We start from the raw sequence: 115,343 nt of genomic DNA on the forward strand, positions 1-115,343 counted from the left end.
AGCTGCCGACGTCGAATAAGGTTTCGGCGAAGGAAAAGAAAAAAGCCCGCGTGGATCGCTCCACGCGGGCTTTTGTTTGTTTTCAGGCGTGGCCTTATCTGCCGCGCTTGAACGAGATGAAGGTAAAGCCGATCAGCGAGATCAGGGCCGCAACCACCATGTAATAGCCGACATAGTCGAAGCTATAATGCGTGGCGAGCCAGGTCGCGATATAAGGCGCGACCGATGCGCCGAGAATCCCAGCCAGATTGAAGGTCAGCGATGCGCCGGTATAACGAACCGAGGTCGGGAACGGTTCGGCAAGTGCTGCGCCGATTGGGCCATAGGTCATGCCCATCAGGCCGAAGCCGATGATGAGGAAGGCCAGAACACCAGCCGTACCGCCCATGAAAAGCGGAGCCATGATCAGGCCGTAGACGCCAATCAGGATCGTGACGATGATCATCACCGGACGCATGCCGTAGCGGTCGGACAGGATAGCCGACAGCGGAATGGTCAGGCCGAAGAACACAACGCCGATCATCTGAAGGACGAGGAATTCTTCACGGCTGTAGCCAAGGGCGCGCGTGCCCCAACCGAGCGAAAACACGGTCATGAGGTAGAACAGCACGAAGGTTGCGACTGCGGCAATGGTGCCGAGAAACAGGTTCAGCTTGTGCTGCTTGAACAGCGTGGCAACCGGCACTTCAACGCGCTCTGCCTTGTCGATGGCCTTCTGGAATTCCGGCGTTTCAGCGATCTTCAGGCGAATGAAGAGGCCGACCGCGACGAGAATTGCACTGGCAATGAACGGAACGCGCCAGCCAAAGGCGAAGAACTGTTCTTCGGTGAGGATTTCAGCCAGGAACAGGAAAATGCCCGTTGCCAGAATGAAGCCGACCGGCGCACCAAGCTGCGGGAACATGCCGTACCAGGTACGCTTGCCTTCCGGTGCGTTTTCGGTTGCGAGCAGCACTGCGCCACCCCATTCACCACCGAGGCCGAGGCCCTGACCGAGACGGCACAGCGCCAGCAGGAGAGCTGCCCAGACGCCAATGGATTCATAGGTTGGCAGGAAGCCGATGGCGACCGTGGAAATACCCATGGTCATGAGTGCTGCAACGAGCGTTGCCTTGCGGCCGATCCGGTCGCCGAAGTGGCCGAACAGCGCGCCGCCAATCGGGCGGGCGAAGAAAGCAATCGCAAAGGTGGCAAGCGATTGTAGCAGTGCAGAATTGCCATCGCTGGCCGGGAAGAACAGATGCGGGAATACAATCACCGCGGCCGTTGCATAAATATAGAAGTCAAAGAATTCGATCGTTGTGCCGATCATGCTTGCGGCCAGAACGCGGCGCGCGGAGTTTTGCTGCGGAACAACCGCTTGAGCGACAGTCATTTTTCTTATCCGTTTTTGTGGGCTGTTATAATTGGGAGCAGCCAAGATGAGGTTCTTTAAAACCTTGCAATACGGAATCGCAAGCGGAAAAGGGTGTTTGCGTAATTTTATGAACGCAGAACTCTTCTTTTCGAAAGAAAAGTGAAAGTGCGATCAAAATCATGGGAGACAAGAATAGGCCTTTCAATTGTCGCAACGCATCCCTAGATTCGGGTCGGTACCAATTGGGCATCATTTCGGATGCGGATATGCAGTTGTTGAAACAGAACATCGGCGGGCGACGCAACATGTGGGGGCTTTCCTTCCTGCATGTGCCGTCGCGCGTGTTGGTGACGGTTCTGTCGCTGCTGTTTCTCGTGTCCACTCAGCTTTGCTATGCCATGGCGCATGATATGCCAACGACAGGCGTTTCCGTCGGCTCTCACATGAGCGAACAGCAGTCCGCTGATAGCACGATGCCGATGTCTCACCATGCGGGCCAACAAGCGCCCATGGATCATGGAGCAAAATCTCCCGTCGCCTGTGTGATGATGACCTGCGGCTGTATCGTTCAGCTGAATGCCGATATCGGCGTGCTGGCACCGTCACAGGATTTCGGTCTTCCTCCACTCGTCGCTGCAATAAGCAGCGATCCCCGGCACGACCTTCTCCGACCTCCAATAGCACTCCCGCTCTAATCACCGAATGCGCTGCCGATCCATCGGCGGCGACAGGATTATTGTCTGGAATTCTAATTGGAGACTTCACCATGCGTGGATTAACTCGCCGCCGCCTGCTCGCGCTTGGCGCGGGCGCGGCAAGCTTTGCCGCCATTCGCCCTTTGACCGGTTTTGCGCAGGATGCGCATCAGAATATGGGCCATGGCGCGATGGAAATGGCCTCCGTAGCCAAGGGCCAGAGCCTGCCCATACCGCCCTTGCTGGAACCCGATGCCGCGGGTGTCGTAAAGCTCAAGATCGGCAAAGGCCGCCATTCGTTCGAGCCGGGCAGTGATGCAGCGTCTGCCGGTATCAATGGAACCTATCTCGGCCCCGTCGTGCGCCTCAAGAATGGCGAAAGCGTCACGCTTGCCGTTGAGAACGACATGGATGAGGAGACGACCTTGCATTGGCACGGGCTGTTCGTTCCATCGGGCCTTGACGGTGGGCCGCATAATCTCGTTCCGGCAGGAGATCGCTGGGAACCGAAGGTAACGGTCAATCAGCCAGCTTCGTTCAACTGGTTTCATCCGCATCTGCATGGTTCCACGGCCCGTCAGGCGCATATGGGCATTGCCGGGCTGATGATCGTCAGTGACGGCAAGGATGCCGAGCGCGGCCTGCCGGAAACCTATGGTGTGGATGATATTCCACTGGTGCTTCAGGACCGCCGTGTCATTGAAGGGGACAAGGTGTATCAGCCCGATATCATGGATCTGATGCATGGCTTTCGCGGGGACCGGCTGATCGTCAATGGCGTTATCTCGCCGGAAGCGAAAGTGCCTGCGGCGGTTGTGCGCCTGCGCATTCTCAACGGCGCAAATGCACGCAATTTCCATGTACGGTTCAGCGATAATCGTCCGCTGCATGTGTTCGCTTCGGATGGTGGTTTTACCGGCAAGCCGGAAGCCGTCGAGCGGCTGACGATCAGCCCCGGCGAGCGTTATGAGGTGCTGGTCGATTTTTCGACGGGTGGCGAGGGTGTCGAGCTTTTGACCGCCAGCGACGACAGCGGCGGCAAGGATCAGATGCTGATGCGGTTCAGCGTCGACACCGCTCTCAAGGGAAGTGTCAAAGACATACCGGCAAATCTCGAAGCGCCGGAAGCGCCAGACCCCAGCAAATCGGTGCGCAGGCGTTCATTCTTCTTTGATGAGCGCATGGCCGAAAACATGAAGCTGATGATGCAAAAGCCTGCCGCAGACCCCCATGCTGGCCACAATATGGGCAATATGGACATGGGCAAGATGGATATGGGGGCTATGCAGGGTGGTCAGATGGACCACGACATGATGCACGGCAGCCGCACATCTGCCGAGGCAGGTCCGGCGCTGGATGCGCTGACATCCGGCGTGCGCATGGCGATTGCAGGCGAACCCTTCGACATGAAGCGCGTTGATGTCGAGGCCAAGATGGGCTCTTGGGAAATATGGGAGCTGACCACGAAGGAAATGGCGCATCCGTTCCATATCCACGGGGCCTCTTTCCGTATCCTGACCTTGAACGGCAAGGCTCCGCCCGCCCATCAATCGGGATGGAAGGACACGGCGCTGATCGATGGCAAGGCGGAGCTTCTGGTGCACTTCGACCGGGAAGCCGTGCCCAGCCATCCGTTTATGTTCCATTGCCATGTGCTGGAGCATGAAGATGTCGGCATGATGGGACAGTTTGTGACGGTCTGATCGGATACCGGATTGCGCGGCGGAACACCGCCGCGCAATCATCCGCACCATGCGGAAACCGAACAATTTGCTCGTCCGCACGTTAATCCTGCATCGGAAACGAATTTGAGGATGGAGGAGACGATGCGCAGTTTGATTTTAGGTTCGATACTCGCGCTTGCGACCGTGCCCGCCTTTGCGGACGGTGTGAGCGTGAAAATGTTTGAAGCGCTGCCCACAGGACAGGGCAAGGAACTCGGCACGATTACGATTTCGCAAACCGCTGACGGCCTTCAATTTACGCCCAATCTTCAGGGCATTGCTGCGGGTGAACATGGCTTCCATCTCCATGAGAAGGGAAGCTGTGCACCGGCAGAACAGGACGGAAAGACCGTTGCGGCACAGGCGGCTGGTGGTCACTATGATCCGGGCCATACCAAGCACCATATGGGGCCAGAAGGCGAGGGCCACATGGGCGACCTGCCGCTCTTGAAAGCGGATGCAGACGGCAAGATCACCGGCAGTGTGGTTTCGCCGCGCCTCAAGTCGCTGGATGAGGTCAAGGGCCGCGCCCTGATGATCCATGTCGGCGGCGATAACTATTCGGATGAGCCAAAGCCGCTCGGTGGCGGTGGCGCACGCTTTGCCTGCGGCGTGATTGAATACTCCGCGTTAAATGCCCCGGAGTTGTCGGCTCCGGGGATTGTGTTGCGTCTGGCTTAGCCCCAGTTCTCGATGCGCAGTTTCGAGCCGTCGGAAAAGCGGGAAATGTGGAACGGCGATGGATCAACCACCGGCGTTTCACCGCTGACCATATCCGCAACCAGACGGCCAGCGCCGGGGCCGATGCCGAAGCCGTGGCCCGAGAAGCCGGTTGCGACGATCAGGCCTTCAACACCGGGGATCGGCGAAATGGTCGGAATGATATCCGGCATGGTATCGATCATCCCCGCCCATTCCTGTGCAATCGAGACGGATGCAAAGGCAGGGATTGCCTGTTTCAGTTTTGCCAGAATGGCCGCATTGGCAGCGCGGTGTGGTTCCGGGTCGAGTATGCGGACTTTCTCGAAGATCGAGACCTGATCGGCGGGACGCAGCTTCCACTGGAACGCTTCTTCAAAAAAGCGCTGTCCGAAACGAAAGCGCACATTGAACCATTCGCCGCTCGACAGCGAGGGAAGAAAATCCTTCAGATAGCGGAAGCTGTCGGGGACGATATCGGCGATTGAGCCGCCGAGGCTCGCGACCGTATAGCCGCCGTCGAGCCGCTTGCGCAGCGCAAAATCCGAATAGGCGATGGCAGGTTCGACACCAGCCTCAATCGGCGTGGTGCGGAACACCGACGAGCGCACCTTGAGCTGCGGCAGGCGGGCGTTGAACTCCGATATGATCAGGCGCGACCAGGCACCGCCAGCCACCACGACAGCCTCACAACGCACGCGGCCCTTTTCCGTCAGAACGGCGGTGACGCGGCCATTGGTCGTTTCGATGCCGCGTACTGCGCAATTCTGCATGATGACAGCACCGTCTTCCTGCGCCTTGGCGGCAAAGGCGGGCACTGCCTTTTGCGGCTCTGCGCGACCGTCGAGCGGCGTGATCATGCCGCCAGCAAGGCGACGAGTCAGGCCGGGAGCCAGTGCTTCGGCCTGCTGGCTGTTCAGAATGTCGGTTTCAATGCCATGTTCGCGGGCAGCGGCAATCCACTGCTCAAAATTCGCCATCTGTTCGGCTTTTTCAGCCGCATAGGCGATGCCGGTCACGCGGAAGCCGGTTTCGCGGCCTGTGCGCTCGTTCATTCCATCCCAAAGCCGCATGCTTTCGACGATCAGCGGCATTTCGCGGGTATCGCGGCCCGTGCGACGGCACCAGCCCCAGTTGCGGCTGGATTGCTCGCCTGCAATTTCACCCTTCTCGAACAGGGCGACGGGAATGCCGCGTTCGGCCAGAAACAGGGCGGTGGAAACACCGATAACGCCGCCGCCGATAATGGCAATTTTCGTTTCTTGCGGCAGGCGTTCGGCTGTCGCGACCTTGTCCGTGACGGGCCCCATGGTCATTCTCCTGAAGTGTGATTGGGCATGCGGAAGAGTGCCGACCATGCTCCGCTTTTTGCTCGCAATCAACCAAGTTGATACTCAAAGCAACATCGAATTCTTAAAAAGATGGAGGTGCTTATCCAGTTCTTGAGAAAATCGGTCCTGTTTTGGTGGCGAAGCTGAAAAACAGTGTCTATATGCGGCAGAATGGATATGGGGATTCCGGTCAGGCATGGACGCGCGAAATCAGATTGAGCAATTGCAGGAAGAGGTCGGAGCATCCGGCCCGGCTCTGACGCTTTCGGGCGTTACCCGCCAGTTTGGCTCTGTCCTTGCGCTCAATAATGTGTCGCTCGATGTGCAGGCAGGTGAAATCATCTGTCTCGTCGGCCATTCCGGCTGCGGCAAGACCTCCATGCTGCGGATTATTGCCGGTATCGACGCACCCGATGGTGGCTTGCTGACCATGGGCGGCAAGGTACTGGCTTCTCCAACCACATTCGTGGAACCTGACAAGCGTAATATCGGCGTTGTCTTTCAGGATTATGCGCTGTTTCCGCATTTGAGCGTGCGCGACAATGTCCTGTTTGGTCTGCGGAAAATGCGCCGCGATGCGGCACAAGATCGGGTGCGCGAACTGCTCGAACTTGTCGGCCTGTCGCATATGGCAGACCGTTATCCGCATATGCTGTCGGGCGGTGAGCAGCAGCGCGTGGCGCTGATACGAGCGCTGGCGCCCAAGCCGCATCTTCTGTTGATGGATGAGCCGTTTTCCAATCTGGATCGGGGTCTGCGGGCAAAGGTGCGTCGCGAGACGGTCAGCCTGTTGCGTGCGCTCGGCACCACAGCAATCATCGTGACGCATGAGGCGGAAGAAGCGCTGTCGACCGGCGACCGCGTCGTGCTGATGCGTGCGGGCGAGATCGTTCAAAGCGGCACCGCACGCGATCTTCATGATCGTCCCGAAAGCCGTTATGCGGCGGACTTCTTTTGCGATTTCAATGTCATTTCCGGCGCATTGCAGGGCAGCACGGTAGAAACCGCTTTTGGTTCGTTCAAAGCGCCGAAAGCGCTGCAATCCGCTAGGGACGTGTCTGTCTATCTGCGTCCCGGCGATCTGCATATTGTTGGAGATGACGATGCCGTTTCCGGCGATCTGCGATGCCTGATCGAGATGCGCACCTTCCTCGGCGAAACGGAGGAGCTGGTGCTCCATGCCGACGCTGCCCCATTGCGCTTGCGTCTGCGCACGCCCATCCATGTGCCAAGCACCGTCAATCATGTGTTTGTTCGTTTCGACCGCGATAAGGCCTTGATCTTCCACAGCTGATTTCGATTGGTTCGCTTTTGCCCGGCGCGGCGATTGACCGAACCAGAAACAGCTAATATAAGTTGATTGCATCACTCATCATTTAATTTGGAATTATTCCAAACGGAGGTAAAATGCCCATTTTCGCGCGTGCCAGCCTTGCTCTCATTGCAGCGACATTTCTATCTGGAACTGCTTCCGCCAATGAGGTGAACATTTACACAACGCGCGAACCGGGCCTGATCCAGCCTCTGCTTGACGCATTCAAGGCGTCGACGGGCATTACGGTCAATACGGTGTTTCTGAAGGATGGTCTGGCCGAGCGCGTTGCTTCGGAAGGCGCAAGCTCCCCAGCTGACATTCTGATGACCGTCGATGCGGGCAACCTTGTCGATCTCGCGGAAAAGGGACTGACGCAGCCGGTCGAATCCAAGACGCTGAGCGAAGCCGTGCCGGAACAGCTCCGTGACGCGAAGGGCAACTGGTATGCCTTATCGCTGCGCGCCCGTGTTGTATATGCCGCAAAGGATCTGGAACTCGACGCCATCAATTACGAAGACCTGTCCGACCCGAAGTGGAAAGGCAAGATCTGCATTCGCGCTGGTCAGCATCCTTACAATACCGCGCTTTTTGCCGATTACATCGCCCATTACGGTGCAGAAAAGACCGAAGCCTGGCTGACCGGCCTGAAGGCCAATCTGGCCCGCAAGGCTGCCGGTGGCGACCGCGACGGCGCCAAGGATATTGTCGGTGGCATTTGCGATATCGCCGTTGCCAATTCCTATTATGTCGGCCTGATGCGGTCGGGTAAGGGCGGCGATGAGCAGAAGGGCTGGGGCGAGGGCATCAAGGTCATTCTCCCGACCTTCAAGGACGGCGGCACGCAGGTCAATATCAGCGGCGCAGCCGTGGCCAAGAATGCCCCACATAAGGAAGAAGCTATCAAGCTTCTCGAATATCTCGTCTCCGACGAAGCACAGAAGATCTATGCCGAGGCCAATTACGAATACCCGGTGAAGCCAGGAGCTCCGGTCGATGCGATTGTGAAGTCGTTCGGCGAATTGAAGATCGACAAGGTTCCGCTGACTGAAATCGTCAGCCATCGCAAGGAAGCCAGCGAACTGGTTGATAAGGTTGGTTTCGACAACTAAAACCAGAATGACAGTATGAACAAAGCGCCGGTGCTTCATGCGCCGGCGTTTGATTATCACGAGCACGATGACAAATATGCCCGCCACAGCACGACATTCGCTTTTCCGGCCATCAAGGGCGGGGCGTGTCTGGCTTTGGGCCGCGGCGGTGATCGCGCTTCTTGTTTTCCTGCCTGTTCTGGCGCTTGCTCGCGAAGCTTTGCAGGGCTCGGCAGGTCTATGGCAGCATTTGCTCTCCACATTATTGCCGACAGCCTTTGCCGATACAGTCATTCTGCTGCTCGGCGTCGGCTGTATTGCCGCACTCGTCGGGACGTCGATGGCGTGGCTGGTGACAGCCTATGATTTTCGCGGGCGTGGCATTCTGGAATGGGCGCTGCTACTGCCGCTTGCGGTGCCGACCTACATTGTCGCCTATGCCTATCTGGATATTCTTCATCCGATAGGGCCGGTGCAAGGCGCTATCCGCTATGTGCTGGGCTTTGACAGTCCGCGTCAGTTTCGCCTGCCGGATATCCGTTCGATGACCGGCTGCATTCTGCTGCTGGGCTTCGTGCTCTATCCTTATGTCTATATCCCGACACGAGCGATGTTTCTCACCCAGTCGGCCAGTCTCATGGATGCGGCGCGGACGCTCGGCGTCAGCCGTCGCGGCATTTTCTGGCGGGTGGCGCTTCCGCTGGCGCGCCCGGCTGTTGCCGTTGGTGTTAGTCTCGCCTTGATGGAAACACTGAATGACGTTGGCGCTGCGGAATTCCTTGGCGTTCGCACGCTGACGGTATCCATCTATACAACATGGATCACGCGCTCCGATCTGCCGGGCGCGGCGCAACTCGCGCTGGCCTTGCTGCTGATCGTGGTGGCGCTGATCTCGCTGGAGCGCTGGGCGCGGCGCAAACAGCGCTTTGCTTCCAACATCCGCCATTCACGCGGTTTCGAGCCGTCAAAGGTTTCCACCGCCAGAGGATTGTGGCTGTTTGCTCTCGGCGCCCTGCCGGTCGTTATCGGCTTCATTGGTCCCGCCCTCTATCTGCTCGTCGAGGCGGTCAAGCGCGCGCGCTTTGCGGGCATATCCCCGCGTCTCGCCGGGGAGGCGTTCAACACTATATTGCTGGCGTCGATTGCGACAGCGATCGTGCTGGTCTGCGGCATGATGGTGGCTTATGCGGTCCGTCTGTTTCCGGGAGCGGCCTCCCGCTGGTTCTACCGCCTGTCCACCATGGGCTATGCCGCGCCGGGTACGGTGATTGCCATCGGTATTCTGGTTGTTTCCGGCAGTTTCGATCATGTCTTCAACCTGCTGGCGGGGTATTTCTTCGGCGCGCCTGCCGGTCTGATCCTGATCGGTTCGGGCGCTGCGGTGGTCTATGCCTATGGCGTTCGGTTTATGGCCATTGCCGCTGGTGGCATCGATGCCGGGCTGGAACGAATTCCGCTTTCGCTCGATCATGCATCGCGCACCCTTGGACGAAGCGTGACGGCGACCTTTCGCTCTATTCACCTGCCGCTCTCCAAAACGGCCATTGTTGCTGCCGGATTGCTGGTGTTTGTGGATTGCGTGAAAGAATTGCCAGCAACACTGCTGCTGCGCCCGCTCAATATGGAAACTTTCGCAACACATCTTTACGGCGAAGCGGCGCGCGGTACATATGAAGAAGCGTCGATTGCCGCGCTCGCCATTGTGGTGATCGGCATCGTGCCGGTTATCCTGCTTGCCCGGGTGGGTCGCAGGGTTGGCAAATAAGCTCGATAATATTACTAATATCTAATATAGTAAGTGAATTCAGTATAGACCTTACACTTTGGTATCTGATGCACTTTTCCATCGGATTTAGAATTGCTTAAGTAGTCTAGGCTAAACAATTATGCGTTGTATAACAAAAACACAAAAATGCTTCGGTGAGGGCCGACGGCGGCCTTGCACAAATGAAAGCGGGGGCGTGTCATGTTCAAAGTTATAGAATGCATATCCGTCCAACATGACAGACCTATCGTCGTTCTGGCCGCGGTCATTTCCCTGATTGGTGTTTTTGCCTTTTTCCTGCTGCTCGCGCGAGCAGGGGAATGTGCCGACAATCGCCGTGACAGCTGGCTTGCTACTGCCGCTTTTGCCGGTGGGTTGAGCGTCTGGGCCACACATTTTGTGGCAATGCTGGCCTATCAGGGCACCGTGGCGATTGAGTTCGATCTCATCATCACGACGCTTTCTGCGGTGATAGCGATTGCCGGATTCTGGGTCATGCTGCGCCTGTTCGACTTCAGCAGCTTGAAAACAAATCTGCTGGCCGGGCTTTGCGGCGCGCTGGTTATCGCCGCGATGCACTTCACCGGCATGTCCGCCATCAATGCTGCCGCTACCGTGCAGTTCGACCCGATACCGATTATCGTTGGCGCTGTCGTTTCCACGCTGTTGCTCGCTGGCGCTTTCGAGGTGATGCGCCTGTCCGGGCGCTGGATGCGTCTTTCCCTGGCGACCGTTCTCGGCGTCGGCTCGATCTGCGTTCTGCATTTCACCACCATGTCGTCAACCACGCTGATCCCCGACCCAAGCCTGCCAGCGGCTGATCCGCTTGGCACGGGGCGCATGTGGATTGTCGGTGCTGTTGCGACGGTATCCTGCTTCATAGCCTTCATGACCGTCGCCGCCGTGTTCATCGACCGTTACATGACGGATTTGAAGGGCTTTGCGAATGCGACGCTGGATGGCCTCGCCGTTATCCGCGACGACCGGATTGTAGAAGTGAATGCGCGTTTCTCCCGACTGATGAACAGCAATGAAAAGGCGCTGGTCGGACGTTCGCCGGAAGATCTGTTGCTCACGGCGGATGGTCTGCCTGCTGCCGCGCCGCGTCAGGCGGCTGTCGAGGCGAAGCCACGGCAGGAAAACGACGAGCGGATTTTCGAACTCGCCGTCCACACGATTGAATATCAGGGCAAGTCTTGTGAGGTTCTTGCTGTGCGCGATCTGACCGAAAAGCGCGCCGCGCAACGCCAGATCGAGCATATGGCGAACCATGATGCGCTGACCGATCTTCCCAATCGTGCTTTCTTCGAGCAGCGGTTGAGCAATGCTGTCGGTGGACGCTCGCAGCAGCGCTGCGCCGTTTTCGCGCTGGACCTCGACCGGTTCAAGGCGGTGAACGATATTTTCGGCCATGCGCAAGGCGACCGGGTGCTGAAAACTGTTGCCAATATTTTGCGGCGCACGATCAGTGGCGTCGATACGGCGGCGCGCATTGGCGGCGACGAGTTCGTCATCCTGCAGGTCGGCGTGCCGCAGCCATCCGGTGCGCGCAAGCTCGCCGAACAGATATTGGAAGAATTCAAGTCGGAGATGAATATGATCGCCGACCAGACAGCGGTCGGCGTCAGTATCGGTGTTGCAATCTACCCGACCGATGGCCGCGATGCCGAAACGCTGCGCCATGCGGCAGACGTCGCGCTTTATCGTGCCAAGACCAGCGGCAAGGGCATGGTGGCTTTCTATTCGCCGGAAATGGATCGCGAAATCACCGAAAGGCGGCAGCTCGAAGCCGATCTGCGTCAGGCCATGTCGCGCGGTCAGATCACCATCGCTTATCAGCCGCTGATCGGAACTGCCGATGGCTCCTGCAAGGGCTATGAAGCGCTGCTGCGCTGGACGCATCCCGAACGCGGATCGATCCCTCCGGAAGTATTCATTCCGATTGCCGAAGAAACCGGCGTGATTATCGCCCTTGGCGAGTGGGTGCTGCGTGAAGCCTGCCGCACAGCGGCGACATGGGACCGTCATCTGACGATTGCCGTCAATGTGTCTCCGATCCAGTTCCGATTGACCAACCTGCCTGAAACGGTTGCTTCCGTTCTGGACGAAGCCGGACTTGAGCCTTACCGGCTGGAACTGGAAGTCACGGAAGCAGCACTTATCAAGGACAGGCCAACGACGCTGGAATTGCTGCGCCGTATCAAGAAGCTGGGCGTGCGCATTGTGATGGACGACTTCGGCACCGGCTATTCTTCGCTGAACAACCTCCAGAGCTTCCCATTCGACAAGATCAAGATCGACCGCAGCTTCATCAATACGATGGAAACGGATGTCAGCTCCCACGCCATTGTGCGGGCGATCGTGGGACTTGGGCGCAGCCTCGATCTGCCTGTTGTCGCTGAAGGTATCGAGAACTTTCATCAGCACCGCATGGTGATCGAAGAGGGCTGTGCGCAGGTGCAGGGCTTCCTGTTCGGGCGTCCCGCCCATACACCGGGGGCTGCCGATCCATCGGATAACGTTCCCTACAGGAAGCTGGTGGACGAGTGAGAGCGAGCCTACTTGCTTGGCGCTGTGAATAAACCCAAGTTCTGGCCTCCGTTCCAGGGCTGAATACTCTGCCAAATTGTTACAGTGCTGTTACATGACAGTAGTGTAACGCGCTTTTAGAGCGCGTTGCGCCTGCCTGCGCACGCAATGCGTGAAGGCGAATTATCCAAGACTATCAAGGGGATTGCAGCGGCTAACCCATCGAAGGGTAGCCGGGATAGTATAATGTTTTCAACACGATATTTCGCGTGATCGCAATAATAAGTGAATTTATTACAAGGAGCTTTCCGTGCTTCTAACACGTTGAAGCCACAAATTGACAGCTCAATGGGGCTGAAGCATCGGGCAAGAAACCAGACAAGAAACGAAATCGGTTTTTGTTGGAAAGCACGATGCCTGGATATGAACCTAAACAATACCTTCGGTTCGGAAGGAAAAGCCAAGTGGCGGCTTTAACCCGACGTATCGCGGCTTAAGTTGGATGATGGATATTATGCTTACTTCGCAGCAATGGCTCCCGGTCGAATTGCTCAACATCGGGCTGGCCGCGGCTCTGTTCTTCGCCTGTCTTGTCCACTCGTTGTGGAAGGCGGTTTTCGATGAACTCAATCCGGTCTTCTGGCGTCGCACTGCCGCCCTTTTGTGGGCTGGCGTTGTGGTCGTCGCGCTGAGCGGTGGGCTGGATACGTTCAACTGGGTGCAGGCGCTTGGCTGGATGCTCGTCGCTGGCGGCGTCGTCGCGACTGTGGTTCGCGCGGGTCTGTCCTATTATCGCCAGTACTGCGCACATAACCAGCAGGGCGTCTTCGGTCGTCGTACGCGACTTTCGGGACGGTGAGCCTTATGTTTGCAAGAACTGAAACAATGCCCTTGCGCACTCACCGCCCTTATAGCCTGCGCTCGTTCTTTATCCGCGCTTTTGGCTCTGCACGATCCCGTAAATATTCGTAGAACGGGCGCCGGAGCGGCAATAGGCGAAGAACGGACCTTCCGCTTCGTCGAGCGCTGCCGCCATGGCATCGACATCATCTTGCGTCAGCTGGCCGCCAACCACCGGAATGTAATAGGTGGCTAGGCCAGCTTTCTCTGCTACGCGCGCAATTTCTGCAAAATCCGGCTGTTCCGGGCCGCCTTCGCCGTCTGGACGGTTACAGATGATGGTCTGAAAACCTTCTGCCGCAATGTCGCGCACGTCGTCGGGTGAAATCTGGCCCGAGACTGAGTAATTGTCGTCGATCTGGCGAATATCCATTTTATCCTCGCTATCGGCGCTGCTGATCATACACAAAATTGTATTCGGCCGTGGCCGAATTGCTTTGTGCTGCATGCCTGTTCGCTGGCACCTTACATAAAACCCGATATGATGCCACATCAAACTGTAGCAATATGTCGGGATGCAAAAACAGCAGGCGAGAGACATGACGATACCCAAGATCAGTCAGGATGTGGTGCGTCTTGCACATCGCGTTTCGGGCTTCCAGGAAGGGCACCGCGCCGTTCCGGAGGAGGTGCCCGTCGCGATGAGCTATAATGGCTCCACACAGGCTGTGATGATGGCGACGCCCTCCGACCTGGAGGATTTCGCTGTCGGGTTCAGTCTCACCGAAGGCATTATTGACGATGCCAGTCAGATCGAAAGCATCGAGCTTGTCGCTTTCGCGCAAGGGGTTGATGTACAGATGCGCCTTGCTGAATTGCCGGAACAGCGGCTGGCGGCGCGTCGCCGCTTCATGGCGGGCCCGGTTGGCTGTGGCCTATGCGGCATCGATTCCATCGAGCAGGCTCTACGCCCGGTCATGCCGCTCAAGGCAGATAATCACCGCATTTCGGCGAGCACCATTGCTGTGGCGATGGCTGCGCTGGGGCGCGAACAGCAATTGAATGCGATGACCCATTCTGTTCACGCTGCAGGCTTTTACAGGCCACAGCAGGGCTTGATTGCCGCGCGTGAGGATGTCGGGCGGCACAATGCGCTGGATAAGCTCGTTGGCGCTCTGGCACGCGATGGGGCTGAAACGGAGCACGGCATAACCGTGATCACGAGCCGGGTATCCGTTGAAATGGTGCAAAAGGCAGTGAAACTCGGCGCGCCTGTGCTGGCGGCTATTTCAGCGCCGACGGCTCTTGCCATCAGGACGGCGGAAGAGGCCAATCTCACTCTTGTCGCCATCGTGCGCGGCGAGGAATTCGACGTCTATACGCATGGCGAGCGAATTGTGACCGATTGAGTGACGGCCCCGCAGGGCAGGGCCGTCCCCGTGAATGATCAGACCAACGCGGCGATACGGCTGCGTTCGCCGACAATCTGCAAGACTGCATGAGCGGCTTCGACGCCCTTCACCTTGAAATGGCTGAAGAAGAAGTCGTGATGCTCCTTGCTGTCATGGAAATGGTGCGGGGTCAGAACAACGCTCAGCACTGGCACTTCGGTTTCCAGCTGCACCTGCATCATGCCATTGATCACGGCAGTCGCCACGAAGTCATGACGGTAAATGCCGCCGTCGATGACGAAAGCCGAGCCGACAATGGCGGCATACTGGCCGGTCTTGGCGAGCGTCTTGGCATGAAGCGGAATTTCGTAAGCGCCGGGAACGTCGAAGACTTCCACTTCGACATTGGTGCCCGTCTTGGCAGCCAGTTCAGCGATAAAGCTCTTGCGGGCTTCGTCGACGATGTCGGCGTGCCAGCGAGCCTGAATGAATGCTACTTTGAAGGAAGTCTTGTTCGGATAGCTCTGGTTCATAGGTTCCTCAAGAAACTAGAATCAGGGCGCACAAAGGAACGCATTACTCGCGTCGGAAGACGCAATTCGTCACGCTCTTTTGCTCTCTTTCATCCGGACTATACCGTCGGCTCCGGCATCTCACCGGATCTGCTGACCCTGATTGATGAAGCGAATCAGCTTCGTCTTTCAGGCGCTCGCGGGCTCGGAAATCGCTTTCCATACCGCCGGTGGGGAATCTCACCCCGCCCCGAGAACAAGCCCACGCACTATTGCGTAAGCCCCGTCAAATTAAGTGGGCGCCGCGATCTTGTCCAGCCATTTCACAGGATTTTTATCCCATTAAAGAGCGGGTATCGGCATTTTTGGTTTACGCTCATTCAAGGGTTTAGATGATGGCTGCTAAACCTCGAAAATACGCTTAAATGCCTCATTTCTCATAAGAAATTGGCTGTGGAATACTACTTAAAATTTTAATCGATTAAATTTCTCGCTATTTATCATATCGGGGATATTGACACCTATCCCGGGTTTCAGCCTATCCTAGGCAATACATCTTGTCTGGTGGATGCGGTTCATTCTTAAAAGACAACGTTGTCAATTGGGGTGAGGCGGCGTAAAGATGGTTTGGAGGACATCGGAGGACGTCGCGTCAATTGGCCGGGGTATCCGGCGGAGATCATCTCTCTGCATCGGGTTGCGGCAGTGAATGAGGAGGAGCCGGTTGTATGGAGCGACCGGTTTCAGTTCGCGCCTCAAGGCGCGGACAGGACGAAAGAAATTCAAAACGGATAGCTGCGCGGTTGGGACGGGATTCCCGGCACAGCGTCCGGTGTAACAAGTTTCGTTTGTTTCTACGGGAGGTAGACATGCATAAACTTCTGAAACTCGCCGCTATGGGTACGGCTGCCTGCGCTTTGCTCGCCGGAATGGCGCCTGTCGCAAACGCTGCTGATGCCAAGCAGAACGTTGAAGTTCTGCACTGGTGGACCGCTGGCGGTGAAGCTGCCGCGCTCGATGTTCTGAAGAAGGACCTTGAAAAGAAGGGCATCAGCTGGACCGACATGCCTGTTGCAGGCGGCGGCGGCACGGAAGCCATGACCGTTCTGCGCGCTCGCGTTACCGCTGGCAACGCGCCGACTGCCGTGCAGATGCTCGGCTTTGATATTCGCGACTGGGCCGAGCAGGGCGCTCTTGGCAATCTTGATGAAGTTGCCAACAAGGAAGGCTGGGACAAGGTCATTCCCGCTCCGTTGCAGGCATTCGCCAAGTATGAAGATCACTGGATTGCTGCACCTGTGAACGTCCACACCACCAACTGGATGTGGATCAACAAGGCCGCGCTCGACAAGGCAGGCGGCAAGGAACCGGCAAACTGGGATGAGCTGATCGCGCTTCTCGACAAGTTCAAGGAACAGGGCATCACGCCAATCGCGCATGGTGGCCAGCCTTGGCAGGATGCGACGATCTTTGACGCCGTCGTGCTTTCGTTTGGCACTGACTTCTACAAGAAGGCTTTTGTCGATCTCGACCCGGAAACCCTGGGCAGCGATACGATGAAGCAGGCTTTCGACCGCATGACCAAGCTGCGCAGCTATGTCGATGACAACTTCTCCGGTCGCGACTGGAACCTGGCCTCGGCCATGGTTATCGAAGGTAAGGCCGGTCTGCAGTTCATGGGCGACTGGGCCAAGGGCGAATTCGTGAAGGCCGGCAAGAAGCCGGGCGAGGATTTCGTCTGCATGCGCTATCCGGGCACGCAGGGCGCTGTGACCTTCAACTCCGACATGTTCGCGATGTTCAAGGTTGCTGACGACAAGATCCCGGCTCAGATGGAAATGGCTTCGGCTGTTGAAAGCCCGACATTCCAGTCCGCGTTCAACGTGGTCAAGGGTTCGGCTCCTGCACGCACCGACGTGCCGGATACTGCTTTCGACGCTTGCGGCAAGAAGGCCATCGCCGACCTGAAGGAAGCTGATGGCAAGGGCACGATGCTGGGTTCCATGGCGCACGGCTATGCCAATCCTGCAGCGGTCAAGAACGCGATCTACGACGTGGTGACCCGCGAGTTCAACGGACAGCTCAATTCTGAAGATGCTGTCAAGGAACTCGTCTCGGCTGTCGCTGCTGCGAAGTAATACGCTGAACAGGCGTCCGGGAGTTTAAACCTCCCGGACGTTTTTTATCCGGCCCGAGGTGCGAGAAGAGCGCCTTACAGCCAGCCGGAGCAGCATTTCGGAATTCAGAACAAGCATTGCATGATGTTGTTTTGCATGGTTCCATCGGAACCGGTGAAGGCATCGTTGGACCAACGCATTTTGCAGCCGGGTCGTTCTCCGGTCATGCATAAATGCCGCTGAAACGATCGTCTCGAATGCCCGTTCAAAGGGCATCACGAGCGGCGCAAACTGGGTGGCGCAAATATGCAGCGTAACAGCCGATTGCAGGAATTCATCCCCAAGCTGGTCTTGGCTCCAAGCTTCCTGATCGTCCTCGTCTTTGTCTACGGGTTTATCATCTATACAGGCGTGCTTTCGCTGACCAACAGCCGCATGCTGCCGTCCTACGGCTTCGTGGGATTGTCCAATTATGAGAAACTCTGGGCGCTGCCACATTGGTGGCGGGCGATCACCAATCTGGCGATCTTCGCGTCGCTCTACATCATCATCTGCTCGGTGATCGGTCTGTTTCTGGCCATTCTGCTCGACCAGAAGATCCGCGGCGAAGGCTTTTTGCGTCCGATCTATCTTTATCCGATGGCCCTGTCCTTCATTGTGACCGGCACGGCATGGAAGTGGTTTCTCGATCCCGGTATCGGGCTTGAAAACACCATGCATCTGTGGGGCTGGGAAAGCTTTACCTTCGGCTGGATCAAGAGCAACACCATGGCGATCTACTGTCTGGTGATCGCCGCCGTCTGGCAATCGTCGGGTTTTGTGATGGCCATGTTCCTCGCGGGCCTGCGTGGCGTCGACAATGAAATCATCAAGGCGGCCCAGATCGACGGGGCTTCCACTGGCACGATCTATCGCCGCATCATCATTCCCTTGATGCGCCCGGTTTTCCTGTCGGCCTTCGTGGTGCTGGCGCATCTGGCGATCAAGGCCTACGATCTTGTCATCGCACTGACCGGCGGCGGACCGGGACAGGCGACCGAACTCCCGGCGACATTCATGTATTCCTATACGTTCACCCGTAACCAGATGGGTATCGGCGCTTCGTCGGCGATTATCATGCTGGCGATGATCTTCTCGATCATCATTCCCTATCTCTATTCGGAAATTCGCGGAGGGTCGCGGTCATGAGCGCCCAGTCGCAAGATAACGCCATCAACAGCGGTAAGCTGACGCGTGCGCTGATCTATACCGCGCTGCTGCTCTTCGCCATCTACTATCTGTTGCCGCTCTATGTGATGCTGGTCAACTCGTTCAAACCGCTGGAAGAAATTCGCCAGGGCGGCATGTTGAACCTGCCGCAGCAATGGACCATCGAGCCGTGGCTTTCGGCATGGTCGACGGCGCAGATCGGCGTACAGCCCACCGGCCTGAAGCCGTTCTTCATCAATTCCATTCTGATGGTCGTGCCCGCCGTGGCGATCTCCACCATTATTGGTGCGCTGAATGGCTATGTGCTGACCAAATGGCGCTTCCGTGGCTCGAATATCTTCTTCGGCCTGCTGTTGCTGTCATGCTTCATTCCGTTCCAGATCGTGCTGATCCCGATGGCGCGCATGCTCGGACTTTTCGGCATTGCCGGAACGATCTGGGGCCTCATCATGGTGCACGTCATTTATGGTCTCGGCTTCACCACGCTCTATTTCCGCAACTATTACGAAGCGTTTCCGACCGAGCTGGTGCGCGCTGCGCAGATTGACGGGGCAAGTTTCTTCCAGATTTTCTGGCGCATTCTGCTGCCGTCATCCGGGCCGATCATCGTCGTGTCCGTGATCTGGCAGTTCACCAATATCTGGAACGACTTCCTGTTCGGCGCATCCTTCTCCGGCGCGAATTCCACGCCGATGACGGTGGCGCTCAACAACCTCGTTTCCTCTTCCACAGGCGTCAAGGAATATAACGTTCATTTCGCAGCCGCCATTCTGGCCGCTCTGCCGACGCTGATCGTCTATATCGTGTCCGGCCGCTACTTTGTGCGCGGTCTGATGTCCGGCGCCGTCAAGGGATAAGTTCACTATGTCGTTTCTGAAAATTACCGATCTCTACAAGTCCTACGGCACTGTCTCGATCCTGAAGAACATCAATATCGAGATTGAGGAAGGCGGCTTTCTGGTTCTCGTCGGCCCGTCGGGCTGCGGCAAGTCCACGCTGCTCAACACGATTGCCGGTCTCGAGCCGATCACATCCGGTGACATTGCGATCAAGGGCAAGTCAGTTTCCGGCCTGCATCCGTCTCAGCGCGATATCGCCATGGTCTTCCAGTCCTATGCGCTTTATCCCAACATGACGGTTGCCGGAAACATCGCTTTCGGCATGGAAATCCGTAAAGTGCCCAAGCCGGAGCGGGACAAGGCCATTCAGGAAGTGGCCGACATGTTGCAGATCGGCCATCTGCTCGACCGCAAGCCGAGCCAGCTTTCCGGTGGCCAGCGTCAGCGCGTTGCGATGGGGCGCGCACTTGTGCGCAATCCGCAGGTCTTCCTGTTCGATGAGCCGCTGTCGAACCTCGACGCGAAGCTGCGTGTGGATATGCGCACCGAAATCAAGCGCCTGCACAGCCGCATGAAGACAACTATCGTCTATGTGACGCACGATCAGATCGAAGCCATGACGCTGGCGACCAAGATCGCTGTGCTGAAAGATGGCGTCTTGCAGCAGTTCGGTACACCTGCGGAGATCTACAACAACCCGTCCAACATGTTCGTGGCGGACTTCATGGGGTCGCCGGCGATGAACCTGCTGACGGTCGCTGTTGAGAAGAATGGCTCGGATTATGCAATCTCGCTTGATCGTGGTGACGGACAGGCATTGACGCTTCCGTTGAAGAACGCACCGCAAGCCCTTGGCGACTATGTGGGCAAGCAGGTTGTCTTTGGCATTCGCCCGGAAGCTTTGACCGATCCAGACGGCGCGGATCGCAATGCGGACGCGGTTGTGGAAGGCGACTGCCTGATCGATGTGGTCGAACCCGCAGGGTCGGACACGTTTGCGGTGACCCGCCTTGGCGGCAAGCATGTGGTCGCCCGCCTGCGCGCCGATGCACGCATCGTGGCGGGCCAAGCTTCGCGGCTGGCCTTTAATCTCGACAAGGCGGTGTTCTTCGATCCGACCAGTCAGGGACGCATTCTCTGATCGGCGGAAAATTAGTAAGCTAATTCTTGGAATAGTGTTTGTTTACAAGAGGCTTAGCCTTGAGCGCATCATGATCGAACGAAAGGTCACACGATGCGCAGGAAGATTGGCACGCTGCTGATGGTCATTGGCATGAGCGGGATTGGTCCTGCTCATGCCGCAGAGGCCATCGATCATTTTGGAACGCTGAAACAACACTTATTTGCCGGACAGCGGACGACGTCGCTGCTCGAACTGGACAGGTGCGAGCAGACATCAGGCATAAAACAAAAACCGGAGGGCTTTACCGGCGGTCTAGTTATCCGCGCCTTTTTGAGCAGACCCGCTCCGGATGGAGCAATTGTCTACGCGTACAATCATGAAACGGTAAGCGATGACACGCCGGTTCAACAGTTTGTCCGCTACCGCGTTTTGCCGGATGAAACAGCGACAATCATCATCTGGAGATTTTCTGCAAAAACCCATGACCAGATTGGAGAAACCACAATCTTCAAGTGCAAGCTGGGGGAGGGGTTGAAATTTGTCTATGACAAAGACACGTAATTGATTCTCAAAAACGCGAATGCCTTTGAAATTGAAAAGAGCGCTTCCGATAAATCGGAAGCGCTCTTTTTCATAATTTGCCTGGAGGGCAAAATCAAACTCGATAGGCGATCATCATAAACACTGGCCAAGCCTCATCGGGCGGCCAATCTAGTGCAGGAAATCCAGTCCCAATAGACCGATCGCAAGCGCCGTGTTCAGCGAAATGATCATCATGCCATAAACTAGTGCAGTTCTCGTAATATCGTTCATTTCCTACCTCCTTGAGCCGGGACCACCCATTCCAGACTCGAAGCTTCGTGAAACTGTTACCGAATGTAACAGTCCGTTACGGCATGCGCAACCCCGCTTTACACAATTGTGAACGATTGAAATCTGTCGTGAGAAATGGGTGTCTTTTGCCCAGTCGGGCGCTGAATGAAGGGCTTTTGAGCCGATAAATTGCTGAAATTGGGCCGAAATCACCACAATGTGAGAAAAAATCGGCTAGCAATCTACCTATAAGCACGACATAGCTTCTGGTAAGCTTTTTGTAAAAGCACGGCCTATTCGGAAATTCACCGTGAACCGCATCATTCCACTTGTGCTGGCAATTGCTCTTTTCATGGAGCAGATGGATTCGAATGTCATTTCGACATCATTGCCCGCGATTGCCGCCGATATCGGCACCAGTCCGATTGCTCTCAAGCTCGCTCTGACGGCCTATCTGGTCGCGCTGGCGGTTTTCATTCCGATCAGCGGTTGGATGGCTGACCGGTTCGGTGCCAAAAATGTTTTCCGCGCTGCAATCGCCGTCTTCGTCGTTGGTTCGATTGCCTGTGCAGCGGCTAACTCACTGACTGCCTTTGTCGTTTCGCGCTTCTTGCAGGGCATGGGCGGCGCGATGATGACGCCGGTGGGACGTCTTGTGCTGGTGCGCTCGACACCGCGCAGCGAACTCGTATCGGCCATGGCGTGGCTGACGATCCCCGCCATGGTTGGCCCGTTGGTCGGGCCACCGGTTGGTGGTTTCATCACGACCTTTCTCACATGGCACTGGATATTCCTGATTAATGTGCCCATCGGCGCTGTCGGTATCTGGTTTGCCACGCGCTTTCTGCCGGATAATGACGAGCGCATCGTCAAGCGCCTCGATTGGCCCGGCTTCTTTTTGTCCGGCATTGCCATGTCCGGCGTGGTCTTCGGCCTGTCTGTGGTCAGCCTGCCTGCGCTGCCGCCCGCTGTTGGCTTCGTTACGGTGGCGATCGGTCTGGTCTGTTCGGTGCTGTATATCATCCATGCCCGCCGCAGTGCTGATCCGCTGCTTGATCTTCGGCTGTTCGACAATCAGGTATTCCGGTCAGCCGTGTTGGGGGGCAGTATTTTCCGCTTCGGCATTGGCGCCATTCCGTTTTTGCTGCCGCTGATGTTCCAGCTCGGCTTCGGCTTCACGCCCTTTCAGTCGGGTATGATAACCTTTGTTTCAGCCATCGGTGCGATCAGCATGAAGTTCGGTGCGAAGCGGATTTTCGCCAAGATCGGCTTCCGGCGCGCATTGATGTCGGGTTCGATCATTTCGGCAGGTTTCATCGCGGTCAACAGCCTGTTCACACCCATGACGCCGATCTGGATCATTCTCAGCTTCCTGCTGGTCGGCGGTTTTGCGCGGTCGCTGTTCTTTACTGGCGTCAATGCGCTAGCCTATGCCGAAATTCCGGATGAAAAAACCAGTCAGGCGACGCCGATCACCGCCGTCGCACAACAGGTTTCGCTGGCGATTGGCGTTGCCCTTGCGGGTGGGGTGCTGGAAATCAGCAGCGGCTTGCGCGGCGCACCGCTGGCCCTGGTCGACTTCCATGTGGGCTTCATCGTCGTGGCTTTGGTGTCCGCTGTCGCATTCTTCTGGTTTGCACGGCTTTCGCCTGAAGCTGGTCGCGAACTATCCGAACCTTCAGCACCTCGCCAGAAGGGCAAGGCTACAGTTGTGGTGAAGCCGGTAAACTCGGCAGCCGGAGAATAAAATAGGAGCCAATCGGCTCCTATCTTGCATTGCTAGCCCTTGAAATCACGTGCGAGCAGGTAAAGCTCAACCGATTCCGCGCGCGATGCGGGCGGCTTGACGTGATGCACAGAGCGGAATTTCTGCTTCAGCATGGCGAGAAGCTCATTTTCCGTGCCGCCCTGAAATGTCTTGGTCAGGAAGTGACCGCCGGGCTTGAGTACTGAAACCGCAAAATCAGCCGCAACTTCGCACAGATGCACCGTGCGCAGGTGGTCGGTGCGGCGGTGTCCGGTGGTCGGCGCAGCCATATCGGAAATAACGAGATCGGGCTTGTCTCCAAGCGCTTCCATCAGTTTCTGCGGCGCTTCATCATCGAGGAAGTCCATTTCCAGAAGGATGACGCCCGGCAGCGGATCAACATGCAGATAGTCGATGCCGACTACATGCGGATCTTCGTCGGTGGAACCGACAATCTTGGCTGCTATCTGCGACCAACCGCCCGGTGCGGCACCAAGATCGATGATCTTCTGGCCCTTCTTGAGCAGATCATAGCGATCATTGATTTCGATCAGCTTGTAGGCCGCGCGCGAGCGATAGCCGTCCTGCTTGGACTTGTGCACATAGGGGTCATTCAGGTGACGCAGCAGCCAGCGACGCGACGATTCCTTGATCGTGCCTGCCTTTTTCTTCACGCGCACGTGCAGATTGCTGGTGCCTGCACCACCGCGTCCGCCCGTTTTGGCGCCCGACTTCGTGCCGCCTTTGTTTCCGCCTGCTTTGCTCATTTTCAGTTGCCTGTTCTAGCGCCAACAGCGCATTTATTGGCGCAATTGCGCGCGATTGTGCCGCCATGCGCCGTCGCGCGACATTAGTTCGGTCAGGATGCCTTCACGCAAGCCGCGATCCGCCACCAGAAGTTTTTCGCTCGGCCATACCTTGCGGATGGCATCGAGAATGGCGCAGCCCGCAAGCACCAGATCGGCCCTGTCTGCACCGATGCATGGATTTGCAACGCGCGCATCGAAATCCCAGGACAGGAGGCGGCTCGTCATCTGCGTAACATCTTCCGAGCCCATCCACATGCCATCGACACGGCGACGGTCATAGCGCTCCAGACCCAGATGAATACCCGCCAGCGTGGTAACCGTACCGGATGTGCCGAGCAAATGGAAACGCGGGCTTGAAGCCAGTTGGCCAAGGCAGTGCCGTTCGGCAAAGCTGGACAGAAGCTCGGTCACGTGACCGACCATCGCCTCGAAACTTTCCTGCGTGACATTGCGACCGCCGAAACGCTCGGCGAGCGTGACGACACCTACGGGCAGGGAGGTCCATGCCATGATGTGTTCGGCAAGGCGCGGAGACCGGCGCTGCGAAACATCGATCAGCGCGATTTCAGAGGAACCGCCGCCGATATCGAACAAAACCACTGCTTCCGTTTCGCGCGCTACCAGTGTTCCGCAACCGGAAACGGCAAGACGTGCTTCCGTCTGGCGATCAACGATTTCCAGTTCAAGCCCGGTTTCCTCGCGAACGCGCTCCAGAAACTCCTCACCATTCGACGCCGCACGGCAAGCCTCGGTTGCGATCAGGCGCGAACGGCGGATTTTCTTGCCGGCCAGCTTGTCACGGCAGATCTTGAGCGCTTCGATAGCGCGCTGCATGGCGTTGTCGCTCAATTTGCCGGTTGCGCTCAGCCCTTCGCCAAGCCGCACGATCCGCGAAAAAGCATCCACAACGCGAAACTGCCCCGGACGGGTCGGCGATGCGACCAGCAAGCGGCAATTGTTGGTGCCAAGGTCAAGCGCTGCATAAAGCGGAGCCTCGGCGTGGGCGTGCCGTGGCGGCTGAGCCGCGCCGTTCTTCCGCTTGGCATGCGACGAAGCCTGCGCGTGATTGTCACGACGCGGTGTTTCATGCGTGCTCTTAGGCGCGTGTTCGGCTGTCCGCGGCGCGGCATTATTCTGCTGCTGCGCCTGCTTCTTCTTGCGGGCGCGCCTGCGACGATTCGAAATTTTGCCAGGGGACTTGGCTTCCTGAAGGGTGGTATCTTCAGCAGCTTTCTGCGCGACAGCCGCTTCCGGTCGCCGTGCCGCTTTGCCACGGTGACGACGGCGCGCACGCTTCCGCTGGCTGCCGGAACCCTTGTCATCCGCTTCACTTTGCGGCTTTGGGCGTCCTGAATCGGGTGCGCTACGCGCATTCCCGGCTTCTGCAACGGCTTCCTTGCGCGGTTTGCGCTTGCCGTTAGTCGACGGATTCCGGGCTTGAGCATTTCCCGATTGTCCGCCGGACGCCCCTTGTTGCGCCTTTTCTACGGGGCGCTCCTCGGGGTTTTTCAAGGTACTGATCCTTATAAGCGCCGCGCGAACCAAAAGGACGCAAGCAGGACGCTTGATTTATTACGTTGCCCTTAATGTAACAGCGGTTTTCTCTTTTACCAAGGGGCAGGCCGGTGAGACTCGGCGGAAAATTTCGAAAAGATCGTATGAATTGCGATAAGGTCAAAAACGAAAGGGCCTTCGCAAATGCGAAAGCCCTTTCCTGAAAGACAAAATGATCGGTCAGATGTCGTAACTATGTGCGGCGTTGATGGTCGCGACGAACTGCTTGGTACGCTCGCGGGACGGGCGCGTGAAAACATCATGTGCAGAGCCGGTTTCGACAATATTGCCTGATTCCAGAAACACAACATTCTGGGAAATCTTGGAGGCAAGGCGCAGATCGTGGGTGGCGATCACCATCGTCGTGCCTTCCTTGGCAAGCTTGCTCAACACATCCACCACTTCCGAGGCAAGTTCCGGATCGAGCGCCGAGGTGGGCTCGTCGCACAACAACACGCGGGGCGAAGGCGCCAAAGCGCGGGCAATCGCGATGCGCTGTTGCTGTCCGCCGGACAGGGTCGACGGCCAGGCGTCGGCCTTATGCGCCATGCCAACTTTCTGCAACAGTTCCATGGCGCGTTCGCGAGCCTTGGCCTTTGGCCATTTCAACACGGTGACAAGGCTTTCCATGACATTCTGGATCGCCGTCTGATGTGGGAACAGCTGGAAATTCTGGAACACCATGCCGGTCTGGCGGCGGATGGACTGGATGGCCTGCCAGCTTGGCTTGCGTCCCGGCTCGAACGTCAGCGTCTGTCCGCCTAGTGACAGACTGCCGGATGTGGGCACTTCAAGCAGGTTGATGCAGCGCAGGAGCGTGCTCTTGCCGCCACCTGACGGGCCGACGAGAGCGGTCACCGAGCCTTCGGAGATGGTGACATTGATGTCGTTCAGGATCACAGCGTCATCGAAACGCTTTACGATGTGTTTCAGCTCGATCATGCGTTTGTCTCCAGCGTGCCGCCATAACGCCCGAAGCGTCGCTCAAGCCGTACCTGAAGGGCAGACAGAATCGAACTCAGCGCCAGATAGATCAGCGCGGCTTCGATATAGAGGATCAGCGGTTCGTAGGTCGTGGCGACGATGCGCTGTGCCGACTGGAAAAGCTCCGGCACGGTGATTGCGGCGGCGAGCGACGTATCTTTCACAAGTGAAATGAACGTATTGGAAAGCGGCGGCACGGCGATTCTGGTCGCCTGTGGCAACACGGTGCGGATCAGCGCCTGACGCCAGCTCATGCCGATGGAATAGGCGGCTTCCCACTGGCCCTTGGGCACGGACGAGATGACCGCGCGGATGATTTCCGAACTATAGGCGCCGACATTCAACGTGAAGCCGATGAGGGCTGCCGGGAATGCATCGAGATAGATGCCCATGCTCGGCAGGCCGTAGAAGATCACGAAAAGCTGCACCAGCAGCGGCGTGCCACGGAAAATCCAGACATAGAAGCGCGCAATCGATGAGAGCCAGACCGGAGCGAATAGCCGGACGAGAGCCGTCAACAGCGCCAGCGCCAGACCGAAGATGAAGGACAGCAAGGTCAGTGGAATGGTGAAGATCAGCCCCGCCCAGAGAAGGGTCGGAAGCGACTCGATCATGAGTTGTAGCCAGTCAGGCACCGGGTTCGGCTCCTTGGAACGAAAAGCAGTGTCGGTTCAAACCGAGATGATCAGGCACCGGAAAGGTACGTTCATTCATCTTATACAGTTTATGGAAAGCGAACTTGAAAATTTATTCGGAATAAATTTCTACATACACAAAAAAGAAGCCGGAATCCTGTTCCGGCTTCTCTATTTCCGGCGTTCAGGAGCTTACTTGGAAACGTCCTGACCGAAATACTTCTGTGCGATCTTGTCGTAGGTGCCATCGGCCTTGATGTCGTCCAGCGCCTTGTTGATGGCTGCAACGAGATCGTCGTCGCCCTTGCGAACGATGATGCCCGAAGCGTCAGCGTTTTCCTTCTCGGCCACGATCTTGACCGGAGCCTTGGGCTGATGCTTCTTGAAGTCGAGGAAGGACAGGCTGTCATTGAGCGTCGCATCGGCGCGGCCCGTCAGAACGAGCTGGATCGACTGATCGAAACCGTCGGTAGCCACAAGTTCCGCGCCGGCTTCCTTGGCGATTTTGCCGTAGTTGCTGGTGAGCGACTGTGCCGACTTCTTGCCCTTCAGATCGGCAAAATCCTTGATCGTGTCGTTCTTGTCGTTGACGATCAGGACAACCTTGGAAACGATGTAAGGGTTGGAGAAGTTGAACTTCTTCTTGCGCTCTTCGGTGATGCCGACCTGATTGATGACGGCATCGTAACGGTTGACGTCGAGACCGGCGATGAGGCCATCCCACTTGCCTTCGACGAATTCCGGCTTGACGCCGAGCTTGGCAGCCACGGCTTCACCGATTTCCACGTCGAAGCCGACGAGCTTGTTGTCCTTGTCGTGATAGGTGAAAGGCGCATAGGTGCCTTCGGTGCCGATCTTCAGAACGCCCGCCGACTTGATGGCGTCGAGATTTTCTCCGGCCATTGCGCCGGTGAAGAGAGCTGCCTGAATGATGCCTGCGGTAGCGATGATCTGAGCGAATTTCATTTTCGGTATCCGTGAACTGGTTGATGTTCTATTGATCGCAGAAATTTAATTCTAAAGATGCGTCCAAAACGACCATTAAGGCACAATTATTAGGATGTGTTCCTAATTATAAGACGAATTTGGGTGAATAATTCTAACATTTTCCAGTGAGGATCGGAAGGGTGGAAAAAGCATTCGCTTTCCTCTTATCCATCGGCCGATTTTGCCTCGTTTGAATGCAAAACGCCGCCAGAATTTTAGCTGGCGGCGGTTCGTTTATCCATGGATTGGAAGGTTAGGGGAACGATTTACTCCGGCTTGCCAAAACCACCGCCGGTCGGCGTGATGACGGTGAAGGCTTCACCTGCTTCCAGAACAGTCTGGTCGCAATTGCCGAGCACATCGACAGAACCATCCTTGCGGCGCACTTCGTTGCGACCGGTTTGACCGGCTTCGCCGCCGTCCAGACCGAACGGCGCTACGCGGCGATGGCCGGAGAGAATGGCGAATTCGAGCGTCTTCAGCGCGCGGATCGTGCGCTTGGTGCCATCGCCCGCATGCCATTTGCCCTTTCCGCCGGAACCTTCGCGAATATGGAAGTCTTCCAGTAAAACCGGGAAACGGGTTTCCAGAATTTCCGGGTCGGTCAGGCGCGAATTGGTCATGTGGGTGTGCACGGCATCGGCACCATTGAAACCGGGACCGGCGGGTGCACCGGAACAGATGGTTTCGTAATACTGATATTCGTCATTGCCGAAGGTCAGATTGTTCATGGTGCCTTGTGCTGCGGCCATTGCCTTGGTCGCGCCGAACAGGCAGTTGGTGACGGCCTGGCTGACCTCGACATTGCCTGCCACGACCGCCGCCGGATATTGCGGCGAGAGCATCGAGCCTTCCGGCACAACGATCCTGATCGGTCGCAGGCAGCCGGCATTCATCGGAATGTCGCCTTCGACCAGCACGCGGAAGACATAGAGCACAGCCGCGCGGGTGACGGGTTCCGGCGCGTTGAAGTTGTCGGAACGCTGCTCCGACGTGCCGGTGAAATCGACCGTCGCTTCGCGTTTTTCCTTATCGATGGTGACACGCACCTCGATCTGGCAGCCCTGGTCCATCTCATAGGTGAAGTGACCGTCTGGCAGCTTGTCGAGCACGCGGCGCACGCTTTCGGCGGCATTGTCCTGAACGTGGCCCATATAGGCTTTCACGACATCCTCGCCGAAAAGACCGATCATCTTTTTCAGTTCGGCAACGCCCTTTTCGTTGGCGGCGATCTGCGCCTTCAGATCGTTGACGTTCTGCGTCAGGTTACGGACAGGGTAGGTGGCGCCAGTCAGCAGAGCGGCGAGCGCCTCTTCACGGAAGGTGCCGCGATCCACCAGCTTGAAATTGTCGATATAGACGCCTTCCTGCTCGATATTGACCGCAAGCGGCGACATGGAACCCGGCGCAATGCCGCCAATATCCGCATGGTGGCCACGGCTTGCGACCCAGAAGCGGATTTCGCGATTATCGTCATCGAAAACCGGCGTGCAGACGGTGAGGTCGGGCAGATGGGTGCCGCCATTATAAGGCGCGTTGATGAGAAACACATCGCCCGGCTTGATGTCGCTGTTTTCGCGGATGGCGGTGGCGACCGATGCGTCCATGGAGCCGAGATGCACCGGCATATGCGGCGCATTGGCGACAAGATTGCCTGCCGCGTCGAAAACCGCGCAGGAAAAGTCCAGACGTTCCTTGATGTTCACTGAATAGGCGGTGTTCTGAAGCGTCACGCCCATCTGCTCGGCAATGGACATGAAGAGATTATTGAAAATCTCCAGCATGACCGGATCGGCTTCGGTGCCGATGGCCGTGCGCACGGGCAGCGCCTTGATGCGCGTCAGCACCACATGGTCATGCGCGGTCAGGCGAGCCTGCCAGCCATCTTCGATAACAATGGTCTGGTTCTTCTCAATAATGATCGCCGGGCCAGTGACAGTCTGGCCGCGCTGCATCTGTTCGCGCAAGACGACGCCCGCATCGTGCAACTCGCCTTGCGAGAAGAAGCGTGTCCGCTTGGCGGTTGCGGCTTCCAGATCGCTATCGAGCGATTGGGCGCTTTCGGTCTCGCCTGCGCCACCGCCCACGGCTTCAACTTCCACGGCATCGATAACGAGAGCCTTGTTTTCAGCAATGAAGCCGAACCGGCGCTTATGGGCAGCTTCGAATTCGGCGCGAAGGCGATCAGCATTGTCCTCTGCCGGGAAGGTGGCCTCAATGGACAGCACCGTGTCGGTGCCCGCATAACGGATATGCGCGCGCAGATGACGCTGCACGGCTGCGGCCTCGATGCCCTGGGTCAGAAGCTCGGCAACGCATTCCTGCGCCAGTTCTTCACCCAGTTCCTTCAGAGCTGCAGGCGCTGCTGGATCAAGTGCGACGCCAAGCGCCTTTTGACGGGTGGCGCGAATATCAGCCAGACCCATGCCATAGGCCGAAAGCAGACCAGACATCGGATGGAGAAGAATATTCTTCATTCCAAGTGCATCGGCTACGAGGCAGGCGTGCTGACCGCCAGCGCCACCGAAACAGTTGAGCGCATAGCGCGTCACATCATAGCCGCGCTGGACGGAAATTTTCTTGATCGCCTCGACCATATTGGCAACCGCAATGCGGATGAAGCCGTCGGCAACTGCTTCCGGTGAACGGCCATCGCCGATTTCGGCTGCGAGCGCGGTGAAGAGTTCACGCACCCGTTCCACATCAAGCGGCTGGTTCTGTTCGGGACCAAAGATCGCCGGGAAGAATTCCGGCAACAGCTTGCCCAGCATGACATTGGCGTCGGTGACGGCGAGCGGTCCGCCATTGCGGTAGCAGGCCGGGCCGGGATTGGCGCCTGCCGAATCCGGGCCGACGCGGAAACGTCCGGCATCGTAATGCAGGATCGAGCCACCACCTGCGGCGACCGTGTGGATCAGCATCATGGGCGCGCGAACGCGCACCCCGGCAACTTCGGTTTCGAAAGCGCGTTCATATTCACCATCAAAATGCGCGACGTCTGTGGAGGTGCCGCCCATGTCGAAGCCGATGACTTTCGGGAAGCCAGCCGTTTCGCCGGTACGGGCGAGGCCGACAACGCCGCCTGCCGGGCCGGACAGGATCGCATCCTTGCCCTGAAACAGATCGGCTGCCGTGAGGCCACCCGATGACATCATGAACATGACGCGTGCGCCGGTGCGCTCGACATCCAGTTCGTTGGATACTTGCGCAACATAACGGCGGAGAACGGGCGACAGATAGGCATCGACGACCGTGGTATCGCCACGCCCGACCAGCTTGATCAGTGGGGAAACCTCGTGGCTAACGGAGACCTGTTCAAAGTCGAGACCGCGCGCAATGCGAGCAATTTCAGCCTCATGCGCGGGAAACTTATAAGCATGCATGAGGGCGATAGCGACGGACTTGTAGCCCTGTTCCTTCAACGCAACCAGTGCTGCTTCGGCCTCAGAGGAATCGAGCGCCGTTTCAACTGTGCCGTCTGCCTGAACGCGTTCGTTCAGCTCCACGACCTTTTCATAAAGCGCTTCCGGCTTGATGATTTCGGTCGCAAAGATGTTCTTGCGCTCCTGATAGCCAATGCGCAGCGCATCGCGAAAACCCTTGGTGGTGACAAGAGCCAGCCGCTCGCCCTTGCGCTCGAGAAGCGCATTGGTCGCGACCGTCGTGCCCATGCGAACTTCGCCGATGATTCCGGCGGGAACCGCTTCGCCGGTCTCGAGGCCAAGATGCAGGCGAATGCCGTGAACGGCGGCATCCTTATAGGCAGACGGGTTTTCGGAGAGAACCTTGCGTGCATGGAGCTGGCCCTGCGGATCCCGCCCGATGACGTCCGTAAACGTACCGCCGCGGTCGATCCAGAAGTCCCATACTCCGCGTCCCGTTCCGCTCATCGCTGGCTCCCTCACACAAAATTCCAGATGCATTGAGTTGTGTATTCTGAAAACACTTCTGAAATTGATAGTCACATTTTATTGACAAAATGTCGATAAGATGATGACATAAAATTCACATAAAAGCGGGAGCGTCAAAATGGGTAAAGATAAGGCTTTTGAGGAAGAGCCTAAAACCGGAGACGAAATGCACGAGGCTGGCTTCGATGAAGTCACGCTGCCCAAGCATTTGCGCCCGGTTGCCTCGATAGGCCCCATTGTTTCGTCCGCGCATCTGGCTGAAGGCGGTTCGCCCGGCATGTCCGAGGTTGAATATGGCCTCATTCTCGCATCGCACGCCTTTTCACGCTGGATGGTTCGCTGCATGGCCGCGGCGGGATTGCCGGGGCTTTCGCCCATTGAAGTGTTGATTCTTCATTCGATCCGTCACCGCGACCGCGAGAAGAAGCTTGCCGATATCTGCCTCGTTCTCGACATTGAAGACACGCATATTGCCACCTATGCCATTCGCAAGCTTGAAAATGCTGGCTTGCTGACGACCGGCAAGGCGGCAAAGGAAAAGACGGTGAAGATCACCGCCAAGGGCGCCGACGCCTGCGCGCGCTATGCGCAGATTCGCGAGCGTCTTCTCGTCGATTCCACGGCCAATGCACGCCCATCGGAAGAAACGCTTTCCGAAGTGGCTGCCCTTTTGCGCTTCATGTCCGGCGCATTCAATCAGGCCACGCGGTCTGCCATCACACTTTAAGAGGGTTGAAAGTTTGAGCGGAACCGAGTTGAGCGAACCAGTTTCAAAACCTCTCCTGACCGTCGATGGCCTCAGTGTCGAATTTGGCGCGAGCCGTGTCGTTGACGATCTGAGCTTCTCGGTCCATCCCGGTCGCACGCTGGCTGTGGTGGGTGAATCCGGTTCGGGCAAGTCCATCACGTCGCTTTCCATCATGCGGCTTGCCGATATGAGCGGTGCGAAATTCCCGTCCGGCCGTATTTTGTTTGGCGAACGCGATCTGCTCAAGGCCGATCAGAAGACAATGCGGGGCATTCGCGGCAAGGAGATCGCCATGATCTTCCAGGAGCCGATGACGTCGCTCAATCCGGTTTTCACCATCGGTAATCAGCTATCCGAAGTGCTGATGTTGCATGAAGGCATGACCCAGCAGGCGGCGCTTGCCGAGGGGAAGCGACTTCTGGAAATGGTTCGACTGCCGGATGCGGAAGGGCTGCTGAAGCGCTATCCGCATCAGCTTTCCGGTGGCATGCGCCAGCGCGTCATGATCGCCATGGCTCTTGCCTGCCGCCCGAAGCTGTTGATCGCCGATGAGCCGACGACCGCACTCGATGTGACCATTCAGGCCCAGATACTGCACATTATCAGGGATTTGCAGCAAGAACTTGAAATGGCGGTGATTTTCATCACGCACGATATGGGCGTGGTGGCGGAAATGGCTGACGATGTGGTCGTCATGTGGAAGGGCAAGAAGGTCGAGGAAGGCCCGGTCGGGCAGATTTTCTCGAAGCCGCAACATGCCTATACCAAAACGCTGCTGTCGGCAGTTCCGAAGCTTGGCAGTATGACGGGCGAAGCATTCCCCAAGCGGATGCCGGTCATGACCATGCGCGACGGTGTGCCTGTTCTGACGGGTGAGGAGCGCATTCAGGACACGGCCCGCTATGGCGACAAGCCGTTGCTTTCCGTGGACGACCTTTATGTGCGATTTCCGATCAAGAAGAACCTGTTCGGCAAGGTCACCCATGTGTGCAACGCGGTTTCGAAGGTCGCGTTCGATATTTATCCGGGCGAAACGCTGGCGCTGGTCGGTGAATCCGGTTCGGGAAAATCGACCATTGGGCGCACCATCCAGCAATTGCAGACGCCGCTTTCCGGCGATATTCGCTTCAACGGCAAGGCCTATTCGGCCATGAGCGCTGCTGAGCGTTATGCCATGCGTCGCGAAGTGCAGTATATTTTCCAGGATCCGTTCGCATCGCTCGATCCACGCAAGACGGTCGGCTTTTCCATTGCAGAACCCATCCGCACACATGGCCTTCTCGACAATGACAAGGCAATCAATGCGCGCGTGGCGGAATTGCTGGAGCGGGTTGGCCTCGGTCCGGAACACGCCAAGCGCTATCCGCACGAGTTTTCCGGCGGTCAGCGACAGCGCGTCTGCATAGCGCGTGCACTTGCCTCCAAGCCGAAGCTCATCATCGCCGATGAAGCCCTGTCGGCGCTCGATGTTTCCATTCAGGCGCAGGTCATCAACCTGTTCATGGACCTGCAGAAAGAGCAGGGGCTCGCATATCTCTTCATCAGCCATGACATGGCGGTGGTCGAAAAGATGAGCCACCGCGTCGCTGTTCTTTATCTCGGCCAGATCATGGAACTGGGCTCACGGCAGCAGGTTTTCGAAACACCGTCGCATGACTACACCAAGCGGCTTCTCTCGGCGGTGCCGATTGCCGATCCGTCGGCGCGCACCAACCGGCCTGCGCTGGAAGGTGAAATTCCAAGCACGACGCGCCGGATCGATGACAAGCCGCCGATCTATCGCCATCGCGAGGTCGCAACCGGGCATTTCGTGGCTGAAACCGCCTGACGCATCAAGTTCAACAGAAACCCAAAGGGGAAAAAACAATGATAAGGAAAACACTTAAAGCCGTTCTTATGGCTTCCGCTCTCTCGGCGGCAGTGTTTGCATCTGCTCCGGCTTTCGCTGCCGGAAAGCTGACCGTTTCGTCGCCGCAGGACCCGGGCAGCTGGGATCCGATCGACACTTTCCTCGTCAACTGGGCTTCTGTCGCCACCAATATTTTCGACGGTCTCGTCTATCGCGGACCAGACCTCAAGATCGTTCCGGCACTGGCAACTTCGTGGGATGAGCTGGATGACGGCAAGCGCATCCGCTTCCATCTGCGTGAGAATGTTAAGTTCCATGACGGCGAGCCGTTCAATGCCGAAGCCGTCAAGTTCTCCTTTGATCGCCTGCTCGGTGACGAGGGCGCGAAAGGCCCGCAGCGTTCGAATTATATCGCCATCGAAAAGGTGGAAGTCATCGACGACAAGACCGTCGATTTTCATCTGAAGGCACCGGACCCGGTCCTCATCACCAAGCTGGCCGGTTATGGCGGTATGATCGTTCCGCCGAAATATATTCAGGAAAAGGGCGACGACTATTTCAACACCCATCCGGTCGGCACCGGACCGTTCAAATTTGTTTCCTATGAGCCGAAGGTCAATATCAAGCTTGAGGCTTTCGTCGATCATTGGGGCGGCGCGCCGAAGCTCTCCGAACTCGAATACCGCTTCATCACCGAGCCTTCGACCGCTGTTGCCGAACTTCAGGCCGGTCGCGTCGATCTGGTCATCCCGCCGACCATTCCGATTGGCATGATCCCGACCATTCAGAGCGATCCGAAGCTGGAACTCGTCACAACGGCTGGCCCGACGGTCTATGCCCTGCGTTTCAACACGGCTGACGGCATCACCAAGGATGAGCGCGTGCGCAAGGCGCTGACGATGGCGGTCGACCGCGATGCGATCATCCAGTCCATTCTGGCAGGTCAGGCCGAGCCGATTGCAAGTTTCCAGGGTTCGCTGTCCTTCGGCTTCGACCCGAACATGAAGCCGCTGCCTTACGATCCGGAAGGCGCGAAGAAGCTGCTGGAAGAAGCGGGCGTTCAGCCCGGCGCAAACGTGCAGATCGATGTGCGCGGTCAGGATGCAAGCTTCAATGAAGTGGCGCAGGCCATCGCGAGCTTCCTGCAAATGGTCGGCGTCAATGCAACCATCAAGCCTTACGACACCAATGTTCTGCTGAACGATATCATCCCGCAGGGCAAGACCGGCGCAATGTTCCAGCAGGCCTGGGGCGGCTGGACCTTCGACTACGATAACACCGCCTATTCCATGTACCATTCGGGCGAAAAGTGGAACCCGTACGACAAGGACGAAAAGCTCGACAAGATGCTGGAAGCGCAGCGCTCGGTTATTGATCGCGGTGAACGCGAGAAGCTCCTGCAGGAAATCGCGCATTACGCAGCCGACCGCGCACTGGAAATGCCGCTCTACAATCTCAAGGCAATCTTCGGCGTCAACAAGCGCGTGAAGAACTTCGTGCCGGTGCCTGACAGCCGTCTGCGTCTGACGGACGTCACTGTCGAATAAGCAAGAATGACAATACGGCAAGCCGGATATGACCGGCTTGCCGCAGCATTTCGGAGGCGCACTGGTGGCCGGATTTCTGATCAAACGAATTTTGCAGGCGTTGTTCGTGCTTGTCGCGATGACGCTGCTTGTCGCTTTCGCGGTCCGCCTGACAGGCGATCCGGCATTGATGCTGACGCAAGGTGCGGGCAGCATCACCGAAGCCGATCTCGCACGCATCCGCGAAGGTCTCGGTCTCAACCAGCCGTTCTTCGTTCAATATTGGCAGTTCCTCAAAGGACTGTTCACCATGGATTTGGGCCGCAGTTTCCTTGGCGGTACGCCGGTTTCCACGCTCGTCGCTGGCGCTCTGCCCGCCACGCTGATGCTGGCCTTTGCCTCGCTGTTCGTTTCCATCGTGATTTCCGTGCCACTTGGCATCAAGGCTGCGGTGTCGCGTGGAAAATGGGCCGATCAGCTCATCCGCATCTGCTCGCTGGTGGGTCTGTCCTTCCCGAACTTCTGGCTGGCGACCATGCTGGTGCTGCTGTTCGGCATCACGCTGCAATGGCTGCCGCCAAGCGGCATGAGCGGCATTGCAAGCTTCATCATGCCCGCGCTCACCATGGGCATCATCCTGACGGCAACCAATGTCCGCCTTGTGCGCACGGCGATGCTGGAAACGCTGCAATCGCAATATATCATGGTGGCGCGCGCCAAGGGGCTGAGTGAAAACAAGGTGCTCTACAAGCATGCACTGCGCAATTGCGCCATTCCATTGATCACCTATCTCGGCCTTCAGTTTGGCGGTCTGCTCGGCGGTATCGTCGTGGTGGAACGTGTGTTCAACTGGCCGGGTATGGGCACGCTTGCCTTCGACGCTGTGGCGGGGCGTGATTATCCTGTCTTGCAGGCCACCATCGCGATCCTTTCCATGCTGATCATCGGCGTCAATCTTCTCGTGGACATCGCCTATGGCCTTGTCGATCCGCGTATCCGCACGGAGTAGGACCCATGGCAACCAAAACCTCATCCGTTCTGTTTTCGCGTTTTGCGAGCCTCGAATTCATCGTCGGTGTCGTGCTGACCGGCTGTATTTGTCTGGCCGTGATTTTCTCCGGCTATCTGTTTCCGGGCGGCGCTAACAAGATTGATCTTGTGGCGCGCCTGACGCCGCCATTCGTCAATCCGGCCCATGTTTTCGGCACCGATCCGCTGGGCCGCGACGTGCTGGCGCGGGTTATCACGGGTGGTAAGATTTCGCTGTTTGTCGGTTTCGTTTCGGTGATTGGCTCCGTGGTTATCGGCACCATCATGGGCCTTGTTGCCGGTTATTATCGCGGCTTCTGGGACATGGCGCTGATGCGCTTTGTCGATGTGCAGCTGGCGATGCCGTTTATCCTGCTTGCCATTACGGTCATGGCCATTCTGGGCGGCGGATTGTTCAACACCATCATCCTGCTGATCGTCTCGCAATGTGTGCAATATGCGCGACTGGTGCGCGGCTCGGTGCTGTCGCTGCGCGAGCGCGAGTTCATCCTGTCCGCCCGCGCTATCGGCGTGAAGGACTGGCGCATCATCTTCCAGCATCTGCTGCCGAACCTGCTTGGTCCGGTCATCGTGCTGATGACGCTCAATGTGGCCAACAATATTCTGCTGGAATCAAGCCTGACCTTCCTCGGCCTTGGTGTTGATCCGACCATTCCAAGCTGGGGCGGCATGCTGGCCGACGGGCGCACCTATCTCCAGACCGCATGGTGGGTGAGCATTTTCCCGGGCCTCGCCATTCTTTTCACCGTGCTTGGTCTCAATCTTCTTGGCGACTGGCTGCGTGACAGCCTCGACCCAACTGGCAGGACTTCCCGATGAGCGTGCTTTTTGAGAAAACCTATCCGCGCACCGTTCATGCGCTTGTCGAGCACTTTCTGAAAGCGGAAATGCGCGGCGCGAAGGTGGAAGCATGGCTGTTCGATGATCAGCCGAGCCGCTTTGCCGCCGAAACGACGCTGCGCGAGGGAGGCGTCGAGGCGCGGCTGCATTCGGCTTATAAGCCGCTCCTGCACTTCTTTCTGGAGGAAGTGGATGGTGCAGCGCTGAAGTCTGCTGCAATCCGCTATCCGCGTCATGAGGCCTGCGTACAGAACCGTTTTCTGCTCGAAACCTATCCCTTGTCTGCGTTGCTGCCGAAGGTGGAGGTGACGTTCGCAGCTTCGGGCAAAGATGATTTTCATTATGAGGTCGATCTGGTCTTTGCGGATGGCCAGAGCGAGAGCCATCGGGTTTTCGCGCCCAACCGCGTGCATGTGGATTTCATCGGTGAAACGCTGGTGTCGCCAACCGGCTGGCTGACCGTCACACAGGACGGCAAGACCGAAAACGCGCGCTATGAGACATCCTATGAAAAGCTGTTTCATGACGCCGTCTCGAGCATCGCCGCCCATGACTGGAAGCGCGGCGAACCTTATTTCGATGAGTTGAACATCGCAGTCAGCCTGCCGATCACCGACCGCCGCCTGCCTTACGACGAGGAGACGCTGAGCCTCACCGAAGCCATGCACGAGGATATCTATTTCTCGCTGCTGGAAGTTTTTCAGAAGAAGTCCGGTCGCCCGGTCGGTGACCGTGGCTTGCAACCGGGCCAGATCGTGCCGGAAGTCCGCTTCCGCGATGCCGAACCGTCCGTCAAAGTGGAAACGCGGCCGCTTTCCACCGATGATGCATTGACGGCAGAGCAAGTTCTGGAAACGGCGCAAGCGCCGCTTTCCGCCGATCAGATCCGCCGTGAAATCGCCAGACTGGGCGGTGAGCCATTCGACGCCAAGACCCGCTCTGGCCGAACGGTGCGCGCGACGTATCGCAACGGCAGCGATGCCGCGATGATGATCAGCGCCGGTCAGCATGCCAATGAGACGACGGGTGTTGTCGGGGCGTTGCGCGCAGCCAACCGGCTTGCGGCGCGTGAAGGCGCGCATTTCACGATCTCCCCGCAGGAAAACCCGGACGGATACGAGATACACAAGCGGCTCTGTGCACTTCAGCCGCACCACATGCATCACGCGGCGCGCTATACGGCGCTGGGTGATGATCTGGAATATCGCAGCGGCGAGGGGCTTTACGAAAAAGCCATTCGCGTCGAGGCGGAAAAGCGGACTGACGCGAAACTGCACGTCAACCTGCACGGTTACCCGTCGCATGAATGGACGCGTCCGCTCTCCGGCTATGTGCCGCGTTCCTTTGCCATGTGGACGCTGCCGAAGGGCTTTTTCCTGATCATCCGTCACCATGCCTCCTGGGAAAAGGAAGCAGAAGAACTGATCGACCGCGTGACGAAACATCTGGCCGCGATTGATGGTCTGGTTGCTTACAATAATGCCCAGATCAAGCTTTTCGAGCAGCATGCAGGCGAGACGGGCTTCCGCATCATCAACGGCTTCCCGTGCCTTGTCGGCGTCGATGATCGCCATACGGTACCGCTGACGCTCATCACCGAATATCCGGATGAGACGATCTATGGCAGCGCTTTTGTCAAAGGCCACACCGCGCAAATGGAAACGGTGCTGGCGTGTTACGATGCTTTGCAAGCCTTGTTGCCATCCACGCCGGTTGCTTGATCCTCCGGGCCGAAGAGCAAGTTTTATAAAGAAAAAGCGCCGTTTAGCGGCGCTTTTTCATTTTTCACATTTGCTGGTAACGATCAGCCGCTGATGAGCTTCACTTCCATGAAGTCCTCAAGACCCCACTTACCGCCTTCGCGACCATTGCCCGACTGCTTGTATCCGCCGAACGGGCTGCCCGGAGCGCGGGACGTGCCGTTGATCTGGATCATGCCAGCGCGAAGCTTGCGCGCAACGCGCTTGGCACGTTCCGGGCTGCCGGTCTGGATATAGGCGGCAAGGCCGTAAGGCGTGTCATTGGCGATGGCGATCGCTTCTTCTTCCGTTTCAAACGGGATCATGGCCAGCACCGGTCCGAAGATTTCTTCGCGCGCGATGGTCATGTCGTTGTTCACGTCGGCGAAGACAGTCGGCTTGACGAAGTCGCCTTCCGTGAAGCCATCCGGACGGCCCGTGCCGCCAGCAACAAGGCGTGCGCCTTCGTCGATGCCCTTCTGGATGAGCTTCTGGACCTTTTCGAACTGGATCGACGAGGAAAGCGGTCCGATATGATCGCCTTCTTCCGCAGGATCACCGACCTTGGTGCCTTCGGTTACCTTTTTGGCAAACTCGACGGCCTTGTCATAGACCGAGCGCTCAACCAGCATGCGTGTCGGCGCATTGCAGGACTGACCGGTGTTCTCGAAGCAATGGGCGAGGCTGCGTTCGATGGTCTTTTCCAGATCGCTATCGGCAAAGACGATGTTTGGCGATTTGCCGCCGAGTTCCAGCGAAACGCGCTTGACGGTTGCCGCTGCGGCGCGAGAAACCGCCGTGCCTGCACGCGTCGAGCCGGTGAAGGACATCATGTCCACATCCGGATGCTGCGACAGGGCTTCGCCGACCACCGGGCCTTCGCCATTGACGAGGTTGAACACGCCCTTTGGCAGACCAGCTGCATCGACAAATTCGGCGAACAGCATGGCCGACATCGGCGCGATTTCGGACGGCTTGAGCACGACCGTGCAGCCGACCGCAATCGCGGGAATGACCTTCAGCGCGATCTGGTTCATTGGCCAGTTCCACGGGGTGATCAGCCCGCAAACGCCGATAGGTTCATGCACGATTGTCTGGTTTGGAAATTTCGGAGAAAGAATTTCTTCAAACTCGAAATTCTCGAAGGCTGCGACAAACGCCTTGATGTGCGACACGCCAACAGCAGCCTGGGATTCACGTGCAAGCGTAATCGGCGCACCCATTTCGTGCGAAATGGCCTTGGCCATTTCATCCATGCGAGAATCATAGATTTCGGCGATACGGCGGATATAGGCGATACGCTCTTTCGCAGGCGTTTCGGCCCAAGCGGGGAAAGCCTTGCGCGCAGCCGCAACCGCGAGATCGATATCGGCAGCCGAACCGCCGGAGATCACCGCATAGGGCTTTTCATTGGCCGGATTGACGACTTCGATGCTCTTGGCATCGATTGGAGCGCGCCAGGCGCCGTCGATGTAAAAATCCGTTTTCTGAACCAGGTTCTTCTGAAGCATGGCGCATTCCTCCGTCGGTTTTGAATTCCCATATGTTGTCTGGCAAGCTGGTCGATAACGAACCTGTTTGCATTTGCGGGCAACCTTAATGCCCGGATATGGCAGCGTCAAAACAGAAGGACGGATGGAATCATCAATTTTTCTTATTCATTATCGTAGGCTTCGACATCAATGCCGAGCGACACAAGGCCTTCCTCGATATAATCGCCCAGAAGCGGTGTTCCGATCAGGTATTTTGCCTCGCGCCCATTATGACGGTCGCTTGCCGTAGACAGGGCCTCGTCCCATTCCTCGGGCGAAAAATCGCCGCGTCCAACCCACATCAAGGCCAGCAATTCGATGCGTTGGTCTTCATTCAGGGAACGAATAGCGGCGAAAAGCTCTTTCCGGGTCGGGTTGTCGAGTGAAGCATCGAGAATATCGACGTCTCTGTCGTCGCCGGGATTGGAACCGGAGTCTTCGTCCACCGCAGGCACCTGCACATCGTATTCGCGCGCCTTCGCAATGATGAATTCCAGATTGTCCAGATTGTTCGTCAGCTCGACCATCGAATACCTCCGTTACCGGTTTTCTCAGCGTCCTTCTGATTATAGGGCGTCCGCTTCGCGCAGGCGATAGCCAACGCCGGTTTCGGTGAGAATATATTGCGGCTGGTCGGGCAGGGCTTCGATCTTCTGGCGAAGCTGACGTACATAAATGCGCAAATATTGCACATCTGCCGCCGGGCCCCAGACCTGATTGAGAATATATTGATGGGTCAGAACCTTGCCCGCATGCTGCACCAGTAGGCGGAGAATGTCATATTCCTTGGGCGACAGCTTGATGTCGTTGCCCTCGACCTTGACGATGCGCCGCACCAGATCAACGGAAAGACCGCCGCTCTGGAAAATCGGCTTTTCGCCCTGCTGTTGCAGCTTGTGACGAAGCGCGACGCGGATGCGCGCGGCAAGTTCGCGCATGCCGAAGGGCTTGGTTACATAATCATCGGCGCCGAGTTCCAGCGCCTTGACGATGCCGACCTCGTCGGTGCGGCTTGAAAGAATGAGGATGGGCAGGTTGCGCCCTTCGTGCCGCCATTGCAGCAGGAGCCGATGGCCGTCCATGTCCGGCAAACCAAGGTCGAGAAGCACAAGATCGGGGCTTTCAGCCTCGATCTTCTCTATCGCCTCAGTGGCATTGGCGGCCTCAACGGTCGTGTAACCTTCGGTGGTCAACCCGACCCGAAGGAGTTTGCGGATCGGGGGTTCGTCATCGACGATCAGCACTTTGACGCTTTGCGTGTTCATTGCGTTGTTTCCGTTTCAGCGTCGCCGGATGGAAGCGGCAGTGAGATGACGAAGACTGCGCCAGACCGATTGAGGTCATGGTCGCTGCGATTGCGAGCGGCGATAGTGCCGCCCATTGCTTCGACAAAACCGCGCGCGATGGACAGGCCAAGGCCCGTGCCTGCTTGAACGTGATCGCCCTTGCGAACGCGATAGAAGCTGTCGAAAATCCGTTCCCGGTCATCGGCGGGAATGCCCGGCCCCTGATCGGCAATTTCCAGAATAAGCCGCGTTCCGCTGATATGTGCTTCAATAGCAATTTCAGAGGCTTCCGGCGCGTACTTCGCGGCATTGTCGAGAAGATTGAACAGAACCTGTTCAAACAGAACTGCATCCAGCCGCAGCATCGGCAGATCGGTGGGCACTGATACGCGGACCGCATGACGCGCGAGAATTTTTGCGGCCCGGTGCAAGGCGGCGCCGACGATATCACCGATATAATGCGGAGAGAGGTTCGGCTCCATAGCCCCCGCTTCAATACGGGTCATGTCGAGAAGATTGGCGATGAAGCGGTTGAGGCGCTCCGACTGATCCACGATGGTCTGATAAAGATCGGCCTGATCTTCAGCGGGCAAAGAGCCGTGATATTCGCGCAATGTGGTGGCGGCACCCATGATGGCCGCGAGCGGGGTTTTAAGGTCGTGCGAGATCGAGGTGAGAAGTGCGGAGCGCAACTTGTCGGTTTCGGCGGCAAGCCTTGCGCGCTCGACGTCTTCCACCAGTTGCACGCGCTCGATGGCGATGGCGGCCTGATCGGCCAGCGCTTCGAACAGTCTTTGCTGTTCGGGCGTGAGGATCGGTCCCTGACGGTCATTGTCGAGACCGATGACACCGACCGAAGTTCGCGCCGTGCGCAGCGGCAGGTAAAGACGGCGTGCGCCGGGCAGCGTATCGGCACCACGTCCAGCGGGCAAATTGTGCTCCCAAGCCCAATGGGCAGCGGCGATATCGGCATCGTCGAGTGTGTCATCCGGTGGATATCCGGCGCGCACCGCGATGCTCTCACGCTCCGGCAGCAGGATGACCGCACGCACCTTCAGCATGGAAGCGATCTGGAAGGCAGTAGCCCAAAGCACATCGTCCAGCGAGCCGGTGCCTGCGAGTTTCTTGCTGAAAAGATAGAGATCCTCGGTCATGCGCGCGCGCTGCCGTGCCGATGCCGCCTGACGCTGCACGCGGCTTGCCAGATTGCTGGCTACAAAGCTGACGAGGAGGAAGAAGACGAGGGCCACCACGCTTTCCGGGTCCGCAATGGACAGCGTGTAAAGCGGTGGCAGAAAGAAGAAATTATAGGCGAAGGCGCTGATGATGGAAACGAACAGCGCTGGCCACAGACCAAGCGTAACCGCAACGCCGAGAACGCCGACGACGAAGACCAGCGCTATGCTGCGAACATCAAGAAACTGGTCGAGCAGCAGCCCGACGCCATTCGCGGCTGCGACGACTGCCGTGCCGATTGCATAGGGTAGAATTTGCAGGCTTGCCGATGGGGCGGCGGTCTTGACCTTGCGGGCGGTGCTGGCCGCTTCCTGGTCGATACCCGCCGTGATGTGCACATCTATAGCGCCCGCCCGGCGGATCAGTTCGTGCCCGACCGAGCCTTCGACAATTTCGCGCCAGCGTGGCTTGGCTGATTTGCCGGCGACCACCTGCGTGAAATTATGCGTGCTGGCATAGCGGATAATGTCTTCCGCAACCGACTGGCCGGGAATGATGATCGGCTCGCCGCCAAGCTGCTCTGCAAGGCGCATGCTTGCAGACAGCCGGTCTTTTTCGTCCTCCGACATATTGGCAGAGCGCGGCGTTTCAATGTGAATGACCGCCCAGGGCGCGCGCAGCCGATCGGCCAGACGGCGCGCATAGCGCACCAGCGATGCGCTGCGTGGCCGTTCATCAACGGCAACGAGAATACGGTCGCCCGCTGCCCACGGACCTTCGATGGCGTGGGCGCGCATATGGGTGAGAAGCTGTTCGTCTACCCGCTGCGCAGTGCGCCGCAGCGCCAGTTCGCGGAGCGCCGTCAGATTGCCGGGCGAGAAATAGTTGCGGATTGCACGCTTGGCCGTCTTGGGAAGATAGACCTTGCCGTCATTGAGCCGCTTGATGAGATCGCTGGGCGTGAGGTCGATCAGCTCGATATCGTCGGCGCGGTCGATGATACTGTCCGGCACGGTCTCGCGAACGCGAATGCGCGTGATCTGCGCCACCACATCATTCAGGCTTTCGACATGCTGGATATTCAGCGTGGTGTAGACGTCTATCCCCTGCGCGAGGATTTCCTCGACATCCTGATAACGCTTGGGGTGACGGCTGCCCGGCGCATTGCTGTGGGCGAGTTCATCCACCAGAACCAGCTGCGGACGGCGTGCCAGCACGGCGTCGATGTCCATCTCTTCCAGTTCGTGGCCATGATAGGCAACAAGAGCGCGGGGGATGACTTCCAGCCCGTCAACCAAGGCTTCAGTGTCGCGACGGCCATGGGTTTCGACCACGCCGATAACCATATCGACGCCATCGGCTTTGCGCGCCCTGCCGGACATCAGCATTTCATAGGTCTTGCCGACACCGGGCGCTGCGCCCAGAAATATCTTGAGGCGGCCACGCGTTTCGCGCTCCGCCTGTTCGAGCAGGGCATCGGGAGAGGGCCGTGTGTTGTCAGCGCGTATGTCGTCCGACATCAATGATAATGCTCCTGCGAAGCGGGCGGCATCGTTTGCGCCGCCCGTATTCTACTTTATTTAGCTGCGGTTCTGTCCAGAACAAGATTGAGTTTCAGGACGTTGACCACAGGTTCACCGAGAAAGCCAAGCTCGCGGTCTTCCACTTGCTGCTCGACAATGCCGCGTAGGGCGGCTTCGCTGATGCCCCGCGCCTTGGCGACACGGGGTATCTGATAAAGGGCTGCTTCCGGCGAAATATGCGGGTCGAGACCGCTGGCCGAGGTGGTCACGAGGTCGATAGGGATCGCGGTGTCAGGCGTTGTCTGTTTCAAGGTTTCCGCCTCGCCCTTGATCCGCTCGATCAAAGCGGGATTGGTGGGGCCGAGATTGGAGCCGCCGGAGCTCGATGCATCGTAACCATCCTTGCCTGCGGCGGATGGACGACCGTGGAAATAACGCTCACCGGCAAAATTCTGGCCGATCAGTTCAGAACCGATGACCGTTCCGTCCTTCTCGATCAGGCTGCCATTGGCCTGCTGTGGAAAGATTGCCTGGGCAATGCCGGTCATACCGAGCGGATAGATGAACCCGGTGATGACGGTAAGCGCGACGATCATGACCAATGCGGGACGAAGTTGTTTCAACATGGGTGAAAATCCTTATGCGAGGCCAAGGGCAACGATGGCCATATCGATGGCCTTGATGCCGATGAACGGAACGATGACGCCACCGAGGCCGTAGATGAGCAGGTTACGCGAGAGCAGGGCACCCGCGCCGACAGCCTTGTATTTCACCCCTTTCAGCGAAAGCGGGATCAGCGCCACGATGATGAGCGCGTTGAAGATGATGGCCGAGAGAATGGCGCTTTGCGGCGTGGCAAGGTTCATGATGTTGAGCGCGCCGAGCTGCGGGTAGAACGCCAGAAACATGGCCGGAATGATCGCGAAATATTTCGCGATATCGTTGGCGATGGAGAAGGTCGTCAGCGCGCCGCGCGTCATCAGAAGCTGCTTGCCGATTTCAACGATCTCGATGAGTTTCGTCGGATCGCTGTCGAGATCGACCATATTGCCTGCCTCGCGGGCCGCCACGGTGCCGGTATTCATGGCGACACCCACATCGGCCTGTGCAAGCGCTGGTGCATCATTGGTGCCGTCGCCGCACATGGCGACGAGTTTGCCCTTGGCCTGTTCTTCGCGGATCAGCGCCAGCTTGTTCTCCGGTGTTGCCTGCGCCAGAAAATCATCCACGCCTGCTTCAGCCGCAATTGCCGCTGCCGTCATGGGGTTGTCGCCGGTGATCATCACCGTGCGGATGCCCATGCGCCGCAATTCGGAAAAACGCTCGCGAATACCGCCCTTGACGATATCCTTGAGATGGATGACACCAAGCAGCCTGCCATCCTTGACCACGGCCAGCGGCGTGCCGCCGGATTTTGCAATCGTATCGGCAATGGCTTGCAGTTCGTGAGTGACTTTTTCTTCGGTCGCACGGTTCTGGCCCACATGTTTCAGCACGGCATCCACAGCGCCCTTGCGAATGGACGAGCCGTCGATATCGACACCGCTCATGCGGCTCTGTGCGGTAAAGGGCACGAAAGTCGCATGCAGGTTCTGCATATCGCGACCGCGAATGGCATATTTTTCCTTGGCCAGAACCACGATGGAACGACCTTCCGGCGTTTCATCGGCAAGCGAGGCCAGTTGTGCGGCGTCGGCCAGTTCCTGTTCGCTGATGCCTGTCACCGGCATGAAGGCGGTTGCCTGACGATTGCCGAGCGTGATCGTGCCCGTTTTGTCGAGAAGCAAAGTGTCGACATCACCTGCTGCTTCCACCGCCCGACCCGACATGGCCAGCACATTGAAGCGCACCAGACGGTCCATGCCTGCAATGCCGATGGCTGACAGCAGAGCGCCGATGGTGGTCGGGATCAGCGTTACGAACAAGGCGACAAGCACGATGACCGGGATATAGCCGCCCGCATAGGTCGCGAAGCTTGGAATCGTCACCACGGCCAGAACGAAGATCAGCGTCATGCCTGCCAGCAGGATGTTGAGCGCGATCTCATTCGGGGTTTTCTGGCGCTCGGCGCCCTCCACGAGGCTGATCATCTTGTCGATGAAAGTCGAGCCTTGAGCCGCCGTGATGCGCACCCTGATCCAGTCGGACAGGACTTGTGTGCCGCCGGTGACGGCGGAACGGTCGCCACCGGATTCGCGGATGACAGGTGCGGATTCGCCGGTGATGGCGGCTTCATTGACCGAAGCCACACCCTCGATCACCTCGCCATCGGACGGGATGATGTCGCCCGCTTCGACGAGAACGATATCGCCGACCTTGAGGCTTGTTCCAGCGACGGTTTTGTAATCGGTCTTGCTATCGCCGTTCAGAAGCTTGGCCTGTGTTTCGCTGCGCGTGCGGCGCAGCGATTCCGCCTGTGCCTTGCCGCGCCCTTCGGCAACCGCTTCGGCAAAATTGGCGAACAGCACTGTGAACCAGAGCCACAGCACGATCTGCGACGAAAAGCCGACACTGGCCCCACCGGTCGCGATGTCTTTTGCAAGCAGCACCGTGGTGAGGGCGGAAACGACGGCCACAACGAACATGACCGGGTTTCGGGCGAGGCTTTTCGGGTTCAGTTTGCGGAAGGCATCGCCAACCGCCGGGATAAGGATGCGGGCATCAAGAATGCTCGCGGATTTGGACTGGCTCATAACGAGGCTCCAGTAGATGTTTTGCGAAGCGGACGCTCAGATCAGCCGGATGGCGAGAAACAGGATGAGCATCACGGCAAGGATCGACAGAATGCAACTCGACGGTTTCAGCATCAGAAGGTCTTTCCCTGGACCAAGGCGAGGTGTTCGGCGATCGGTCCCAGCGCCAGCGCAGGGAAGAAGATCAGCCCGCCGACAACCAGAATGACGCCGATCAGCAAGCCCACGAACAAAGGACCATGGGTCGGGAAGGTGCCTGCCGATTGCGGTGCGATCTTCTTGGCGACCAGCGATCCGGCAATGGCCATGGCGGGAACGATGACGAGGAAGCGCCCCATCAGCATGGCAAGGCCGATGGTGATGTTGTACCAGGGCGTGTTGCCGGAGAGTCCGCCGAATGCGGAGCCGTTATTGGCGGTGCCCGACGTATAGGCGTAGAGGATTTCCGAAAAGCCGTGCGGTCCCTGATTGGCAATGGAACTCAAGCCTGCCGGAATGACGGAGGCGATTGCCGTGAAGCCGAGGATCGACAGCGGCAGGCACAGCACGGCCAGCATCGCCATCTTGACTTCCTTGGCCTCAATCTTCTTGCCCAGATATTCAGGCGTGCGACCAACCATCAGGCCAGCAACGAAAATCGCCACGATGACGAACAGGATGATGCCGTAAAAACCTGCACCGACACCGCCGATGATGATTTCGCCGAGCATCATGTTGATCATCGGGATCATACCGCCGAGCGCCATCATGCTGTCATGCATGGCAATGACCGCGCCGCAGGATGCAGCAGTCGTGACCACCGCGAACAGAGAGGACATGGCGATGCCGAAACGTACTTCCTTGCCTTCCATATTCGCGCCGTCGATGCCGAGCGCGTGGATCAGCGGATTGCCCGCAGCTTCTGCCCAATAGCAGATGGCCACGCCTGCAACGAACAGCACGCCCATGGCCGCAAAGATCGCCCAGCCTTGTTTTTCATTACCAACCATACGGCCAAAGACATTGGTCAGCGATGCGCCGATAGCGAATATCGCAACCATCTGGATCATGTTGGAGATGGCGTCGGGGTTTTCAAACGGATGCGCGGAATTGGCGTTGAAGAAGCCGCCGCCATTGGTGCCGAGCATCTTGATTGCCAGCTGCGAGGCAACCGGCCCAAGCGCAATGACCTGCCGCGCGCCTTCCAGCGTCGTGGCCTGCGCATAAGCGCCGAGCGTTTGCGGCACACCGAGTGCGACGAAGGCAAGCGTCATCACGATGCAGATTGGCAGCAGGATATAGAGCGTGCAGCGCGTGAGATCGACCCAGAAATTACCAAGCGTTTTCATTGATTTGCGCGAGAAAGCTCTGATAAGCGCTATCGCGATTGCCACGCCCGTCGCAGCCGAGACGAAGTTCTGCACCGTCAGTCCGGCCATCTGGGTCAGATAGGACATGGTGCTTTCGCCGCCGTAATTCTGCCAGTTGGTATTGGTCACGAAACTGGTGGCAGTGTTGAAGGCGAGGTCGGCGGGCACGTTGCTCATGCCCATGGGGTTGAAGGGCAGCGCGCCCTGAAACCGCTGCATCGCATAAAGCAGAAGAAACCCGGCCAGATTGAACAGCAGCATGGCGGCAGTGTAGCTCGTCCAGTGCTGTTCCTCGCGCTCGCCAGTGCCCGCAAGACGATATAGCCCGCGTTCGACAGGCACGAAAACCCGCGAAAGGAATGTCCGGTCGCCGTTGAAGACACGCGTTATATAGCCGCCAAGCGGCTTTACGAGCAGAATGATGATCCCGCAAAAGACGAGGATCTGTATCCATCCATTGATTGTCATGGTTTTTCCCAAGCCCCTACAGGGCCGCTATTCGCTGGCCGGTCAGAACCGCTCCGGTCGAATGAGCGCATAAAGAAGATAGATCGCGATGAAGATGGCGACCAAAGCGCCAGCGATATATTCGATCAGCATGTTACGTCCTCAAAGCTTTTCGCAGACGCGCAGATAGCCGAAGAGCAGAACGAAGAAGCCGATGCCGATTGCCAGGACGGCGATGTCCATAATGTCGTCCCCTTGCGGGGCTCCCTGTTGTGAAGGCTTTTGCCATGCAGGGATTATGTGACCTTACGGCATAGGGTTTCGAGACAGGGAAACCAGCCGGGATATAAAAATCTCATATAGAAAACGGGACAGAATGCCACGGGTTCGCTGGCTGAAACTTGGTCGAAAATTTTATTAAATCAGTTGGTTGCAGGTATTTATAGAAGGTATCTGGCAAGTCAGATTGAAGCGACTGCCCGGCCTGCCGCCCGCCCGGAGAATATACAGCCGCCAAGAAATGTGCCTTCCAGCGCATTATAGCCGTGATACCCGCCGCCGCCGAATCCGGCAGCTTCGCCTGCCGCATAAAGGCCGGGAACCGGTTCGCCGTCCTCGCCCAGAACTGCCGATTGGAGATTGGTGTGCAGACCGCCCAGCGTCTTGCGGGTCAGAATATGCAGCTTGACGGCAATCAGCGGGCCGTTGGCCGGATCCAGCAGCGCATGAAGCGGTACGGCGCGCGTCAGCCGGTCACCGATATAGGCGCGCGCATTATGGATCGCCATGATCTGCGCGTCCTTCGTGTAACGATTGACCACTTCATGGTCCCGCGCTTCGATCTGGTCGCGAATGCGTCGCACATCGAGCAGTTTCTCACCGCTCAAATTGTTCATGCCTGCGACCAGTTCTTCAATCGTCTTGGCGGTGATGAAATCGGCACCGTTATCGATGAAGGCTTTGACGGGCGGCGGCGGGGCTTTGCCGAGACGACTTTTCAGCAGCAGTTTCCAGCTTTTGCCGGTCAGGTCCGGATTTTGCTCGGAGCCGGACAGTGAAAACTCCTTGCGGATGATCTTCTCGGTCAGAATGAACCAGGAATAATCATAGCCGGTGGAGAGAATGTGCTTGAGTGTGCCGAGCGTGTCGAAACCGGGCAGATAGGGAGCCGGTAGACGGTTGCCGCGCGCATCGAACCACATGGAGGAAGGGCCGGGCAGAATGCGGATGCCATGATTGGGCCAGATCGGGTTCCAGTTGCGCAAACCTTCGGTGTAGTGCCACATGCGATCGGCATTGATGACGTGCCCGCCTGCGTTCACCGCCATATCGATGCCGCGCCCGTCCACATAGGCCGGTACGCCCAGCACCATGTCTTTCGGCGGATTGCCGAGTCTTTCGCGCGGCCATGCCCGGCGCACGCGTTCCGGATCGCCGCCGATGCCGCCGGACGTTACGATAACGTTGTCAGCGCCAAATGCGAATTCGCCGATAACCTCTCGGGAAGTTGGCTGCCCGCGTTCCGCCGTGGAGGGGGCCAGCACTTCACCGAAAACGCCGGTGATGCGTCCGTTCGCGCTGGTGATCTGACTGACACGATGACGGCACTTCAGGGTGACAAGGCCTTTTGTCATTGCATCCCGCAGCCGCTGTTCAAACGGGGCCACGACGCCCGGGCCCGTGCCCCATGTGACGTGAAAACGCGGCACCGAGTTGCCATGCCCGTGGGCGAGTGCGCCGCCGCGTTCGGCCCAGCCGACAACGGGAAACCAGCGCATGCCAAGACTGCGCAGCCATGGGCGCATTTCACCGGTTGCGAATTGCAGATAGGCTTCGGCCCATTTCCGGGGCCAGAGGTCTTCCGGGCGGTCAAATTGTGCTGAGCCAAACCAGTCTTGCGCGGCAAGATCGAAACTGTCCTTGATGCCAAGACGGCGTTGCTCGGGCGTGTCGATCATGAACAGGCCGCCCAGCGACCAGAACGCCTGACCGCCGATGGAGTTTTCGCCTTCCTGTTCCAGAAGGATGACTGTTTTGCCCGCGCTGGTCAGTTCGTTCGCTGCGGCCAAGCCAGCCAACCCCGCGCCGATGATGATCGCATCCGCGTCCGCCATTCGCACAATCTCCCCTCATTTTTGCGCGCATGGTGGCGGAAGCGGAGCCGTCTGGCAAGAACTCTGAAAGCGTCTCAACCAAAGAAATACGGCGTGACCCAATCGGCTATCAGCTTGATGGAAAGCCCGAACAGGGTGAGTTGTACGAGCAGGAAGAAAGGGCCGTCTGGAAGGAGCCGCGTCAGTTTCGCACCTGCAAAAGTGCCGATCACTGCGGAAGGGATCAGCCAGAGTCCCATCGATAGATCGAGATTGGAAAACTGCTGCAACTGCCAGTATGGCACCAGCTTCACGGCATTGACGATGGCAAAAAGGATGGTTGATGTGCCGGCGAAGACCAGCTTTTCCAGATGCTGCGGCAGGACATACATCTGAAACGGCGGCGCGCCGGAATGCGACACGAAGCTGGTAAGGCCGGTGAGAATCCCCCAGAAGACACCGCCCGGAACATCAGCCTTGCGGGCCTTTCGGCGATAGCGTGCGCCGATCCAGGCGTTCAGGCAGAACAGGATGCCGACCAACCCCACCAGCATGCCGATGAAGGTGCTGGAGAGATGCGAGCTGAACAGCCAGCCAATACCGACGCCGACAATGGCTGCGGGCGTGAGAATGGCGAGATTGCGCGCTGAATAATGGTGTCGGTAGAGGTAAAGCCCGAACATGTCGCTGATGACATAGATCGGCAGCAGCAAGGCGGCGGCTGTGACCGGCGAGATGACGAGCGCCATCAGCGGAACGGCGAGCGTGCCGACCGATGGCAGGCCGCCTTTCGACATGCCAACCAGAAATGCCGCCGTGATAGCGACTGCCAGATACAGGGGGGTATGTTCGATCATGCGTCAGCCGCTGTCAGGGATTGGCTCCGGGGCAGAACGACCCGGAGCATTATGGAAGTCGAAGTTTTTGGCTGGAAATCAGGCGTGCGCCCATTCCCAATAGAGACTGCGGGCGTGCCTGGTAACGGCTCCGTATTCCAACTTGCGATCATCAAAGCCAATGATCGGCACAACCTTGCTCATATTGCCGGTTGAGAAAATCTCGTCGGCCTGACGGAAATCCTCGATTTTGAGCGTCGTCTCATGCACCGTCACGCCAGCAGCGCGTAACAACATGATGACGCGCTGGCGCGTGATGCCGTTGAGGAAGGTGCCATTTGGTACCGGCGTGAGGACTTCGCGGCCGCGAACCATGAAGATGTTGGAGGTCGCCGTTTCCGCAACATTGCCCAGCACATCGGTCACGATTGCATTGTGAAAGCCCTTGGCCTTGGCTTCGAGCAGCATGCGTCCATTGTTCGGATAGAGGCAGGCTGCCTTGGCGTTGACCGGCATCACTTCCAGAAAGGGACGACGGAACGAGGTCGTGGTGATGGTGAAGCCTTTAGGCTCGACCATCGGAATGGCTTCGAGGCACAAGGCGAAATCGGTGGAGGAAGCAAGCGGCGCGACCGTGCTGCTGTCGCCTTCTTCGGCCCAGTACATGGGACGGATATAGACATCCGTGCCGGGGGCGAACTTCTTCAGGCCTTCCAGCGCCAGTGCCTCAATGTCATTGGCCGAAAGCGTCGGCTCAAGGCCGAGTGCACGGGCGGAATCATTGGCGCGTGCCGAATGACGGTCGAGGTCCGGCGTGACGCCTTCGAACAGGCGTGCGCCGTCGAACACAGCAGAACCGAGCCAGGTTGCATGCGAGGCCGCGCCCAGAATGCGCACGTCGCCTTCGCGCCACTCGCCCTTGTAATAGGTCCACATTGCCTTCGAGGCGTGCTTGTCGGTCATTTTCCACGTCCTTAATTCGTGAGTCTTTCGACTGTAATCCATGGCACCGGCGAGCGTGGATACGCTGTGACTGCTGCTGATCTGTCGGGGAAGGGCGCAGTAGGCCGGTGAATTGTGATATCGTAGGATTGCTTTTTGAAGGAAACAAGCCAGAAGCGACGACAAGAACAGTTTTTGTCGAGTGAATGCCGTGAAATTGAAAAGCCAGCCGAAGAGGCTGGCTTCTAATGCGGTTTTGGCCGAAAGGTTTAGAACATCGTGTTGTTGTTCTTGGACGTTTCGGGAACAGCCTGGATAACATCCCAGTGCTCGACGATCTTGCCGTTATCAACACGGAAAATATCGACGATGGCGCGGCCGCGGTCTGCTTCATTCATTTTCGATTGAAGATGAATGAAGACCAGATCACCATCCGTGGCACTACGCACAATGCGTGCGGTCGCCTTCGGGTTGTCCTTGAAGCGCTGGGTGAAGAACTTCACGAAAGGCGCTTTGCCGTCCGGTACACCCGGATTGTGCTGGATGTAGTTCTCGGCCAGCACTTCGGAGTATTTTTCCACTTCATGCTTGTTGAAGACACCATCGTAAAATTCCAGCACGATTTTGCGGTTGGCTTCTTCCTTGGCGATGTCGCGTGTTTCTTGCGCAAGCGACGGTGCCGACACGGAAACCGCGCCGATAAGAGTGGCGATGAAAGCGGCATGCATGGAGTGTTTCAACACAGAAAGCCTCGTTCATTTGTTGGGAGGGGGCAGTTCACTTTTGCGCCAGAGACTGATGAAGCTTTTGACCGCCTCATTGACCAGTTCCTGATTACGCTCTTCGTCCGGCGCGGCAGTTCCAAGAAGCAGGCGGGGAAAGAGAAATCCGCTGATGCTGCCTAGAAACAGCATCGCCTGCACTTCAGGGTTCGCGACCTGGAATTCACCGGTTTTCGTCTTCGCTTCAAGATAAGCGGTTAGACTGCTCAGGACCTGACCGGTCCTGTCCGATCTCAGGCTGGTGCCGATTTCGGGAATTTCTTCCACGGCCTGAAGCATGGCGCGCAACAGCTTCGCCATTTCCAGGTCCAGAAAATTATCCGCCACGATCCGTCCGATCACAGGCAGGAGGATTTCAGGTTTCGCTCCCCAAGGAGCATTATCGAGACGGGCGTGGATTTTATTGCGGATGTCGTCAAAGGCGGTTTTCAGCAAAACCTGCTTGCTGCCAAAGCGATTATAAAGCGTCTGGCGCGTCAGACCAGCTTCGGCAGCGATCAACTCAAGGCTGACCGCAGAGCCGTGCTCCGACAGCATTTTTCTTGTCGCATCAAGCACCGTTTCGGTGCTCACATTCATTTTCTTGTCCACGCTTTTCAGTCCCTCCCCAATGCCCTCTGTTAGCCAAGAGTCTGACATTACAGAAGATTAATTTTACTTTACTGTAAAGTAAAATATTTTGAAAGCTAATATTTGACTCTCGCCCTGTTTGATCCGTTCGCGTGTCCCGCTGCGGAAACTCATGGCCCGACCCGATGAAAGGCTAGCATATGAAACTTAGGAAACGAGGTATACTAGTTCTTGTATTGGGGCTGGTGCTGATTGCAGCTTTTTTTGCATGGCGTGGCACGCAAAAAACATCCGCTGAGACGACGGCGTCGATTGCTCCCGTTCAGGCCAATGCCGCAGTGGTGGAAGCTGCGGCGGTGCAAACGCGCGATCTGGACAGCATCATCTCGGCAGTTGGCAGTTTGCGCGCGAAGGAATCGGTAACGCTGGCCTCGGAAATCAGCGGTCGGGTGGACAAGATTCTGTTTCAGGAAGGCCAGCGCGTTGAGGCTGGCAGCGTTCTGTTTCAGCTGGATACCTCCATTCTGGATGCTTCCGTTCAATCGGCCCGTGCGGCCAATGTTCTTGCCCGGTCGACTTTCGAACGCACCGAAGCCCTGTCGAAGCGCGGGATCAGCGCAACACAGGCTTTGGAAGAAGCGGAAGCGAACCTGCGTAATACGGAAGCGGCTCTGGCGCTTGCCGAAGCACAGCTCGCACAGACTTCTATCAAGGCGCCGTTTCACGGTGTTGTCGGTCTGCGTTCGGTCAGTGTGGGCGCTTATGTAACTGCGGGTACGACCAATCTTGCCAAGCTCGATCAGATCGATCCATTGGTGGCAGAGTTTTCCTTGCCGGAAGTCGCGCTGGCGAATATTTCGCCCGAGCAGCGGGTTTCGGTGATAGCCGACGCACTGCCAGACCAGCCGTTTCAGGGGCAGGTCTATGCCATCGAGCCTTCCGTCGATGAAACAGGCCGCTCTATTCGCATGCGCGCCTTGATCGCCAATCCCGATCTGAAATTGCGGCCGGGGCTTTTCGTGCGCGTCAATGTCACGACAGGCACCAAGGCAGATGCCCTGCTGGTGCCGGAAAGCGCCATTGTGCCAAGCGGTGAAACCCAGACTGTCTATCGCATCAATGCGGACGATACGGTCGAGGTGGTCACGGTCACGTTGGGGCAACGGCTTGACGGACTGGTCGAGATTGTCACTGGCCTCGATAAGGATGCGCGTGTCGTGACGGCCGGTCAGCAGAAGTTGCAAACAGGAACCAAAATCCGTGTTCAGGATGCAACTGGGGAGGGGTCGGTCTGATGTCCATATGGGAAATGTGTGTCCGCCGACCGGTCTTCGCTACGGTCCTTAGTCTTGTTCTGGTGCTGCTCGGCATCGTGTCCTATGAGCGGCTGAGCACCCGCGAATATCCCGATGTCGAAGAACCGACAGTTTCCGTTTCCACCACCTATTCCGGCGCTAATGCCGAAATTGTGGAAAGTCAGGTCACGCAGGTTCTTGAAACACAGCTCTCCGGTATTGCCGGCATTGATGTGGTGTCATCGACAAGCCGCGCTGAAACCAGCGCCATCACAGTGCGCTTTACACTTGGCACCGATCCTGAAGTGGCCGCTGCCGAAGTGCGCGACCGTGTGTCCCGCGCAAGACGGAATCTCCCCGATGAGATTGACGAGCCGATTGTCGCCAAGGTGGAAGCGGATGCGCAGCCCATCATGTATGTGGCTTTTACAAGCGACCGCCATTCCGGCCTTGAAATTACCGATGTTCTCAATCGAACTGTTGTTGACCGCATCCAGAATTTGCCCGGTGTCTCGGAAGCCCGCATTCTCGGCGCGCGCGAATATGCAATGCGTGTCTGGATCGATGCGCGCAAGCTGGCGGGTTACGGTCTGACGGTTCAGGATGTCGAAACGGCGCTTGAAAGCCAGAATGTCGAGGTACCTGCTGGGCGTATCGAAAGCAAGGATCGGGAGTTTACGCTTCTCGCCAATACGGCGCTGACGACGCCCGAAGAATTTGCCGACATCATCATCAATGTCGTGAACGGTTATCCGGTGCGCCTGCGTGATATAGGGCGAACCGAACTGGGTGCAGCCGACGAGCGGCAGGCAACCTTCAAGGAAGGCGAAACAGCCGTCTCGATTGGTGTGGTGAAACAGGCGACCGCCAATCCGCTTGAAGTTGCCAATGCCGTGCGCGCCGTGCTGCCGACCATTCAGGAAAGTTTGCCAACCGGAATGAAGGCGGATGTCACCTATGATACGTCGATCTTCATCGATCGCTCGATCGAGGCTGTGTTCCACACGATTGGCGAGGCGATTGTTCTCGTCATCATGGTGATTTTCTTCTTCCTGCGTTCGGTGCGCGCAAGCCTTATTCCCATCGTGACGATACCAGTTTCGCTGATCACAACGCTGGCAATCATGTTTGCTTTCGGCTTCAGTATCAACACACTGACGCTGCTCGCCATGGTGCTGGCCATTGGTCTGGTGGTGGACGATGCTATCGTCGTGCTGGAAAATGTGCACAGGCGCATTGAGGAGGGCGAAACCCCGGTGCAGGCAGCCATTGCCGGAACGGGAGAAATCGCCTTTGCCGTCATCGCGATGACGCTTACGCTGGCGGCTGTCTATGTGCCGATTGCATTCACCGAAGGCCGAACCGGGCAATTGTTCATCGAGTTTGCCCTGACGCTCGCTGGCGCGGTGCTGGTTTCCGGCTTCGTGGCGCTGACTTTGACGCCCATGATGTGTGGCAAGCTGTTGCGTCACAATGAAAATCAGGGTCGGATATCACGCGCTCTGGAAGGATTTCTTGATCGTCTCAACGAGCACTACCGGCGCGTGCTGGGGCTCGCCATGCGCAACAAGCTGATTGTGTTGGCTGGCGCTGCGGCAACTGCGGTTCTGGCGGGGTTCCTTTATGTCAATCTGCCAAGTGAACTTGCTCCGGTTGAGGACCGTGGGGTCATTCGTATGGCAGGCACGTCTCCGGAAGGTTCAACGCTTCAATTTACGGAACGCTACGGCAAGACCGCTGAAGAAATCATGGCCAGCATTCCTGAGGTCAGCACGTATTTCTCGGTTTATGGCGCACAGCAGGTTACCGGTTTTGGTGCGTTCGGTCTGCTGAAAGACTGGGATGAGCGAGACCGCAGCCAGCAGGAAATCATTCGCTCCATTAGTCCGGAGATGAGCGCCATTCCGGGTATGCGCGCCTTCGGGTTCAATATGCCATCCCTGACGACGACGCGCGGCAGTGGAGCCGGGGCCAACAACCCGGTTCAGTTTGTGATCCAGTCTTCGTCCAGCTACGAGGACCTCAATAAGCTCGCAACCGCGTTTGTTGAGAAAATCAAGGAGAACCCCGGTCTGGTGAATGTTGAATCGAACCTCGATCTCAACAAACCACGCATGGAAATCAACATGAACCGCGAGAAGATCCGCGAGGCAGGTCTGCAGGTTTCGGATGTTGGCCATACGCTGGAAACGATGTTCGGCAGCCGTCAGGTTACGCGCATCGACCGGGATGGCGAACAATCGGATGTCCTTGTCCAGCTTGACGCCAGCGACCGCGCCACGCCGGATTCCATCAATATCGTCAACGTGCGGGGCTCGTCCGGGCAGCTTATCCCGCTGTCCAATCTCGTAACCGTCAAGGAAAGTGTTGAACCAGCCAATCTCTATCGTTTCAACCGGCTGCGCTCGGCGACGATCAGCGCTGGTCTGTCTCCCGATTATTCACTGGGCGAGGCGCTGACTTATCTGCAAAGCACGGCGAATGAGATGTTCCCAACCTATGCCCAGTATGATCTGGAAGGGGAATCTCGCGATTTCACCAGTTCCAATTCGAGCATTTTGTTCGTGTTCGGTCTGGCCATTCTGTTCATCTATCTGGTTCTCGCGGCGCAGTTTGAAAGCTTTGTCAGCCCGTTCATCATTCTGCTCACGGTTCCGCTCTCGATTGCTGGGGCCTTGCTCGCGCTGTGGTTTGCGGGGGCGAGCATGAATGTCTACAGCCAGATCGGTCTGGTCACGCTGGTCGGGCTTATCACCAAGCACGGCATTCTGATTGTCGAATTTGCCAATCATATGCGTGACCAGGGGCGCGACATCGCCGATGCGGTGATGGAAGCTGCGGTGATGCGTCTGCGCCCGATCCTCATGACGACAGGGGCTATGGTGCTTGGCGCCATTCCGCTTGCCGTTGCAACCGGTGCTGGCGCGCAAAGCCGTCAGGCTATCGGCTGGGTGATTGTCGGCGGCATGTCCTTCGGCACCTTGTTGACGCTCTTCGTGGTGCCGGTCGTCTACAGTCTTGTGGCGCGCAAGGCTGCCGCTCCGCAGGAGGAACATAAGGCCGTTCCAGCGAAGACTGTGCAGTCCTAAGCTGGAACTCAGGCAATATAGACCGCTGCGCCGCCCATCATACCGGCGCCCGCAGCGGTCAGCAGAAGCGTTTCGCCTTCTGCAAAAGGTCGCGATGCATTGGCGATCGAGAGCGACAGTGGAATGGTTGCGGCGGAGGAATTGCCGTAGGTCGCGATTGTCCGCACCGTTTTAGCCGGATTGATATCGAGATTATGCGCAACGGCATCGAACATGCGCGCATTGGCCTGATGCGGCACAAAACAGTCGATATGTGCGGCTTCGACGCCTGCCTTTTCCAGCGCATTTCTGGAGGTGGTCGTCATCAAATCGACCGCACGGGAAAACACGTCGCGACCATTTTGCATCGACATCAAAAATTGCTCCGGCGCACTGTCGGGCGAGAATGGCTGGTTGCTGCCGCCGGACGGGATTGAAATCAGGTCATAGCCGCTTCCGTCTGAAGACAGATCGGCAGATAGAACCCCTCGCTGTGGGTTCGTATCTGGCGCAAGCACGACTGCTCCTGCTGCATCGGCAAAGAGGACGGTGCTTGCGCGCTCAGCCGGGTTGATGCGGCGGCTTAGAATGTTGGCCGCAACCACAAGCACAGGGCGGTTATGTGTGCGGACAAAGCTGTCTGCGAGGGTAAGCGCATAGAGAAAGCCCGCGCAAGCGCCCGCCATGTCTATAGCGCCAGACCGGGCAAGTCCGAGCTTATGCGCCAGCAACGGCGCTGACGGCGGCAGCAGATGATCCGGCGTCGATGTTGCAAGCAAAGTCAGCGCGACGTCTTCGCGGGCAATGGCGGCATTATCGAGCGCCATATCTCCGGCCATGGCTGCAAGCCCGCTCAAAGTTTCGCCTTCACCTGCCCAATAGCGTGAGCGAATGCCCGTGCGTCGTTCGATCCAGCCCGGTTCCAGACCGAGCTGTTGTTCGATCTCACAGTTCTCGACGCAGCGTTCGGGGACCGCATGACCGAAACCGACCATGCGGGAGGAGCGGCAAAGGCTCATTGCGGTTGCCCCGTCACGATGGATGCCACTTCGTCAATCGCGTCGTAAATGTGGGCCAGTTCGGTGCTGGTCACGCAATAGGGCGGCATCAGATAAAGCACATTGCCAAGCGGGCGGATCAGCAAGTTGCGCTCACGAAACAGTTTCCGCATGTGCTGGCCGATTTCTGCGAGATAGCCGCCAGAGGGCACGACAACGTCAAGCGCTGCAATCGTTCCCGCCTGCCGGATATTCGTGAAGCGCCGGTCGCCTGCAAATCGTGTCAGATTGTGTTCGTGAAACTCCTCGATGGACCGAATGCGGCTGAGCACTGGTTCTTGTCGCCAGACTTCCAGATTGGCGACGGCGGCGGCGCAGGCAATGGGGTTGGCCGTGTAGGAGCTTGAGTGAAAGAAGGTCTTGCGGCGGTCGGTTGAAAGATGCGCATCGAAGATCGCCGAGGTGCAAAGCGTTGCGGCCAACGGCAGCGCTCCGCCGGTTAGTCCCTTGGATACGCACATAATATCCGGTGTGATGCGCGCCTGTTCGCAGGCAAACAAAGTTCCGGTTCGCCCCCAGCCGGTCATCACTTCATCGGCAATCAGCAGGCAGCCAAACCGCTCCGCGATCTCTTTGAGTGCTGTCAGCAGAGCCGGGCGATAGGTTTTCATGCCGCCCGCGCCGAGAATGAGCGGTTCGATCAGCAATGCCGCCACGCGGCCTGACCTGCAATGGTCCTCGAACATGTCGAGCGTGCGCTGTTCGTTGCCCTTTTCCGGAAAGGACAACCGGCCGACGCCAAACAGCAAAGGTTCGTAGGCGGCATTGAAAACGCCGCGCTCGCCGGTGGACATGGTGCCGATGGTATCGCCATGATAGCCGTGCTCCATCACCACGATACGGTCGCGCGTCTGGCAAGTATTGTAAAAATAGCCCAGTGCCATTTTCAGCGCGACTTCCACTGCCGTCGAACCGCTGTCCGAATAGAAGACGTGATGCAGGCCGGGCGGCGCGATTTCAATCAGCCCTTCGGCTAGTTGTTCGGCAGGCGCGTGGGAATATTCGGCAAAGATGATCTGATCGAAGCTCTCCGTCGCGCTGCGGATCACCTGCATGATTTCCGGGTGCCGATGGCCATGGGTGATGACCCACCAGGAGGAGATTGCATCGAGGATACGCTTGCCGCTTTCGTCGATCAGATAAGCGCCCTCCGTCGATACGATGCGTTGCATCTCCGGTTCCAGCGCGTGCTGGGTGAAGGGGTGCCAGACCGATTGTCGCTTCATGCCCACACCTCCGCGAAACTGCTTAGATCAAAGCTGTCCTCAAAGGCTTGTCGCAACGCGCTTCCTGCTGGGTCGGGCAGGAACGGCAGGCGACCAAGAATGCGCACGCCGCTCATTTTCGCGATGATGCGCTGGGTTTCTATATTCTCGTCACCGATGAAGGCGATGCCGCATAGGGGCGTGCGCCGATGCTTCAGCGCTTCGACGGACAGGAGCGTGTGATTGATCGTTCCGAGATTGGTGCGGGCGCAGAGAATGACCGGAATTTGCCACCGGGCGAATATATCGGCAAAAACCAGATCGTCCGAGAGCGGCACAAGCAAGCCGCCTGCGCCTTCTATGACCAGCGGGCCGTCCGTAGCGGGCACGGCGAATGCATCGGCGGCAATCGCCTTGCCGTCCAGCGCTGCCGACTGATGCGGCGAAAGCGGTGCAGAAAGCTTGTAGACTTCCGACAAGATGCGGCTTTGAGGCAGGCCGACAAGCCGGGCGACCGCCTGACTATCGGTTTCCTCGTCCAGACCGGATTGCACCGGCTTCCAGTAGTAGCCGTCGAGGGCGGCGGTGAGGGCGGCTGAAAAGACCGTCTTGCCGATGCCGGTATCCGTGCCGGAGACGACGAAGCGCGTTGTCATGGTCTGTCTTTTCCCATTGCAATAGAAAGCCGGTCGAACATTTGACGGACCTGGCTTTCACTGACATTAAGCGTGATGGATAGTCTGAGCCGTGCGGTTCCTTCCGGCACAGTCGGAGGGCGGATCGCCCGTATATCGAACCCCTCGGCGCGCATCGCTTCGGCAATACGCATGGCGCGAAAATTGTCACCGATCAGGATCGGCATGATATGCGAGCCGCTCGGCCTGAGGCCCAGAAGCGAAGTCGCGAGCGCCCCGGCAAGGCCGGTCAGGTCTCGCAATTGCTGGCGACGCTCTGGCTCGTCGGCAATCATGCGCAATGCCTCACGCACACCCGCCGCCATCAAGGGCGACGGCGCGGTCGAATAGATGAAGTTGCGGGCGCGGTTGACCAGATAGTCGCCAAGTATGGCGGGCAATTGCAGCAGCGCGCCGGACAAGCCCATCGCCTTGCCGCATGTGTGCAGCACCAGCACATTGTCGCGATTTTTGATATTTGCCGCCAGTCCACGTCCTTGCGGGCCATAAATGCCGGTGGCATGGGCTTCATCGATCACAAGAAATCCATCGTGACGGTTTGCCAGTTCGGCCAGTTCCGCGATGGGGGCGGTATCACCATCCATGGAATAGAGGCTTTCAACGGCAATCCACGGGTGTCCTTTGCCGCCCTTGCGCCGCCAGTCGCTGATGGCGGCGTCGAAAGCGCCGACATCATTGTGCTTTGCAAAAACGGTATCTGCCTTGCTGGATGCAATGCCCGCGTGAACGCTGGCATGGATCAGCGCGTCACAGACAATCAGGTCGCCGCGCTGTGGCAGGGTCGCAAACAGCGCCGTATTGGCCGCGAAACCACTGCCGAAATACAGCACTTTCTCTGCGTCGAAGAAGGCAGCAGCTTCGGCTTCAAGCGCTTCATGCTCGATATGGTTGCCACGCAACAGCCGCGATCCGCCCGCGCCAACCGGAACACGGCTGTCGAGCGCGGCAACGATAGCGGCCTTGAGGCGCGGTGAATTGGCGAGACCCAGATAGTCGTTTGACGTGAAGTCGATACCCTTCTGCGGGGAGAGGGCGCGCAAACGAGACTTCCGCTCAAGACCGTTCAGTGTCGTCTGATAACGGGCAAGGGACGGGTTGCTCAACGCAATTGCTCCAGGGTCATCGGCTTGAGGCCGAGCCGCCGGAAAAGCGCGCTGTCGTGATCTTCGCCGGGATTGTCGGCAGTCAGCAGCGTGTCGCCGACAAAGATCGAATTGGCTCCGGCAAAGAAGCAAAGCGCCTGCATTTCATCGCTCATATCGGTGCGCCCGGCGGAAAGCCGCACATAGGATGTCGGCATGAGAATCCGGGCCAGCGCGATGGTGCGTATAAAATCGAACGGGTCGATAGGCTCGGCATTGGCAAGGCGCGATCCGGGAATAGGGATCAGCATATTGATTGGCACGCTTTCGGGCGGTGTTGGCAAATTGGCCAGCGTGACCAACATCGAAATGCGGTCGTCTACGGTTTCGCCCATGCCGAGAATGCCACCTGCACAGACCTTGATTCCTGCATCGCGGACATTCGCCAGTGTTTCCAGCCGGTCTGCAAAAGTCCGGGTGGTGATGATCTCGGGATAAAACCGCTCCGACGTGTCGATGTTATGGTTGTAATAATCGAGTCCGGCGTCGGAAAGGCGTGACGATTGTTCGAGCGACAGCATGCCAAGCGTCATGCAGGTTTCCATGCCCATTGCCTTGACGCCCTCGACCATCGCGACAAGCATGTCCATGTCGCGGTCCTTGGGGCTGCGCCAGGCGGCCCCCATGCAATAGCGCGTAGCGCCGCCCTCCCGCGCCTTGCGCGCTTCGGACAGTACGCGCTCGACTTCCATCAGTTTGGAAGCCTTCAATCCGGTCGGATAATGCGCCGACTGGCTGCAATAGCCGCAATCCTCCGCACAGCCGCCCGTCTTGATCGAAAGCAGCCTGCTCATCTGAATGGCGTCGGGATCGAAATGCTGCCGGTGAATTTCCTGCGCGCGGAAGACGAGCTGAATGAATGGCAAATTATAGATAATTTTTGCAAGATTGAGCGACTCATTTTGTTGCTCGCTTGAATCGGCGTCCCGTTTTTCGCTAATTATCTCATTAATCTCAATCATATAGCTACCTATCCTATTTTTAATAGATATAATTCTTGAATTATCTATATTTTATGTGAGCGCAATCGCGCAAGTCGCTAATGATTGTAGGTGAAAGCAGCTGTGGGGATTTAGCGAAGATGGGACGGTTCGTGGGAAGGCGGGATCCCTACCCACGAGAGGCTTCCGAGGCATGAGGCCCAAAATTTCGATGTAAGGGAGAGAGGACGTGGGGGCTGTTCTGCGAACCGCCTAAACAGGCCGAAACTGAAAATCCCCGCGCATTGCCGCGCGGGGATCGAAGGAGAGTTACTTCACCCAGATAACGCGGCGCGTTTGCGGTTCCACGAGCGCTGGACGCTGATCGATATAGACATAGGAATATTTCGGCTGATCAGGAACTACCGCAAGCGGCACATCTTCCGGGATCACCATGCCCTCGGTCACATCGCCATCAATGGCAATGGGTTGCGTCGGGTTGTTTTCCACGAAGGTAACCACATCGTCGGGTACGACGGGGACGGGCGGGCCTGCATTGGGCGCTTCGTCATAATAGACCACCTGTCGGTTCTGCATCGAAACGATGACCGGTTCACCGTTCACATAGATATAGCCGAAGTCCGGATTGTCGGGGATAGGGCGCACGACAACAGCCTCCGGCACGACATAACCTTCACCGACATCGTCTTGAATGACGACCGGGTCAACGGGATGGGCGATAACATAATCACGTGCAGACTGGGGCACTTCGATGATGACGGCATCTTGCGCGGCGGCGAGGCCGGTGGTCGCAAGAAACGCTGCCGTTGTAAGAATAAGAGCCTTTTTCATGTCGTAGTCTCACTTTCTAGCTTGCCCCGCAGCGGTGAGTTAACCGGTGCACGCCCGGTCGGTTCCGCATCTGGCGCGCACATCATGCGACAGGCTGCAACATTCGTCCCGCCCCTGGACGGACAGGCGATGCAAAAGGCGAGCTATTCGAGTGGGATAAGCGTGTGACGCTTCCTCAACGGAAAAAGTGAGCGAAATCGCGTTTCTTTATCGTCGTTTGCGAAAAATAGTGGGCTTTGTTGTAGTAATCCGTCGCAGTTCGGATTACTCACACTCATTCCCCTCAAGACAGACAGTCACCCGTTTCGGGCGGCTTCGAGTATGGCGCATGACCTCCAAGAGCCAAGGCTACTTCTTCACGATCCTCGCGGTGACCATCTTTGCGGTGCAGGATGGCATTTCGAAATATCTTGGCACGCATTACTCGCCGATCTTCATCACGATGATCCGCTACTGGGTGTTTGCCGCATTCGTCATTCTGCTGGCCATACGCTCCGGTGGCATCGCCAAGGCGGCGTCCACGAAGCGCCCGTTTCTGCAGATCACCCGCGGCGTGATTCTGGCTGCGGAAATCGTCACCTTCATCTTCGGCCTCAGCCGCGCCGGAATGGCCATGGCGCAGTCTGTCTTTCAGGGCGCGCCTTTGCTGGTCACGATGCTATCTGTGCCATTTCTCGGCGAAAAAGTTGGCTGGCGTCGCTGGACGGCGATCATCGTCGGCCTGTGCGGCGTGCTTTTGATCATCAATCCGGTCAACGCCCATTTCGACGCCAATATTCTGTTCTCCGTCGCGGCGACCTTCATGTTCGCGATCTATGCAGTCGCGACGCGCGCGGTTAGCCGCGATGACGACGCCATGACCAGCTTCTTCTATACCGGGATCGGCGGTGTGGTGGTGCTCACGGCTGTGGGTGTCTTTTATCTCGTGCCCATCGCGCCGCACGACTGGTTCTGGATGGCGGCGCTCTGCGTTTGCGGCATTTCCAGCCATTATTGCCTCATCCGGGCTTATGACATTCTGGAAGCAGGCGAAGTACAGCCGCTGACCTATCTCCAATTGGTCATCGGCGCATTTATCGCAACGCTGGTTTTCCATGAAACCCTGACATGGAATGTCATCGCCGGTGCTTTCATCGTTGTCAGCGCTGGTCTCTTCTCCATGTTCCGGGAACGCAGCCTGTCGCTCAAACGCACGACAAGCTCCACAACGCCCTGAACCGGCGGCTCGGGACGTACACGAAGCGAACAAATAGGAGAGTAAGCGTGTCACGCTTGCTCTATCGCAAAAGCAAAAAATTCAGATTCCTCTGCTCGCGGCAGCGAAAGATAACGGGTTTCGTTGTATCAATCTCGTTATTTAGCGATTACTCAAACGCATTCTTTTAAGTCGATTTTCACCTGTTTCGGGCGGTTTCGAGTATCGCGTATGAGCCCCAAAAGCCAAGGCTACCTATTCAAGCTTGTCTCGGTGTCCATCTTTGGGGTGCAGAATGGTATCTCGAAATATCTGGGCACACATTACCCACCGATCCTCGTCGCGATGATCCGTTATTGGGTTTTCGCTGCATTCGTCATATTGCTAGCCAGGCGATCCGGGGGGATTGTTAAGGCAGCTTCCTCGAAGCGGCCCTTTCTTCAGCTTGCCCGCAGCATTATGCTGGCGATGGGAGTGGTCTTTGCCATTTTTGGCCTGAGCCGGGCGGGACTGGCCACGGCTCAATCGGTTTTTCAGGGCGTGCCTTTGCTGGTCACTGCGCTTTCCGTGCCTATCCTCGGCGAAAGGATTGATTGGCATCGCTGGTTGGCGATCATCATAGGCCTGTGCGGCGTGCTTTTGATCATCAATCCGGTCAACGCCCATTTTGATGCCAACATCCTGTTCGCCGTGGCTGCAACCTTCACATTGGCGATCTATGCTGTGACGACACGAGCGGTCAGCAAGGACGACGGCGCGGTGACGAGTGTCTTCTACACAGGCATCATTGGTTTCTTGGTGCTGACGGTCGTAGGTGTCTTCTATATGGTGCCAATCGCGTTGCAGGATATGCCGTGGATGGCGGTGTTGTGCATTTGCGGCGTTTCGGGCCATTGTTGCCTTATCTGCGCCTATCATAGTGTTGAAGCGAGCGAACTGCAGCCGCTGACTTACTTTCAACTGGTCATCGGCGCATTTATCGCGACGCTGGTTTTCCATGAAACCCTGACATGGACTATCATCGCTGGTGCTTTTATCGTTGTCAGCGCGGGTCTCTTTTCCATGTTCCGGGAGCGCAGCCTGTCGCTCAAACGCACCACAAGCTCGACAACCCCCTGAACCATAAATGAATCCGAAGTCAAATTCTCTTGAGCGGCTTTGTTTTGCCGCGATCTGTGATATATGCCGTCAACGGTCAGCAAGATTGTTTATTGCTCGCAGTTTCTTTTGAGCCGACTGTCGTTTGCGGCATGGATATCTCCAAAAGGCGCGCATCACCTTTCCCGGATAGATAAGCCAGGTTCGTGAAATCTCCGTCATCAGCATGTGATGACGGTCGCCCGTTTTTTGCCCGCTGAGCTGGAATAGCCATGAGTGTCAGCATCGAGAGCCAGAGTTCAACCACCGAAGCGACAGCTTCGGAGGGCAAGAGCAATTTTCGCATCATTGCGCTGATTGTTGCCAGTGCGATGCTGATGGAGCAGCTGGACGCGACCATTCTGGCCACCGCGCTCCCGACCATGGCGCGCGATTTTGCTGTCGGCGCGCCTTCCATGAGCGTTGCGCTGACCTCCTATCTGCTCAGTCTCGCCATTTTCATTCCGGCCAGCGGCAAGATCGCCGACCGCTTCGGCACGCGCACGGTTTTCCGCTTCGCAATTGCAATCTTCATTCTGGGTTCCGTGCTCTGCGCACAGGCGCCAAACCTGCCATGTCTGGTCGCAGCCCGACTATTGCAGGGCGCAGGCGGCGCGATGATGCTGCCGGTTGGCCGTCTGGTGTTGATCCGTTCGGTGGAACGCAAGGATCTCATCGCTGCCATGTCGTGGATGCTGGTGCCCGCGCTTATGGGCCCTATTCTCGGGCCGCCGCTTGGCGGTTTGTTCGTGACATTTCTGGACTGGCGCTGGATTTTCTACATCAATGTGCCCATCGGTATTCTGGGCATGGTGTTCGTGTCGCTTTATATCGGTGAATATAAAAGCGAAACGCGCGAACCTTTCGATTTCGTGGGTCTGATCCTGTCGGGTATTGCGCTTGGCGCTTTGCTGTTCAGCCTGGAAACAGCGAGCAATCCGGGGGAAGGGAACCTCGCGCTGAAGCTCTTTGTCGTCGGTGTTGTTTTCGGCGTTGCCACAATCGTCCATTCGCGCCGCCATCCCGCGCCGATGCTCGATTTTTCGCTGATGCGCATTGAAAGCTTCGGAACATCGATGATTGCAGGTTCGATCACCCGCATCACGCAGGGCGCGCACCCGTTTCTGCTGCCGCTGATGCTCCAGATCGGCTTTGGTCTGTCGGCTGTGGCGGCAGGCAATATGGTGCTTGCGACCGCGCTTGGCGCGCTGGCGATGAAGGCCTTTGCGCCGCGGATCATCCGGCGGTTCGGCTTCCGGCAGTCGCTGGTGGTGAATGGCATATTCTCCGCGTGCAGCTATGCGATCTGCGCTTTCTTTACACCGGAATGGCCGCATTGGCTGATCTTCATCGTGCTTGCTATGTCGGGCTTTTCAATGTCGTTCCAGTTCACCGCCTATAACACGGTGGCCTACGACAGGGTGGACGCAAAGCGGATGAGCTCGGCCAACAGCTTCTATTCGACGTTCCAGCAGCTCATGCTGTCAGTCGGTGTTTGCGTGGCGGCGCTGGTTCTTCATGCATCCATGAATTTGCATGCCCACGACGTGCCCGTCATGTCCGATTTCTCGACGGCGTTTCTCGTCGTGACCGGCATTTCGTTGACAGCGACTTTCTGGAACCTGCGTTTTGCCAAGAACGCTGGCGAACAGATGCGGGGCAGATAACGACCCTGTCAGGGTCGAATGCTGTCTCGGTCGGCAAGAATGGAGGCGGAATCGCAATAAAGCCGCATGATCTCCGTGTCTTTCTTGTCGTTCGAAAAGGCGTCGATGGTTTTATAAACGCGCACTTCCGCATCCCTTATGCGGTCCGGAATGCGGTTGTCTTCCGTCACGACGAAAGCATAGACATAGTCACCGCGCGCATAGCCGATCGCCATCGTCATGTCGGTCGGATGGTCGATATCTGTGTCCTTGGTCGAGAACAGAGTATTGTCAGTCTCGAAATAGAGTTCGGTCGGGCCAGAGCCGGTCGCATAGCTGTAATAGGCTTCCTTCTTGCCTGGATTGGCCTTGGTGTCGTCAATGCGACAAAACTCGGCGCGGGCGTTACGATCCGGAATATTGCAGGCAAATTGCGTCTGCCAAGGCGGAATACAATTCGCTGTAGCGGGTAGTGGTGCCAATACCATCATCACCGTTGCAAGACATATTTTCATGCAAAGCCCCTCATTGTCGTCCCCGGCGCCGAATCGAGGTCTGTACCTCTATTAGCAGAAGCAAACACACGCCCGATGGGCAAGCCGTTTGCTGCCGTAACGGAAGCGGTCTGTTGAAAAGGAAAAGACCTCCTTGCTGTACAATCAGCAAAGAGGCCTTTGTTCAGGAAAGCATTGAAGCTTTTTAAATGAGGCCCGATTATTCTTCGAACCAGATCTTTTCGGCCAGACGATAGCCGCTCATGTCGCCGCCGGATGGCGTCGGAGTGAAGCCCTTGATCTTGTCGGTTGCGGCGGCAAGATTGTCGGCGAAGAGCGGGATGATTTCGCCGCCTTCATCCACCATGATGACTTGAATGTCGTGGTAGATTTTCTTGCGCTTTTCCTCGTCCAGCTCAACGCGGGCTTCGGCAAGCAGCTTGTCGAAAGCTTCGTTCTTCCAGGCGGTTTCGTTCCACGGTGCGTCCGACTGCAGGATCATCGACAGCATCGCATCGGCGGTCGGGCGAACGGCCCAGTTGGAGGCGACGAACGGACGCTTCAGCCAAATTTCATCCCAATAACCATCGGATGGAACGCGTTCCACATCAATGGTGATGCCGGCCTTGGCAGCAGCAGCCTGATAGACCTGCGCCGCATCGACCGCGCCGGGGAAGCCGTTTTCCGAAACGACCAGCGGGATATTGCCGCTATAGCCGGACTTCTTGAAGTGGAAGGCGGCCTTTTCCGGGTCATAGGCGCGCTGCGGAATATCCTTGGAATAATACGGGTTCGACGACGAAATCGGGTTGTCGTTGCCAATAGAACCGGTGCCGCCAAGAATGCTCTTCTGCAATTCTTCGCGGTCGATGGCGTATTTCAGCGCCAGACGCACATCATTATTGTCGAAAGGCGCCGTATCGACCCGCATCGGCAGGCAGTACATGGTGTTTTCAGGCGTCTTCAAAATCTGAACGCCGGGACGCGATGAAACGAGACCAACGGATCGAGCGTCGACACGGTTGACGACATGCACCTGTCCGCTGAGCAGCGCGGCCATGCGGGCCGTCGCGTCGCTCATGGCGATGGTTTCGACGGATTCCACATTGGCGCGATCCGGTGCCCAGTAATTCGGGTTGCGGCGGGTCAATGCGCGAACGCCCGGCTGGAAATCTTCCAGAATGAACGCGCCAGTGCCGATGCCCTTATCGAAATCCGCATCGAGCGGCGTAATGCCAAGATGCACATCAGTCAGAGCGGCCGGAAAGTCGGCATTGCCCTTGTCGAGCGTGATCGTTACTTCGTAAGGATCGGTCGCCTTCAGTTCGGTCACAGCGAGCAGGAAACCCTTGCCGCCGGAATTGCTGTTTTCGCCGCGATGATGGTTCAGCGAGTAAATGACGTCTTCGGCCTTCAGTTCCTTGCCATTGTGGAACTGGATGCCCTTCTTGAGACGGAATACCCACTGCGATGCATCTGGCTTGGTTGCTTCCCAGCTTTCGACGAGTGCGCCATAGAGACGGCCATCCGGTGTCGGCTCAAGCAGGGTGTTGAAGAGCTGGAAACCCACCGAATACATATAAGCTTCGGGATAAAAGGCTGGATCGAGACGGTCCGAACTCGACGCCGTATCAAGACCCATGATCAGATGGCCGCCCTTGCGCGGCGTGGCGTCCTGCGCGCGTGCCTGACCCGGCATCCAGAAGCTGCCGGTCGCGCCAAGCGCCAGTGCGCTGCCCGCTCCAAGCAAAAACTGACGACGATTTGGGGAAAGAGAGTTCGGGTTGTGATCCGACATGGCGGGTACTCGCATTCTATGTAACGGGGCCTGTGTAGCAGGCGTACTATTTGGTTCCGTTCTATCGGGACCGCTGATTGCATTCGTGGTAATTTTTTCTAATTTTTACGCAATTTCTGTAATAATTTTCAATAGGAATTATTACGATCCTGCGCGTAGCGTTTCAGGCGCCCATGGCAGTCGAACAGCGCAGGCGGGGGCTGGCGTTAATCCAGATCAGCGCAGCCCTGAGCTTCTGGAGGTCTTTGCTGCAACGGTTGTGCATAAGGAAATGACAGAACCCATTGAAAAGATTGAAGTTATGATACCTAAGAATGCTCGACTGGTACTGACCATGCCTGCGCAAGGAAGTAAAAACTTTTAACCAGTCCCGCAAGGAAAGTAAGAATTTGAACTTAACTTAAATAAGTAAGTATCGATTCTTTGGCGTTCTGCCGCTAAACTCCATGTTCAGTATGGGCGAGAGCACGCACCGAAAACTGCCACACGCAGGCGTCGGACAGAACGTGCGCGAGAAAAAGTGGCTGGAGCGCCGGTTTGACATGGTCAGAACCGAACGCGTTTTAAGGGGTGCGGAGCTAAATCTTGGAGCTAGACCAAAACACGCTATTTTTCGCAGCGGGCTTATGTTCGCTTGCGGTGGCGCTAACCATTTTGAGCGTCTGGTATCAGAACCGCATGGACAAGTTCCTGCTCTGGGGCTGCCTGGGTATGATCCTGCTCGGCGCAGGCGCGGTGCTCAGCTATTCGGGTCTTCTGGCTCTGGTTCCCTCGTCGGTGATCGCTTTCAGCCTGATGACCGTCGGCTTCGTTTTCCTGTTCATCGGTTCAAAGCAGATTTCGGCCAGACGGGTGCCCACAGGCAATCTCTTTGTGCTTTCCATCGTTGCGATTGGCGTTATTCTGGCACCCATCCTGTTGGGTTTTGTGGGCGTTGGCATCGCGATCTTCAATTTTGTGGCGGCATTTCTGCTTTACATCACGGCCAAGGAATATGGCTCAGTCTATCATGAAGCGCCTATTCCCGTTGTCGGCATGATGACGCTCTATCTATTGACAGCCGTTTCGTTTTTCCTGTGCGGCTGCGTCATCGTCTATGAACAGCAATGGGTGATGACCAGCCTGCCAAGCAATCTGGCGGAAGATTTCAATGCCATGATGGCGCTTATCGGCATTACGGGGATCGGGGCCCTGTCGCTGACCTTTACGCAATCGCGTATTGCGCGACGTCATGCCAATGAAGCGCGTACCGACAGTCTGACCGGCCTGCTCAACCGGCGGGCGCTTTACGACAGTCTGGCTGTTGATGAGATGCGCGCGGGCGACTCCGTGATTGTGTTCGATCTGGATGCGTTCAAGTCGATCAACGACAGTCACGGTCATACGGTCGGGGACCGCGTGTTGCTGGAATTCGCAAGCATCATCCGTGCCCATGCCGGTCAGGGGGCGATTATTGCGCGCATCGGCGGTGAGGAATTCGTGCTTATCCTGCGGCAGACCTCCAACGTGAATGTTCTCGCGACCGCTGATAAAATTCGCAAGGCTTTCGCGTCCGCTTCGTTCGACACGACGCGCGATCCATTCAGCACGACCACGAGTGCGGGTATTGCCTTCCTCACGGCAGCCGATTCCGGGTTTGAGACCGTTTTCCGTCGTGCCGACGCCGCGCTTTATCGCGCCAAGGATCTGGGCCGTAACCGGATTTGTACCGAGTTGCAGATCGTCGCCTGATCGATTTCACATGTCTCTGGAAGGGCTTTAGGGCACGCCAAAAGCGTGGCTTTGCGCCTTATTATGGAGAAATTATCCACGAAGTCTGGTTATTCCTTCCAAACTGGAAGGAGTTAGCTTCATTCTGCCCGACTAATCAGCGAGCAATTTTTTTGAGATTGTCCGTTTCAATAATCACTGTTTTGAAACGAGGTTCATCGTGATCGACAATCGTACCGCACCTTATGCGATCTTCATTCTGCGTCTCGCGCTCGGCATTCTGTTCCTGGCCCATGCGGGTCTGAAACTCTTCGTCTTCACCCCTGCCGGAACGGCTGCCTTCTTCGGATCGCTCGGCCTGCCGGGCTGGTTCGCCTATGTCACCATCCTCTGGGAAATAATTGGTGCCGTCGCGCTGATCATCGGCGTCTATCCGCGTGTTGCGGCTGCTGCCCTGATCCCGATCCTGCTCGGTGCGATCTTCACGGTCCACGGCGCAGCCGGCTTCTTCTTCACCAATGCCAATGGCGGTTGGGAATTCCCGGCATTCTGGATTGTCGGTCTTGCCGTGGTGGCACTTGCAGGCAACGGCGCTTTTGCGTTGAAGCCGGGCGCATCCGCGAGCTGACGCCAAAACGCACTGTTCCGCAATGCGGGGAGGTGGCCTATGCTCCTCTCCGCACTTTTCCCGATCATCAAGGATAGATGCCATGCTCGTAGACGGAAAATGGACTGAAGACTGGCAACCGGTCCAGGCCAAGGATGAAAAAGGCGGCTTCGTGCGCCAGATTTCCGGCTTCCGCAACTGGGTCACCCCGGACGGCAGCGCGGGACCTACCGGCGAGGCGGGTTTCAAAGCCGAGCCCGACCGCTACCATCTCTATGTCGCCTATATCTGTCCGTGGGCGTCGCGCACGCTGATCGCGCGCAAGCTGAAAGGGCTGGATAAGCTCATTTCGATCTCCGTCGTGGAGCCAGCGTTAACGGATCAGGGCTGGCGTTTTGGTGACTATCCGGGTTCCAACCGCGATAGCCTCAACGGCGCGACCTATATGCATGAGCTTTATACGAAGGCCGATCCCCACTATACGGGACGCGCCACTGTGCCGGTATTGTGGGACAAAAAGACGAAAACCATCGTCAATAATGAATCCGCCGATATTGTCCGTATGTTCAATACCGGCTTTGGCGATCTCGCCAATAACGATATCGATCTTTACCCGGAGCTGCTGCGCGCGGAAATCGATGCGCTGAACGAGCATATCTATCCAAGCCTGAACAATGGCGTCTATCGGGCCGGGTTTGCCACCACGCAGATTGCCTATGATGAAGCTTTCCGCGATGTGTTCCGCACGCTGGACGAGCTGGAGGCTCGGCTTTCAGGCAATGGACCGTTCCTGTTCGGGGATCGCTTCACCGAAACGGATATCCGCCTGTTCGTTACTCTGGTGCGCTTCGATGCGGCCTATCACGGCCTGTTCAAGTGCAATCTGCGGCGACTGGTTGACTACTCCGCGCTCAGTGCCTGGCTGACGCGCATTCTGGATATCCCCGGCATTCGCGAAACGGTCAATATCGATCACATCAAGCGCGGCTACTATTCCATCAAGGCGCTGAACCCCACCGGCATCGTGCCGCTTGGGCCAGATTTGCCGGGGTTGGCTCCGGTTCACATTTGAAAGTGAATGACAGACAGATGCATTCTTTGATTATCTTTCTCCACGGTGTCGGCAGTCGCGGGGCGGATCTCGCTTCGCTTGGCGAGTTCTGGGCCGATGCCTTGCCCGGCGCGGCATTCGCAGTACCGGATGCGCCCTTTCCCTTCGATCAGGGTGGTAACGGGCGTCAATGGTTCAGCGTCAGCGGTGTTACGCCCGCCAATCGCCCGCAGCGAATTGTCGAGGCGCGTGCGGCTTTTGATGAAACTCTGACGCGGATCATTGCCGAGCATGGCTTTGCCGATAAGCTCGACCGTGTAGTGCTCGTTGGTTTTTCCCAAGGCGCGATCATGTCGCTTGATGCGCTTGTTTCGGGTCGCTGGCCGGTTGCCGCCGTGGTTGCCTTTTCCGGCAGACTGGCTTCGCCGGAACCTTTCACACCGACACTTGCGACACAGGCCCTGCTGGTGCATGGCAGCGCCGATCCGGTCATTCCGGCAAGCGAATCCGAAAGCGCAAATGCGCGCTTTGCCGGTATCGGTGTGAACTCCACCTGCCATATTCTGCGCGGCGTCGGGCATACGATATCGTCTGAAGGCGCGGTCATGGCTGCCGCATTCTTGCGGTCTGTTTTGAAGCTTGGATAATTTCCAGATTAAGCTATTTTCCTGCCTTGTGAGACGGAAAATAGCTGGAATGGAAGCAATCAATGGATCGGCTTGACTGCGAACGTATGTTCGTTGCGGTGCTGGATACGGGCAGTTTTTCAGCGGCGGCGCAACGGCTTGGGACAAGCAGCGGTCAGGCATCCAAACTCGTATCAAGGCTGGAGGCTGATCTTGGCGTCCAGCTCATCAAGCGCACCACGCGCGCCTTGTCACCGACAGAGGTCGGATACGCCTATTACGAGCGTATGAAGGGGCTGTTGCAGGACTTCGACTCCTTGGAAGCGTCGGTGCGCAATGCATCGGGCGCTCCGACCGGGCGCATAAGGCTGACGGCGCCGATGTCATTCGGCACTTTGCGGCTGACGCCGGTATTGCTGAAATTTGCGCAGTCTTTTCCCGATATTCAGATCGATGTGAGCTTTTCCGATCGCGTTGTCAGTCTGGTCGATGAAGGCTTCGATATCGGCGTGCGGATCGGCAAGCCGCTCGATAGCAGCCTGATTGCCCGCAGGCTATGCGATGCGCGGGTGGTTCTTGTGGCCACGCCATCCTATCTCGCCGAGCACGGAGCGCCGGTTCATCCGCAAGATCTGACGCGGCATAGCTGCATTATCGATACGAATTTCCGTGATCCCTATGTCTGGCGTTTCGCGTCGCAGAGCGGGGGCGATGCCGAGGCGGTCAATGTCACGGGCCGTTTGCATTTTTCCAATGGCGAGGCTTGTCTCAATGCGGCTCTGGCCGGATTGGGTATTGCGCATGTACCGACATTCATTGCCGGTCCATCCATCCGTGAAGGGCGCGTTCAACGCGTTTTGGGGGATTTTGAAAGCAAGCCGCTTGGCATCCATGCGGTCTACCCGCCTGCGCGCCATCTCGCGATCAAGGTGCGCACCCTCGTCGACTATCTGGCCGAGAGTTTTCGCGGTGAGCCCGATTGGGATCGGGGTTGGCATTAAAAATGTCATGCCCGCCGAGAAGGCGGGCATACAGCGGTCTCGTATCAGGCTTCGAAGCGACTGACTTCCAGTCCCGTGCCGATTGGCAGGAGCACACTGCCGATACCCGCTTTGGCGCGGATGGCTTTACTATAGCGCTGAAGGTTTTCACCGCCGGGACGGATCATATTATCCGCCACGACAATCGCGCCGTCATTGAGCTTCGGATAGAAGGCTTCAAGGCAAGGCACGTACAGGTCTTTCCAGAGATCAAGGAAAACAAGGTCGACCTTTTCCGGCAGCGCTTCGATCATCGCGACGGCATCGCCGATCCTGAAATCGATCTGGTCGGCCAGCCCGGCCTTTGTCGCCATTTCCTTTGCGAAATCGGATTTGTAGCCATGGAGTTCCATGGTGATCAGCTTGCCGCCGGTGGCGCGCGCCGCGTCACCGAGCCAGATGCCGGAATAGCCGAACGAGGTGCCGATTTCGAGGATAGTCGGCTTGTGCAGGCTTCGCGCCAGCGTGTTGAGAAAACGACCTGTGTCGGGACCGATAGCGCGCATACGCATATCCTGCCCGCCATCGCGGCCGCCCGGCGCTTCGATGCGCGGCGCATCGCGTTCCTCACGCTGCCGCGCATGGTATTCATCAAGGACGGCCTGCACCTTTTTGTCCAGCATATGCTCGCCGACGGTCAGCTTGCGCCAATGGATGGCAAGTTCTTCGCGAAAGGCAAAGCGCACCAGATGCCGTTCGACGACATCCTGCAATTGCGCCAGCGAAGGCTGGTCTGGCGAGGTGAGGGCAAGGTGTAGAAACTGGTCGTCGGCACGCAACCGGCATTCGCCGATGGAAAAGCTGATCTGCCCTGCTTCTGGATCGAAGGTGACCGGCAGCTTATGCGCAAAATGCTTGGCCAGCTGCTGCAAATAACGGCTGGCATGGGCGGTCTCGATAGCCGCCGCGGATTCCGCGGCAGCATTGGTTGAGACAGGTGCATTCATCAGCTTTCCTCCACAATTCGCGTGGCTTCCTTGAGGGCGGCCACGATCGCTTCGGCGCTGGCGGCGTCCATCGGTCCGCGATGCAGTCTTTGACGAACGGTCGCCTTCAGACTTTTCAGCGCATGGATGACCTCATGCGGCATGTCGCCATTGTGCTCGGCAAAGCTGTTTATCCTGCTCAAAAGAGCATCGGCGGCAGCGCGGTTTGCGACCAGAAAGGCCTCGCCTTCAGCCGTTATGCGATTGAGCTTCTTGCCTGAATCACCGGGTTCCGTGACGGTGTAGCCCATATCCTCAAGCCATGAGAGCGTCGGATAAATCACGCCGGGGCTTGGCGTGTAGACGCCTTGCAACTGTTCGGAAATATCCTTGATCAGCTCATAACCGTGACGGGGCCGTTCGGCGATCATCGAGAGGACGAGCAGGCGCAAATCGCCATAATCGAAGATGCGCTCGCGACGGTGACCGCCTCGGCCACCACGTCGTTCGCCTCGACCTTCGCCACGCTCCCCGAAAGGATGTTCAGCGTGGGGATGTTCGCCGCGATGGCGGCCAGGTCCACCGAAAGGACCACCCCAACGCCCACCTCTGTGTTCACCCCGATGGTCGCCCCGATGGTCGCCATGACGACCGTGACGGTGTTGGGCTTCTTCTTGTTCCGGATGTTCTGGACGGCGATCCGGATCGCCATTTTTTGTGTTTGTCATGACCACAAGATAAATCTCGATATATCGAAAAACAAGATATATCGAAATAAATTTTTCGTAATGTTTTTCAGACAGCCGTCAGGCGAACATAAGATCGACCTGCGCCTCGAACATGGTTGCGGTGTCGATCAGATTGTCCTGTCCGAGCAGGCCGTTATGAACAATGCCCATCCATACGGGCGCAGTGAGCAGGTGCGGGTAGGTTTTCAGGATCGTGCCTTTCAACTCGCCGCGCTCGGCGGCCACGTCGATCAGCCAGCGTATCCGTTCCAGAAAAGGTTCGTAGACTTCGGTGCGATAGACCTCTGTGAGATAGGGAAAGGCATGGCCTTCAGCGAGCACAAGCCTTGCCACCGTGGCGCGTCCCTTGTTCTCAATGCTCCGCATCACCGGGATCATCGTGCGTTTGCAATAGTCGGAAACCCGCTCGTCCGGCCGGATGGGGAAGTTTTCAATCTCGCCAAGCGGGTTGGTCACGATATCACGGACAATACCGGCAAAGAGGTCTTCTTTCGTATCGAAATAGCGATAGGCTGTGCCTTTGGCGAGGCTGGCACGCTCGGCGATACCAGCCATGGTCGCATTGGCGTAGCCCTTGTCGAGGAACTCCCGCATCGCAGACCGGATGATCAGCTTACGGGTTCGCGCGGTTTTTTCGGGGCTGGGACCGCGTGTTCTGGGCGCCTTCGCTATTGTGCGAGGCTGGGCATTTTGCGCTTCAGCACGATTGGTCTTCGGATCGTTGACCATGGCTGTTTTTCCTTCTTCGTAGTGTCGTCATCTCAAAGCAGTGTATTTAATGGTCCCCATTGATTGGCGTTTCTGAGGTCAATCCATCTATGAGTTGTTACGCATTATCTCGCGCAGGACCATTGCAGTTTTTTGCTGGAAATACCTTATGAGCGCTTTTTCTGTATAAATTCAGTCTCTTGCAAGCAGAGCCGATGGCGCTGCGATGGGGGATTGATCTTTGCAATTGGACAGCGATGCCGTTATCACCCGCGTGCAGAGATTAAGCCTTGGCTTTAGACGAGAATTGGAAAGTAAGCATGGTTCGCAGCATCGGGATGTTGATCGTCGGGATTACGGCACTGGTGAACGGCATCCTCCGATTGGGAACACCGGCACAGGCCGTTGAAAAGTCCGGCTGGCTTTATGAACAGTTCGGCGATCAAGGCGTTGCCTATGGCACAATCGTGCTTGGTGTGGTCGCGCTTATCATCGGCGCGATCATGTTTCGCAACAGCTGGTGGGTGGTGATACAGCAAAGGCGCAATCGCGCCTGACTGTGGGAAACCGGTTTAGGACAGCGCGATCACGTAGAACTTCGAGTCTACGGCCATTACTGGAAAATTTTCCGGTAGGGCGCTGCGTTCCACTTCGGTAAAACCGTTCTTCTCATAGAAGTGGTGCGCGCCAAGAAATTTGTCGGTTGTTCCAAGATAAATGCGGCGAATGCCGTTTTCACCGGCATGGGCGAGCAAGGCTGACAGCAGTTTGCTTGCCGTACCGATACCCGAACCCCGATAGGGAGCGGCGACGAACATCTTCCGCAAGGCGGCTTCATTGTTGCCAATATCCTTGAGCGCGATTGTGCCCACGACCTGACTGTCATGCTCCGCGATCCAGAATTCTCCAGCGCCGGGTCGATAGAAACTGTCAATGGCATTCAGGTCAGGCTGATCCTGCGCCGTGATGGCGATGCCATATTCTTCCTGCTGGATCGGCAGAATGACGGAGAAAATGCCTTCCAGATCGTCCTGTTGAAACGGGCGAACGGTGACGGAAACGGGGGCAGCTATGTCGGTCATGGGAAACGATTCATCAAAGGAAAGGGATAGCGGAATGTGATCTCAAAAGCCGTTGAGATCAATTGGTTCTCATCATGTGCTTGAAGCAAAATGTCGTCATGATGTTTAGAATTTGCGATAGACGAAACTGTCCGGAATTGGGGCGGACGCGTTTTCTTGCGCCATGGCCGTAACCATATCGCGGAGCGGTGAGCGCATGCAGACCGGATCGGTTGCGCTCGCATCTCCGGCCAGCGCCATCGCCTGACAGCGGCAGCCGCCAAAGTCGATGTCCTTGCGCTCGCAACTGCGGCAGAGATCGGGCATCCAGTCATCGCCGCGATAGGCATTGAAGGCCTCGCCGTCATACCAGATATCGGCCAGCCCCTTGTCGCGGACATTATCGAAATGAAGCGACGGGATTGTTTCTGCGGCGTGGCAGGGCAGCACACGCCCGTCCGGCGTGACATTCAGGCCGACCCGGCCCCAGCCGCCCATGCAGGCTTTCGGATAAGACGAATAATAATCGGCGGGAACATAGTCGATCACCAGCCTGCCTTCGAGACGCTTGCGCGCTGCGGCTACTGTCTGGTTGGCTTTGACAACCTGTTCGCGCGTCGGCAGCAGCGCGGCCTTGTTCTTCTCCGCCCAGCCATGAAACTGAACGGTTGCGATTTCGATGCGGCGCGCGCCGAGCGTCAAAGCAAGCTCCAGCATCGCGTCGAGCTGGTCCATATTCTGCTTGTGGCAGACTGCATTGACGGTCAGCGGAATGCCCGCCGATGTGACCCAATTGGCCACGGCTATCTTGCGGTCGAACCCGCCTTTATATCCGCCAATGCGATCAGCCGATGCGGCATCGGTGCCCTGTATGGAAAGCTGCACATGGTCAAGGCCAGCCTGCCCAAGCGCCTCCACACGCGCTTCTGTCAGGCCGACACCCGATGTGATCAGATTGGTGTAAAGGCCAAGCTCGACGGCGGCCTTGGTCAGTTCAAGAAGGTCCCGCCGCGCCGCCGGTTCTCCACCAGATAGATGCAGGTGCAGGACACCCATTTTTGCGGCCTGCCGAAAGACCTCTCTCCATTCTTCCGTAGAAAGCTCCTGCTTTGCACCAATCAGTTCCAGCGGGTTGGAGCAATAAGGACAGGCAAGCGGGCAGCGATGTGTCAATTCGGCGAGCAAAGCCATCGGCGGCGGTGCCAGCCGCTGCAGCTTTGCTTCCTGAATTGCCAGATTCATCCCAGAACCTTGATCATGCGGCGGTTGGCGAGTTCCTGAACAAAGGCCAGCACATCGCTTCCGACCTGTTCACGTGGCGCATTGAATTCCAACGCAAAAGCATCGCAGATTGCATCGACGCTGCGAACACCATCGAGCGCATTGACGATCAGGATCGCAATATCGTCCAGCGCCATGGCGCGCTCTGGTGCGAGAAGCACAGTTTGCCCGCGCACCTCATCAACACGCAACCTCACGCCGCGTGCAAGCGTGACGATATCCGCCGGTTTGATGGTAACGCTGTCTGTCTTGCTCATGCGGAAACCTTCTTTTCTGCCAGCGCCTTGTCCCATCCGGCATCCACGCCTTGCTTGCCGTCCCACGCGCCGGGCGGGATCATGCCAGGTGCCACATAGGCCGCATAAAGCGCATCAAGCTGCGCCCAAAGCACATCGGTTTTGAAGGTCAGGGCAGCGGCGACAGCATCCTGCTTTTCCAGAGTGTCGGCGTGTTCCAGCACATAGGCAAGACCATATTCGACATCAATCGGCGCTTCATTGAGCCTTTGGCGGAAATAGGACAGCGCCTGTTCGTCGGCGAAGGCATAATGCTTCAGCAGGCCCGCGATCCGGTCCTTATGGATTTTGGGTGCGAAAAGTTCGGTAAGCGACGACGCAACTGCGTCCAGAAGCGGCTTGTCACGGACATAGTGAACATAAGCGCCGACCGCAAAGCGCGTTCCCGCCAGAATGCCCTTGCCGGACGCCACATAGTCGGGATCAAGGCCAACGGCCTCGGCCAGCTTGAGCCAGCGCCGGATGCCGCCGCCTTCATGAATGCCCCCGTCGTGGTCTTCAATGCGCGAACGCCAGGCGCGGCGCATGTTCACATCCTCACAGCGCGAAAGAAACGCCGCATCCTTCATGGGAATGCTGCTCTGATAGCAATAGCGATTGATCACCCAGGCGCGCACTTGCGTGATGGTGCATTCGCCGCCATGCAGCCGGATATGGAACGGATGCTTGTCGTGATAACGTTCAAGGCCGATGGCCAGAAGGCGGGCGTGGAATGTCTCCTTGTCGGCAGCGTCTTTCATAGAGCAATCTCCTTGCCGTCAAAGGCGATTTCAAACCCGCTGTCCTCGACCAGCTTCCGTTCGGGACCATCACGCCAGACCGGGTTCGTATTATTGATATGGACGTATATTTTCCGATCCACCGCGACATCGGCGAGCGCTTTCAGGCTGCCATCGTCGCCGGACATTGAAATATGTCCCATGCGACGGCCCGTCTTGATGCCGGTGCCCGATTGGATCATCTCATCATCGGTGAAAAGCGTGCCGTCGAAATAGAGAATATCGGCGCCGCTGATCCGTGCCTTGAGGTCTTCGCGCACCACGGCACAGCCTGGAATGTAATAGACGCGGTGTCTGGCCGAGACGAGTTCGACGCCAACTGTCTGTTCGCCCTCAAGGGCGGTGTTCGGGTTTTCGCCTTCCATGAAAAGCGGTACTTTTCCCGGAACGGAAAACAGATGCGCTTCAATTCCCGGAACCAGCTTGAAGGGTTCATTCAGCGCCACGATTTCCTGTGTAACGAAAGCAGGATCAAGCGCGGTGAAAATCGGGTTTGCAGTGAGGATATCGCGAATGGCGGCGGTCATCACCAGCCGGAACGCCTGCTTTTCCCGCAGCGTCAAAAGACCGGCAATGTGGTCGATATCGCCATTGGTCAGAAGAACGGTCTTGATCGGATTGTCGCGTAGCGCACGCGGATGCAGCGCGGCTGTGTTGATCAACTGCTGGCGTATATCGGGTGATGCATTGAGCAACGCCCAGTTTTCACTATCCGATGTGACGGCCAGCGAGGATTGGGTCTGCGGCGCAATCCCGTCCGGCAAACGCGATCGGGCCAGACGGCAGTTTTCGCAGCCGCAATTCCATTGAGGGAGACCGCCGCCAGCGGCGGCCCCGATCACAATTGCGCGGAACTCCGTCATGAAACTGTTCACGCGTCTTGGGAGGCGTGTCAGAACAGGATCGGTTCGTCACCGTCTGCTGGTGCATAGCGATTGATTTCCATGCCGCAGCTAACTTCGATGAACTTCGGTGCATGCCACGACACAGGCTTTTTCAGAGGCTTTGTCATAAGGCTTCTCCTTGGTTGGACGAATGATAACATTCTACCACCTATAAACTAGGAAGAGCCACAGCCTTTACCAGACCAAGACGGCCGCTTTTTTGCGGATTATCACACGGCGCTGTCCGGTCCGCCCTTCTTGTCCTTGATGGGCGCATTGCCGTGAATGAGTTCGCGCCCGGCATAAAGGCCGCCAGTGACTTCGATTGTCAGGCGGTCGCCGTCACGACGGCGAACATCTTCCATGACGCGCTCACGCTCTTCTTCATCGACGTCGAGCATTTCGAGTGCTTTTTCGCCGAGAGCAAGCGCTGATTCAAAGGTTTCGCGGATTTGATATTCCACACCAGCATGGATCAGTTCGATGGCATGTTCGCGGTCGAACGAGCGCGCCAATACGGGAACCAGCGGAAACTCCGCTTTTACCAGTTCGGCGATCTTCAGGCTCGCCTCGCGGTCGTCAACGCCGATGATGATCAGTCTTGCACGATTTGCGCCTGCGGCATGCAGAATGTCGAGGCGGGAGCCGTCGCCAAAATAGATCTTGAAGCCAAAATCCCGCGCATTGCGGATGGCGTCGGTGCTGGTTTCGATGATGGAAATCGAACAGCTGTTCCCGAGGAGCGGCTGGCTGACAATCTGCCCGAAACGTCCAAAGCCGATCAGCAAAACACTGGCCGACAAATTGTCCGCTGCCTCGACGCCCTCCATCGAAGGCGCAGGTTTTGGCATCAGCCGGTCATGCAGGATGATCATGATTGGTGTGAGAGCCATGGAGACGATGATCGTCGCTGTCAGGATGGCATTGGCCTCTGCATCGATGATGTTGACCGAGGTCGCGGCAGCATAAAGGACAAAGGCGAATTCGCCGCCCTGCGCCATCAGCACGGCGCGCTCGACAGCTTCGCGATTGCTGGCGCGAAACAGGCGGGCAACGGCGTAAATACCAATCATTTTCAACAGCATATAGGCAATGACGGCCACAATGATGAGCTGCCAGCTGGCGGCGATTACTGCAAGGTCGAGCGACATGCCGACGCCGAGAAAGAACAAGCCGAGAAGCACGCCGCGAAATGGCTCCACATCCGCTTCAAGCTGATGGCGGAATGAGGATTCCGACAGAAGCACACCGGCGAGGAATGCGCCCATTGCCATCGACAATCCGCCAAGCTGCATGGCCAGTGCTGCGCCCAGCACGACAAAAAGCGCTGCCGCTGTCATGACCTCGCGAGCTTTTGCCTTGCCGAGAATGCGGAACAGCGGATCGAGCAGATAGCGACCGGCCAGAACCAGACCGGCGATGGATGCGAGGCCAATGGCAACGCCGGTCAGTCGGTCGGCCAAGGTTGTTTCTTCGCCGCCCGGCGCCAGAAACGCGACGAGCGCCAGAAGCGGCACGATGGCAAGGTCTTCGAGCAGCAGGATCGCCACGATACGGCGTCCCTTTGGCAGGCCCATGGCGCGCCGTTCCTCCAGCATCTGCATGACAATGGCGGTAGACGTCAGCACGAAGCCGGTACCTGCAACAAAGCTCTGCGCGACCGGATAGCCAAGCGCGAGGCCGACGAAGGTGAGAAGGCCGATGCAAAGGGCAACCTGCGCCAGACCAAGCCCGAAGATTTCACCACGCATCGACCAAAGGCGCGATGGCTGCATCTCCAGACCGATGATGAACAGGAACATGACGACGCCGAGTTCAGCGACGTGCAGAATGGCCTGCGGATCGGAAAACAATCCAAGCCCGAACGGACCGATGACCAGTCCGGCTGCAAGATAGCCAAGAACCGAGCCGAGGCCGAGCCGTTTGAACAGGGGAACTGCAATAACGGCTGCGCCTAGAAGCACGACAATGGGAACAAGATCAAAGCCGCCGTGATGGGCAGCCTCGGCGGCATGTGTTGCAGTTTCAGCGGCGGCCATTGGCTATTTCCTTGCCGGTTGCCAGCATCAAGCGTGGCGAAAATGTGGGGGAGAGCAAAGATTACAAGAAGAATCGGATGTTCCGAAGCAAATGTACAGATTGCCATTGGGATGAGCGAGTCTCGACCTGTCACGCACAAAAGCAAATATTGCTGCGCTATGGTCTATTGAAATTGTTTTTTGCGATATCCATGTAGTTTAAGCTCGCTAGAGGAAGCGGGCAATTGGGGAGGTCCGTCGCAAGGCGGCTTTGTGTCTATTTGGGAGGACATATGCGTAGGTTTATTCTGGCCGTTACGTCGGTCGCTGCGTTGGCGCTCGCTGCTGGCTCGGCTTCGGCGGAAGATTATAAGCTGCTAGCGCCTGCTGCGCCGGGCGGCGGTTGGGACCAGACAGCACGCACCATGCAGAGCGTGCTGCAAGACGAAAAGATTTCCAGCAGCGTACAGGTTATCAACGTACCGGGTGCAGGCGGCACCATCGGTCTTGCGCAGTTCGTCAATCAGAACAAGGGCGACGCCAGTCAGCTGATCGTCGGCGGCTATGTGATGGTCGGCGCAATCCTGACCAACAAGTCGCCGGTAACGCTGGAACAGGTGACGCCGATTGCGCGTCTCACCGGCGAATATGAAGCCATCGTTGTTCCCGCCGCATCCGATATCCAGAATCTCGGCGATCTCGTTGCCAAGCTGAAGGCTGATCCAGGTTCCGTATCCTGGGGTGGCGGCTCAGCAGGTGGCACTGATCACATCACGGCAGGCCTTTTCGCAAAGGCTGCTGGTGTTGATCCGACCAAGGTGAACTACATCGCATTTTCGGGTGGCGGTGAAGCTCTCGCGGCAATTCTCGGCAATCAGGTAACGGTCGGCATTTCCGGTTATGGCGAGTTCGACTCGCAGATTAAGGCCGGCACGCTGCGCATCATCGGCATTTCGAGTGACCACCGTATTGACGGCATCGATGCCCCGACCTTCAAGGAAGGCGGCGTGGACGTGGCCATCCAGAACTGGCGTATGGTTGCCGCCGCTCCGGACATCACCGCCGAGCAGGAAGCAGCAATCAATGCTGATGTCGAGAAGCTAGTGAAATCAGAATCCTGGCAAAAGGCGCTGAAGGACAAGGGCTGGGCGGATACCTATCTTGCCGGTCCGGCCTTCAAGGAGCAACTCGCCAAGGATGTCGCAGCCACCGAAACCATCCTCAAGGAAATCGGCCTCGTCAAATGACAGGATCTCAACAGCAGGAAGAGCGTCGCCCTGAAGGGGCGACGCCGGATTTCGCCGCTCTTGTCATCGCTTTCATTCTCGGCGCCGTCGCCATTGCCATCGCGTGGTCCACAGCCTACGGCAACGATGTGATGAGTTACTCGCCGGTCGGCCCGAAGACTGTTCCCTATGTCGTGGCAGCCGGATTGTTCGGCCTCGCGATCTGGACGGTTATCGAAGCGCTACGCGGTGATTTTCCCAAAAGAGAGCACCAGGAAATTGCCCCCATGGCATGGATCATCGGTGGTCTGGCTATCCAGATGTTGACGATGAAGACGGCCGGGTTTTCGCTCGCCACCGGATTGCTGTTTGCAGCAACCGCGCGCGGCTTTGGCTATCGCAAGTTCTGGATCAGCGTTCCCGCAGGCATCGTCTTTGCCTTCGTGATCTGGTTCATTTTCGCGCGCGGTCTTCAGCTGTCGCTACCGTCTGGCTGGCTTGAACGTTTCGTCTAGAGCGCGTTTCGATCTGATTGGATCAGATCGGCGTTCTAACTATTTGTTTTAACGCACATCCTATCCGAAAACCGTTTCACACTTTTCGGGATGTGCTGTAACGGCCAGGGCATATCATGGATACTGTAGCACTTCTCGCCAACGGTTTGCTGGTGGCGCTGGAACCATCGAACCTTCTTTATGCGCTGATCGGCGTGACGCTTGGCACAGCGGTCGGTGTTTTGCCGGGTATTGGGCCGGCGCTCACCGTCGCGCTTCTCTTGCCGGTGACCTACAAGCTGGACCCTTCGGGCTCGCTCATCATGTTTGCCGGTATTTATTACGGTGGCATGTATGGCGGATCGACCACGTCCATTCTTCTGAATACGCCCGGTGAAAGCGCCTCCATCGTCACGGCGCTCGAAGGCAACAAAATGGCAAGGGCCGGGCGCGGCGGTCCCGCTTTGGCCACAGCGGCCATCGGTTCCTTCGTTGCCGGTCTCATTGCCACGCTTGCGCTTGCCTTCGTGGCACCATGGGTGGTGAAATTCGCGCTGTCTTTCGGTCCCTCCGAATATTTCGCGCTGATGCTGCTCGCCTTCATGACTGTCTCGGCGGCCTTCGGCGATTCAACCCTTCGCGGCCTCACATCGCTGTTCATCGGTCTTGCGCTCGGCCTGATCGGTATTGATCAGCTGACCGGACAGGCGCGGCTCGTGATGGGCACGCCGAACCTGCTCGACGGCATCAATGTCACGACGCTGGCCGTGGCGCTGTTCGCTATCGGTGAAACGCTGGCAGTCGTGTCCAAAAAGCTTGGTCCCGATGATGAAGTCATCGCGGTCAAGGGTTCGGTCTGGATGACCAAGAACGACTGGAAACGCTCATGGATGCCGTGGTTGCGCGGCACGGCCATCGGCTTCCCGATTGGCGCCATGCCTGCGGGCGGCGCTGATGTGTCGAGCTTCCTGTCCTATTCGGCGGAGCGCCAGTTTTCCAAGCATCCGGAAGAATTTGGCAAGGGCGCAATCGAAGGCGTTGCCGGGCCGGAGGCCGCCAACAACGCATCGGCTGCCGGTACGCTTGTGCCGCTTCTGACGCTCGGTCTGCCGACCACGGCGACAGCTGCGATCATGCTGGCTGGTTTCCAGCAGTTCGGTTTGCAGCCGGGACCGCTTCTGTTTGTGACCAATGCCTCACTGGTCTGGGGACTGGTGGCAAGCTTGCTCGTCGCCAATCTGATGCTGCTCATCTTGAACCTGCCGCTGATCGGCCTGTGGGTGAAGATGCTCACCATCCCGCGCCATTGGCTTTATGCGGGTATTCTGGTGTTCGCGACGCTCGGCACGATTGGCGCCAATGCCTCGACGTCGATGCTGTTCGGGCTGCCGGTCTCGTTCGAGCTGGGCCTGCTCTTGGCATTCGGTCTTCTGGGCTATGTGCTGCGGCGCTTTTCCTATCCGATCGCGCCGGTGGTCGTTGGCCTGATCCTCGGGCCGATGGCGGAAAAGAGCTTGCGTCAGGCGTTGCAGATCAGTCAGGGCAACCCGATGGCGCTTGTCCATTCCTGGGTGTCGATTGTGCTGATTGCGCTCGCAATCGCCGCTGTCGTGGTGCCGATGATCATGCGCCAGCGAGGCAAGGGCGCAGTCCTGGCGCAGATGGCAACCGACGAAGACTGATATCAACAAAACAGCCCCGGTTTTGCCGGGGCTGTCCATAACGCGGATACAAACTACTCTTTACGCAAACTTATCCGTGAATTTCGCGGAACTGCTTTGCATCGATGCCAAGCGTCTCAAGGTCTTTCGCAGCAGGCTGATGACCAACCCGCATTGCAGCAGAAGCGCGGACTGCGCTGCCGAATTGCGCGAATGCACGACCGAAACGATTGTTAAAACGGGCAAACATTTTCATCTCCATTACGGACAGTTTCTTCGTCCGTGATTGTTAGATGGCGATGGAAAGGCCGGTTTTGAATAGAATTCGTTGCATGCCTGCCATGCAGCAAGTGCATGTGACAGCCGCAGCAATCAGGCGATGGCTTTTTCCTGTCCGATATCGGCATTCATGCGATTGCGGCCAATCGGCAGCATCATCGGTCGCCCGGAAGTGGGATCAGTGATGATGCGGCTTTCGAGCCCAAAAACATCTGCAACCGTTTTTTCGGTGAGCACATCTTGCGGCGCGCCGGAGACATGCAGGCGACCGTCGTTCATCGCAACCAGAAAATCGGCATAGCGGGCAGCAAGGTTGAGATCGTGCAGCACCATGACAATGGTGGTGCCGCGTTCCCGGTTAAGGTCGGTCAGAAGATCGAGAACCTCGACCTGATGGGCGATATCGAGAAAGGTGGTCGGCTCGTCGAGGAGCAGTACTTCCGTCTGCTGTGCCAATGCCATGGCGATCCACACGCGCTGGCGCTGACCGCCGGAAAGTTCATCGACAGGTCTTTCTGCAAGCGATGCAGTCTGAGTCGCGTTCAGCGCGGCGGCGACAGCTTCGTCGTCTTCACGCGTCCAGCGCGCAAACATTTTCTGATGCGGATTGCGGCCACGGCTAACAAGGTCGGCAACCGTAATGCCCTCTGGCGCGATGGGCGATTGCGGGAGCAGACCGAGGGTTCGCGCCAGTTCGCGGGAAGGGACTTTGTGTATGGATTTTCCGTCGAGAAGCACCTGTCCCTTTCGCGGCGCAAGCAGTCGAGACATGGTGCGCAGCAGAGTGGACTTGCCACAGGCATTGGCGCCGACGATCACCGTGATCTTGCCGGATGGAACGTCGAGATCGAGACCGTCGAGAATGAGTGTGTCGTCATAGCCCGACGAAAGCTGGCTAACGGTGAGTGTATGGGTGGTCATAGCGAACCTCCGGTCCGGTTGACGCGTATGATGAGGAATATCAAGTAAGGTGCGCCGAGCGCGCCGGTGACGACGCCCACCGGATATCGGCTGGGCAGCAGGAATTGCCCGCAATAGTCACCGACGAGCACAAGGGTGGCCCCAACAAGTGCAGAGGGGATCAGCAGCGAGCCTTTATTGCCGATGATGCGCGCAGCAATTGGTCCGGACAAAAAAGCGACGAATGAAATCGGTCCTGTTACCGCCGTTGCGAAGGAAATCATACCAACGGCTGCGATGATAACGATGATGCGGGTTGTGGCGACGCGTGTGCCAAGTGCTGCGGCAGTATCGTCGCCAAGCCGGAGCGCCTCCAGATCGCGGCTGCGGCTCAACAACAGGCCACCGAAAACGCAAAGGGCCAGAAGCAGCGGTAATGTCTGGTCCAGACGGGCACCGTTGACGCTGCCTGTCAGCCAGCGCATGGCTTCCTGAAGGTTCCACGCTGGAGCGCTGGAGAGGATATAGGCGATGAAGCTTTCCAGCATCGCCGAAACGCCAATGCCGACAAGGATCAGCCGCGTGCCAGCAACACCGTTTCGAAACGACAGGCCATAGACCAGCAAGGCAACACCCAACCCGGCGATGACTGCGAAGACGGACACAGCCGGGCCGCTCATGGAAAGCACGACGATGGCGAAAACGGCAGCTGCACTCGCACCGGAACTGATCCCGATAATGTCGGGGCTCGCCAGCGGATTACGCAGCATGATCTGAAAGGCCACGCCCCCCAGACCAAAGCTCAATCCGGCCAGAACCGCCAACACTGCGCGTGGCAGGCGTAGCTGACCGACTGTGAAGCTTGCACCCTGCACATGTTCGCCGAGGAGTACGCGCATCACGTCGGATGGCGGCGTAAAGGACTGGCCGAGCATCAGCGTCAGCGCGAAAAACACGGTCAGCAGCGCCAGCAATAGTGCAATGATGGCTGTGCGCTTGCGAGCACGAAGTCGGCGGTTCTGCGCAATGGTGGCTGCGGTGGGCGATAACATGGTCACAGCTCCCGCACCCGCTGACGCCGCACGATCCAGATGAAGAACGGAGCGCCGATAAAAGCCGTGACAATGCCGACATCGAGTTCCGCCGGTCGGGCGATAAGGCGACCAACCACATCTGCACCAACCAGCAGGCATGCGCCGATCAGGGCGGAAAAGGGCAGGAGCCAGCGGTGATCGACACCGACGAGCAGACGGCAGAGATGCGGGACAATCAGGCCGACAAAGCCGATGGGGCCGCAAATGGCGGTTGTCGCGCCGCATAGAAGAATGGCGCCGAGCGCCGCCATGGCGCGCGCGACGGCAACATTTTCGCCAAGGCCGGCGGCAAGTTCATCGCCGAGCGCCAGTGAATTCAGCTTGCGCGCCGATAGAAGGCTGATGAGAAAGCCGACAGCGAGAAAGGGCAGCACATGCGAAATTCGGTCGAATGTTGCTCCGCCAACTCCGCCGATCTGCCAGGACCGTATACCGCCTGCTATGTCGTTGCGGGGAAGCACGACGGCGATCACCATCGACGAGAACGCGACGGATGTTGCTGCCCCCGCAAGCGCAAGCTTGAGCGGTGTCGCGCCACCCCGACCGAGCGAGCCGATCGTATAAACGAAGGCGGCTGCGCAGCCTGCACCGAGAATGGCCGCCCAGATAAAGGCCTGCGACGAGGCGATGTTAAACCATGCAACGCCAATGACCACGGCAAGCGATGCACCCATATTGACGCCCAATATGCCCGGATCGGCGAGCGGATTGCGTGTCACGCCCTGCATGACGGCTCCGGCAAGTCCAAGCGCTGCACCAGCCACCAGTGCAAGAAAGGTACGCGGAATTCGAAGCGACACCGCCGCCTGACCGATTGAATCAACCTGACCGCCAAGTGCCGCAAGAATGTCAGCCCAGCTCACGTCGCGGGTGCCAAGCGAAACCGACAGGAAACAGAGAAGCGCAAGGCAAGCGATCACGACCGCCAGCCACATTGCGCTTGTGCGATGCGTCTTGCCGAATTGCGATATGTAAGGGGCGGTGTGGCCGTTGCGGGCTGTCATTTCGTCTTGTCTGCCGCCTGCGCAAGCAAGGCGACATAGTCCTTCAGCACCCATGAGATGGAGAGTGGCGTCGGGTTCGCAGCCGTGCCGAGCGGGTTTCTGCCCAGCATGACGATGGCGTTATGGGTAACCACTGGCATCTTCGCCATCAGCGGATTGCTCTTCATGGCGTTGTATAGTTCTTGACTGCCATAGGTGACGACGATGTCCACATCGTCGAACGCATCGATATGTTCGGCGCTGATCGAGCCGGAAAACTGGCCGGGCTTGGATGCATCGACAACGCTTTTGGGGGATTTCAAGCCGAGATCGTTGAAGAACCGCACCCGCGTATCGTTCGTCGTATAGAAGTTGATCGTGCTGAGGTTCGTTGCGTCGAGATGGGTGACGAACATTGCCGACTTGCCCTTCAAATGCGGATAGGCGGCCACAGCATCGGCAATTTCACCGTCGATTTTCTTGATCAGCGCTTCACCCTCGGCAGCCATGCCCATGCCTGCACTGTTAAGGCGGATCATGTCGCGCCAGTCTGTGGACCATGGTGCTTCCGGATAGGCCACGACGGGCGCAATCTGGCTCAGCGTATCGTAATCCGACTGGCTCAGGCCGGAATAGGAAGCGAGGATGACATCAGGCTTGGTTTCCGCCACGGCTTCGAAGTCGATCCCGTCGCCCTCATCGAACAGGACTGGCTTTTCCGCGCCCAGCTCTTTCAGCCGTTCGTCAACCCATGGCAATAGACCATCGCCATTGTCATCGCCGAAATTTGCGGCGGCAAAACCAACCGGCACCACGCCTAAAGCCAGTGGCACTTCATGGTTCGCCCAGGCGACGGTCGCTATCCGTTTCGGCTTTTTCGAAATGGTCGTCGTGCCGAAAGCATGTTTGATCACAATGGGATAGGTCTGGCTTTCGTCGGCGGATGCTGAGCCTGTTGCGGCTAATGCCACGCCCATTGCAAACAGCATCGATGCGACGAACATCAGCGGCGAACGAATGAACCACGACATAGGGCGCATTCTCCTTGCTTTTAGGTGCTTTAAAAGTGGCCTTTCACTCTCAGGTTAAATATACGCAGTCAAGTGCGATGCCGGGGGCTTGGCCTGAGCTGTATGAAATATCCGTGGCTTTTTACAAAAAAGCAGATTTCTACAATACTGGACAACTGCTCTCAAGTTAATGCGATTTCGAGGGTATTGAGGTGCAGATTCCAGGTTGGTTGAGCGGGGACGCTTTAACGGTTCAGCCAACAGAGCTTCTGACAACATCCCAAAATCTAAGCATCGCTGTCGGCTTTGGCTGTCGACAATCATCGCATAACCGGATTCTGGAACGTGAGCATGAACATCGCAAAGACACTTGATAACAGCAGGCAAACCAGAATCCGTTACCGCAATGCCGCCTTGTTGGGCTGCACGGCGCTGGCGCTCATCATGCCAGGCGTTGCTTCCGCTCAGGATGCGGCGGAGACGTCTGGTTCTACGACTGTTCTCCAGACCATTACCGTCGACGGCGCGGGCGGAAGCGACGACGATTCCAGGTCCATCGTTGCACGTAAAACGACAATCGGCGGCAAGATTCCGGCTGAAATCCTCGATACGCCAGCCTCGGTTTCGATGATCACGGCGAAGGAGATTCAGGACCGCAACGCGCAGACTGTCGAGCAGGTGTTGCAATATACATCTGGCGTCAACACAGACTTTTACGGTTCTGACGATCGCTTCGACTATTTCAAGATTCGTGGTTTCGACGCTTACACTTACCGCGATGGACTGGTGGTCGGCTCACCTTTTGGCGGCATCCGCGAAGAACCATTCGCCTATGAGCGTGTGGAAGTTCTGAAAGGTTCGAACTCGTCAGGCTTCGGCGTTGCACAGCCCGGCGGTGCGGTGAACTATGTCACCAAGCGCCCCAAAAGCGAACGCTTCGGGGAAGCCTATATCACGGGCGGTTCCTACGAGCACAAGGAAGTCGGCGTCGATTTTGGCGACAACATCACCAAGGACGACACGCTTTCCTATCGCTTCACCGGCAAGTTTCAGGATGCCAATGCCGAATATGACTATTCGCGCAATGACGATAAATTCGTCATGGGTGGGCTGACCTGGCGGCCCGATGCAGCAACCAGCCTGACCGTAGTTTACGATCATCTTTACAAGAACGGCACGCCTGGCAGTGGCGGTCACCCCATTGGCACGGATTTCAGCCGAAGCCGCTTTTTTGGCGAGCCGGATTATAATTTCCGTGGCACGAAGCGCAATGCGCTCAGCGCCATGTTCGATCATGACTTCGGTAACGGTCTGAGCTTCAGCTCCAATGCACGCTACAGCAAGACGGACAGCGATTTCGGCTATGCCTATATCGGTGGAACGCCGACAAATGGTTCGACAATCGCGGATCGCTATTTCTTCGGCAATGAAAGCTCCAACGAGCAATTCATCATCGATTCACATTTTCTCTATGAGGCCAATTTCGACAATGTCGAAACCCGCACACTGGTTGGCCTTGAGTATAATAATTACAAGTCGACCAACGCGACGTCGTGGGGCGCGGCACCCGGCATAGACTGGACAAACCCCGTTTATACCGGCGGCCCGCTTTCCACCGCGCCCTATACGAGCAAGCGAAACAAGCAGAAGACCACAGGCCTTTATCTCCAGCAGGATGTTGTCCTGTACGACAAGCTGATCTTCTCTGTGGGACTGCGCAATGACTGGCTGGACCTCACCGAAGAAAATCGGCTCACAAGCGTTACCGATAAAGGTGATCACAGCGATTTCAGCAAGCGCTTCGGTCTGACATACCGCATAACCGATGAACTCGCGACCTATGCCAGCTATGCGGAATCCGTCGCCCCGGCCGATGTCGGTGTCGAACCCACGACCGGCAAGCAGTATGAAATCGGTGTTAAATATCAGCCGGATGCTTTCCCGGCATTGTTCAGCGCTGCAATCTACGATCTGACGAAGGAAAACTTCACCGTCTATGACAGCGTGACCTATCTGCCTTCCAGTGTCGAGAAAGTGCGGCATCGCGGTGTCGATCTTGAAGCGAAGGCGGAAGTCGCGCGCAACATCAACGTGATCGCGGCCTATAGCTATATCGACTCCAAGATCGAAGAGCCGGGCGGTGTTTACGACGGCAATCGTCTCGCCATGGTTCCAAAACACATGGCGTCCATCTGGGGCACCTATACGCTGGAAGGCGAAGGTGCGCGAGGCGACATGACCTTCGGTGTGGGCGCGCGTTACATCAGCTCGTATTATCTGGGCAATGCGAACAACCCGACACCAAAAATCGGCATGGGCGAGTCCAGTGTCGTGGTTGATGCGTCGTTCAGCTACAATATCAAGGAAAACACCACGCTTCAGGTGAATGCGAGCAACCTGTTCGATGAGAAGCATGTCGCCAATGGCGGTTCCGGTGCCTACTTCTATAATCCGGGCCGCGAGATCACGGCAACGCTGCGTCAGACGTGGTAAAAATCAGGCCCCATCCGGTGATATTCGGGTGGGGCTTTTCACAGCGCTGATATGGTTTTAGTCAGACTGGCGCTGCTGTAAACGACGCCATGCGGCAGGTGTTTCGCCGACAATTTGTCGAAAAGCCTTGGTGAGATGCGCCTGATCGGTAAAGCCAAGTTGGGCGGCAACGCCTGCGACTGTCACTTCGCCGTTACCGATCAATAGATCTCGCGCCAGATCAATGCGTTTGCCGAGCTGCCATTGCAGCGGGGTCTTTCCGGTCGTCTGCTTGAAGACGTTGGAAAACCAGCTTTCAGAGAGGCCCACAGTTGCGGCCATTTCGGCAACGCTGAGCCGCCCGTCGCTGCATGCATTGAAACGGGCATGAAGCTTGTTCATCTGTGCTTGGGTCAAACGGCCATAACCCTGGCTGTTCTCGTCTCCCGAAATATCGAGGAGACTGGCCAGAATGCTGCCAACAAGGCTTTCCGCGAAAAGCGCATGTTTCGAAGGGTTGGAGGTCTCATCCACCAGCAATCTGGCCAGTGTTTCGACAGCCCCGATATCCTGAATTTCTGCAGGACTTCGCAACGCCGCCATTGCCGCAGACGTGCCGACCGCCGGTGTCAGGAATTTGAGCAGCCGGTCTTTGTGAAAATGCAGGTTCAGATGCGAGAAGCGATGCATTGAAACTGTCTTCGTCCAAAGCGGCAGTCCTGCGGGCAGATAGATCGCACGCATCATCGGACGAAAATGCTGTTTCAGCGTGCTTTGCGTGTTGGATATGCTGATGTTCGACGACACATCATTGAAAAAGATCATGATGCGCGGATCGTCTGACAGAAAATAGCCGGTCGCGCCGGTCTGGCTCTCTGCTTCCCAAAACGCGCTGACCAGACCGTCGAACACGCGCCATTTGACAGGTGCGACCACCCGAATGCCTTCTGCGTGCCAGGTCATGGAATGCCAGAAGCTCAACCTCGGAACCGTCCTTTCGGGAAGATCAAAAGGGTATCCCGCAGGTAGGAACAGGCAGGTATATCCCCATTTAATATGAGGATAACTATCATGTTTTTACATCATGGCAAGCCGATATTCAAACTTGCCATGATGGGAGCCAACAGTGTCGGCTGCTAAATCGCTACTGCGTTGGGTTTTCTTCCACCAGAGCCGCGGTCGGATCGGAGGTCGCCAAGGCGGGTGGACCTTCCACCCCACGCTGACGTTCACGAATGAATGTGAACAAGCCGGAGATGACGATCAGCACGATACCGATCAGCATCGCCATGTCGATATGATCATGGAAGACGAAATAGCCAAACAGGATCGCCCAGATCATCTGGCTATATTGCGGCGAGGCAATTGCACTGGCGGGAGCGTGATTGGCCGCCAGCATTAGAAGGATATTGGCGAGTGCTGCGAGAAGGCCATATCCGGCAAGATAAACCCACTGCATTGTGTCAGGAGCCTGATAGGTGGGCAGCATCAATGCGCCGCAAATGACAATGGGGCCGACAAGGCCGCTTGTATAAAGCGAGATGCGTTTTTCGCTTTTTCCCATCACGCGGAAAATGATGATGCCGACTGCACCGCCCATGCCGCCGGCGAGGGCACCGAGGTGGCCGATGGACAATTCACGGAAACCGGGGCGCAGCACCACCAGGACACCAGCAAAGCCGATGGCAACTGCCAGCCAACGTCGCCAGCCGACCTGCTCCTTGAGGAAAACGACCGACAATATGGTGACGAAGGCCGGAAGCAGGAAAATCAGCGCGAAGGCTTCGGCCATGGAAAGATGCGTGAATGCCGTAACGCTGCCCACGACACCCATGGTCGCCGTGACCGTGCGCAGAAGCCACATCTTCACATTTGTGGTTCGAAACATATCGAGCCAGTTGTCGCCGGCTTTTTTGGTGAAGGGGACGGCAAGCAGGCCAAGTACAGCGCCGAAAAAGGCAGTTTCATAAGGAGACAGCGAGCCGTCAATGAACTTGACGCAGGCATCGCTGACGGCGAATGCGGCGTAGGAAGCAAACGCGAGGAAAATTCCGTAAAGCATGGCAATGTCCGTAAAAACGGGTCCGAAAGCGTGGAGGCCGAAAGAGGGGGAGGAGGCTCTTTCCCGATCTAATCGATTGGAGGCGCTTTGGCAAAAGACATTTTAGTAAAAATCGACCTCGCGCCAGTATAAATTGAGAGGAGCGATTTCGCCTTTTTCAAGGCTTCGAGCCCTCGCGAAAACGCATGCCTCATTTGCAATCATATCCGTGGTGGAAATTTAGACAAACGCCTATTTGAACATCATCCAAACGAGGAGAGAGCAAATGAACATTCGTCAGAAATTCCAACAGTATGTATCCCGTCGCCGTGCAGTTCGTGAACTCGGTGCAATGGACGACCATCTTCTTGCCGACATCGGTGTTTCGCGTTCGCAGATCCAGAGCGCCGTATTCGGTCGATAAGTGCGTATGGAGCGTCTTTCCAAGGGCCGCCCGTCAAGTACAATCGAAATAAAGTGACAAAGCGTCGGTCTCCAGTCCCGGCGCTTTTGCTTTTTTAGCTATACCGAAAACAGTATTTTAGATTTTTCTGGTACGTTCAGCGCTTTCTCGCTGGCAAAGTTTTCCAACACCGATCGAAATAAATATTCTTGGACGAGCGACAGACATGTCGAGCGCGCGGATTGTCGTCTGGTCTTCTTTCACCCCTTTTATTAGGGGTAAAATCGCATATGGGACATTTATGATCTCGATATGAGACAACTTCGAATTGTTTATTATGCGGCCCCTCATATACTCAATCTCGCGGGGGCTGATGATGAAGGGCGCACCACGATCGAGATGTTCCGATCTCGGGTGTTCTTCATCATCACATTCTTTTCCCACCAATGACTATTCAAGCGATTATTACAGCGGCTTTGCCGTAATATTGTGTGAAAATAACTATACTGAGACTGGCATCCTTGCGCATCGGGCGATCAGATTGCTAACTGATCGCCCGATGACATTAAAGCTCGCAAGACGATGGGGCTCGCAAGATGATGGACCTTTTTTGGCGTGGTATCCTGATTGGGATCGGCGCAACAGTCGTGATGGATATTTGGGCAATCGTACTGGCTGCCATGCCGGGACAGTCGCTTCCGAACTGGGGGCGGGTTGGTCGCTGGTTCTGGCATCTGCGCGAAGGTCAGATTTTCCACGATGACATCGGCAAGGCCACACCCTACCGGCACGAAGTCGCGCTTGGCTGGATCGGCCATTATGTCGTCGGCATTCTCTACGGCGTGATTTTTGCATTTTATGGCGGGGCGGCGTGGTTCGAGAACCCCGTCTTTCTTCCGGCCTGGATCTTTGGCATACTCACCGTCGCGGCTGGCTGGTTTTTGTTGCAGCCAGGACTTGGAATCGGGTGGGCAGCATCCCGTCTGCCGAATGCGCAGCATGTCCGTATTATGAACCTTGTTGCGCACACATTCTTTGCGCTTGGTCTGTATGCGACCGCGCTATTGCTGAAAAGCGTTTTCTAATCAATGGGTTGAAAACTGCGTCCGCCGCCGAGGTGGGCGCTTTTTTTGAAGCACTTTCAAATATTTCCCGGCAAATGGGGAACTGGCGTCGGCGCGCAAGTCAGTCCACACTCCATCAAGTCAATAAATAGGCATTCTCAAGGCAGAATTGTGTACGGATCGCGGTAGGGAACTGTGCTTTGTCTGCAATGAGGTGTAAGGGGAACCAGTCCGTCCGTGCAAAATGCGGCGGCGTCTAACATTTTGGCAATCCCACAGGGTTTGCTCCATTCTGTATTCCGTGGCGGCGCAGCAAATCTGTCCGTGGCGGAATTGGCGTGGGCACCCGAGAAACGGGCCTACTTGCCTCGGAGGAACGATGCTCGAAAAGCTGTTCAAGTTACAGGAACACGGCACCAACGCGCGGACGGAAATCATCGCCGGCGTGACGACCTTCCTGACGATGTCCTACATCATCTTCGTCAACCCGGATATCCTGTCCACCACGGGCATGGATAAAAGCGCGGTTTTCGTGGCGACCTGTCTCGCCGCCGCGCTCGGTTCGATCATCATGGCGCTTGTCGCCAACTGGCCGATCGGCATGGCGCCCGGCATGGGCCTCAACGCGTTCTTCGCGTTCACGGTCGTTGGAGCCATGGGCTTCAGCTGGCAGCAGGCGCTCGGTGCGGTTTTCATTTCCGGCGTCATCTTCCTTCTTCTGACGGTAACGGGTATCCGCCGCTGGCTGGTGGAAGGCATTCCGCATTCGCTTCGAAGCGCGATTGCAGCCGGTATCGGTATGTTCCTGGCGCTCATCGGCTTGAAAACCGCAGGCGTCGTGGTTGGCAATGAAGCAACGCTCGTTGGCCTTGGCGATCTGACCAAAGCCGGTACGCTGCTTGCTATCGCCGGTTTCTTCATCATCGCTGTTCTGGATGCGCTCAAGGTTCGCGGTTCGATCCTGATCGGCATTCTGGTTATTACGATTGCGTCGATTGCGCTCGGCATCAGCCAGTTCAATGGCGTGTTCTCCGCACCGCCAAGCCTTGCGCCAACCTTTCTGCAGCTTGATGTTATGGGCGCGCTCCATACCGGCATTCTGCACGTGATCCTTGTCTTCGTGCTGGTGGAAGTGTTCGACGCTACGGGTACGCTGATCGGCGTCGCCAAGCGTGGCGGCCTGATCGAACCGGGCAAGCCGAACCGCCTCGGTCGCGCGCTCTTTGCCGACAGCACGGCCATTCTCGGCGGCTCGCTGCTGGGCACCTCGTCCACGACGGCTTATGTCGAAAGCGCTTCTGGCGTTCAGGCAGGTGGTCGTACCGGTCTTACGGCTCTGGTCGTGGCGCTGCTGTTCCTGGCTGCCCTGTTCATTTCGCCGCTCGCCGGTTCGGTCCCTGCTTACGCAACCGCACCTGCGCTGATCTATGTGGCTTGCCTCATGATGCGCGAACTGACCGAAATCGATTGGCAGGACATTACGGAAGCAACGCCAGCTGCGCTTACCGCACTGGCTATTCCGCTGACCTATTCGATTGCTAACGGTCTTGCCTTCGGCTTCATCAGCTATGTCGTGCTCAAGGCCTTCACCGGCAAGGCACGCGAGGTTCATCTTGCAACCTGGCTGGTCGCCGCCCTGTTTGTGATCCGCTTCGCGTTCTTCGCAGAATAGTCTTGTAACGCCGGGCGTTCGCGCCCGGCGCATTTCTCGATGGTAGATGAGGAGAGAGCCTTTGCAGTCGAATGATCTGAAGCTTCTGGAGCGACTGATTGAAGTCCTTGAGAACAATATCATCCCGCTGACGGAAAAAGGCGTTGCCGCTGGCAACAAGATTTTCGGCGCAGCCCTGCTGCAAAAGTCCGATCTTTCGCTTGTTCTGGCCGAAACCAACAATGAGACGGAAAATCCGCTTTGGCATGGTGAAGTACACACGCTGAAGCGCTTTTATGAAATGCCTGAAAAGGGCAGACCGAACACCAGGGATATGGTGTTCTTTTCAACCCATGAGCCATGCTCGATGTGCCTCTCGGCTATCACCTGGAGCGGCTTCGACAATTTCTATTATCTGTTCAGCCATGAAGATTCGCGCGATGCATTTTCCATCCCGCACGATCTGAAAATTCTGAAAGAAGTCTTCACGCTTGAACCGGGCGGCTATAATCGCGACAATGCCTTCTGGCATAGCCATTCCCTGCCCAAGTTGGTTGCAGCCTTGCCGGAGCCGGATCGGTCGCGGCTTGAAAAGCGCCTTGATGCCATTCGCGCCAAATATGATGCAATGTCCGGTGCCTATCAGTCCCAGAAAGATGGCAACGCGATCCCGCTGAACTAAGAGCCTTTGCGCCAAGGCGGATTATTTTCCACGGAAGCTTGACAGGTCGACGGGTTACGCCGCACATCGCTCGTGTTGCGTGATCCGTTTTGTTTTTGCGAAGATTGTTTGACTTCGCACGCCGATGCCAGCGCGTCGGCAAGCCTGTGAGGATATTGATGCTGCGTATGATTGTTATGGGCGTTTCGGGGTCCGGAAAGTCCACTGTCGGCGAGAAGATTGCTGCCGAATTGCAGTTGCCCTTTCTGGAAGGGGATTCGCTACACCCAAAGGCCAATGTCGATAAAATGTCGGCAGGTATCCCGCTTCAGGACGAAGATCGCTGGCCTTGGCTGGACAAGATTGGCGAACACCTTGCCGCAGCAAATGATGGCATCGTCGTTTCCTGTTCGGCGCTGAAAGCAGTCTATCGTGACCGTTTGCGCGCCGCTGCCGGAGCGCCGGTTATGATCATTTTTCTCGACGGCACTTTCGAAGTTCTCCATGAGCATATGGGTCACCGTACAGGCCATTTCATGCCGGTCGCCATGCTCGAAAGCCAGATTGCAACGCTGGAAAGCCCGGTGGGTGAGCCGCTTGTTTTCCGCGCTGATGTAGCCGACCCGGTGGAGAAGATCGTGGCGGAAAGCCTCGCCTGGATCCGCGCCCAGAAACTCTAGTTAAGCGGCCAGAAGAACATCAGTGTCGGCACTGTCACGATAGCGATGATGATGGAGAGCGGCAGTCCAAGGCGCGGATAGTCGCTGAATTTGTAACCGCCCGGTCCCATGACCAGTGTGTTGCACTGGTGGCCGATAGGGGTGAGGAAATCACACCCCGCGCCGATGGCCACGGCCATCAAAAAAGCTTCCGGCTTGAAACCAAGGCCGGAGGCAAAGCTGGTCGCAATGGGCGCCATGACCAGAACCGTGGCGGCATTATTGAGAAACGGCGTGACCATCATTGCAGCCACAAGGATCAGCGCCAGCGCGCCGGCGGGCGGCAGCTGGTGGCCTATAGTGGCGAGCGCTTCGGCGATCAGATCTGTGCCGCCTGTGGTTCTGAGCGCGTCCGAGACCGGTATCAGAGCCGCCAGCATCACCAGAATAGGTCCGTCAATCTCGTCATAAACTTCGTTGAGCGGGATGACCTTGAAAAGCAGCATCGCAACTGCGGCTGCGAAAAACGCAACGGCAACCGGTACGATGCTCAAAGCCGTCGCGCCAATGGCAACAATCAGAATTGCCAGCGGGATGAGGCTCTTGCGGACATTGCCGAGCATCAGCTTGCGTCGCGCCAAAGGCAGAAGCTCGAATTCAGGCAGGAAGGTCGATAGGCTGGCTTGTCTGCCCTGAAGCACCAGCACATCGCCGAACCGTAGGCGCACTTCGCTCAAACGCTCGGTAATGCGCTCGCCCGGGCGGCTGACGGCGAGAAGATTGACGTCATAGCGCGCATAAAGCTCCAGCCGCTGCGCCGACAGATCGACAAGATGCGAGTTTTTGCCGATAACCGCCTCTACCACCTCAATGTCGGTCGAGCCGCTCGTGTCTTTCGGGTCGCGATTTTCGGACAGGGTCAGCTTTCCGGCGCTGACAACTGTATCGAGCGCTTTCGGGTCGCCTTCCAGCATCACGATATCGTCCTCGGCAAGCACCGTGTCGGGCAGGGGCGTGATGCGCCCTTCCTTGCGGATAATGGCCGTGACCATGGCCTCGCCTTCGGCAGGGCGGATAAGTTCGGATATTTGTTTGCCAACCAGCGGAGAGGATTTTGAAACGCGCGCTTCCGAAGCGTAGTTCTTGATCTTGATGGCTTCGTCGAGAGAAACATTTTCACGCGTGCGCTGTGGCACCAGCCAGTAGAAGCAAACGAGATAGACAAGACCGACCGCGGCAAGAACTGCGCCAACGGGCGTGAAGTCGAACATGGTGAATGGTTCACCGACCATTTCGCCACGAATGCGCGAAACAACGATATTGGGCGAGGTGCCAACCTGCGTCATCAATCCGCCGAGCAACGCGCCGAAGGCCATCGGCATCAGGAATGTCGAGGGCGAAACATTGGAGCGGCGGGCAAACTGAAAGGCGACCGGGATCATGATCGCCAGCGCACCGACATTTTTCACGAAGGCGGAAAGGACCGTCACGATGGCGACCAGGACAGCGAGCTGCAATCGAACGCTGTTCATTTCCGGCAGAAACCGCTGGACTGCAAGCTGCATCAAGCCGGAACGCGCGACGCCCGCACTGACCACCAGTGCGCTGCCAACGATGATGACAATGTCGTCGCTGAAGCCAGTAAACGCTTTATCGAAGGGAACAACACCAACCGCGATGCCGAGCAAAAGTGCGCAAAGCGCCACAATGTCGTATCGAAACTTGCCCCAGATAAATGCCCCCATCATAAGTACGATCACAGCGAAGGATAGTATTTGTTGATGAGTCATTCAGTACGCGTTCCCAGAAATGAGAAAATTATTCCTTTTCTGTGTAACGCATAAAATTTCAAACGGAAATTGATTATTCGGGCGCCGTGAATGATGCGCGCTGCAAAAGCGAGAGTGCCTTGCGCTCTAGTTGTAGAGCGCAAGGCTGTTTCAATCAGTCGCCGATACGGCGGCCATCCGCGTCGAAAAGATGCACGTTCTGCACCGAAGCGCCAACCTTCACGACTTCATCGATTGTGTGGCTGGAACGACCGGCCACGCGGAAAACCAGCGGCTTGCCATCGGTTAGCGAGCCATGGATGAAGCTTTCCGCGCCGACCAGCTCAATCGCGTCGATGCGTACATCGGCATTGAAACCGTCGGCTGCCGGTTCCCCGGCTTCAAGAATGCGCATGTCTTCCGGACGCACACCCAGCGTAAACTTGCCAGACGGGGCGTTGATGGCGCTCCCCGGCTGCCAGACTGTGCTTGCGCCGCCTTCCAGCAGGTTCATCGACGGAGAGCCAATGAAGGTCGCAACGAAGGTCGAGGCAGGCTTTTCGTAAAGCTCGATAGGCGTGCCGACCTGCTCGATATTCCCGGCATTCAGCACCACGAGACGATCAGCCATGGTCATCGCTTCCATCTGGTCGTGGGTCACATAGACACTGGTTGTGCCGAGCGAACGCTGCAAACGCTTGATCTCGACGCGCATCTGCACGCGTAGCTTGGCATCGAGATTGGAAAGCGGTTCATCGAAGAGGAATGCCGCCGGTTCACGCACAATAGCGCGACCCATGGCGACGCGCTGGCGCTGTCCGCCCGAAAGCTGGCGCGGCTTACGGTCGAGGAATTGTTCGATCTCCAGCGCCTTGGCGGCCTTGCCGATACGGCGTTCGATCTCGTCTTTCGGTGTTTTGCGGTTTTTCAAACCATAAGCGAGGTTGTCGCGAACTGTCATATGCGGGTAGAGCGCATAGTTCTGGAACACCATGGCGATGTCGCGCTCGGCGGGCTCGACATCGTTGACCACACGGTCGCCAATGGCAATCGTGCCGCCGGTGATGCCTTCCAGACCGGCGATCATGCGCAGAAGCGTGGACTTGCCGCAGCCTGATGGGCCGACGAGAACGACGAATTCGCCATCCTGAATATCCAGTGAAACGCCTTTGATGACTTCAATACCGCCGCCATAGCTCTTGCGGACATTATCAAGAACGATCTTGCTCATTATTTTTCCGTTTCCACGAGGCCTTTGACGAACCAGCGCTGCATTAGCACGACAACGAGGATCGGCGGGATGATGGCCAGAATTGCCGTTACCATGACATAGTTCCACGGGGTGGAAGCGTCGGCCCAATCGACCATGCGGCGCAGGCCGATGATGATGGTGTTCATTTTCGCGTCATTGGTAACGAGCAGAGGCCAGAGATACTGGGTCCATCCGTAAATGAAGAGAATGACGAAGAGCGCCGCGATATTCGTCTTCGATAGCGGCAAGAGGATGTCGCGCATGAAGCGGAACGGTCCTGCATTGTCGATACGTGCGGCTTCGACCAGTTCTCCCGGAATGGTGAGGAAGAACTGCCGGAACAGGAATGTCGCTGTCGCCGATGCCATCAGGGGCAGCGTCAGCCCCGCATAGGTATCGATCAGACCAAGATCGACGATAACCTTGTAGGTTGGCAAAATGCGCACTTCGACCGGCAGCATCAGCGTCACAAAGATCATCCAGAAGAAGAACATGCGCAGCGGAAAGCGGAAGAAGACAATCGCAAAAGCCGACATGAACGAGATGATGATCTTGCCGATGGCAATCGCCATCGCGACGACGAACGAGTTCCACAGCAGCCTTTCAAGGCTGACGCCGACAACGCGCTCCACGCCGCCGAATATGGCTTCGTTATAGTTCTCGACAAGGTGATTGCCGGGCAGGAGCGATATTGGCGGACGGATGATTTCCGAAGAACTCATCGTCGAGGCGACGAAGGTGTAATAAATCGGAAAGGCGACGATGATGATCCCGAGGATCAGGATCAGATGGCCGATCAGATTGGAGATGGGGCGTTTTTCGATCATGGCCGCCTCGCTCACGAATAATGCACGCGCTTCTCAACGAAGCGGAACTGGAAGGCAGTCAGGGCGATGACGATGGCCATCAGGATGACCGACTGGGCAGACGACGAGCCGAGGTTCAGATTGACGAAGCCGTCATTGTAAACCTTGTAGACCAGTGTTTCCGTGGCCTTGGCAGGCCCGCCCCCGGTGACGGCGTGGATGATGCCGAATGTGTCGAAGAACGCATAGGTCGTGTTGACCACCAGCAGGAAGAACGAGGTGGGGGCCAGTAACGGAAACACGATGGTCCAGAAGCGCCGCGCACCGCGCGCGCCGTCAATGGCAGCCGCTTCGATTAACGACTTAGGAATTGCCTGCAAGCCTGCGACAAAAAACAGAAAATTGTAGGAAATCTGTTTCCATGCGGCTGCGAAAACAACGAGGCCCATAGCCTGATTGCCGTCGAGAAGCGGATCCCAGGCAACGCCATTGCGACGCAGGATATAGGCAAGCGTGCCCATGGCCGGGTTGAACATGAAAAGCCAGAGCATACCGGCGACGGCAGGCGCCACCGCATAGGGCCAGATCAGCAATGTGCGATAAAGGGTCTTGCCGCGTATGACACGGTCAGCCGCAGTCGCCAGCAACAGGGCTGCGCCCATAGCGAGAAGTGCGGTCAGGACGTTGAAGACAATCGTGACCCTGAAGGAATGCAGATAATTCGGGTCCGAAAGAACCGTGCTGAAATTTGCCAGTCCCACGAAAGTGGATTTCAGGCCGAATGCGTCTTCACGCATGAAGGACTGATAAATTGCCTGACTGGCTGGCCAGAAGAAGAACACCAGCGTCAACGCGATCTGCGGCGCCAGCAGGAAATAGGGTAAGATCTTGTTGGGAAACGTGACTTTCTGCACGGGCGATTTCCTTGCAGGAAACAAAGCCGCCCGCTCGATCATGAGCAGGCGGCATTGCTTGATTTAAAATTTATTGCGCGGCTGCGATCGCTTCGTTTCCGCGTTTGACGGCGTTTTCGAGCGCGGTCTTCGCGTCCTGCTTGCCACCGAGCATGGCTTCGAACTCTTCGTTCAAAATATCACGCACCTGCGGCAGGTTGACGAGGCGCACGCCCTTGGAGTTTTCGGTCGGCTCCTTGCCCATCATCTGAAGGATCGGCGTTTCGCGGCCCGGATTCTTTTCATAGAAATCCGACTTTTTGGTTTCTTCGTAAGCGGCTAGCGTCACCGGCAGATAGCCGGACTTCTCGTGCAGCTTGACCTGAATCTTGGTCTGCGACAGGAAGTTGAAGAACTGCGCAATGCCCTTGTACTGATCGTCGCTGAGGCCAGCGAAAACCCAAAGCGCGGCACCGCCGGGGATGGTGTTCTGCGGGCCATGACCTTCATAATAAGGCAACTGGCCAATACCGTAATTGATGCCGGATTTGACCACATCGCCGAGACCGCCCGACGATTCCGTCAGCATCGCGCATTCTCCCGAGGTGAAGAGCTGCTTTGCTTCCGAGGTGCGTCCGCCGTAGCGGAATGCGCCATCCTTGGCGAGATCGGCAATCGACTGGAAGTGCTGGATGTAAAGCGGGGAATTAATTTCCAGCTTCACATCGGTGCCGCCGAGGCCGTTTTCGTTGGTGCCGTAAGGAACGTTGTTCCAGGCTGCGAAGTTTTCGGTCTGGATCCAGGTCAGCCAGGTCGAGGTGAAGCCGCAAGGGGCAGCACCGCTTGTCTTGATCTTCTTGGCGGCTTCAAACACTTCCGGCCAGGTCTTTGGCGGGTTATTTTCGTCCAGACCAGCCTTTTTGAAGGCATCCTTGTTGTAATAGAGGATCGGCGACGAGGAATTATACGGGAAGGACAGCATCGTGCCATCCGGCTTGGAATAATAAGCGACGATACCCGGCAGATATTGCGACTTGTCGAACTTGAAGCCGCCCTTTTCCAGCACTTCGGCTGCCGGAACCACGGCACCTTCTGCGCCCATCATCACGCCGCTACCGGCGTCGAAGACCTGAAGAATTGCTGGCGGCTGCTTGGAACGGAACGCGGCGATGCCTGCATTCAACGTTTCTGGGTAGCTGCCCTTATAGACCGGAACGATCTTGTAATCGCTCTGGCTTTCATTGAACTCTTTGGTGAGTTCATTGATCATTTCGTTATTGGCGCCGGTCATGCCGTGCCACCAGGACAATTCGGTCTGGGCAAATGCCTGCGAACCGATGGAAAGAGCAAGAACGCCTGTGAGCGCGGAAGTCGTGATCAGACGGGTAAGCATGTTTCCTCCTCGGAGTTGAGGTTACGTGAATATCAGGAACAGCCAAGTCTGTTCTCGATAAATCCGGAACCTGCATTATCGTTATTGCGCTTATATGAATGCAATTTTTAGGGAAGGATCAACCTTCGATTTCCCCAATGCCAGAGTAAACTCGAAAAAAGTAGTTCTAAAAAAGAAAAAAATCGAAAGCTAGGCGAAAAATTGTGAAGGACTGTGGATTACTTTGAGACAGGACGCCTATGATGAGACTGTTAGGCAACAGTAATCGGAGACTGACGCTGCTGTCTTGAACGAAAAAAAGGAGGCCTTGGAGGGCCTCCTCGATATCCTATTGAGATGTGTAGATTGGTTCAGCTGCTTATTCGCCCCAGGTGCGTTCAAGCACGTCAATCCAGTTTCCATGGGCGAGCTTGACGATGGAAGCATCGTCGTAGCCATGCGCACGGAATGTCGCGATCACGCGCTGAAGATCAGCGGCGCTGTGCAGGCTGTTCGAGATCGTCGTGCCGTCAAAATCCGAACCCAGCGCAAGGTGATCAATACCGATGCGGTTGACGATATAATCCGCATGACGCACCAGTTCATTCAGGTCGGTATTCGGGTCGCGCCTGCCATCCTCGCGCAGGAAGCCGACGCCGAAATTCAGGCCGACAAGACCGCCGGTATCACGAATGGCGTCGAGCTGCCGGTCGGTCAGATTGCGGCTCTGCTGGCAAAGCGCATGGGCGTTGGAATGCGACGCGACGAGCGGTGCATCGGACAGCGCTGCGATATCCCAGAACCCTTTTTCATTCATATGGGAAAGATCGACCATAACCTTCAATTCATTGCAGGCGCGGATGAGCGCCTTGCCGTGATCAGTCAGGCCCGGCCCGATATCCGGCGATGACGGAAAGCGGAAGGGAATGCCATGGGCGAAAATATTGGGGCGGCTCCATACCGGACCGAGTGTTCTCAGGCCCGCCGCATGCAGCACATAAAGCGCGTCGAGGCTTTCATCGAAAGCTTCCACGCCTTCAATGTGAAAGACGGAAGCGAAGATACCCTTGGCGAATGCATCGCGAATGTCTGCGGCAGTCCGGCAGATGCGCACCTGTCCCATCGATTTGCGTTCGATATTTTGCAGGATTGCCGCCATGCCCAGTGTCGCCTTCATGGCGTCCGGCTGGCTCGGCGTCGGCAGATTACCATCGGCATCCAGCTCGCGGGCAGGGGATGGAACATACACCGCGCATAGCCCGCCGCCCAACCCGCCTTTACGGGCACGGGGCAGGTCAATATGTCCGACGTCCTCACCTTCAAGGAACCGCTTTTCGGGGGCCGGCTTGTTGGAAGACCACAAACGCAGCAGAACGTCATTGTGCCCATCGAATACCGGAATCAGTTGTTCTGTCGCCATCTTGGGAGATTTCCTTCACGCTGATCGTTCAGTTCATGGGGGTAGTGGACCCGCAGACAGCAAATTGCAAACGAGTTTTCTGCAACATGTGTCGCATGTGACGCTGTCTGGCGGTCTTGCATGGACAAGAGAATCCGCTTTATCTGCAATCCGGCCACAATCGCTTGGAATGCCGCCCCCGATGTTTCTTGAAAAAGCATACATCCGGCATCCTGGATCGTGGAACAGCTCGGCGGCGGGGGAATGCGCACGCAGAGAGCGTTGAAATGCAAGAGCTGTCTGACGGAGATCTTATGTCAATGCATGCAGACTGGAACGCTGCCTCGCAGGCCGCGAAGGTCTATTCGAGAAGCTGGGCGAAAGACGAGCCCGGCGGCGTGATTATCGGTTTTGATCTGGACGGGGTCAAATTTGCCTATGCGGGCGGGCTGGAAAGCCTCGCAACGGGTGTTCCGTTTACGGCCAATACGGTCGTGCGCTATGCCTCAATCACCAAGCATTTATTCTGCGCCATGGTTCTGCGCCATAGCGATGTCATCAGCCTTGATGATCGCCTTGGCGACCATCTGCCCGAGCTGCAAAGCCCGCTGGCCGATGTGACTGTCGGCCGGGCGCTGGACATGACCGGCGGTCTGCCCGATGCGCGCGAATGCCTGACGCTGCTTGGCCTTTCCGTCTACACACAGACCGAGGCGAACCAGCTTCTGGATTTTCTCGCATCGCTGACCCGGCTCAATTTCGAAGCAGGCAGCGAAATCTCCTATTCCAATACCGGCTATCGTCTGGTGGAAGCCGCACTGGAGCGCAAGGGTTTCCGCTTTCGCGATTTCATACAGTCTGAAGTTTCCGTGCCGCTCGGCCTGTCGATCGCTACGCCTGACCTCTGGAACGATCCCGTCAAGGGATTGGCGCCGGGGTACTGGAAGTCGGGCGATAAATGGCAATTGAGCGCTGCTGGGCTACACCTCTCCGCTTCTGGCTCTCTGGTTGGCAGCGGCATGGCATTGACCATATGGGCGCAAGCGCTGCTGGAGGGTGAGGGGGCCTATAAGGGATTGCTCGCCAGTTTATCAGCCGAGCGGAACCTGTCGAACGGACGCCCGACAGGCTATGGTCTTGGCCTGCGCTGGAACGGGGTGGACGGCAAGGCATTTGTCGGGCATGGCGGTTCGCATCCCGGTTACAAAAGCTATTTTCTGCTCGATCCGCAGGAGAAAAGCGGCATGGTTGTCGTCTCCAACCGGGAAGACGCCAACACGTATAAAATCGCGCGGGACTGCATGGCTGCTCTGTACGGCTTACAGCTGCCCGATACCAGCTGCGCTATTCCCGATGGGCTTTACGTCGCAGAAACCGGCCCATTATGGCTGGAAATGCGCAATGGCGTCGCAAACAGCCTCGATGCCGAAGACACGTTGTACAATGTCGGCGATGGCTGGTTCTCGTCGCTCTCCGCGTCGTCGCCGGTCAAGCTGCGCTGGACGGGCGAGGCGCTGGAAGGCGAAATCGGTTATGCTCCATGCCGCCTGAAACCTGCATCGGTGACGCCTGCCGGACGAGAACTGGATGGCCACTGGCAGGCATCAGCCTATGGCGCCAGTTTCGACATCAAGGACGGGCATGTGATTTGGGGTATAGGCCCTACGCGTCGCGCAATGCCGCTGGAAGACATTGGCAATGGTCGGGCGCTTTTTACGCTGCACGATGGCCCGTGGACGCGGCGCATATGTCTGCACCAACTCGACGATAATCGTCTGGAACTGGTTTTGAGCCGCAGCCGTATGATCGAATATCGCCGGTAACACAGGCAATGATTGGCGAAGATGCGGCGGAAGGGCGACCTTACCGCCGCATCTTGCATTATGATAACCTACTTGAATTGATTCAGGTGTGAACGGAGTTAGCGATGCTGGAACGGGTGATCGATCAGGGCGTGGGCCGCGAGCCTGCCGATATCGTGCTGAAAGGTGGTCGCTTCTTCGATCTGGTCACTGGCGAACTCGTGGAAAGCGATATTGCGATCTGTGGCGATCGCATTGTCGGCACGTTCGGCACCTATTCCGGCAAGCAGGAAATCGACATTACGGGACGCATTGTTGTTCCGGGTTTTATCGATACGCATCTGCATATCGAATCCTCGCATATCACGCCGCATGAATTCGATCGCTGCGTGTTGCCGCAAGGCGTGACGACGGTGATCTGCGACCCGCATGAAATCGCCAATGTACTGGGCGCGGAAGGCATCAAATACTTCCTGGATAGCGCGCTGGAAACCGTGATGGACATTCGCGTTCAGCTGTCGAGCTGTGTGCCCGCCACCCATATGGAAACGGCGGGCGCTGAACTGCTGATCGGCGATCTTCTGCCCTTTGCGGATCATCCGAAGGTGATCGGTCTGGCCGAGTTCATGAATTTTCCGGGCGTTCTGGCCAAGGACCCGGAATGTATGGCCAAGCTTCAGGCTTTTCAGGGACGACACATCGACGGTCACGCACCGCTGCTGCGCGGCAAGGACCTGAACGGTTACATTTCTGTTGGCATCCGTACCGAGCACGAGGCGACAAGCGCGGAAGAAGCGCTGGAGAAGATGCGCAAGGGCATGCATGTCCTGGTCCGCGAAGGCTCTGTGTCCAAGGATCTCAAGGCGCTGATGCCGATCATCACCGAGCGTCACGCGCAGTTTCTGGCGCTTTGCACCGACGACCGCAATCCGCTGGATATCGCCGATCAGGGCCATCTCGATTATCTGATCCGGACCGCTATTGCCGGTGGCGTGTCGCCTTTGGCCATCTATCGTGTGGCCAGTGTTTCCGCGGCCCGTGCTTTTGGCCTGTTCGACCGTGGGCTGGTGGCGCCGGGGCAGCGCGCCGATCTTGTTGTTGTCGATAGTCTGGAAGGTTGCCATGCCGAGATCGTTTTGTCGGCTGGACGCGTGGTTTCAGAAGACCTGTTTGCCCAGCGCAAGACAATTGCCGAAGTGGGGCGCAACAGCGTGAAGGCGCAGCGCGTCGGTGCCGCCAATTTCCGTTCGCATTCAAACAGCGGCAAGACGCGCGCCATCGGTATTATTCCGGGCAAGATCATCACCGAGAGCCTCGAATTCGAGCTGAAAGTCGGGCCGAAGGGCGTTGAGCCGGATCTGGAACAGGATGTCGTGAAAATCGCGGTTGTCGAGCGTCACGGCAAGAACGGCAATATAGCCACCGGTTTCGTGCATGGTTTCGGGCTGAAAGCAGGAGCTATTGCGTCGACTGTCAGCCATGACAGCCACAATATCTGTGTCGTCGGCACATCGGATGAAGATATCGCCGTCGCGGCTAACCGTCTTGGCGAAATCGAAGGCGGCTTCGTTGTTGTGCGGGATGGCAAGGTGCTGGCCGAGCTGCCTTTGCCGATTGCGGGGCTTATGAGCGACCAGCCTTACGAAGTGGTACGCGAGGAACTGCGGAAGCTGCGCCATGCGGCGGAAGAGCTGGGCTCTGTTCTCGAAGAACCCTTCCTGCAGCTGGCTTTTGTCGCGCTGCCGGTGATTCCGCATCTGAAAATCACGGATCGAGGTCTGGTCGACGTAGACAAGTTCGAATTTGTCGGCAACTGAGCGCAAGCTCAGTTTCGCTGGCGAATTGTTGAACTCAGTTTGAAAAAGAGGGGGCCAGAAAAGCAAAAATCCCGGACGAAGCCGGGATTTTGAAAGTGCCTGCTGGAAACTGGAGCGGGCGAAGGGATTCGAACCCTCGACCCCAACCTTGGCAAGGTTGTGCTCTACCCCTGAGCTACACCCGCTCGCGCCAGTTTCGACCTGAAAACGTTTCCGAAGGAAGTCGTTTTCGTCAGACAGGCGCTATATGGACTAAGGCTTTTCGGAATGCAACAGGCAAATTACAATAAAATGTCTATTTTGGGAGATTGTCCAAAGTTCCATTCGGATGGTTACAGCTATCGGGCGCTTGGTCTATAAGCCTTTACGGAACAATTTGAATATCGAATAGAAATGGGTGGAATCATGGCCTTGTCGCCGAAGGAGCTTCTCGATCATCTGCAAAACCTCGGCATCGAGGTGACGACCGTTGAGCACCCGCCTTTGTTTACGGTTGCAGATTCCCAAGGGTTGCGTGGCGAAATTCCCGGCGGACACACGAAAAACCTGTTCCTGAAAGACAAGAAAGACAATTTCTTCCTCGTGACCGTGGAAGAGGATGCCGTGGTCGATCTGAAATCGATCCATCAGGTAATCGGTGCTGCAAGTCGCGTTTCGTTCGGTAAACCGGAGAAGCTGCTGGAGTATCTGGGCGTCATTCCGGGATCGGTGACCGTCTTCGGCGCAATCAATGACCGTGATCATAATGTTCAGGTTATTATCGATGCATATCTGATGAAATATGATGTCATCAACGGGCATCCGCTGACCAATGAAGCAACCACTTCTATCCGCCGCGAAGACCTTATCACTTTTCTGAAATCGACCGGCCACGAACCGCGTATCCTTGCAGTATCAGAAGGTGCGAAGGCAGACGCAACGGTATAGACTACGCGTCTTGAAATCCGCCGGAACAGATACAAATTGATTGGCACGAACTGAAAGATCGACACCGGCTGTGATGCGGGGTGCATGAACGGGCCGGAAGATATGAGGAATATTCCATGACCAGCCAGAACAATCCTTACGCCAATGCGGGCGGCCAGATGACGGCAAATGTTTCTTTCGGTTCGGCTTCCGCGCCAGCAGGCGGATCGGACCTGATCAAGGATACGACGACAGCGGCATTCCAGACCGACGTTTTGGCCGAATCGCGTCAGCAGCCGGTTCTGGTCGATTTCTGGGCCCCTTGGTGCGGACCCTGCAAGCAGCTCACGCCGGTCATCGAAAAGGCCGTCAAGGAAGCGGGCGGCGCGGTGAAGCTGGTCAAGATGAACATCGACGATCATCCGTCCATTCCGGGCCAGCTTGGCATTCAGTCCATTCCGGCGGTTATCGCCTTCGTCAACGGCCAGCCGGTCGATGGTTTCATGGGCGCATTGCCGGAATCGAAGGTGAAGGAATTCATCGCCAAGATCGGTGGCCCGAGCGACCAGGAAAACGCGATTGCCGAGGCGGTTACTGCCGCGCAGGAACTGCTTGAGTCTGGCGATTACGTGCAGGCCGGCGACATTTTCAATTCGATCCTTCAGGCTGCACCCGACAATGTCGATGCGATTGTCGGTCTGGCATCCTGTGTTCTGGAATCAGGCGATGCGGAGCAGGCACGCGAAATTCTCGCAACCATTCCCGCCGATAAGCAGAATGTGGCATCGGTGCGCGCGCTTGAAGCCAAGGTGGCGCTTGCCGATCAGGTCAAGCTGATTGGTGATCCGGTTGCGCTGGAAAAACGCCTTCAGGCCGATCCGCAGGATTATCAGGCGCGTTTCGATCTGGCGCAGGTGCGCAACGCGCAGGGCCGTCGCGAAGATGCCGCCAATGAACTGCTGACCATCATGAAGGCCGATCGCAGCTGGAACGAAGACGGCGCGCGCATGCAGCTGCTCCAGTTCTTCGAAGCATGGGGCAATACGGATCCGGCGACGCTTTCGGCACGCCGGAAACTGTCTTCGCTGCTGTTTTCGTAAGCGAGCCGAGCGGCGGGAAACAGGACTGTCGGCATGCTGCGCGCGACAATTGCGCGGAGCATTCCAAAGGAGGTTGCAATGCAAGTGGGTAATGCCCGTTACAGAACGGGTTCCGACATACCGGATCTGGTTCCAGTATTTCCGCTGAAAGGTGCACTGCTTTTGCCCGGCGGCCAGCTTCCGTTGAACATATTCGAGCCGCGTTATCTGGCGATGATCGAAAGCGCTCTCGCCGGCAAGCGGATCATCGGTATGATCCAGCCGCAAATCGATGATGAAGACGACGACGAGATCGTCAATGAACTGGATGAAACCCTGCGCCCGCCACTGAGCAGTATTGGCTGCCTCGGTCGCATAACGACCTATGCGGAGACCGGCGATGGCCGATTGCTGATCACGTTGCAGGGCATCTGTCGCTTCCGTGTGAAGGAAG

At 57.2% G+C, this 115,343-nt stretch carries 103 protein-coding genes, 1 tRNA gene, 1 pseudogene and 1 riboswitch (2 of these 106 running past the window's edge); of the genes and pseudogenes, 48 read left to right on the top strand and 57 right to left on the bottom strand.

What is annotated here, in order from left to right; translation table 11 throughout:
* Window positions 1-19: the final stretch of a carboxymuconolactone decarboxylase family protein gene (locus FHW00_RS02890; protein WP_078336809.1), read on the top strand. Its footprint begins 509 nt before the window's first position; only the last 19 of its 528 coding nucleotides appear in the window; the start codon falls outside the window, past its left edge; its stop codon occupies window positions 17-19.
* 75 nt (window positions 20-94) lie between these two features.
* On the opposite strand, the gene FHW00_RS02895 is transcribed toward FHW00_RS02890, so the two are convergent.
* Entirely contained in the window at window positions 95-1,375 is a 1,281-nt protein-coding gene (locus FHW00_RS02895; RefSeq protein ID WP_078336810.1) for an MFS transporter, read from the bottom strand.
* Window positions 1,376-1,623: 248 nt separating this feature from the next.
* On the opposite strand from FHW00_RS02895, the gene FHW00_RS02900 reads away from it, so the two are divergent.
* The 3 genes from FHW00_RS02900 to sodC all read left to right on the top strand — a co-directional run bounded on the left by FHW00_RS02900 (window position 1,624) and on the right by sodC (window position 4,457).
* Window positions 1,624-2,052 (top strand): hypothetical protein, encoded by a 429-nt coding sequence (locus FHW00_RS02900; protein WP_078337063.1) that lies wholly within the window; start codon window positions 1,624-1,626, stop codon window positions 2,050-2,052.
* A 71-nt stretch (window positions 2,053-2,123) separates the two neighbouring features.
* Complete coding sequence (gene cueO, locus FHW00_RS02905) at window positions 2,124-3,755, top strand: multicopper oxidase CueO (protein WP_078336811.1); 1,632 nt, start codon at window positions 2,124-2,126, stop codon at window positions 3,753-3,755.
* A 123-nt stretch (window positions 3,756-3,878) separates the two neighbouring features.
* A complete protein-coding gene (gene sodC / locus FHW00_RS02910; RefSeq protein WP_078337064.1) occupies window positions 3,879-4,457 on the top strand; it encodes a superoxide dismutase family protein in 579 nt (192 codons plus the stop codon).
* Here sodC and FHW00_RS02915 read toward each other — a convergent pair.
* Window positions 4,454-5,785, bottom strand: a complete 1,332-nt coding sequence (locus FHW00_RS02915; protein WP_078336812.1) for an NAD(P)/FAD-dependent oxidoreductase — start codon at window positions 5,783-5,785, stop codon at window positions 4,454-4,456. The two genes, sodC and FHW00_RS02915, sit on opposite strands and share 4 nt — an antisense overlap.
* A gap of 217 nt (window positions 5,786-6,002) precedes the next feature.
* Between FHW00_RS02915 and FHW00_RS02920 the strand changes: the two genes are divergently transcribed.
* From FHW00_RS02920 to FHW00_RS02940, 5 genes are all read left to right on the top strand, one after another.
* Complete coding sequence (locus tag FHW00_RS02920) at window positions 6,003-7,100, top strand: ABC transporter ATP-binding protein (RefSeq protein ID WP_078336813.1); 1,098 nt, start codon at window positions 6,003-6,005, stop codon at window positions 7,098-7,100.
* Between the two features lie 113 nt (window positions 7,101-7,213).
* On the top strand, window positions 7,214-8,230 hold the full coding sequence (locus tag FHW00_RS02925) for a Fe(3+) ABC transporter substrate-binding protein (RefSeq protein ID WP_078336814.1): 1,017 nt from the start codon (window positions 7,214-7,216) through the stop codon (window positions 8,228-8,230).
* A gap of 67 nt (window positions 8,231-8,297) precedes the next feature.
* Complete coding sequence (locus FHW00_RS02930) at window positions 8,298-9,974, top strand: ABC transporter permease (protein ID WP_078337065.1); 1,677 nt, start codon at window positions 8,298-8,300, stop codon at window positions 9,972-9,974.
* A gap of 201 nt (window positions 9,975-10,175) precedes the next feature.
* On the top strand, window positions 10,176-12,524 hold the full coding sequence (locus FHW00_RS02935) for a bifunctional diguanylate cyclase/phosphodiesterase (protein ID WP_078336815.1): 2,349 nt from the start codon (window positions 10,176-10,178) through the stop codon (window positions 12,522-12,524).
* A gap of 484 nt (window positions 12,525-13,008) precedes the next feature.
* A complete protein-coding gene (locus FHW00_RS02940; RefSeq protein WP_440630832.1) occupies window positions 13,009-13,362 on the top strand; it encodes a hypothetical protein in 354 nt (117 codons plus the stop codon).
* A 69-nt stretch (window positions 13,363-13,431) separates the two neighbouring features.
* Here FHW00_RS02940 and FHW00_RS02945 read toward each other — a convergent pair whose 3' ends face one another.
* Window positions 13,432-13,776 (bottom strand): TIGR01244 family sulfur transferase, encoded by a 345-nt coding sequence (locus tag FHW00_RS02945; RefSeq protein ID WP_078337067.1) that lies wholly within the window; start codon window positions 13,774-13,776, stop codon window positions 13,432-13,434.
* A 166-nt stretch (window positions 13,777-13,942) separates the two neighbouring features.
* Here FHW00_RS02945 and fdhD point away from each other — a divergent pair, with 166 nt between their 5' ends.
* Window positions 13,943-14,752 carry a formate dehydrogenase accessory sulfurtransferase FdhD gene (gene fdhD, locus FHW00_RS02950; protein ID WP_078336816.1) on the top strand — a complete coding sequence of 270 codons (810 nt, stop codon included), beginning with the start codon at window positions 13,943-13,945 and terminating at the stop codon, window positions 14,750-14,752.
* A gap of 38 nt (window positions 14,753-14,790) precedes the next feature.
* Here the strand turns inward: fdhD and FHW00_RS02955 are convergent, their stop codons facing one another.
* Complete coding sequence (locus FHW00_RS02955; protein ID WP_078336817.1) at window positions 14,791-15,267, bottom strand: 6,7-dimethyl-8-ribityllumazine synthase; 477 nt, start codon at window positions 15,265-15,267, stop codon at window positions 14,791-14,793.
* Window positions 15,268-15,344: 77 nt separating this feature from the next.
* A riboswitch (FMN riboswitch) is annotated at window positions 15,345-15,508 on the bottom strand.
* A 607-nt stretch (window positions 15,509-16,115) separates the two neighbouring features.
* Between FHW00_RS02955 and FHW00_RS02960 the strand changes: the two genes are divergently transcribed.
* From FHW00_RS02960 to FHW00_RS02985, 6 genes are all read left to right on the top strand, one after another.
* Window positions 16,116-17,384: an ABC transporter substrate-binding protein gene (locus tag FHW00_RS02960; protein WP_078336818.1), complete on the top strand. Its 1,269-nt coding sequence runs from the start codon at window positions 16,116-16,118 to the stop codon at window positions 17,382-17,384.
* A gap of 285 nt (window positions 17,385-17,669) precedes the next feature.
* Entirely contained in the window at window positions 17,670-18,551 is an 882-nt protein-coding gene (locus FHW00_RS02965; RefSeq protein ID WP_078336819.1) for a carbohydrate ABC transporter permease, read from the top strand.
* Complete coding sequence (locus FHW00_RS02970; RefSeq protein WP_078336820.1) at window positions 18,548-19,429, top strand: carbohydrate ABC transporter permease; 882 nt, start codon at window positions 18,548-18,550, stop codon at window positions 19,427-19,429. The genes FHW00_RS02965 and FHW00_RS02970 overlap by 4 nt, the downstream gene beginning before the upstream one ends.
* Window positions 19,430-19,436: 7 nt before the next feature.
* The gene (locus FHW00_RS02975) at window positions 19,437-20,552 is read left to right on the top strand and encodes an ABC transporter ATP-binding protein (RefSeq protein ID WP_078336821.1); all 1,116 of its coding nucleotides are present in this window, start codon (window positions 19,437-19,439) and stop codon (window positions 20,550-20,552) included.
* Window positions 20,553-20,645: 93 nt separating this feature from the next.
* Window positions 20,646-21,095 (top strand): VirK family protein, encoded by a 450-nt coding sequence (locus FHW00_RS02980; RefSeq protein ID WP_078336822.1) that lies wholly within the window; start codon window positions 20,646-20,648, stop codon window positions 21,093-21,095.
* Window positions 21,096-21,657: 562 nt separating this feature from the next.
* Window positions 21,658-23,094, top strand: a complete 1,437-nt coding sequence (locus FHW00_RS02985) for a DHA2 family efflux MFS transporter permease subunit (RefSeq protein WP_078336823.1) — start codon at window positions 21,658-21,660, stop codon at window positions 23,092-23,094.
* 32 nt (window positions 23,095-23,126) lie between these two features.
* Here FHW00_RS02985 and FHW00_RS02990 read toward each other — a convergent pair whose 3' ends face one another.
* The 6 genes from FHW00_RS02990 to FHW00_RS03015 all read right to left on the bottom strand — a co-directional run bounded on the left by FHW00_RS02990 (window position 23,127) and on the right by FHW00_RS03015 (window position 31,953).
* Window positions 23,127-23,861 carry an RlmE family RNA methyltransferase gene (locus FHW00_RS02990; RefSeq protein ID WP_078336824.1) on the bottom strand — a complete coding sequence of 245 codons (735 nt, stop codon included), beginning with the start codon at window positions 23,859-23,861 and terminating at the stop codon, window positions 23,127-23,129.
* A gap of 33 nt (window positions 23,862-23,894) precedes the next feature.
* Window positions 23,895-25,415 carry a Ppx/GppA phosphatase family protein gene (locus FHW00_RS02995; RefSeq protein ID WP_113533419.1) on the bottom strand — a complete coding sequence of 507 codons (1,521 nt, stop codon included), beginning with the start codon at window positions 25,413-25,415 and terminating at the stop codon, window positions 23,895-23,897.
* A 222-nt stretch (window positions 25,416-25,637) separates the two neighbouring features.
* On the bottom strand, window positions 25,638-26,399 hold the full coding sequence (locus tag FHW00_RS03000) for an amino acid ABC transporter ATP-binding protein (protein ID WP_078336825.1): 762 nt from the start codon (window positions 26,397-26,399) through the stop codon (window positions 25,638-25,640).
* Window positions 26,396-27,076: an amino acid ABC transporter permease gene (locus FHW00_RS03005; RefSeq protein ID WP_078336826.1), complete on the bottom strand. Its 681-nt coding sequence runs from the start codon at window positions 27,074-27,076 to the stop codon at window positions 26,396-26,398. The genes FHW00_RS03000 and FHW00_RS03005 overlap by 4 nt, the downstream gene beginning before the upstream one ends.
* Window positions 27,077-27,268: 192 nt before the next feature.
* A complete protein-coding gene (locus FHW00_RS03010; RefSeq protein ID WP_078336827.1) occupies window positions 27,269-28,042 on the bottom strand; it encodes an amino acid ABC transporter substrate-binding protein in 774 nt (257 codons plus the stop codon).
* Window positions 28,043-28,329: 287 nt separating this feature from the next.
* A complete protein-coding gene (locus FHW00_RS03015; RefSeq protein ID WP_078336828.1) occupies window positions 28,330-31,953 on the bottom strand; it encodes a hydantoinase B/oxoprolinase family protein in 3,624 nt (1,207 codons plus the stop codon).
* A gap of 139 nt (window positions 31,954-32,092) precedes the next feature.
* Between FHW00_RS03015 and FHW00_RS03020 the strand changes: the two genes are divergently transcribed.
* The 6 genes from FHW00_RS03020 to FHW00_RS03045 all read left to right on the top strand — a co-directional run bounded on the left by FHW00_RS03020 (window position 32,093) and on the right by FHW00_RS03045 (window position 39,708).
* Window positions 32,093-32,701, top strand: coding sequence for a winged helix DNA-binding protein (locus FHW00_RS03020; RefSeq protein ID WP_078336829.1), 609 nt, complete (start codon window positions 32,093-32,095; stop codon window positions 32,699-32,701).
* Between the two features lie 13 nt (window positions 32,702-32,714).
* On the top strand, window positions 32,715-34,550 hold the full coding sequence (locus FHW00_RS03025; protein WP_078336830.1) for an ABC transporter ATP-binding protein: 1,836 nt from the start codon (window positions 32,715-32,717) through the stop codon (window positions 34,548-34,550).
* 38 nt (window positions 34,551-34,588) lie between these two features.
* Entirely contained in the window at window positions 34,589-36,118 is a 1,530-nt protein-coding gene (locus tag FHW00_RS03030; RefSeq protein ID WP_078336831.1) for an ABC transporter substrate-binding protein, read from the top strand.
* Between the two features lie 64 nt (window positions 36,119-36,182).
* A complete protein-coding gene (locus tag FHW00_RS03035; protein ID WP_113533509.1) occupies window positions 36,183-37,106 on the top strand; it encodes an ABC transporter permease in 924 nt (307 codons plus the stop codon).
* A gap of 5 nt (window positions 37,107-37,111) precedes the next feature.
* Entirely contained in the window at window positions 37,112-37,966 is an 855-nt protein-coding gene (locus FHW00_RS03040; protein WP_078336832.1) for an ABC transporter permease, read from the top strand.
* On the top strand, window positions 37,963-39,708 hold the full coding sequence (locus tag FHW00_RS03045) for a peptidase M14 (protein WP_078336833.1): 1,746 nt from the start codon (window positions 37,963-37,965) through the stop codon (window positions 39,706-39,708). Before FHW00_RS03040 ends, FHW00_RS03045 begins: the two co-directional genes overlap by 4 nt.
* Window positions 39,709-39,791: 83 nt before the next feature.
* On the opposite strand, the gene FHW00_RS03050 is transcribed toward FHW00_RS03045, so the two are convergent.
* From FHW00_RS03050 to FHW00_RS03110, 13 genes are all read right to left on the bottom strand, one after another.
* Window positions 39,792-41,237 carry an aldehyde dehydrogenase family protein gene (locus FHW00_RS03050; protein WP_078336834.1) on the bottom strand — a complete coding sequence of 482 codons (1,446 nt, stop codon included), beginning with the start codon at window positions 41,235-41,237 and terminating at the stop codon, window positions 39,792-39,794.
* 143 nt (window positions 41,238-41,380) lie between these two features.
* On the bottom strand, window positions 41,381-41,785 hold the full coding sequence (locus FHW00_RS03055) for a DUF3775 domain-containing protein (protein ID WP_078336835.1): 405 nt from the start codon (window positions 41,783-41,785) through the stop codon (window positions 41,381-41,383).
* Window positions 41,786-41,824: 39 nt separating this feature from the next.
* Window positions 41,825-42,523: a response regulator transcription factor gene (locus FHW00_RS03060; RefSeq protein WP_078336836.1), complete on the bottom strand. Its 699-nt coding sequence runs from the start codon at window positions 42,521-42,523 to the stop codon at window positions 41,825-41,827.
* The gene (locus tag FHW00_RS03065) at window positions 42,520-45,240 is read right to left on the bottom strand and encodes a sensor histidine kinase (RefSeq protein ID WP_113533422.1); all 2,721 of its coding nucleotides are present in this window, start codon (window positions 45,238-45,240) and stop codon (window positions 42,520-42,522) included. The genes FHW00_RS03060 and FHW00_RS03065 overlap by 4 nt, the downstream gene beginning before the upstream one ends.
* A gap of 56 nt (window positions 45,241-45,296) precedes the next feature.
* Window positions 45,297-45,869: a potassium-transporting ATPase subunit KdpC gene (kdpC, locus tag FHW00_RS03070; RefSeq protein ID WP_078336838.1), complete on the bottom strand. Its 573-nt coding sequence runs from the start codon at window positions 45,867-45,869 to the stop codon at window positions 45,297-45,299.
* 12 nt (window positions 45,870-45,881) lie between these two features.
* The gene (gene kdpB, locus FHW00_RS03075) at window positions 45,882-47,936 is read right to left on the bottom strand and encodes a potassium-transporting ATPase subunit KdpB (RefSeq protein WP_078336839.1); all 2,055 of its coding nucleotides are present in this window, start codon (window positions 47,934-47,936) and stop codon (window positions 45,882-45,884) included.
* A 113-nt stretch (window positions 47,937-48,049) separates the two neighbouring features.
* A complete protein-coding gene (kdpA, locus tag FHW00_RS03080; RefSeq protein WP_078336840.1) occupies window positions 48,050-49,753 on the bottom strand; it encodes a potassium-transporting ATPase subunit KdpA in 1,704 nt (567 codons plus the stop codon).
* 42 nt (window positions 49,754-49,795) lie between these two features.
* Window positions 49,796-49,885, bottom strand: coding sequence for a K(+)-transporting ATPase subunit F (kdpF, locus tag FHW00_RS03085; protein WP_078336841.1), 90 nt, complete (start codon window positions 49,883-49,885; stop codon window positions 49,796-49,798).
* A gap of 308 nt (window positions 49,886-50,193) precedes the next feature.
* Window positions 50,194-51,846 (bottom strand): FAD-binding dehydrogenase, encoded by a 1,653-nt coding sequence (locus tag FHW00_RS03090; protein ID WP_078336842.1) that lies wholly within the window; start codon window positions 51,844-51,846, stop codon window positions 50,194-50,196.
* Between the two features lie 74 nt (window positions 51,847-51,920).
* Window positions 51,921-52,682 carry a sulfite exporter TauE/SafE family protein gene (locus tag FHW00_RS03095; protein ID WP_078336843.1) on the bottom strand — a complete coding sequence of 254 codons (762 nt, stop codon included), beginning with the start codon at window positions 52,680-52,682 and terminating at the stop codon, window positions 51,921-51,923.
* 78 nt (window positions 52,683-52,760) lie between these two features.
* Window positions 52,761-53,624: a branched-chain amino acid aminotransferase gene (locus FHW00_RS03100; protein ID WP_078336844.1), complete on the bottom strand. Its 864-nt coding sequence runs from the start codon at window positions 53,622-53,624 to the stop codon at window positions 52,761-52,763.
* Between the two features lie 248 nt (window positions 53,625-53,872).
* Window positions 53,873-54,331: a nuclear transport factor 2 family protein gene (locus tag FHW00_RS03105; protein WP_078336845.1), complete on the bottom strand. Its 459-nt coding sequence runs from the start codon at window positions 54,329-54,331 to the stop codon at window positions 53,873-53,875.
* A 27-nt stretch (window positions 54,332-54,358) separates the two neighbouring features.
* Complete coding sequence (locus tag FHW00_RS03110) at window positions 54,359-54,976, bottom strand: TetR/AcrR family transcriptional regulator (protein ID WP_182514634.1); 618 nt, start codon at window positions 54,974-54,976, stop codon at window positions 54,359-54,361.
* Between the two features lie 179 nt (window positions 54,977-55,155).
* Here FHW00_RS03110 and FHW00_RS03115 point away from each other — a divergent pair, with 179 nt between their 5' ends.
* Together FHW00_RS03115 and FHW00_RS03120 are read left to right on the top strand one after the other, a co-directional pair.
* Window positions 55,156-56,250 (top strand): efflux RND transporter periplasmic adaptor subunit, encoded by a 1,095-nt coding sequence (locus FHW00_RS03115; RefSeq protein ID WP_078336847.1) that lies wholly within the window; start codon window positions 55,156-55,158, stop codon window positions 56,248-56,250.
* Window positions 56,250-59,339 (top strand): efflux RND transporter permease subunit, encoded by a 3,090-nt coding sequence (locus FHW00_RS03120; protein ID WP_078336848.1) that lies wholly within the window; start codon window positions 56,250-56,252, stop codon window positions 59,337-59,339. Before FHW00_RS03115 ends, FHW00_RS03120 begins: the two co-directional genes overlap by 1 nt.
* A gap of 8 nt (window positions 59,340-59,347) precedes the next feature.
* Here FHW00_RS03120 and FHW00_RS03125 read toward each other — a convergent pair whose 3' ends face one another.
* The 6 genes from FHW00_RS03125 to FHW00_RS03150 form a co-directional block, all read right to left on the bottom strand.
* Window positions 59,348-60,337, bottom strand: a complete 990-nt coding sequence (locus FHW00_RS03125) for a beta-ketoacyl-ACP synthase III (protein ID WP_078336849.1) — start codon at window positions 60,335-60,337, stop codon at window positions 59,348-59,350.
* Entirely contained in the window at window positions 60,334-61,602 is a 1,269-nt protein-coding gene (locus FHW00_RS03130; RefSeq protein ID WP_078336850.1) for an adenosylmethionine--8-amino-7-oxononanoate transaminase, read from the bottom strand. Before FHW00_RS03130 ends, FHW00_RS03125 begins: the two co-directional genes overlap by 4 nt.
* Window positions 61,599-62,237: a dethiobiotin synthase gene (bioD, locus tag FHW00_RS03135; protein ID WP_078336851.1), complete on the bottom strand. Its 639-nt coding sequence runs from the start codon at window positions 62,235-62,237 to the stop codon at window positions 61,599-61,601. The genes FHW00_RS03130 and bioD overlap by 4 nt, the downstream gene beginning before the upstream one ends.
* On the bottom strand, window positions 62,234-63,379 hold the full coding sequence (locus FHW00_RS03140) for an 8-amino-7-oxononanoate synthase (protein WP_078336852.1): 1,146 nt from the start codon (window positions 63,377-63,379) through the stop codon (window positions 62,234-62,236). Before FHW00_RS03140 ends, bioD begins: the two co-directional genes overlap by 4 nt.
* Window positions 63,376-64,380 (bottom strand): biotin synthase BioB, encoded by a 1,005-nt coding sequence (gene bioB, locus FHW00_RS03145; protein WP_078336853.1) that lies wholly within the window; start codon window positions 64,378-64,380, stop codon window positions 63,376-63,378. Before bioB ends, FHW00_RS03140 begins: the two co-directional genes overlap by 4 nt.
* A gap of 288 nt (window positions 64,381-64,668) precedes the next feature.
* Window positions 64,669-65,190 carry a DUF1236 domain-containing protein gene (locus FHW00_RS03150; RefSeq protein ID WP_078336854.1) on the bottom strand — a complete coding sequence of 174 codons (522 nt, stop codon included), beginning with the start codon at window positions 65,188-65,190 and terminating at the stop codon, window positions 64,669-64,671.
* 328 nt (window positions 65,191-65,518) lie between these two features.
* Between FHW00_RS03150 and FHW00_RS03155 the strand changes: the two genes are divergently transcribed.
* The 3 genes from FHW00_RS03155 (at window position 65,519) to FHW00_RS03165 (ending at window position 69,189) form a co-directional block, all read left to right on the top strand.
* Window positions 65,519-66,406 (top strand): DMT family transporter, encoded by an 888-nt coding sequence (locus FHW00_RS03155; RefSeq protein WP_078336855.1) that lies wholly within the window; start codon window positions 65,519-65,521, stop codon window positions 66,404-66,406.
* Between the two features lie 210 nt (window positions 66,407-66,616).
* Window positions 66,617-67,504 carry a DMT family transporter gene (locus FHW00_RS03160; protein ID WP_078336856.1) on the top strand — a complete coding sequence of 296 codons (888 nt, stop codon included), beginning with the start codon at window positions 66,617-66,619 and terminating at the stop codon, window positions 67,502-67,504.
* Window positions 67,505-67,755: 251 nt separating this feature from the next.
* Window positions 67,756-69,189, top strand: a complete 1,434-nt coding sequence (locus FHW00_RS03165) for a DHA2 family efflux MFS transporter permease subunit (protein ID WP_078336857.1) — start codon at window positions 67,756-67,758, stop codon at window positions 69,187-69,189.
* An 8-nt stretch (window positions 69,190-69,197) separates the two neighbouring features.
* Here FHW00_RS03165 and FHW00_RS03170 read toward each other — a convergent pair whose 3' ends face one another.
* Both FHW00_RS03170 and FHW00_RS03175 read right to left on the bottom strand, forming a co-directional pair.
* A complete protein-coding gene (locus FHW00_RS03170) occupies window positions 69,198-69,683 on the bottom strand; it encodes a hypothetical protein (protein WP_139364319.1) in 486 nt (161 codons plus the stop codon).
* Between the two features lie 199 nt (window positions 69,684-69,882).
* Window positions 69,883-71,460, bottom strand: a complete 1,578-nt coding sequence (locus FHW00_RS03175; RefSeq protein WP_113533425.1) for an ABC transporter substrate-binding protein — start codon at window positions 71,458-71,460, stop codon at window positions 69,883-69,885.
* Between FHW00_RS03175 and FHW00_RS03180 the strand changes: the two genes are divergently transcribed.
* From FHW00_RS03180 to FHW00_RS03205, 6 genes are all read left to right on the top strand, one after another.
* Entirely contained in the window at window positions 71,459-71,824 is a 366-nt protein-coding gene (locus tag FHW00_RS03180) for a hypothetical protein (protein ID WP_078336859.1), read from the top strand. The genes FHW00_RS03175 and FHW00_RS03180 overlap by 2 nt on opposite strands.
* Window positions 71,825-72,045: 221 nt before the next feature.
* Entirely contained in the window at window positions 72,046-73,191 is a 1,146-nt protein-coding gene (locus FHW00_RS03185; RefSeq protein ID WP_078336860.1) for a GGDEF domain-containing protein, read from the top strand.
* Between the two features lie 199 nt (window positions 73,192-73,390).
* Entirely contained in the window at window positions 73,391-73,798 is a 408-nt protein-coding gene (locus FHW00_RS03190; protein ID WP_078336861.1) for a DoxX family protein, read from the top strand.
* 82 nt (window positions 73,799-73,880) lie between these two features.
* Window positions 73,881-74,849 (top strand): glutathione S-transferase family protein, encoded by a 969-nt coding sequence (locus FHW00_RS03195; protein WP_078336862.1) that lies wholly within the window; start codon window positions 73,881-73,883, stop codon window positions 74,847-74,849.
* Window positions 74,850-74,866: 17 nt separating this feature from the next.
* Window positions 74,867-75,475: an alpha/beta hydrolase gene (locus FHW00_RS03200; RefSeq protein ID WP_078336863.1), complete on the top strand. Its 609-nt coding sequence runs from the start codon at window positions 74,867-74,869 to the stop codon at window positions 75,473-75,475.
* Window positions 75,476-75,537: 62 nt separating this feature from the next.
* Window positions 75,538-76,455 carry a LysR family transcriptional regulator gene (locus FHW00_RS03205; protein WP_078336864.1) on the top strand — a complete coding sequence of 306 codons (918 nt, stop codon included), beginning with the start codon at window positions 75,538-75,540 and terminating at the stop codon, window positions 76,453-76,455.
* A 44-nt stretch (window positions 76,456-76,499) separates the two neighbouring features.
* Here the strand turns inward: FHW00_RS03205 and FHW00_RS03210 are convergent, their stop codons facing one another.
* From FHW00_RS03210 to FHW00_RS03225, 5 genes and pseudogenes are all read right to left on the bottom strand, one after another.
* Complete coding sequence (locus FHW00_RS03210) at window positions 76,500-77,114, bottom strand: O-methyltransferase (protein ID WP_210189462.1); 615 nt, start codon at window positions 77,112-77,114, stop codon at window positions 76,500-76,502.
* Between the two features lie 36 nt (window positions 77,115-77,150).
* Window positions 77,151-77,441: pseudogene (locus tag FHW00_RS03215) on the bottom strand (DUF2218 domain-containing protein); the annotation flags it as partial.
* On the bottom strand, window positions 77,441-77,872 hold the full coding sequence (locus FHW00_RS24490; RefSeq protein ID WP_445557846.1) for a PadR family transcriptional regulator: 432 nt from the start codon (window positions 77,870-77,872) through the stop codon (window positions 77,441-77,443). The gene FHW00_RS24490 and the pseudogene FHW00_RS03215, both read right to left, overlap by 1 nt.
* Complete coding sequence (locus FHW00_RS24495; protein WP_445558198.1) at window positions 77,848-78,132, bottom strand: hypothetical protein; 285 nt, start codon at window positions 78,130-78,132, stop codon at window positions 77,848-77,850. The genes FHW00_RS24490 and FHW00_RS24495 overlap by 25 nt, the downstream gene beginning before the upstream one ends.
* A gap of 94 nt (window positions 78,133-78,226) precedes the next feature.
* Window positions 78,227-78,898 (bottom strand): TetR/AcrR family transcriptional regulator, encoded by a 672-nt coding sequence (locus FHW00_RS03225; protein WP_078336866.1) that lies wholly within the window; start codon window positions 78,896-78,898, stop codon window positions 78,227-78,229.
* Window positions 78,899-79,197: 299 nt separating this feature from the next.
* Here FHW00_RS03225 and FHW00_RS03230 point away from each other — a divergent pair, with 299 nt between their 5' ends.
* Window positions 79,198-79,434: a hypothetical protein gene (locus tag FHW00_RS03230; RefSeq protein WP_445557847.1), complete on the top strand. Its 237-nt coding sequence runs from the start codon at window positions 79,198-79,200 to the stop codon at window positions 79,432-79,434.
* Between the two features lie 15 nt (window positions 79,435-79,449).
* Here the strand turns inward: FHW00_RS03230 and FHW00_RS03235 are convergent, their stop codons facing one another.
* From FHW00_RS03235 to FHW00_RS03265, 7 genes are all read right to left on the bottom strand, one after another.
* Window positions 79,450-79,959, bottom strand: coding sequence for a GNAT family N-acetyltransferase (locus FHW00_RS03235; protein WP_078336867.1), 510 nt, complete (start codon window positions 79,957-79,959; stop codon window positions 79,450-79,452).
* A 105-nt stretch (window positions 79,960-80,064) separates the two neighbouring features.
* Complete coding sequence (pqqE, locus tag FHW00_RS03240; RefSeq protein ID WP_113533430.1) at window positions 80,065-81,180, bottom strand: pyrroloquinoline quinone biosynthesis protein PqqE; 1,116 nt, start codon at window positions 81,178-81,180, stop codon at window positions 80,065-80,067.
* Window positions 81,177-81,476 carry a pyrroloquinoline quinone biosynthesis peptide chaperone PqqD gene (gene pqqD / locus FHW00_RS03245; protein WP_078336868.1) on the bottom strand — a complete coding sequence of 100 codons (300 nt, stop codon included), beginning with the start codon at window positions 81,474-81,476 and terminating at the stop codon, window positions 81,177-81,179. The genes pqqE and pqqD overlap by 4 nt, the downstream gene beginning before the upstream one ends.
* On the bottom strand, window positions 81,473-82,255 hold the full coding sequence (gene pqqC, locus FHW00_RS03250; RefSeq protein WP_078336869.1) for a pyrroloquinoline-quinone synthase PqqC: 783 nt from the start codon (window positions 82,253-82,255) through the stop codon (window positions 81,473-81,475). Before pqqC ends, pqqD begins: the two co-directional genes overlap by 4 nt.
* A complete protein-coding gene (gene pqqB, locus FHW00_RS03255; protein WP_078336870.1) occupies window positions 82,252-83,157 on the bottom strand; it encodes a pyrroloquinoline quinone biosynthesis protein PqqB in 906 nt (301 codons plus the stop codon). Before pqqB ends, pqqC begins: the two co-directional genes overlap by 4 nt.
* 29 nt (window positions 83,158-83,186) lie before the next feature.
* Window positions 83,187-83,282 carry a pyrroloquinoline quinone precursor peptide PqqA gene (gene pqqA, locus FHW00_RS03260; protein ID WP_078337071.1) on the bottom strand — a complete coding sequence of 32 codons (96 nt, stop codon included), beginning with the start codon at window positions 83,280-83,282 and terminating at the stop codon, window positions 83,187-83,189.
* Between the two features lie 126 nt (window positions 83,283-83,408).
* Window positions 83,409-85,217: a monovalent cation:proton antiporter-2 (CPA2) family protein gene (locus FHW00_RS03265; RefSeq protein WP_078336871.1), complete on the bottom strand. Its 1,809-nt coding sequence runs from the start codon at window positions 85,215-85,217 to the stop codon at window positions 83,409-83,411.
* Between the two features lie 272 nt (window positions 85,218-85,489).
* Between FHW00_RS03265 and FHW00_RS03270 the strand changes: the two genes are divergently transcribed.
* The 3 genes from FHW00_RS03270 (at window position 85,490) to FHW00_RS03280 (ending at window position 88,598) form a co-directional block, all read left to right on the top strand.
* A complete protein-coding gene (locus FHW00_RS03270) occupies window positions 85,490-86,443 on the top strand; it encodes a Bug family tripartite tricarboxylate transporter substrate binding protein (protein WP_078336872.1) in 954 nt (317 codons plus the stop codon).
* The gene (locus FHW00_RS03275) at window positions 86,440-86,937 is read left to right on the top strand and encodes a tripartite tricarboxylate transporter TctB family protein (protein WP_078336873.1); all 498 of its coding nucleotides are present in this window, start codon (window positions 86,440-86,442) and stop codon (window positions 86,935-86,937) included. The genes FHW00_RS03270 and FHW00_RS03275 overlap by 4 nt, the downstream gene beginning before the upstream one ends.
* Before the next feature lie 116 nt (window positions 86,938-87,053).
* On the top strand, window positions 87,054-88,598 hold the full coding sequence (locus tag FHW00_RS03280; protein WP_078336874.1) for a tripartite tricarboxylate transporter permease: 1,545 nt from the start codon (window positions 87,054-87,056) through the stop codon (window positions 88,596-88,598).
* A gap of 70 nt (window positions 88,599-88,668) precedes the next feature.
* On the opposite strand, the gene FHW00_RS03285 is transcribed toward FHW00_RS03280, so the two are convergent.
* From FHW00_RS03285 to FHW00_RS03305, 5 genes are all read right to left on the bottom strand, one after another.
* Window positions 88,669-88,827, bottom strand: coding sequence for a hypothetical protein (locus FHW00_RS03285; RefSeq protein ID WP_162762585.1), 159 nt, complete (start codon window positions 88,825-88,827; stop codon window positions 88,669-88,671).
* Between the two features lie 122 nt (window positions 88,828-88,949).
* A complete protein-coding gene (locus tag FHW00_RS03290; protein ID WP_078336875.1) occupies window positions 88,950-89,777 on the bottom strand; it encodes an ABC transporter ATP-binding protein in 828 nt (275 codons plus the stop codon).
* Window positions 89,774-90,808, bottom strand: coding sequence for a FecCD family ABC transporter permease (locus FHW00_RS03295; protein ID WP_078336876.1), 1,035 nt, complete (start codon window positions 90,806-90,808; stop codon window positions 89,774-89,776). The genes FHW00_RS03290 and FHW00_RS03295 overlap by 4 nt, the downstream gene beginning before the upstream one ends.
* A gap of 2 nt (window positions 90,809-90,810) precedes the next feature.
* Window positions 90,811-91,854: a FecCD family ABC transporter permease gene (locus FHW00_RS03300; RefSeq protein ID WP_078336877.1), complete on the bottom strand. Its 1,044-nt coding sequence runs from the start codon at window positions 91,852-91,854 to the stop codon at window positions 90,811-90,813.
* Window positions 91,851-92,837 (bottom strand): iron-siderophore ABC transporter substrate-binding protein, encoded by a 987-nt coding sequence (locus tag FHW00_RS03305; RefSeq protein WP_445557857.1) that lies wholly within the window; start codon window positions 92,835-92,837, stop codon window positions 91,851-91,853. The genes FHW00_RS03300 and FHW00_RS03305 overlap by 4 nt, the downstream gene beginning before the upstream one ends.
* Window positions 92,838-93,194: 357 nt before the next feature.
* Here FHW00_RS03305 and FHW00_RS03310 point away from each other — a divergent pair, with 357 nt between their 5' ends.
* Window positions 93,195-95,336, top strand: coding sequence for a TonB-dependent siderophore receptor (locus tag FHW00_RS03310; protein ID WP_078336879.1), 2,142 nt, complete (start codon window positions 93,195-93,197; stop codon window positions 95,334-95,336).
* Window positions 95,337-95,393: 57 nt separating this feature from the next.
* Here the strand turns inward: FHW00_RS03310 and FHW00_RS03315 are convergent, their stop codons facing one another.
* Complete coding sequence (locus FHW00_RS03315) at window positions 95,394-96,296, bottom strand: helix-turn-helix domain-containing protein (protein ID WP_210189461.1); 903 nt, start codon at window positions 96,294-96,296, stop codon at window positions 95,394-95,396.
* Window positions 96,297-96,459: 163 nt separating this feature from the next.
* The gene (locus FHW00_RS03320; RefSeq protein ID WP_078336881.1) at window positions 96,460-97,377 is read right to left on the bottom strand and encodes a DMT family transporter; all 918 of its coding nucleotides are present in this window, start codon (window positions 97,375-97,377) and stop codon (window positions 96,460-96,462) included.
* A gap of 265 nt (window positions 97,378-97,642) precedes the next feature.
* Between FHW00_RS03320 and FHW00_RS03325 the strand changes: the two genes are divergently transcribed.
* From FHW00_RS03325 to FHW00_RS03345, 5 genes are all read left to right on the top strand, one after another.
* Complete coding sequence (locus FHW00_RS03325) at window positions 97,643-97,780, top strand: DUF1127 domain-containing protein (RefSeq protein ID WP_078336882.1); 138 nt, start codon at window positions 97,643-97,645, stop codon at window positions 97,778-97,780.
* A gap of 575 nt (window positions 97,781-98,355) precedes the next feature.
* Entirely contained in the window at window positions 98,356-98,844 is a 489-nt protein-coding gene (locus tag FHW00_RS03330) for a DUF2938 domain-containing protein (protein WP_078336884.1), read from the top strand.
* Between the two features lie 358 nt (window positions 98,845-99,202).
* Window positions 99,203-100,495, top strand: a complete 1,293-nt coding sequence (locus FHW00_RS03335; RefSeq protein ID WP_078336885.1) for an NCS2 family permease — start codon at window positions 99,203-99,205, stop codon at window positions 100,493-100,495.
* A gap of 46 nt (window positions 100,496-100,541) precedes the next feature.
* Window positions 100,542-101,156: a deaminase gene (locus tag FHW00_RS03340; protein ID WP_371836151.1), complete on the top strand. Its 615-nt coding sequence runs from the start codon at window positions 100,542-100,544 to the stop codon at window positions 101,154-101,156.
* 158 nt (window positions 101,157-101,314) lie between these two features.
* Window positions 101,315-101,815 (top strand): gluconokinase, encoded by a 501-nt coding sequence (locus FHW00_RS03345; protein ID WP_078336887.1) that lies wholly within the window; start codon window positions 101,315-101,317, stop codon window positions 101,813-101,815.
* Here FHW00_RS03345 and FHW00_RS03350 read toward each other — a convergent pair.
* From FHW00_RS03350 to FHW00_RS03375, 6 genes are all read right to left on the bottom strand, one after another.
* Window positions 101,812-103,584: an SLC13 family permease gene (locus tag FHW00_RS03350; RefSeq protein WP_078336888.1), complete on the bottom strand. Its 1,773-nt coding sequence runs from the start codon at window positions 103,582-103,584 to the stop codon at window positions 101,812-101,814. The genes FHW00_RS03345 and FHW00_RS03350 overlap by 4 nt on opposite strands.
* Before the next feature lie 154 nt (window positions 103,585-103,738).
* Window positions 103,739-104,794, bottom strand: a complete 1,056-nt coding sequence (locus FHW00_RS03355; RefSeq protein ID WP_078336889.1) for a sn-glycerol-3-phosphate import ATP-binding protein UgpC — start codon at window positions 104,792-104,794, stop codon at window positions 103,739-103,741.
* Window positions 104,794-105,642: a sn-glycerol-3-phosphate ABC transporter permease UgpE gene (ugpE, locus tag FHW00_RS03360; RefSeq protein WP_078337072.1), complete on the bottom strand. Its 849-nt coding sequence runs from the start codon at window positions 105,640-105,642 to the stop codon at window positions 104,794-104,796. Before ugpE ends, FHW00_RS03355 begins: the two co-directional genes overlap by 1 nt.
* An 11-nt stretch (window positions 105,643-105,653) precedes the next feature.
* A complete protein-coding gene (gene ugpA, locus FHW00_RS03365; RefSeq protein ID WP_078336890.1) occupies window positions 105,654-106,535 on the bottom strand; it encodes a sn-glycerol-3-phosphate ABC transporter permease UgpA in 882 nt (293 codons plus the stop codon).
* 70 nt (window positions 106,536-106,605) lie between these two features.
* Window positions 106,606-107,907, bottom strand: coding sequence for a sn-glycerol-3-phosphate ABC transporter substrate-binding protein UgpB (ugpB, locus tag FHW00_RS03370; protein WP_078336891.1), 1,302 nt, complete (start codon window positions 107,905-107,907; stop codon window positions 106,606-106,608).
* Window positions 107,908-108,265: 358 nt separating this feature from the next.
* Window positions 108,266-109,306 (bottom strand): dipeptidase, encoded by a 1,041-nt coding sequence (locus FHW00_RS03375; RefSeq protein WP_078336892.1) that lies wholly within the window; start codon window positions 109,304-109,306, stop codon window positions 108,266-108,268.
* A gap of 293 nt (window positions 109,307-109,599) precedes the next feature.
* Between FHW00_RS03375 and FHW00_RS03380 the strand changes: the two genes are divergently transcribed.
* Together FHW00_RS03380 and ade are read left to right on the top strand one after the other, a co-directional pair.
* Window positions 109,600-111,108, top strand: a complete 1,509-nt coding sequence (locus FHW00_RS03380; RefSeq protein WP_078336893.1) for a serine hydrolase domain-containing protein — start codon at window positions 109,600-109,602, stop codon at window positions 111,106-111,108.
* Between the two features lie 104 nt (window positions 111,109-111,212).
* On the top strand, window positions 111,213-112,904 hold the full coding sequence (gene ade / locus FHW00_RS03385) for an adenine deaminase (protein WP_078336894.1): 1,692 nt from the start codon (window positions 111,213-111,215) through the stop codon (window positions 112,902-112,904).
* 110 nt (window positions 112,905-113,014) lie between these two features.
* On the opposite strand, the gene FHW00_RS03390 is transcribed toward ade, so the two are convergent.
* Window positions 113,015-113,089 (bottom strand) — tRNA-Gly (locus FHW00_RS03390).
* Between the two features lie 220 nt (window positions 113,090-113,309).
* Here FHW00_RS03390 and FHW00_RS03395 point away from each other — a divergent pair.
* The 3 genes from FHW00_RS03395 to FHW00_RS03405 form a co-directional block, all read left to right on the top strand.
* Window positions 113,310-113,831 carry a prolyl-tRNA synthetase associated domain-containing protein gene (locus FHW00_RS03395; protein WP_078337073.1) on the top strand — a complete coding sequence of 174 codons (522 nt, stop codon included), beginning with the start codon at window positions 113,310-113,312 and terminating at the stop codon, window positions 113,829-113,831.
* Window positions 113,832-113,947: 116 nt separating this feature from the next.
* A complete protein-coding gene (gene trxA / locus FHW00_RS03400) occupies window positions 113,948-114,910 on the top strand; it encodes a thioredoxin (protein ID WP_078336895.1) in 963 nt (320 codons plus the stop codon).
* Window positions 114,911-114,988: 78 nt separating this feature from the next.
* Window positions 114,989-115,343, top strand: the 5' portion of a protein-coding gene (locus FHW00_RS03405) for an LON peptidase substrate-binding domain-containing protein (protein WP_078337074.1). Its footprint extends 344 nt past the window's final position; 355 of the gene's 699 nt are visible here — the first part of the coding sequence; the start codon lies at window positions 114,989-114,991; its stop codon lies off the right edge, out of view.

Source organism: Ochrobactrum sp. P6BSIII (assembly GCF_014138065.1).
GTDB lineage: Bacteria > Pseudomonadota > Alphaproteobacteria > Rhizobiales > Rhizobiaceae > Brucella.

Bases quoted from the DNA above. Each gene is read 5' to 3' on its own strand.
- FHW00_RS03335 (WP_078336885.1), top strand. From the start codon at position 99,203: ATGCTCGAAAAGCTGTTCAAGTTACAGGAACACGGCACCAACGCGCGG.
- FHW00_RS02975 (WP_078336821.1), top strand. From the start codon at position 19,437: ATGTCGTTTCTGAAAATTACCGATCTCTACAAGTCCTACGGCACTGTC.
- kdpB (WP_078336839.1), bottom strand. From the start codon at position 47,936: ATGAGCCAGTCCAAATCCGCGAGCATTCTTGATGCCCGCATCCTTATC.
- pqqB (WP_078336870.1), bottom strand. From the start codon at position 83,157: ATGACGGAGTTCCGCGCAATTGTGATCGGGGCCGCCGCTGGCGGCGGT.
- FHW00_RS03155 (WP_078336855.1), top strand. From the start codon at position 65,519: ATGACCTCCAAGAGCCAAGGCTACTTCTTCACGATCCTCGCGGTGACC.
- FHW00_RS02970 (WP_078336820.1), top strand. From the start codon at position 18,548: ATGAGCGCCCAGTCGCAAGATAACGCCATCAACAGCGGTAAGCTGACG.
- ugpB (WP_078336891.1), bottom strand. From the start codon at position 107,907: ATGCTTACCCGTCTGATCACGACTTCCGCGCTCACAGGCGTTCTTGCT.
- FHW00_RS03150 (WP_078336854.1), bottom strand. From the start codon at position 65,190: ATGAAAAAGGCTCTTATTCTTACAACGGCAGCGTTTCTTGCGACCACC.
- FHW00_RS03060 (WP_078336836.1), bottom strand. From the start codon at position 42,523: ATGAACACGCAAAGCGTCAAAGTGCTGATCGTCGATGACGAACCCCCG.
- FHW00_RS03200 (WP_078336863.1), top strand. From the start codon at position 74,867: ATGCATTCTTTGATTATCTTTCTCCACGGTGTCGGCAGTCGCGGGGCG.
- FHW00_RS02930 (WP_078337065.1), top strand. From the start codon at position 8,298: ATGACAAATATGCCCGCCACAGCACGACATTCGCTTTTCCGGCCATCA.
- kdpF (WP_078336841.1), bottom strand. From the start codon at position 49,885: ATGCTGATCGAATATATCGCTGGCGCTTTGGTCGCCATCTTCATCGCG.
- bioB (WP_078336853.1), bottom strand. From the start codon at position 64,380: ATGATTGAGATTAATGAGATAATTAGCGAAAAACGGGACGCCGATTCA.
- FHW00_RS03330 (WP_078336884.1), top strand. From the start codon at position 98,356: ATGATGGACCTTTTTTGGCGTGGTATCCTGATTGGGATCGGCGCAACA.
- FHW00_RS03225 (WP_078336866.1), bottom strand. From the start codon at position 78,898: ATGGTCAACGATCCGAAGACCAATCGTGCTGAAGCGCAAAATGCCCAG.
- cueO (WP_078336811.1), top strand. From the start codon at position 2,124: ATGCGTGGATTAACTCGCCGCCGCCTGCTCGCGCTTGGCGCGGGCGCG.
- pqqD (WP_078336868.1), bottom strand. From the start codon at position 81,476: ATGAGCAAGACAGACAGCGTTACCATCAAACCGGCGGATATCGTCACG.
- FHW00_RS03065 (WP_113533422.1), bottom strand. From the start codon at position 45,240: ATGTCGGACGACATACGCGCTGACAACACACGGCCCTCTCCCGATGCC.
- sodC (WP_078337064.1), top strand. From the start codon at position 3,879: ATGCGCAGTTTGATTTTAGGTTCGATACTCGCGCTTGCGACCGTGCCC.
- FHW00_RS03280 (WP_078336874.1), top strand. From the start codon at position 87,054: ATGGATACTGTAGCACTTCTCGCCAACGGTTTGCTGGTGGCGCTGGAA.
- FHW00_RS03305 (WP_445557857.1), bottom strand. From the start codon at position 92,837: ATGTTCGTCGCATCGATGCTGTTTGCAATGGGCGTGGCATTAGCCGCA.
- FHW00_RS02935 (WP_078336815.1), top strand. From the start codon at position 10,176: ATGTTCAAAGTTATAGAATGCATATCCGTCCAACATGACAGACCTATC.
- FHW00_RS03105 (WP_078336845.1), bottom strand. From the start codon at position 54,331: ATGCATGCCGCTTTCATCGCCACTCTTATCGGCGCGGTTTCCGTGTCG.
- FHW00_RS03300 (WP_078336877.1), bottom strand. From the start codon at position 91,854: ATGACAGCCCGCAACGGCCACACCGCCCCTTACATATCGCAATTCGGC.
- kdpC (WP_078336838.1), bottom strand. From the start codon at position 45,869: ATGTTGAAACAACTTCGTCCCGCATTGGTCATGATCGTCGCGCTTACC.
- FHW00_RS03055 (WP_078336835.1), bottom strand. From the start codon at position 41,785: ATGGTCGAGCTGACGAACAATCTGGACAATCTGGAATTCATCATTGCG.
- FHW00_RS02900 (WP_078337063.1), top strand. From the start codon at position 1,624: ATGCAGTTGTTGAAACAGAACATCGGCGGGCGACGCAACATGTGGGGG.
- FHW00_RS03275 (WP_078336873.1), top strand. From the start codon at position 86,440: ATGACAGGATCTCAACAGCAGGAAGAGCGTCGCCCTGAAGGGGCGACG.
- FHW00_RS03320 (WP_078336881.1), bottom strand. From the start codon at position 97,377: ATGCTTTACGGAATTTTCCTCGCGTTTGCTTCCTACGCCGCATTCGCC.
- FHW00_RS03050 (WP_078336834.1), bottom strand. From the start codon at position 41,237: ATGCTTCAGAAGAACCTGGTTCAGAAAACGGATTTTTACATCGACGGC.
- FHW00_RS03000 (WP_078336825.1), bottom strand. From the start codon at position 26,399: ATGATCGAGCTGAAACACATCGTAAAGCGTTTCGATGACGCTGTGATC.
- FHW00_RS03375 (WP_078336892.1), bottom strand. From the start codon at position 109,306: ATGGCGACAGAACAACTGATTCCGGTATTCGATGGGCACAATGACGTT.
- bioD (WP_078336851.1), bottom strand. From the start codon at position 62,237: ATGACAACGCGCTTCGTCGTCTCCGGCACGGATACCGGCATCGGCAAG.
- FHW00_RS03115 (WP_078336847.1), top strand. From the start codon at position 55,156: ATGAAACTTAGGAAACGAGGTATACTAGTTCTTGTATTGGGGCTGGTG.
- FHW00_RS03020 (WP_078336829.1), top strand. From the start codon at position 32,093: ATGGGTAAAGATAAGGCTTTTGAGGAAGAGCCTAAAACCGGAGACGAA.
- FHW00_RS03015 (WP_078336828.1), bottom strand. From the start codon at position 31,953: ATGAGCGGAACGGGACGCGGAGTATGGGACTTCTGGATCGACCGCGGC.
- FHW00_RS02925 (WP_078336814.1), top strand. From the start codon at position 7,214: ATGCCCATTTTCGCGCGTGCCAGCCTTGCTCTCATTGCAGCGACATTT.
- FHW00_RS03175 (WP_113533425.1), bottom strand. From the start codon at position 71,460: ATGTCGGATCACAACCCGAACTCTCTTTCCCCAAATCGTCGTCAGTTT.
- FHW00_RS02980 (WP_078336822.1), top strand. From the start codon at position 20,646: ATGCGCAGGAAGATTGGCACGCTGCTGATGGTCATTGGCATGAGCGGG.
- FHW00_RS03285 (WP_162762585.1), bottom strand. From the start codon at position 88,827: ATGTTTGCCCGTTTTAACAATCGTTTCGGTCGTGCATTCGCGCAATTC.
- ugpE (WP_078337072.1), bottom strand. From the start codon at position 105,642: ATGATCGAAAAACGCCCCATCTCCAATCTGATCGGCCATCTGATCCTG.
- FHW00_RS02990 (WP_078336824.1), bottom strand. From the start codon at position 23,861: ATGAGCAAAGCAGGCGGAAACAAAGGCGGCACGAAGTCGGGCGCCAAA.
- FHW00_RS03380 (WP_078336893.1), top strand. From the start codon at position 109,600: ATGTCAATGCATGCAGACTGGAACGCTGCCTCGCAGGCCGCGAAGGTC.
- trxA (WP_078336895.1), top strand. From the start codon at position 113,948: ATGACCAGCCAGAACAATCCTTACGCCAATGCGGGCGGCCAGATGACG.
- FHW00_RS03120 (WP_078336848.1), top strand. From the start codon at position 56,250: ATGTCCATATGGGAAATGTGTGTCCGCCGACCGGTCTTCGCTACGGTC.
- FHW00_RS03045 (WP_078336833.1), top strand. From the start codon at position 37,963: ATGAGCGTGCTTTTTGAGAAAACCTATCCGCGCACCGTTCATGCGCTT.
- FHW00_RS03095 (WP_078336843.1), bottom strand. From the start codon at position 52,682: ATGATCGAACATACCCCCCTGTATCTGGCAGTCGCTATCACGGCGGCA.
- FHW00_RS03310 (WP_078336879.1), top strand. From the start codon at position 93,195: ATGAACATCGCAAAGACACTTGATAACAGCAGGCAAACCAGAATCCGT.
- kdpA (WP_078336840.1), bottom strand. From the start codon at position 49,753: ATGACAATCAATGGATGGATACAGATCCTCGTCTTTTGCGGGATCATC.
- FHW00_RS02945 (WP_078337067.1), bottom strand. From the start codon at position 13,776: ATGGATATTCGCCAGATCGACGACAATTACTCAGTCTCGGGCCAGATT.
- FHW00_RS03090 (WP_078336842.1), bottom strand. From the start codon at position 51,846: ATGGCGGACGCGGATGCGATCATCATCGGCGCGGGGTTGGCTGGCTTG.
- FHW00_RS03130 (WP_078336850.1), bottom strand. From the start codon at position 61,602: ATGAAGCGACAATCGGTCTGGCACCCCTTCACCCAGCACGCGCTGGAA.
- FHW00_RS03295 (WP_078336876.1), bottom strand. From the start codon at position 90,808: ATGTTATCGCCCACCGCAGCCACCATTGCGCAGAACCGCCGACTTCGT.
- FHW00_RS03100 (WP_078336844.1), bottom strand. From the start codon at position 53,624: ATGACCGACAAGCACGCCTCGAAGGCAATGTGGACCTATTACAAGGGC.
- FHW00_RS03290 (WP_078336875.1), bottom strand. From the start codon at position 89,777: ATGACCACCCATACACTCACCGTTAGCCAGCTTTCGTCGGGCTATGAC.
- FHW00_RS03265 (WP_078336871.1), bottom strand. From the start codon at position 85,217: ATGGCCGCCGCTGAAACTGCAACACATGCCGCCGAGGCTGCCCATCAC.
- FHW00_RS03165 (WP_078336857.1), top strand. From the start codon at position 67,756: ATGAGTGTCAGCATCGAGAGCCAGAGTTCAACCACCGAAGCGACAGCT.
- FHW00_RS03325 (WP_078336882.1), top strand. From the start codon at position 97,643: ATGAACATTCGTCAGAAATTCCAACAGTATGTATCCCGTCGCCGTGCA.
- pqqE (WP_113533430.1), bottom strand. From the start codon at position 81,180: ATGAATCTGGCAATTCAGGAAGCAAAGCTGCAGCGGCTGGCACCGCCG.
- FHW00_RS02920 (WP_078336813.1), top strand. From the start codon at position 6,003: ATGGACGCGCGAAATCAGATTGAGCAATTGCAGGAAGAGGTCGGAGCA.
- FHW00_RS03270 (WP_078336872.1), top strand. From the start codon at position 85,490: ATGCGTAGGTTTATTCTGGCCGTTACGTCGGTCGCTGCGTTGGCGCTC.
- FHW00_RS03345 (WP_078336887.1), top strand. From the start codon at position 101,315: ATGCTGCGTATGATTGTTATGGGCGTTTCGGGGTCCGGAAAGTCCACT.
- fdhD (WP_078336816.1), top strand. From the start codon at position 13,943: ATGACGATACCCAAGATCAGTCAGGATGTGGTGCGTCTTGCACATCGC.
- FHW00_RS03030 (WP_078336831.1), top strand. From the start codon at position 34,589: ATGATAAGGAAAACACTTAAAGCCGTTCTTATGGCTTCCGCTCTCTCG.
- FHW00_RS03195 (WP_078336862.1), top strand. From the start codon at position 73,881: ATGCTCGTAGACGGAAAATGGACTGAAGACTGGCAACCGGTCCAGGCC.
- FHW00_RS03230 (WP_445557847.1), top strand. From the start codon at position 79,198: ATGGTTCGCAGCATCGGGATGTTGATCGTCGGGATTACGGCACTGGTG.
- FHW00_RS03170 (WP_139364319.1), bottom strand. From the start codon at position 69,683: ATGAAAATATGTCTTGCAACGGTGATGATGGTATTGGCACCACTACCC.
- FHW00_RS02895 (WP_078336810.1), bottom strand. From the start codon at position 1,375: ATGACTGTCGCTCAAGCGGTTGTTCCGCAGCAAAACTCCGCGCGCCGC.
- FHW00_RS03160 (WP_078336856.1), top strand. From the start codon at position 66,617: ATGAGCCCCAAAAGCCAAGGCTACCTATTCAAGCTTGTCTCGGTGTCC.
- FHW00_RS03180 (WP_078336859.1), top strand. From the start codon at position 71,459: ATGGCGGGTACTCGCATTCTATGTAACGGGGCCTGTGTAGCAGGCGTA.
- FHW00_RS02955 (WP_078336817.1), bottom strand. From the start codon at position 15,267: ATGAACCAGAGCTATCCGAACAAGACTTCCTTCAAAGTAGCATTCATT.
- FHW00_RS03205 (WP_078336864.1), top strand. From the start codon at position 75,538: ATGGATCGGCTTGACTGCGAACGTATGTTCGTTGCGGTGCTGGATACG.
- FHW00_RS03125 (WP_078336849.1), bottom strand. From the start codon at position 60,337: ATGAGCCTTTGCCGCTCCTCCCGCATGGTCGGTTTCGGTCATGCGGTC.
- FHW00_RS24495 (WP_445558198.1), bottom strand. From the start codon at position 78,132: ATGGCGATCCGGATCGCCGTCCAGAACATCCGGAACAAGAAGAAGCCC.
- FHW00_RS03340 (WP_371836151.1), top strand. From the start codon at position 100,542: ATGAGGAGAGAGCCTTTGCAGTCGAATGATCTGAAGCTTCTGGAGCGA.
- FHW00_RS02940 (WP_440630832.1), top strand. From the start codon at position 13,009: ATGGATATTATGCTTACTTCGCAGCAATGGCTCCCGGTCGAATTGCTC.
- FHW00_RS02960 (WP_078336818.1), top strand. From the start codon at position 16,116: ATGCATAAACTTCTGAAACTCGCCGCTATGGGTACGGCTGCCTGCGCT.
- pqqC (WP_078336869.1), bottom strand. From the start codon at position 82,255: ATGAAAGACGCTGCCGACAAGGAGACATTCCACGCCCGCCTTCTGGCC.
- FHW00_RS03040 (WP_078336832.1), top strand. From the start codon at position 37,112: ATGGCAACCAAAACCTCATCCGTTCTGTTTTCGCGTTTTGCGAGCCTC.
- FHW00_RS02915 (WP_078336812.1), bottom strand. From the start codon at position 5,785: ATGGGGCCCGTCACGGACAAGGTCGCGACAGCCGAACGCCTGCCGCAA.
- FHW00_RS03355 (WP_078336889.1), bottom strand. From the start codon at position 104,794: ATGAGCAAGATCGTTCTTGATAATGTCCGCAAGAGCTATGGCGGCGGT.
- FHW00_RS03350 (WP_078336888.1), bottom strand. From the start codon at position 103,584: ATGACTCATCAACAAATACTATCCTTCGCTGTGATCGTACTTATGATG.
- FHW00_RS03395 (WP_078337073.1), top strand. From the start codon at position 113,310: ATGGCCTTGTCGCCGAAGGAGCTTCTCGATCATCTGCAAAACCTCGGC.
- ade (WP_078336894.1), top strand. From the start codon at position 111,213: ATGCTGGAACGGGTGATCGATCAGGGCGTGGGCCGCGAGCCTGCCGAT.
- FHW00_RS03235 (WP_078336867.1), bottom strand. From the start codon at position 79,959: ATGACCGACATAGCTGCCCCCGTTTCCGTCACCGTTCGCCCGTTTCAA.
- FHW00_RS03010 (WP_078336827.1), bottom strand. From the start codon at position 28,042: ATGAAATTCGCTCAGATCATCGCTACCGCAGGCATCATTCAGGCAGCT.
- FHW00_RS02965 (WP_078336819.1), top strand. From the start codon at position 17,670: ATGCAGCGTAACAGCCGATTGCAGGAATTCATCCCCAAGCTGGTCTTG.